This window comes from Plantibacter sp. CFBP 8804, from assembly GCF_014841225.1.
GTDB lineage: Bacteria > Actinomycetota > Actinomycetes > Actinomycetales > Microbacteriaceae > Plantibacter > Plantibacter auratus.
In genome coordinates this window covers 1-112,555 of the sequence record NZ_JACYTU010000006.1, presented here as the reverse complement: position 1 = coordinate 112,555, position 112,555 = coordinate 1, and the positions used below count along the sequence as shown (strand labels likewise).

Genomic DNA, 112,555 nt, shown 5'->3' with positions numbered 1-112,555 from the left:
ACGGCACCGCCGTGCAGCCCGACCTTGACCCCCTCGCCCGGGGTCAGCAGGCCGTACACGCTCGACCCCTCGGCGGGGTAGTGGACGAAACTCGGCCAGGCGTCGGCGGCCAGCTCGCTCGGGAAGTGGGCAGGCTGGACCTGCGTCACGACGATCTCGGGCAGCGGACGGCCGACGCTGCGAGCGAGGGCGCCGACGAGGTCGGGCGTCCAGGAGCCGGCCGCGACGACCACGTGGTCCGCGACGACGTCGCCCAGCTCGGTGCGGACGACGGCGCCGCCGACACCGGCGGTCGGATCGGTCGACTCAGTCGGATCGACGCCCGCCACCCGCAGGCCGAAGCGCAGGGTCGCTCCGGCCACCTCGGCGAGGTCGAGCAGGGCCTCGATCGCCTCGGCGGAGTACAGTCGCCCGCCGGTCGCGTGGTGGAGGACCTCGCGGTCGAACCGCAGTCCGGGCCAGCGGTCGCTCGCCTGCTCCGGGGTGAGGCGCTCCGACGCGATCCCACCCCGGGTCATCGCCGCCTCGATCGCCGCGAGCATCTCGGGGCGGCCGTGGTCGAGCGCACCGGTGAGGTCGAGCAGCGTCCGCCCGCTCGCCGATTCGAGCGCCCGCCAAGCCGCGAGCGCCTCGGAGGTCAGGGCGACGTAGTCGTCGGCGTCGTAACCCTGACGGAAGATGCGGGTCGCGCCGTGGGAGGAGCCGTGCTCGTGACCGCGCGGGTACCGCTCGAGCAGCAGGACGTCGCGGCCCTGCTCGGCCAGCGAGCGTGCAGCCGCCGCACCGACGATCCCGGCGCCGATGACCACGACCTCGGCGCGCGCCGGCAGCGCGGTCGGCGTCGCGTCCGCTGCCGGACCCGGCGCGGTCATCGGCCCGACTCTGCAGGCAGGCCCGACTCCGTCGTCACGCGCGTCGCTGCGGTGGCGCGCGCGTCGACCGCCCGACGAGCCGGCATCGCGGCGGCCACGGCGGCCTCGTCGGCGAACGGACGGGACGGGAATCGACCGGGCGCGTACCGTGACGCGTCGACGAAGGGGCTCTCACCCGTGACCATCAGTTCGGCGAGCATCCGACCGAGTCCGGGGCCGTGCGTGACGCCGGACTCGTTGTCGCCGGCCACGACGTACAGCCCGTCCAGCTCCGGTACGGGCCCCGCGATGAAGCGGCGGTCCGCGGTGTACGACACGATCCCCTGCACGGCTTCGGCGTCGTCGACGACGGGCGCGGCGGCCGGGATGAGCTCGGAGATGATCGGCGACAGGTGCTCCCGCATCGCATCGACGAGGTCGGGGCGGTCCGGGCGACGGTCCGCCGGGCTGTCGTGCACCGCGAGCGCCTCGTAGCCGACGCCGTTGCCGTAGGTGAGACCACCGAGGTGCTCCCGGATCCACAGTCCGTCGAGTTCCGGGATCATGAGGGTCGGCACCTCGCCGAGGCCGAACGGGGCGGTGGTCAAGCGGCTCGCGATCACGCGCGCGAACGGCAGCACGCGGTCCGTGGCGGCGAGGAGTCCGTTCGTCCAGGACCCGGCGGCGAGGACGACCTCGTCGCCGAGGACGCGCTCGCCGGCCTCGGTCAGCACGCCGACGGCTCGGCCCCCCTCGGCGAGGAGATCGACGACGGGCGTGTGCTCGACGATCTCGACGCCCTCGGCCCGGGCGAGCGCCGCGAGCGCGAGTCCGGCGTCGGGCGCGCTGATCTGGATGCCGTCGGGATGGATGAACGCCCCGACGATGGCCTCAGGGTCGAGACCCGGAACGAGCTCAGCGGTCTCGACGGCGGTGAGCAGGCGGGCGTCCTCGGGTCGGAGCGGGTGCTCGGCGAACGGCAGCAGGTGGTCGAGCACGGCCTGCTCGGTGAGGGCGAGCCACACGTTACCCGTGTTCCGCAGCCCGATGTCGTATCCGCCCGCGTCGAGCCCACGGTAGAAGTCGAGGCCCGCCTGCTCGAGAGCGAGTTCCGACTCGTCCCAGTACCAGGCGTAGCCCGCCGCCCAGAGGCCGACGAAGCCCGCGCCCGCTGCGGTCGTCGCACCGGCGGCGGTGCCCGACTCGAGGACCGTCACCCGTCGACCGGCGCGGGCGAGGTGGACGGCGGTCGCCAGGCCGAAGAGGCCGGCACCGACGATGACGGTGGTTGCGGGGCGGGGGTCGGTCACCCTTCGAGGCTAGTCACTCGCCGTCCAGGAGCCGACCATCCCGTCGCAATCCGACACCCGCCGCGTCCCTCGCCGGCGGATTCCGCGTCCCCGACTCAGGAGGTGCGCGGCGCGCCGGGCCCGTCAGCGGTCGACGCGCCGGAGCACTCCTGAGTCGGGGACTGGGACGAAACTAGATGACGCCCTGGGCGAGCATCGCGTCCGCGACCTTCACGAACGCGGCGGTGTTCGCCCCGACGACGTAGTCGCCCGGCCGGCCGTAGCGTTCGGCGGCCTCGTAGGCGGCGCGGTGCACACCGTGCATGATGCCGCGGAGTTTCACCTCGCTGTCGTCGAAGGACCACCGCTGCCTGGCAGCGTTCTGGCTCATCTCGAGCGCCGAGGTCGCCACACCACCGGCGTTCGCCGCCTTCCCCGGGCCGAAGAGGACGCCGGCCTGCTGGAACACCCGCACGGCCTCGGGCGTCGACGGCATGTTCGCGCCCTCCGCGACCGCGATGACGCCGTGCTTCACGAGGGCGATCGCGTCGCGTTCGTGCAGCTCGTTCTGCGTCGCGCTCGGCAGCGCGATCTCCCCCGGGACGTCCCAGACGCTGCCGCCGGCGACGAAGTGGGCGCCCTGACGGCGGGCGGCGTACTCGGAGATCCGGCCGCGCTCGACCTCCTTGATCTGCTTGAGGAGCTCGAGGTCGATGCCGGCGTCGTCGACCACGTACCCCGAGGAGTCCGATGCGGTGACGGCGGTGCCACCGAGCTGGTGGACCTTCTCGATCGCGTAGGTCGCGACGTTCCCGGAGCCCGACACGATGACGCGCTTGCCCTCGACCCCGCGGCCGTCGACAGCGAGCATCTCGTCCACGAAGAACACCGTCCCGTACCCGGTCGCCTCGGTGCGCACCTCGGCGCCGCCCCAGCCGACGCCCTTGCCGGTGAACATGCCCGACTCGTGCCGGTTGGTGATCTTCCGGTACTGGCCGAAGAGGAAGCCGATCTCGCGCGCGCCGACGCCGATGTCGCCGGCCGGGACGTCGGTGTGCTCGCCGAGGTGGCGGTAGAGCTCGTTCATGAAGCTCTGGCAGAAGCGCATGATCTCGGCGTCCGACCGCCCGTGCGGGTCGAAGTCGCTCCCGCCCTTCGCGCCACCGATGCCCTGCGCGGTGAGGGCGTTCTTGAAGATCTGCTCGAACCCGAGGAATTTCACGATCGACAGGTTCACGCTCGGGTGGAAGCGCAGCCCGCCCTTGTACGGGCCGAGCGCCGAGTTGAACTGGACGCGGAATCCGCGGTTCACCTGCACCCGGTTGCGGTCGTCGGTCCACGGCACGCGGAAGACGACCTGCCGCTCGGGTTCGACGAGACGTTCGAGGATGCCCGCCTCGAGGTACTCGGGGTGTTCGTCGAGCGCCGGGCGGATGGACTCGAGGACTTCGAGGAGCGCCTGGTGGAACTCGGGTTCGCCCGCGTTGCGCCGCAGGGCGGCCTCCGCGACGGCGTGGACGGGGTCGGTGGACGTGGTGGTGCCGGTCACTGTGGTGCTTTCTGATCGGCCGACCAGGCGTCTCCGGCTGTCGCTCGACGGTGGTCGGAGGCAGTGGAGCGCGACTCGCCGGCGGGGAGGTACACGGGCCGTCGTGGGGCCTCGGCAAGCCTGGCAGCCGCGATAGATATCCGTCAAACGTCGACTAGACGAGCCGACCGGTCCGGTGGGACGACGACCTAGAGGTGGTCGTGCTCCGCGGCCTCGCTCGGGATGATCGGGATCGCGAGGGCCGGGAGCACGGCGACCGCGAGGAAGGCGAGCGGATAGCCGACCAGCCCGATGAGCGCACCGACCGCCGGGCCGACGACGGACGCGGCGATGAACTGGCCGGTGTTCTGCGCTCCCAGCGCCCGCCCGGCCCAGGTGGGGCCGGCCATCTCCGCGACCGAGGTGAAGGCGAGCCCGTTGTCGGCGACCGTCACGGCACTGGCGACGACGAGTGCGACGGCGACCGCCACCGGCCACTGCAGCAGCCCGACACCGGCGAGGAGCAGCATGACGACGACCGCCGACACCGCCACCCAGCGCAGCGGTCGCACCCGGCTGCCGACGCGGTCGCTCAACACCCCGACGCCGATCCGGCCGATCGCTCCGACGAACTGCGCCACGCCGACGAGCACGCCCGCCGCGAGTGCGTTCCAGCCCTGATCGGTGACGAGCCACACCAGAGCGAAGGTCGTGAGGGTGAACTGCGGCACCACGAGCAGGATCGACACGGCGTGGATGCGCCAGAGGAAGCCGTCGCCTCGGTAGGGGTTGCGGGGTCGCGCGGCCACGGGGTTCGGCGTCGTCTCCGTCGGGACCGGCTTCGGCACGACGATCCGTGGCGGATTCCGGAGTCCGATGGTGCAGGCCACGGCGAGGACACCCGTCGCGACGAGCGAGATCACGAGGGCGGCGGAGATGCCCGACGCCGCCGCCACGGAAGGCACCGTCACAGCGGCCGCCGTGACGCCGAGGGGCTGCGACATCTGACGGATCCCCATCGCGAGACCGCGGCGGTCCTTCGGGAACCAGCCGACGACGATCCGGCCGCTCGCCGAGTTCGTGCTCGCGGAGGCGGCGCCACCGAGCAGGAGCAGGATGCCGAGCGGACCGTAGCCGAGCGAGGGGATGAGGCCGTCCGCGGCGATCGCCCCGGCAGCGGCCAGCGCGGTGAGGGCGAGGCCGCCCGCGATGACGATGCGCTCGCCGACGCGGTCGGCCAGCCAGCCCCAGGCGATGAGCGTCAGCACCATGCCGAGCGTGGGGGCAGCGGCCAGGACGCCGGCCTCGGCGAGCGACATGCCCCGCTCGGCGTGCAGGAGCGGGATGAGGAACGCCGGGGTGCTGACGAAGAGCGTGCCGGCGGTCTGCGCGGCGACACCGAGCCCGAGGACGGTCCAGGCCCGACCGGCGTTCGGCATCGGTGGACGCGCCCCGCGCGCGGTCGCCGGGGCCACGGGGGCTGGTGTCGATCCGGTCATCGTGCCGCTTCCTGCGCTGGGTGTCTCCCACTGCTAGCATGACGGTACACCATTTTGGTATACCAAGAGTCACCGGCCGGATCGGGAACACGGATGAGCACTCCGACGCAGACCACGCAGCTCTACGAGCGCCTCCGCGGGGCGATCCTGACCCTCGACCTCGCGCCCGGTCAGCCGCTCACCGAGCGGGGGCTCGAGCAACGCTTCGCGGCGTCACGGACACCCGTACGCGCCGCACTCACCCGGCTCGAGGCCGAGGGACTGGCGCGTCGGGACGGCCGCGGCTGGATCGTCGCGCCCATCGACCTCGAAGAGATCGGCCTCATCGCCGAGGTCCGTGAGGCGCTCGAGACCGCCGGCGTCCGGCTCTCCGCCGAACGCGCGACCGAAGCGCAGCTCGCCGCGATCCGCACCCTGCTCGACGAACCCAGCCCCGACGACGAGCACACGGTGCTCCGTGTCGGCGGCGACTTCCACGAGGAGCTCGCGGCACTGTCCGCGAACCACCTGCTCGCCGAAGGGGTGCGCGGCGCGATGGTCCGGCTCGCCCGTACCCGCTGGCTCGAGGTGCGGACGCCCGAGGCCCGAGAGCAGGCCGCCACGGAGCACCGCGCCATCCTCGACGCGGTCGCGGCGCGCGACCCCGAGCGCGCGGCGGACCTCGTCGCGCGTCACATCCGCGGGACGAACGAGCGGCTCATCGCCTCGCTCACCGCCGACCAGCGGCGCCTCCGCGGTCACGGGGTCGACGTCGTCAGCTGAACCGCGGCGACACCGCGTCGGCGCTCACGACTCCTGCACCCCGCCTCGAATCCCGCTGACACGCCGTCCCCGAGCTCGGACACGGACCGACAGCAGGAGTTGTGCGCGAGCGCGACGGCTCAGTGGTCGAGCGGCTCCGCCGACAGCAGCCCGCGCAACCAGTCGCGAGCCTCGATGAACACCTCGTCGTTGTAGCGGGAGTGGTAGTCGACGGCGGTGCGATCGGCGCTGGGATACGAGCCCAGGAAGATCACGTTCGGGCTGAAGCGTCGGAGCCCCAGCAGGGCGTCGGCCATCCGTTCGTCCTCGATGTGTCCGAGGGCGTCGATCACGAAGCGGTAGCGTCCAAGCGCGTCGCCGATGGGCCGGGACTCGATGAGGCTCAGGTTCACGCCACGCGTGGAGAACTGCTCGAGCATGCCGAGCAGCGAGCCGGACTCGTCGTTCGGCAGCTCGACGATGAGGCTCGTCTTGTCGGCTCCCGTCCGGGCCGGGATCTCCCGTGAGCGACTGACGACGACGAAGCGGGTCACGGCGTTCGGGTTGTCGCCGATGTTCTCCGCGAGGACGTCGAGGTCGTAGTGGTTCACGATGCCGGGCGGGGCGACCGCGGCGTCGGCGGTCGAGGTGCCGTCGAGCAGGGAAGCTGCGGCGGCGACGTTGCTCGACGCGGGGATGTGTCCGTGCGAGGGCAGCTTCGCGTCGAGCCAGAGGTGGCACTGCCCGTAGGCGACGGGGTGCGCATTGACGACCGAAACGTCCTCCAGTCGCGTTCCGGGGCGGGCGACGAGTACGAAGTTCACCGGCACGAGCACCTCGCCGACGATGCGGAGACCGGGCATCGTGGCGAGTGCGTCCTGCGCCACGGACACACCTCCGTCGACCGAGTTCTCGATGGCGATGACCGCGGCTGTGCTGCGGCCCTCGAGGACGTCGCCGAGCGCCTCGCCGACGTTCGACACGGGCTTCCAGATCTGGCCCCTGGCCTCCTCGACCTGGCCCAGCGCCACCTCGGTGAACGTCCCGCTCGGACCGAGGAAACTGTAGCTCCGGGGGGCGTCGTCGGCGGGTGCGGCTGGCATGCCTCCGAGCGTACCGTGTGGTTCGCGACACACCCTTGGACGACCGTTGACTCCCATCCAGGTCACATTCGGGTGATTTCCAGGAAGATCGGGTCATTTCGGCCTCGATACCCCCCGTTTTGAGCTGTTCAAATCACGCCAATACCCGCCACAATGGATACAAGGGTGTATTGAGCGCTGCCGCTCGTCTCGGGAAACGAGTTCACGGCCGTTCGTCTCCCCGATCTCGATGCGTGATCCATGTCGCGCGAGGCTCCACCCGACGGGCTGAGACAGGAACAGGAGTGACGTGACGAGTGTCTTCACCGACGCCGCCCCGCGGTCCACTCCCCGACTGAACCTGGCGAGCGGCAGCGAGGCCGCGTTCAGCCTCGGCTCCTCCTGGAGCCTCCCGTCGTTGTCGCTGCCGGCCTGGGTGCACCGGCCGATCTCGGCGGCCCGCGCGACACTCGTCAAGTCGATCGTCATGACCGTCGCGATCGCCGCGATCCTGGCCGGCGTCGTCACGGTGACGCAGACCTCGACCGCCGGCGCGAGCGCGATCTCCGCCACCGACTTCGCACCGGCGGCCTCCTCCGTCCCGACGATGACGGCGGCCGCCTTCACCGCCGCCTACGCCGGGGATCTCGCCGCGGCGGCGACGGCACTCACGACGATGTCCTCATCGCAGGTCGCGCAGCTCTGGACCGAGCTCGCCCCCGGGTACCGCGCACTGCTCATCACCGGCTACCCGGCGGTCATCGGCAACCTCGAGGGCGTCGCCTACACGGACCGGGCGACGGCCAACGTCTCCCGCCTCGCCGGCCTCCTTGCCGACACCGAGGCGAGCTACCGCTCGCTGACCGTGAGCAGCGACCAGGTCGACGGGCAGGCGGACTCGGCAGCCCTCGCCACGACCCTGTCGCGCCTGGACGCGATCAAGCTGCTCGTCGACCGGTACACACCGGACGCGATCGCCGCCCGACTCCAGCCGGAGTACCTCATCACGTTGCAGGCGGGCGGCTCCGGACCCCCGCGGGTCGCGGTCGCCGTCGGAGACGTGGACACCGCCACCTACGTCACGGTGTTCGTCCCCGGGATGAACAGCAGCGCACTCGAACTCGACGACTACCTGCGCGGGGCGAAGCGCATCCAGACCGCCGCAGCAGACAGCGCGGTCATCCTCTGGATCGGCGGACACAGCCCGAGCGCACTCGAGGTGCCGTCGAACGACCGGGCGGTCGAGGGAGCTCCACTGCTCGCCGGGGTGCTCGCCGGATACGACGCCGTCCGCTCCGCCCACGGCGTCGCCTCGCAGCTGAGCGTCGTGGCGCACTCGTACGGCACGGCGACCGCCTCGCTCGCGTTGGCGTCCGGCGACTACCACGTCGACGACTTCGTCATGCTCGGTTCGGCCGGTATCCCGACGGAGATCGGGATCGACGATCTGCACGTCCCGGCGAGCCGCGTGTACGCCTCCCAGGCGAGCGCCGACACCCTCGCCGGTCTCGGCCAGTTCCTGTCCGGTCGAGCCGATCCTGCGACGAGCTCCTGGGGCGCGACCACCTTCGGCTCCGACGGTCTGACGCTCGGCGACGGCGACCACCTCGGCGCCGTCGACGGACACAACGCGGTCGGGTCGAGCAACGCCGACGACCGGGGCAAGTACCTCGGGCCGGCCACCGAGAGCCTCTACGCCATCCAGCGCATCGTCACGGGTCAGGCCTACGCGGTCGCCGACCTGACGACGCCCGGGTCGCCCCACCAGCGCGGCCCCGTGCCGGACGCCGCGGGCGCCGGGGCGGCCGCATCCACGACGGGCGCCTCCACGACCGCCTCCGCTTCCGCATCGGCCGCGGCGCTCCTCGCCACGCGCTAGTCGACGGCCCTCCACAGGCACCCGGACCAGCGTCCTCTCCACAGATCCGCGTCGGCTCACTCCTGCGCCGATGGAACCCGATAGCGTCGTTGACATACCGACATACGCCTTCGTAGGCTCGGCTCATGCGAACGACCATCCGACTCGCCGACGAGTTCTACGAGGCCGTCCGCGAGCACGCCTCGCAGGAGGGGAAGACCGTGACCGCCTACATCGAAGAGGCCCTGCGCGCGAAGCTGGCGGCATCGGCGGCACCGCCCGAGCGGGAGCCCTACAAGGTCGTCCCGTACGGCGGAGGAGGACCCCGCCCAGGAATCGACCTCACGAACAACGCGCAACTCGAGGACATCATGGACGGTTTCGAGTGAAGCTGGTCGACACCAACGTCCTCATCGGCGCGTTCCGACCCGATTCACAACACCACCGCACGCTCGCAACCTGGTTGGAAGATGCCGTCCGATCGAGCGAACCCCTGGGTGTCAGCGAAGCCGTGCTCGCGGGGTACATCCGGATCGTGACCCAGCGTCGGATCTTCGTCGATCCCACTCCGATCTCCGTCGCGCTCGAGCAGATGCAACGACTCCGCGACGAGCCCGGCGTTCAGGTGGTCCGCCCTGGCCCGTCGTTCTGGACGATCTTCACCTCGCTCTGTGCAGCGGTCGAGGCCCAAGGCAACCTCGTCTCGGACGCGGCCCACGCCGCACTCGCGATCGAACACCGGGCCACCTTCGTCACGCTCGATCGCGACTTCGCGCGCTTCCCCGACCTCCGCTGGGAATCGCCACTCGCCACGGGTCAAGCGCCTTCCTGACATCGGTCGTTCCTGCCAGACTGGTGCGATGAACGATCGCGCAGGTACCCCCGCCACCGAAGCAGATCTGATCGACGTCCCGTCGCTCATCGACGCGTACTACACGCTGAAGCCGGACGTCTCGATCCCCGAGCAGCGGGTGGTGTTCGGCACCTCCGGCCACCGCGGCTCCTCGCTGAACACCGCGTTCAACCAGGACCACATCGCCGCCACCACGCAGGCGATCGTCGAGTACCGAGCGGGCCAGGGCATCACCGGGCCGCTCTTCATCGGCTCCGACACCCACGCGCTCAGCGGGCCGGCGCAGACGACGGCCCTCGAGGTCCTGGTCGCCAACGGCGTGCGCGTCCTGGTCGACGAGTTCGACGACTTCGTGCCGACCCCCGCGCTCAGCCACGCGATCCTCAAGTACAACGCCGAGGGCAACGGCGACCAGGCGGACGGCATCGTCGTCACGCCCAGCCACAACCCGCCGGCCGACGGCGGCTTCAAGTACAACCCCCCGCACGGCGGACCTGCCGACTCCGACGCGACCTCCTGGATCGCGAACCGCGCCAACGAGCTCATCGCCGGCGGGCTGCACGACGTGAAGATGGCGGAACCGTCCGCGGTCGAGACGTACGACTTCCGCGGCAACTACGTCGACGACCTGAAGCACATCATCAACCTCGACGCCATCAAGCGCAGCGGGATCCGCATCGGTGCCGACCCCCTCGGCGGTGCGAGCGTCCACTACTGGCAGGCGATCGCCGACCGCTACGAGATCGACCTCACCGTCGTGAACCCGCACGTCGACCCGGCCTGGGCGTTCATGACGCTCGACTGGGACGGCAAGATCCGCATGGACCCGTCGTCGCCCTCCGCCATGGCGGCGCTCGTCGCACGACGCGACGAGTTCGACCTCCTCACCGGCAACGACGCCGACGCGGACCGCCACGGCATCGTCACGCCCGACGCCGGGCTCATGAACCCCAACCACTACCTCGCCGTCGCGATCGACTACCTCTACGCGAACCGGCCGGGTTGGCGCGACGACGCAGCGGTGGGCAAGACCCTCGTGTCGTCGTCGGTCGTCGACCGCGTGGCCGAGTCCCTCGGACGCCGCCTCTGGGAGGTCCCGGTCGGCTTCAAGTGGTTCGTCCCCGGTCTCGTCGACGGCTCGGTCGGCTTCGGTGGCGAGGAGAGCGCCGGCGCGAGCTTCCTCCGCTTCGACGGCTCGGTGTGGACCACCGACAAGGACGGCATCCTCCTCTGTCTGCTCGCCGCCGAGATCCTCGCCGTGACGGGCAAGACCCCTTCGGTGCTCTACCGCGAACTGACCGAGCGCTTCGGCGACCCCATGTACGAGCGCGTCGATGCCGCGGCCTCGAAGGAACAGAAGACTCGGCTCGGCAAGCTCGACGGCGACGCCATCACGGCGACCGAGCTCGCCGGCGACCCGATCGTCGCGAAGCTCAGCCATGCGCCGGGCAACGACGCGGCCATCGGCGGCGTCAAGGTCGTGACCGAGCACGCGTGGTTCGCCGCGCGTCCGTCCGGCACCGAGGACGTCTACAAGATCTACGCCGAGTCGTTCAAGGGTGCGGAGCACCTCAAGCTCGTCCAGGCGGAGGCGAAGCAGATCGTCGACGCCGCCCTCGGCGCCTAGGCAGCCGACGCCTCGACGGGCTCGGCGAGCGGACACACGCTCGCCGAGCCCGTCGCCTGCATCCGAGCCTGTCGAGGGACGAGCCGACCCCCGTCCCTGAGCCCGCCCCGCCCCGGTCCCTGAGCCTGTCGAAGGGCTAGTTCAGGTACCCGGGAGCCGCCGGGAGCCCGAAGAACTCCTCGAGCGTCGTGACGCCCGTGTTGTGCATCTCGGTCGCGAGCGGCACGCCGATGTAGCGGTAGTGCCACGGCTCGAACGAGAAGCCGGTGACGTCGACCTTGTCGGCCGGGTACCGCAGGAGGAACCCGAAGCGGTAGGCGTTCGCGGCGAGCCACTGGCCCTCCGCCGTGTCGCCGAAGCAGGTGTTGAGCGAGCAGTTGCCGCTCTCGGCTCCGATGTCCATCGTCCAGCCGGTCTGGTGCTCGCTGTAGCCGGGGCGCGCGGTCGTCGAATCGTCGGGTTCACTGTCGTACACCGACACCTGGCTCGAGTAGCTGCGGTACGCACTGTTCGAAGCGAGCGACAGGCCGGCCTCGGCGGAGGCGGTGTCGAACAGCTGCACGATCGCGGCGGCGGCCTCGGCACGCAACAGCGGGTCCCACGTGTGGGCGACAGGGACGGACACGAGGTCCGGCGGCGTGTAGTCGACCGGGTTCAGCGGTCGGGTCTTGTTGACGACCACCCACGGGCTCAGCGGGTCGTCGATCGAGTAGGCGGCTTTGTCGAACGCCGGCGGGGCAGGGGGCGCGACCGGTACCGTCTCCGTCGGGGTCGGCGTGGGGGTCGGCGTCGGGGTGACGGACGGGGTCGCGCTCGGTGTCTTCGTGGCGGCGGCCGGGGTGGGCGTGGCGCCGCCGGCGATGTTGACGACGAGCACCACGAGCAGGATCGCGAGCGCGGCGGCCAGGACGCTCAACGCGATCACGCGGTTGCGTCGGACGCGCCGCGAAACCGGGCGTCGGTGGGAGGGCTGGTGGGCTGCGGTCACACGTCGAGCCTAACCGCGACACGGCGCATGCGCCTCTGCCACACTGTCGACAGGCTTGCACACCGGACGAGGGGCCCGACCATGACCGCAGGGACGCCAGCACACCACGCGCCGACCTACCGGAAGCGCCCGCGGTTCCGTCGCCTCCTGACCGCGGCCGCCGTCGTGGTCGGTCTCGGCCTCGTCGTCGCGGTCATCGCGGCCATCACCCCGTGGCCGTCCGCGCTCCTCATCCGCTCGGTGTTCGAACGCGGCGGTGCCGCGACGGTCGCCGAGATGGAACCGTACGTCCCCGACACGAAGCTCACGGAGTTCCGCGACATCGCGTACGCGGCACCGAGCGGCGGCCGACCACAGGTGGACACCACCCTCGACGTCTTCACCCCAGCGGACGGCACCGAACCGCTGACCACGATCGTCTGGATCCACGGCGGCGCCTGGATCTCCGGCGAGAAGGGCAACGTCGAGCCCTACCTCCGCATTCTCGCGGCTGAGGGGTACACGACGATCGCGGTCAACTACACGATCGCTCCCGAGGCCGTCTATCCGACGGCCGTGAACCAACTCAACGACGCCCTCGCGTACATCTCGGAGCACGCCGCCGAGTGGAACGGGAACCCGGACCGCCTGGTGCTCGCGGGCGACTCAGCGGGATCGCAGCTCGCCAGCCAGCTCGCCGTCCTCACGACCAACCCCGACTACGCGACGCTGTCGGGCATGACGCCTGGTATCGACGCCGACCAGCTCGTCGGGACGATCCTCAACTGCGGGGTCTACGACCTACCCTCGATGGCTGAGCTCGACGGCATCGGCGCCTGGGGCCTGCAGACCGCCCTCTGGGCCTACGCGGGCACCAAGGACTGGTCGGAGACGTCGACCGGTGCGCTCATGTCGACGATCGACTTCGTCACCGCCGACTTCCCGCCGACCTTCATCACGGGCGGGAACGGCGACGCCCTCACCTGGCTGCAGTCGGTCCCGATGAGCAGGGCCCTCGAGGACGCCGGCGTCGACGTCACGAAGCTCTTCTGGGCCGCGGACCACGAGCCGGCGCTCCCCCACGAGTACCAGTTCCACCTCGACCTCGACGACGCCCATGTTGCGCTCACGGCCACCCTGGACTACCTCGCGGCGCTCGACGCGAACCTTGACGCAGCGCCGACCTCCACGCCCTGACCGAAGCGGTTGCCGCGGAACTTGCGCCGGGTGTAAGTTTGCACACTACGCAAAATCCCCAACGTCGGTGCGCCTGCAAACCGGCGCGCCCAGAGTCGAACGAGACCGCATGTCATCCAGTTCCCCCGCCTCGACCGAGCCGTCGGGATCCGCCCCCGTCCTCAGCCACCGGCAGATCCTCTTCATCATCTTCGGCCTCATGGCCGGGATGTTCCTCTCCGCGCTCGACCAGACCATCGTCGGCACCTCGATGCGCACGATCGCCGACGACCTCGACGGCATGGCCCTCCAGGCGTGGGTCACCACCGCGTACCTGATCACCTCGACCGTCTCGACGCCGATCTACGGCAAGCTGTCCGACATCTTCGGCCGCCGCCCGCTGTTCATCATCGCGATCTCGATCTTCCTCATCGGCTCGCTCCTCGCCGGCATGTCCGGTTCGATGTACGAGCTGGCGATCTTCCGTGCAATCCAGGGCCTCGGCGCCGGCGGCCTCATGGCCCTGCCGCTGACGATCATGGGTGACATGCTCGCCCCGCGCGAGCGCGCCAAGTACCAGGGGTACTTCCTCGCGGTCTTCGGCGTCTCGAGCGTCATCGGCCCACTGATCGGCGGTCTGTTCGCCGGTGCCCCCGAGCTGCTGTTCATCACCGGTTGGCGCTGGGTCTTCCTCATCAACCTGCCGATCGGCGTCATCGCGCTCGCGATCGTCCTCCGCTTCCTGCACATCCCGCACACGCGCCACAGCGTCCGCATCGACTGGTGGGGTGCCGCCACGGTCGTCCTCGCCGTCGTGCCCCTGCTGCTCGTCGCCGAGCAGGGCCGCATCTGGGGCTGGGCCTCGGCCGGGTCCATCGCCTGCTACGCCATCGGGGTCGCCGGCATCATCGGGTTCATCCTCGTCGAGCGGGCCATGGGCGACGACGCACTCATCCCGTTGAAGCTGTTCAAGAACTCGACCTTCCGGGTCGCCACGATCCTCGGTGTGCTCGTCGGGTTCGGCATGTTCGGCGCCATGATGACGGTGCCGCTGTTCCTGCAGCTCGTCGAGGGCGCGACGCCGACCGAGTCCGGTCTGCTGATGCTGCCGATGATCCTCGGCCTCATGATCTCGTCGATCGCGAGCGGCCAGATCATCGCCCGGACCGGCAAGTACAAGGCGTTCCCGATCGTCGGCACCTTCCTGCTCCTGAGCGGCTTCTTCTACTTCAGCTTCGCGACGGCGGACAAGCCGGTCTGGTGGATGATGGGCGGCATGCTGCTCGTCGGCCTCGGACTCGGCCAGCTGATGCAGACGCTGACGATCGCCAGCCAGAACGCCGTCGAGGCACGCGACATCGGGGTGGCGACGAGCTCGTCGACCTTCTTCCGCCAGATCGGTGGAACGTTGGGCACGGCCGTCATCTTCTCCGTGCTTTACACGCGACTCCCCGACACGATCGGCGCGGCGTTCAAGGACCCGACACTGCTGGCGAACGCCCAGGCTGCAGCGCAGGACCCCGCCGTGCTCTCCGATCCCGCCAACAAGGGCATCCTGGACGTGCTCTCCAAGGTGCAGTCCGGCGGCTCGGCCGGTTCCGCGCTCGACGGCGACACCTCGTTCCTCGTCGGTGCGAACCACGACCTGGCCGCGCCGTTCCTCACGGGATTCGCGGATGCGACCGTGACCGTGTTCTGGGTGAGCTTCGCGGTGGTCGCCGTCGCGTTCGTGCTGAGCTGGTTCCTCAAGGCGCCGCCGCTGCGGGCGAAGTCCGCGCTGCAGGAGCGCACCGACGCCCAGGCTGCGGAGGACGCCGAGGACGAGTTGTCGCTCGCCGCCCAGCGTGCCGCCGAGCTGGCGGGGTCGCAGCTGTCACCCGACACCGCGAGCAACCGCGTCGTCGATCCCTCCGCCCGTCGCTGACCGTCGTTCGTCGGTTTGCCAGCGCACCGCGCTGACGTGAGCGCGGGGTAACCGCCGCCAGCGCACCGCGCTGACGGGGTCATCCGGGTGTCAGCGCGGTGCGCTGACGTGACCGCTGTCGAATCGGCGTCACCGCGGCCCCAGCGCGTGAGCGCGCCCCTCCGGAGGGGCGCGCTCACGCCGCAGACCCGCGCTCGCGTCAGCGCACCGCGCTGGCGCCACACCCCACCGACACCCGAGACCAGCATGAGAGCGCTCTCAGCAGGCGATAGCATGGGCGTGCACCCAGCCACGAGGAGCTTCGATGACGCACGCCCCCCAGCCCACCACCCGTCCGACCCTGATCCTGCCGCCGTTCCTCTGGGGTTCCGCCACCGCGGCCGCCCAGGTCGAGGGAGCAGCACACGAGGACGGCAAGGAGGACTCCATCTGGGACGCCTTCGCCCGGGTGCCCGGCGCGATCGCCAACGGTGACGACCTCGAGGTCGCCGTCGACCACTACCACCGCACCGCCGGCGACATCGCGATCATGTCCGAGCTGGGCCTCGACGCCTACCGCTTCTCCACGAGCTGGGCGCGCATCAAGCCGGGCGACCGCGACGTCAACCCCGCCGGCCTCGACTTCTACAGCCGTCTCGTCGACCAACTCCTCGACGCCGGCATCCTCCCCTGGCTCACCCTGTACCACTGGGACCTCCCGCAGGCGCTCGAGGAACAGGGCGGCTGGACGAACCGCGACACCGCCCTGCGCTTCGTCGACTACGCCGAGGCCACCTACGAGGCGCTCGGCGACCGCGTCCAGCACTGGACGACCTTCAACGAACCGTTCTGCTCCTCCCTGCTCGGCTACGCCGTCGGCGTGCACGCACCCGGCCGCCGCGACGAGGCCGCCGCGCTCGCCGCCATCCACCACCAGCACCTCGCCCACGGCCTCGCCACCACGCGCCTCCGCGAGCTCGGTGCCGAGCAGATCGGCATCACCCTCAACCTCACTAATGCGATCCCAGCGGACCCCACCGACCCGGCCGACGTCGACGCCGCCCGCCGCGTCGACGGGATCATGAACCGCATCTTCCTCGAACCGATCGTCCTCGGTGCGTACCCGGCCGACGTCGCCCACGACCTCGAGGGCCTCGGCCTCGACACGCTCGTCCACGACGGCGACCTCGAGACCATCTCCGCCCCGATCGACTTCCTCGGCGTCAACCACTACCACGACGACCTCGTGTCGGGTCACCCCGACGACTCCGGCGCCGACGGCGGCCACTCGGGCGCGACCGAGCGCGAGGCCGGTTCGCCCTGGCTCGCCTCGCCCGACATCTCCTTCCCGAGCCGCGGACTCCCGCGCACCGCGATGGACTGGGAGGTGCACCCCGCCGGCCTCCGCACCCTGCTCGTCCGGCTCGGCCGCGAGTACCCGACGCTGCCGCCGCTGTACGTGACCGAGAACGGTGCGGCCTACGACGACGTCGTCGCAGAGGACGGCCGCATCCACGACGTCGACCGCGACGCCTTCATCCAGGACCACATCGACCAGGTGGAACTCGCGATCGCCGACGGTGCCGACGTGCGCGGCTACTTCGTCTGGTCGCTGCTCGACAACTTCGAATGGGCGTACGGCTACGACAAGCGGTTCGGCATCGTGCGGGTCGATTACGACACGCAGGAGCGCACGATCAAGGACAGCGGACTCGCCTACGCGCGCCGCATCGCCGCCTCGCGTGTGGTGCCCGCCGTGGCGGAGCTTCCCTGACGCAGGAACACTCCGGCGTGTCGCGATCGAGGGGACGCGACACGCCGGTCACCTCCTGAGGAGCGGCACCGGCCACGGACGTCCAGACGCCCGGCGATACACTGCACTCGACACGCTCACCCGCTCGGAAGGGGACGATGATGCAGTCCGGTCAAGGGGCCCCCACGCTCGAGATGGTCGCGGCACGCGCAGGCGTCTCCCGCGCGACCGTGTCGCGCGTCGTCAATGGCTCACCGAAGGTCACGGCCGAGGTCGTCGCCGTCGTGAACGAGGCCATCGCCGCACTCGACTACGTCCCGAACCGCGCCGCCCGGTCGCTGGCCTCCCGCCGAACCCAGGTCATCGCGCTCGTCGTCCCGGAGTCGACCGCCCGGGTGTTCTCGGACCCCTTCTTCGCGTCGGTCGTGCAGGGCGTCGCGCTCGAACTGGCGGAGACCGACTACACGCTCAACCTCCTCATCGCGAGTGAGGCGAACTCCGAGAAGACCCGTCGCTACCTGCTCGGCGGCAACGTCGACGGCGCGCTCGTCGTGTCGCACCACAGTGGCGACCACTCGTACACCCGACTCGGCCGGGAGCTCCCGATCGTGTTCGGCGGTCGCCCCATGGGTGCCGACGTCGTCGACAGCACGTACGTCGACGTCGACAACGTCGAGGGCGCGAGGACCGCGGCCCGCCACCTCATCGAGGCCGGCCGGACGCGGATCGCGACGATCGCGGGCCGTCAGGACATGCCGGGTGGGGTCGACCGACTCGCAGGGTGGCGTGCGGAGCTCGAGCTCGCGGGTCTTCCACACGACCTCGTCGAGGTGGGCGACTTCTCCCCGGCCGACGGCGCTGCCGCGATGCGGCGTCTCCTCGCCCGCGGCGTACCCATCGACGGGCTCTTCGCCGCGAACGACCAGATGGCCGCCGGCGCGTACTCCGTCATCCGCGAGGCCGGCCTGACGATCCCCGGCGACATCGCCGTCGTGGGCTACGACGACGACCGCTACGGCGAGACCGCCGCACCGCCGCTCACGACGATCGCGCAGTCGCCCGTCGCCCTCGGCGCCGAGATGGCGAGGGTGCTGGTCCGTCGCCTCGCGGGCGAGCCGGTCGAGCGCGTCACGATGATGCCGACCCGCCTCGTCCCGCGCGCCTCCGTCTGACCCTCCCCGCCAGCCCGCGAACTGTCACCAGACGACAGTCCCGGGCGCAGCGACTGTGCTGAACTGACAGTTCGCGGGCTAGGAGAGGCGGGCGCGGATGATCTCGAGCGCCTGCGGGTTCTCGTCGACGAGGACGTACCGACGGCCGAGCGCCTTCGCGACCGCCCCCGTCGTGCCGCTGCCGGCGAAGAAGTCGAGCACCCAGTCGCCCTCGCGGGAGGACGCCTGCACGATACGACGCAGGATTCCCTCCGGCTTCTGGGTCGGGTACCCGGTCTTCTCGCGACCGGTCGGCGACACGATCGTGTGCCACCAGACGTCGGTGGGCAGCTTGCCGCGCGCCGCCTTCTCCGCGGTGACGAGCCCGGGCGCCATGTAGGGCTCGCGATCGACGGTCGCGTTGTCGAAGTGGTACCCCTTCGGGTCCTTCACGTAGACGAGGATCGTGTCGTGCTTCGTCGGCCAGCGGCTCTGAGCCTTCGCGCCGTAGTCGTAGGCCCAGATGATCTCGTTGAGGAAGCACTCCCGGCCGAAGAGGGCGTCGAGGAGCACCTTCGCGTAGTGCGCCTCGCGGTAGTCGAGGTGGAGGTAGAGGGTGCCGTCGGCGGCCAGGACGCGCCAGGCCTCGACGAGACGCGGCTCGAGGAAGCCCCAGTAGTCGTCGAAGGCGTCGTCGAAACGTCGGAGGTCGCCGCGGATGCGCTCGTACGCCTGCCCCTTGAAGCCGGCGAAACGGTTCACCCCCGTCTCAGCGGTGCGCACCGAGGTCGAGGAGTGGCGACGCTGCACGCGGCCGGTGTTGAACGGCGGGTCGAGATAGATGAGCGTGAACGACTCGTCGGGCAGCTGCGCCACGACGTCGAGATTGTCGCCCTCGAGGACGAGGTCGGGGCCGTCCGGGGTCCATCGCAGCGGCACTTCATCGGCTGCTGCGGCGAGGGACATGTGCCTATTCTGGCAGCCAGCAGCCCGCATACCCGGGAAGGAACGATCGGCCCCGCGCGTTGTACCGCGTATGACCACGGAGTTCACCAACGAGACCGATGCCCAGCGCTACACCATGCACGTCGACGGCCAGCTGGTGAGCGTCGTCGACTACCGGATCTCGGGCGACTCGATCTCGTTCCCCCGCACCTTCACGACGCCGCCGTTCCGCGGCAAGGGGTACGCGGGCGAACTCGTCGCCTACGCGGTCGACGACGTCGAGCAGCACAGCAAGCGGCGCATCGTGCCGATGTGCTGGTACGTGGGCGAGTGGTTCGACGCGCACCCCGAGCGTCAGGACCTCCTCACCCGCTCAGCCGGCTAGCCACCGTTCACAACTCAGGGGCACTCCGGCGCGTCTCGATCGGAGGCCCGTCCTCGGCGCTGACACGCCGGACGCGTCCTGAGTTGTGAACCGCCACCAGCGCGTCACCCACCGGTCACCTGGCGGTTACGCGCGGGGACTAGCGTCCCGACCATGCAGCAGCTCGTCTCGCACTACGCCCCGCCGCCCGCACTCGACCAGGTCGACGGCTACCAGGTGGTCGACGTCGACGACGACGACCCCATCCTGCTCGACGCCGCCGGCAGCCACATCGACACGTGGCGCGAGGGCTACCCGTACGCCGAGCGCATGTCGCGAGAGCAGTACGAGAGCGACAAGCGACTGCTCCAGATCGAGCTGCTGAAGCTGCAGAACTGGATCAAGGCGAACGACCGTCGACTGGTCGTCGTGTTCGAGGGACGCGACGCGGCAGGCAAGGGCGGCACGATCAAACGCTTCACGGAGCACCTCAACCCGCGCGGCGCCCGCGTCGTCGCACTCGAGAAGCCGACCACCCGCGAGTCCACGCAGTGGTACTTCCAGCGCTACGTCCAGCACCTGCCGGCCGCCGGCGAGATCGTGCTGTTCGACCGGTCCTGGTACAACCGGGCGGGCGTCGAACGCGTGATGGGGTTCTGCACCCCGGCGCAGTACGACGAGTTCATGCGCCAGGCCCCGCTGTTCGAACAGATGCTCGTCGGCGACGGCGTCGACCTCGTGAAGTTCTGGTTCTCCGTCTCCGCCGACGAGCAGCGCACGCGCTTCGCGATCCGCCAGGTCGACCCGGTGCGACAGTGGAAGCTCTCCCCGATGGACCTGGCCTCCCTCGACAAGTGGGGCGACTACACCCGCGCGAAGGAGGCGATGCTCGAGGCGACGGACACGGCCGACGCCCCGTGGACGATCGTCAAGAGCAACGACAAGAAGCGCGCCAGGGTCGAGGCGATGCGGCACGTGCTGCACCGCTTCGACTACGACAACAAGGACCACGAGGTCGTGGGCACGCCCGACACCAACATCGTGGGGCCCGCCGCCTCGGTCTACGAGCGCGGCGAGCGCAACGTCGGCGACTGAACCGGACGCCGGGCCGCAGCGCCCGCTATCCTCTGGATCATGCAGCCGAAACCGTCACCGTTGCGACGCCTCACCTCGTCGAGCGCGATCTACGGCACCGTCGTCTACGCCGGCCTCGTCGGCGCGTCGAGCGTGTACGAGGAGGACGACGTCGAGCAGGTGCTCATCACGAGTGCGCTGACCCTCATCGTGTTCTGGCTCGCGCACGTCTACTCGGCCGCCCTCGCGCACCACGGTGACGACCGGCACGAGGCGCTGGTGACGCTCGGAGCGTCGATCAGGCACGGGTTCCAGGAGTCGTCCGGGATGCTCCTGTCCGCCGTCCTCCCGACGATCCCGCTCGTGTTCGGCGTCGCCGGTGTGCTCAGCCATGAGCACGCCGTGATCCTGGCGTTGCAGGTGTCCACGCTGATGCTCTTCGTGCTCGGCTGCGCGGCCTTCGTGGTGCGCGGGTCACGCTGGTGGTGGTGTCTCCTCGGCGGCGTCGCGACGGCCCTGTTCGGGATCGTGATCATCCTGCTCGAGGCCGGCACCCACTAGTCCGGCCCGAGACGGGTCCCGAACGGCTGGTGTCGAGCGTCCGGGGCCGACCGTTCGGGACCCCTCGCGAGCTCAGCGGCGGGCGGCGAGCGCTTTCGCGGACTGCTGCGCGGCGCGACGGACCTCGCGGTCGGGGTCGCGGAGGAGCGCCTCGAGGAGCGGCTTGGCGTCGTCACCACCGACGACGGCGAGCGCCCGGGCTCCGGCTGCGCGCACGCGGGCGTGGTCGTCGCTCAGCAGTGGCGCGATCGCGGCGACGTCGCCGATCCGACGCTCGGCGCAGACGCGTGCGGCCATCTCCCGGACGCGCCAGGCCTGGTTGCCGAGTGCTCCGACGACGGGCGCGGTGGCCGAGTCGTCCCACACGTGCAGCAGGGCGCGGGTGCCCCAGAGCTCGGGCCAATACAGCGCGGGCGCTCCGCCGAGGATGCCCTCGGCGTGGTGGCCGCCGACGACGCGGAGGAAGTCCTCGCCCTCGTAGCGACCGGCGAGGAGGGACACGCAGCGTTCGACGACCCGGGTCTCGCTCTCGGCGGCCACCGCGTCGGCGAGCCGTTGCTCGAGGGACGCCTGCGTGGCGGGGGTCGACGGGTCGGGTGTCTCGTTCTGCGCTGTCATCGTCCCCCCACCCTAGCCCGCGAGCTGTCACCAACGGTGGGTGATGCAGGCCCACACCCGCCACTGGTGACAGTTCGCGGGCTGCGGCAGGCTACGGGACGCGGGTGAGCCAGGCGTCGGTGGCGAACTTGTCGGTGACGAGCTGCTCGGCGGCGGCGCGCTCGGCATCGGTGACATGGCCCGGGGTCGCGCCGGTGATCTCGACGAAGGTGTCCTTCATGCGATCGATGATCTCGGCCCGCGAGAGCCCGGTCTGGCTGCGGAGCGGGTCGACGCGCTTGGCGGCCGAGGTGGTGCCCTTGTCGCTGAGCTTCTCCCGCCCGATACGGAGCACCTGCGTCATGAGCTCGCCGTCCATGTCGTAGCTCATCGTGACGTGGTGCAGGACGGCGCCGTTCCCGAGCCGCTTCTGCGCGGCACCGCCGATCTTGCCCGACGGGCTCGTGATGTCGTTGAGCGGCTGGTACGTCGCCTCGATGCCGAGCGAGCGAAGGGCGACGAGCACCCAGTCGTCGAGGTAGGCGTAGGAGTCGGCGAAGGTCATGCCGTTCACGAGCTCGGCCGGGACGTAGAGCGAGTAGGTGATGATGCCACCGCGCTGCATCATCATCGCGCCACCGCCGGAGACGCGGCGGACGACCTCGAAGCCGTTCGCCTTGGCGTTGTCGAGGTCGACCTCGTTCTTGAGCGACTGGAAGCTGCCGATGACGACGGCCGACTGGTCCCACTCCCAGATGCGGAGCGTCGGACCGCGGCGGCCCTCGCCGACCTCGTTCGTCAGGACCTCGTCGAGCGCCAGGTGGAGTTGCGGAGACACCGAGCCCTCGTGGATGAGCTGCCAGTCGTAGTCGCCCCAACCCGTCGCCTTCGCAAGGGAGCGGCGAATGGCCGTCGCGACGGCCTCGGGCGTGAAGCCGAGGAGCACGGCGTCCTCGGGCAGGGCACCGCGGATGGCGGCGGCGAGGCCTGCGGCGTCCGTGGTGGCGGGGAGTCCCGTGACGGCGCGGTCGATCAGCGCGAGTGCGTCGTCGGGTTCGAGGAAGAAGTCGCCGGCGAGGCGGAAGCCCGCGATGCGGTCGTCGACCACCTCGAGATCGACGACGACGAGCTTGCCACCCGGGACCTTGTACTCACCATGCATGCCCCCAGCCTATTCCTGGACGGCGTCCGGATTCCCCGGAAGGAGCGTCGAACCAGCTCAGGAGTCGAAGCCGATACCGAAGCGGTCCATGACCTTCAGGAGCAGGCCGTCGCGGCCCTCGTTCGCGTCGGAACGGGCGACCGCGCGGCGGACGGTCTGGATCGCGGGGTTCGCGATGGGCTCCGGCGGGATGGGGATCGGCTTGGACCGGACCATCTTCAGGCGGGTCAGCTCCGTCGACTCGCCACTCAGGAGATCGAGCATGACCTTCGCCCCGAAGCGCGTCGCGCCGACCCCGAGTCCGGTGAACCCGGCGCTGTAGGCGACGCGCCCGCCGAGTGCCGTGCCCTGGAACGCCGAGAGCCGCGAACACATGTCGATCATGCCGCCCCACGCGTGGGTGAACCGGACGTCGAGTTGCGGGTAGGTCGTGAAGAAGTGGTCGGCGAGGGTCTCGAACGTCTCGCGGCGCTGATCGTGCTCCGGCCGGATCCTGCCACCCCGGTGGTAGACCGCGTCGAAGCCGCCGTAGAGGATGCGGTCGTCGGCGGACCGGCGGGAGTAGTGGAACTCGCGACTCGAGTCGGCGATGCCGAAGCGGTCGGCCCACCCGATGCTCTCGAGCTGCTCCGGGGAGAGCGGCTCGGTCATGAGCACGTAGTCGTACACGGGGATCGTCAGGAGCTCCGTGCGCTTGAGGAGCGAGGGGAAACCGTTGGTGGCGAGCGCGACCTGCCGAGCCTGCACCCCGCCCTGCTTCGTGGTCACCGCGACGCCGTCGCCCGAGCGTCGCAGCCGGGTCGCCGGGGTGTGCTCGAAGACCCGCACACCAAGCTCGATGCACGCGCGCTTCAAGCCCCAGGCGAGCTTCGCCGGGTGGACGAGCGCGGTGCTCTTCCACTCGCGCTGACCGGCCAGGTACACCGGCGAGTGCACGAGCGCCTGGACGGCCTCGCGATCGAGGAAGACGCCGTCCCCCGACACCTCGCGCAGCGCGTCCACCTGATGCGGCTCGGTCGCGACCGTGAGCACACCGGTGTGCTCGAACTCGGCGTCGATCCCGAGGCGGTCGAGCGTGGCGACGAACTCGTCGAAGTTCTCGTCCGCCAGGCGTTCGAGCTCCGGCAGTTCGTCGGCGAAGTGGCGCTCCCCGTTGTCGACACCGTGGGTGAGGCTCTCCTCGAAGAAGCCGCCGTTCCGGCCACTCGCCGCCCAGCCGACCTCCTTGCCCTCGACGAGCACGACGTCGCGCGAGGGGTCGGCCTCCTTGGCGACGAGCGCCGTCCACAGTCCGGAGTAGCCGCCACCGACGACCAGCAGATCCGCCGTGACCTGGCCGACGAGTCGGGGCTCCGGCGTCGGCCGGTGGGGGCTGTCGAGCCAGTACGGGACCGTGCTCGCTCCCGCGAGCGACCGGGCGATGCGCTCCGCCGAGTTCCGTCTGCGGTGGCTGTAGGTGGGTCCGTCCGAGGTCACCGGGTCTCCTCTGCGTCGAGTGTGGGTGCCGCGACTGTACCCCGCGGCCCCTGAGCTTGTCGAAGGGTGGTCTCGTTCGCTGCCCTTCGACAAGCTCAGGGACCGGGGCGGGCGCTCACGGACCGGGGCGGGCACTCACCGGCCCGGGCGACTCAGGTGCGCTTGTCGAGCCACTCCACGACGTCGCGCTCGACGTCCTCGCGGTTCAGCTCGTTGAAGATCTCGTGCCGCGCCTCGGGGTAGATGACGAGCGTCACGTCCGTCAACTTCGACCGCTTCACGTAGGCGTCGCGGAGGAGGGTCAGGCCACGGACCCCACCGAGCGAGTCGTCGGATCCGCCGAGGATGAGCACCGGAACCGCGCGCGGCAGGCGCTTCGGCGGGCGGCCGAGGAAGGCGAACGCCTGGATCGGGTTCCACACCGGGGTGACGCCGATGTCGAAGTTGCGCTCGTCGGCGGCGAACGCGGCCCAGGCGGCCGGGTCGCGGTTGAGCCACTCGAGACCGGTCTTCCCGGTCTTCCGCCACCGCTTGTTGAGGTCACCGGCGTTGATGACGCCGGGCATCGCGAGCGAGGTGCCCGAGAGGATGAGGAGCTCGTACAGATCGTGTTCGGCGACGACCTTCTGCGCCATGAGCGAGCCCCAGCTGTGACCGAGCAACGCGAGCCGCGACTCGGGGAAGCGGGTCCGCAGGTACCGGCCGACGGCGGCGACGGAGTCGATCGCGCCCCTGGTCGTCCGCGGGCCGAGCTTGCCGAGGCCGAGGTGCTCGAGGCCCGTGCGACCGTGGCCGCGGTGGTCGTCGGCGGCGACCGTGTACCCCGCGTCGTTGAGCCGTGCGGCGAGGCGCCCGTACCGGAGGGCGTGCTCCCCCGCGCCGTGGGCGATGTGCACGACGGCCCGCGGGTTCGGCACCTCCCACAGGTAGATGTAGACCGTGACGCCGTCGTCGTCGACGATCGTCTCGGTCGCATACGGTCGCGGCTCGACGGGGCGGTTCGCGTCGTCGACGGGTGGCGGGGTCTGCTCGCTCATCCCGCCAGCGTAGGCCCTCGGCCCGGCGGCGTGGCGAGTCCGTTTGCAGTTCCCGGAGGGCAGGCGTACGGTGAACGAGGCCCGAACGGCGGGCCGGCAGGTTTCGACGGAAGCGAGGTGAGCGGCCATGGCTGGTGACAGTATCCGCGCCATCGCATCGACGAACCGCCTCGCCTCCCTCACCCGGTAGGCGCTGCCACCGCCGGTGCCGAGGCGCCCTCACTCACACCTCCCCGGGTGCGATCCACCGCGATCGCCTGCACCCGCGCGGCCGCCGCACGTTCCCGTCGATCGATGGACGGAGACCTCATGGCACTCATCGACAACGGCATCTACGTGACCGGACGGCGCTCGGCGAGCCCGCGATCGCTCGACGCGACGTACGAGCTCCTCAACGAACAGCGGGGCATGGCCTGGATCGGTCTGTACCGCCCGGAACCGTCGGAGATCCGCTCCGTCGCTCAGGAGTTCGACCTGCATCCGCTCGCCGTCGAAGACGCTCTGAAGGGCCATCAGCGGGCGAAGCTCGAACGTTACGGCGACACGCTGTTCGTCGTCCTGCGTCCCGCCCGCTACCTGGACGAGGAGGAGCGGGTCGAGTTCGGCGAGGTGCACCTGTTCGTCGGACCCGGGTTCGTCGTCACGGTCCGCCACGCGGAGAAGCCCGACCTCGGCCAGGTCCGGCGGCGACTCGAAGCCCGGCCCGACATCCTCGCGCTCGGCCCCGACGCCGTCCTGCACGCCGTGCTCGACCAGGTCGTCGACGGCTACGGTCCCGTCGTCGCGGGGCTCGAGAACGACATCGACGAGATCGAGGACGAGCTCTTCGGCGACGCTGCGGACGTCTCGCGTCGCATCTACGAGCTGCTGCGCCAGGTCATCGCGTTCCAGCGCGCGACCACGCCCCTGCGGGCCATGCTCCACGGCCTGCTGCAGGGCGCCGACAAGTACGGTCTCGACGAGGAGCTGCGCAACGGCTTCCGCGACGTGCTCGACCACACCCTCCGGATCGCGGAGCGCGTCGACTCATTCCGCCACCTGCTCCGGAACGCGCTCACGGTGCACGCGACGCTCATGACGCAGCAGCAGAACGAGGAGATGCGACGCCTCTCGGAGGCGAGCCTCGCGCAGAACGAGGAGTCGCGTCGGATGAGCGAGACGGCGCTGGCGCAGAACGAGGAGATCAAGCGGATCTCCTCCTGGGCGGCGATCCTCTTCGCCCCGACACTCATCGGCACCGTCTACGGCATGAACTTCGACGACATGCCGGAGCTCCACTGGCAGTTCGGCTACCCGGTCGCGATCGGAGCGATGCTCGTCCTCTCCGGGACCCTCTACGCCATCTTCCGAGCCCGCCGCTGGCTCTGACCGCGCCTCTGCCCTTCGACGGGCTCAGGGACCAAAGGGTCCGGTCCCTGAGCCTGTCGAAGGGCGACGCCTATTTACTTAGCAATACTAATGAGCTAGGCTAATGAATCGTGGCAAGCGGAGCAGCGACGAAAACCAGGGCACTGACGATCGCCGAGCAGGCGTCCGAACTCCGGATGGGCACCTTCCGGCTCGCGAGACGACTGCGCGGGGAGAAGTCGGTCGACGACCTCAGTGATCCGCAGTTCTCCGTCCTCGGAGGGCTCTACAAAGAGGGCTCCGCAACCCTGCGGGCACTGGCCGAACGCGACCGCGTGTCCGCGCCATCCATGAATCGCACCGTCAACTGCCTCGAAGAGGCCGGGTACGTCACCCGAGAAACCGACGCGGCCGACCGCCGGAAGGTCACCATCGCCCTCACCGAAGCGGGCCACACCACCGTCACCGAGACCGTCCGGAAACGCGACGCGTGGATCACCCAGCAGCTGCGCGCGCTCACCCCGGACGAACGCGACACCCTCGCCCGCGCAGCCGAGATCATGAGGAGACTCGCCACCCAGTGAGTGCAATGTTCCGTTCCCTGTCCAGCGTCAACTACCGCATCTGGTTCATCGGCGCCCTTGTGTCGAACGTCGGCGCCTGGATGCAGGCCACCACCCAGAACTGGGTCGTGCTGACCGACCTCACCGACAACGACGCCGTGGCCGTCGGCGCCACCATGGCCCTGCAGTTCGGGCCGCAGCTCGTCCTCGTGCCGATCACCGGTCTCATCGCCGACCGCTTCGACAAGCGGAAGATCCTCATCCTCACCCAGTCGAGCCTCATGCTCCTGGCCGCAGCGCTCGGCGCCCTGCTCATCTTCGGTCACGCCGAGCTGTGGCACATGTACCTCTTCGCGTTGGCCCTCGGCGTCATCAACGCCGTCGACGGCCCGGCCCGCCAGACCTTCGTCTCGGAGCTCGTCGACGAGCACAACATGTCGAACGCCGTCGCGCTCAACTCGGCGTCCTTCAACGCGGCGCGCATGGTCGGCCCCGCCATCGCCGGTCTCCTCATCGTCGCGATCGGCTCCGGGTGGGTGTTCGTCGTGAACGCCTTCACCTTCCTCGGCGTCATCGGCGCCCTGTTGGCCCTGCGCACCGGCAAGCTCCGTCGAGCGCCGCGCCCACCGCGGGCTCGAGGACAGTTCGTCGAGGGCTTCCGCTACGTCCGCGGGCGGCCGGACCTCATGGTCGTCTTCGTGATCGTGTTCATCATGGGCGCGTTCGGCATGAACTTCCCGATCTTCGCCTCGACCATGGCCGTCGAGTTCGGCAAGGGCGCGGGCGAATACGGCATCCTCTCCTCGGTGCTCGCGATCGGTTCCCTGACCGGCGCACTCCTCGCGGCGCGGCGGGCGCAGGCCCAGATGCGGATGATCGTCGGCGCGGCCGGGCTCTTCGGGGTCGCTGCCCTCACGGCCGCGTTCATGCCGAGCTACTGGTCGTTCGCCGCCGTGCTGATCCTCGTCGGCTTCTCGACGGTGACGCTCCTGACCACCGCGAACGGACTCGTGCAGACGAGCACCGAGGCGGCCGTCCGTGGCCGGGTGATGGCGCTGTACATGGCGATCCTCATGGGTGGCACCCCGATCGGCGCGCCCATCGTCGGGTGGGTGGCGAACACCTTCGGGCCGCGCTGGGCGCTCGGCCTGGGCGCACTCGCCGGCTTCGCCGCCTGCGCCACCGGCCTGGCCTACGGGGTGTTCCGTCATCACCTCCGCCTGCGGGTGGCGCCCGACTCCCGCTGGCGCCTGCAGTTCACCCACGACGGCGTCGTCTCCCCGGTCACGCCGGAGGACTTCTCGGAGCAGATCGCGCTCACCTCGCCGATCCCGCTGCCGAAGCCGAAGTCGCGCGCGAAGGCGCCCGAGCCGCGTCCGGAGTCACGTCCCGAGTCGCGTCCCGAATCGTCGCCGGTCGACGAGTCGACGACCCTCACCGGCTCCCGCCGCTAGGCGGGCCTCCGCTCCGACCCGCTCGGCGTTCACAACTCCTGCATCCTGCGACCGCCGGGGCTCCCGGGCGGGCGGGGCGGCGGGCGACGCGGTCGGCCGTCACCGGCAGCAGGAGTTACGAACGAGCCGCCACCGGACGGACGCTCGGGACCCAGCACCGCAGGTCCTCGCGATAGCGGCGGTAGGGCTCACCGAAGCGCGCCTCGAGGTCGGCCTCTTCGACCGGCCGGACCAGGACGTTCCAGACGACGGCGCCGAAGACCGCGTAGACGACGACGATCCAGGACGACAGCAGGAGTCCGACGCCGACGCCTTGGACGATACTGCCGACGGCCATCGGATTGCGGACGAAGCGATACGGTCCGGCGATGACGAGCCGGTTCGGCATCGCGGCGGGCAGTGGCGTCCCACCCCCGGTCGTCGCCATCGCGGCTGCGGACCAGAGCCCGACGATGCTCCCGAGCACCACGACGACGATGCCGGCGATGACGGCGAACTGCTCCGCACCCGGCGGCAGGGCGATCGCGACCCGCCACCGCAGCTCGAAGAACCGCAGGGCGGCGGGGATCACCGCGAGGAAGACGCCCCAGAACGCGACGATCTCGACGGCGGTCCTCACGAGTTGCGAACCGGTCGACGCCGTCGCGTCCGCCGGGCGGAACGCGAACGGCCCGATGGCGATCCATGCTCTCGGGATCCCGCCGGTGAGGACGAGCGCGAGTGCCGTGACCGAGCCGACCGCGGCGCCGACCATCAGCAGGGCGCCGATCCCCGCCTCCTGGGTCACGGCCGCGAAGATCCCCAGTGACACGGTGACCAGCAGCGTCCATCCGGTCGCGAGGATCGCCGCCCATCGGATGGCGCATGCGGCGAGCGCCGAGGCGACGACGAAGAGTGGGACGTCGAGCACGGCCATGACGACGGGGTCGAGGCTGCCGAGCGTCGCCGCACGGACGGGTGGGACGAGCAACACCGACACCCACCATGCTGCCCCGGCGAGGGCCTGCACGGCGAAGTACCAGCGCCCCCAGCGCTCGGCGCTCATGTGATCGTCGGTGTCGGTGTCGGCGGCGTCATCGACGTCGGCGGGCGATGAGCCACGCGACGAAACGCCACCCCAGAAGGAGAGCGGCGAGGACGAGGACGGTCACGATGACGAAGCTGAGTTGGACGCCCTGGCCGGAGACCGCGCGCAGCACCATCCCGACGACGACGGTCGACACCCAGACGACGACGCCGGCCCAGCGGACGGAGCGGGTCTCGCGCTGACCGAGGACGAGCGCGAGGACGTGTCCGACGAGGAGCCCGACGGCGAACGGCCACAGCGTCACGAGGAGTCCGAGGATGCCTTCGCCGTGGCTGGCGCGGCCGATGAGGACGAACACGATGACGGCGAGGAGGTCGATGCCGACGGTCGCGGCGAATCCGGCGGGGGTCCTGCTGGGGCGGTCCATCCCCTCACCCTATTGGCGTCGCCGCCGCCCACCCTGGAGGGAGGCCGCATGGCGCGCTGCGGGGCCTGTCGCTCGGTGCCGTCGCTGGCTACGATGGCGCTGACACCCGATCGACGAAGGAGCCGTCATGTCGTTCCAGGCCTATCTCGATGCCGCCGAGGCGAAGACCGGTAAGACCCCGCGCGAGCTCGTCGATGAGGCGCACGCCCGCGGCTTCGACGCGTCGACCAAGGCCGGCGAGATCCTCGAGTGGCTGAAGACGGACTACGAGCTCGGCCGGGGTCATGGGATGGCGCTCGTCCACGTCATCAAGAACGGTCCGACGATCAGCGAGAAGCACGTCGGCACCGACGGGGTGCACCGCGACGAGTCGACCGAACTCTGGCTCGACGGAGCGGCGACGAAGCCCGCCGCCCCCTGACTCCCGTCCGGGTTGCTGCCAGCGCGGTGCGCTCGCGTGGGCGCGGGTCTGTGGCGTGAGCGCGCCCCTCTGGAGACCCGCGGTCACCTGCCAGACCCGCGCTGAAGCCTGAACGCCGCCGCTCGCGTCAGCGCACCGCGCTGGGCCCGGGACACCGACATTCGCATCAGCGCACCGCGCTGGCGGGCGGACACATCGCTCAGTACCAGAAGATCGGGATCCAGTCGCGATGGTGCGCGTGCACGATCGCGAGGAAGACGATCGCGTCGAAGAGCAGGTGGACCGCGAGGATGTACCCGAGCGACCGCGTCTTCGAGAACAGGTACCCCTGGAGGAGTGCGAAGGGGAACGTCAGGAGCGGGCCCCATGAGCGGTAACCGAGTTCCCAGAGGAACGAGACGAAGATGACGGCCTGCAGCAGGTTGGCCTGCCAGACCGGGAAGTGCCGGCGCAGCAGGGCGAAGCAGGTGCAGATGAAGAACAGCTCGTCCCACGTGCCGACCGCATTGACGCCGACGAAGAACCGGCCGAGTTCTCCGGCGTCGCTGATCACCGGCCAGTTCTCGTAGGCGCCGGAGCGGATGAAGTAGAACGGGAGGATCGCCCAGCCGAGCAGCGGGACGGCGAAGAGATAGGCGATCTCGCCCTTCGTCTTCTTCTCGCGGCTGCGCCAGGGGAAGGTGATCGCCTTCCGCCGGTAGACGAATCGGTCGATGAGGAAGGGGACGCCGACCGCCAGCAGGAGGACGGTGCCGATGCGGAAGAAGCTCGGCCAGGAGACGTCCGCTTCCACGGACGTGGTCGAGACGATCCCGATGCCGATCGCGATGAGGAACAGGTCCTTCGCGAGCTCACGGTCGATGAGGATCGCGGTCGCGAGCGCGGCGACGAGGAGCGGATAGCCGGCGAGTGGCTGCATGACGCCGAAGAGGCAGAACGCGGACGCGGCGAGCAGCACCGCGGGGATCAGCTTCATCGGGCGGCGGGCCGGGACGATCATCTCGGTCTGCATGCCGTCGATCCTACGGGTGCCGGCGCGGTGCGCTGAGGCGAGCGCGGGCTTGTAGGCGTCGGCGCGGTGCGCTGACGCGAGAGCACCTGAACGGGCGCGACCGCGTGGCCTGCGCGTGAGCGCGACCCTCCGGAGACCCGCGCTCACGCGCATGACCCGCGCTCGCGTCAGCGCACCGCGCTGGCAGCAGCACCAGCCGGGTCAGGCCTCTCGGGTGATCTCGACCTTCACGAAGAGCTTCGAGCGGTAAGGGCCCGCGTACACCCCACGGAGCGGGGAGACGTCACCGTAGTCACGCCCCCGCCCGATGAGGACATGACGCTCGCCCACGTCGACCATGTTGGTGGGGTCGAACCCACGCCAGTCACCGCAGAACCACTCGACCCACGCGTGCGACTCCCCCGTCACCGTCTCGCCGATCGCCGCGTGCGGCTTCGGGTGCAGGTACCCCGACACGTACCGGGCCGGGATCCCCACGGAGCGCAGCGCCCCGAGGACGATGTGCGTGATGTCCTGACAGACGCCCTTGCGGTTCGCCCACGCCTCGGCGGCGGTCGAGTACACGCTCGTGACGCCCTGCACGTAGTCCATCTGCTCGCCGATCTCCCGGCTGATGGCCATCGCGGCCTCGCACGGGCTCTCGTAGCGGTCGGCGATGGTCCGGGCGAGCTCGACGAGGTCGTCCGGCGGCGTCGTGCGTCGGGTCTGTTCCAGGTGCTCCACCCGGGTCACGGCGGCCTGGGTCGCGATGTCGAGCTGCTCCCAGCCGGTCGGGTGCGGCTCGTGCTTACGGGGCCGGACCTCGACGAGGCTCGTCGCCGTGAGCGAGAGCTCCTCGTGCGGCGTCAGCACCTCGAACGCCGAGACCTTCATGCCCCAGTAGTCGGTGTACGTCGACTGCGACGCTCCCGGCTGGATGTCGATGTGCGAGTACAGGACGTACTGGTCCTCGGTCGTCACCGGCAGCATGCGCGCCTCGTTGTACGACGCGTTGACCTTGCCGCCGTAGGAGAAGCCGGTGCTGTGCTTGATGTGGAGCCGGGTCATGAGTTCTCTCCGATCCACGCGGGCACCGCGTGAGTGGGGAAGTAGCGTTCGCGGATCGCCTCCGACACCTGGCTGGTGACGTTCTGCACGGCGTCCATGCGGCCGGGGAGGTCGACGAGCGTGTCCTGGATGGGCCGGTACTCGAGGTCGCTGCGGATCTGACCGAGCAGGCGCTGGGCGGAATCAACCGTCCCGACGCGGCCTCGGCGCGGTTCGAGGTCGCGCATGCACTCCTCGGCCCGGCTGATGGAGAACATGACCGACCGGGGGAAGAGCTGGTCGAGCAGGAGGAACTCGGCCGCGTTCTTCGCGCTCGGCATGCCGCGGTACGTTCGCAGGTAGGCCTCGTAGGCACCGCAGGAGCGGAGGATGGTCGTCCAGGACGGGCCGCTGGCCTCGGTGAGCGACCGCGTCGCCAGGAGTCGGGCAGTCATGTCGGCGCGTTCGAGGCTGCGACCGAGGGTGAAGAAACGCCAGGCGTCGTCGCGACTCGTGGCGGAGTCGACGATGCCGACGGCGAGGGCCGAACGCTCGCGCACCCACCCGAAGAACTCGTGCACCTTGTCGCTCGCGACGCGGCGCGGCATCCGGGCACGGGTCGTGTTGAGGCACTCCCAGAGCTCGGTCGACACGATCTCGCGGGCACGTCGGGCGTTCTCGCGGGCGGCGCCGAGCGAGTAGGCGATCGACGCCGGGTGCGTGCGGTCGACGGCGAGCTGCGCGAGGACGTCCTGGCGGGTGAGCTCCTGGTCGGCGGGCGCGTCGCTGCCCATGACGGACAGCAGCGACCGGCAGGCGGTGTCCTCGTCGATCCACGGGTCCTCGAGCAGCAGCTGCAGGTGGACGTCGAGGATGCGCGCGGTACCGTCACTGCGTTCGATGTAGCGGCCGATCCAGAAGAGGCTCTCGGCGATGCGGCTCAGCATGATGCGTCCTCCTGCGTCGACCCGTCGGCAGCGGGCTGGGCGAGCGTCTGCTGCTGTTGCTCCTGCTGGTCCTGGTTGCCGGCCGGACGGTCCTGGGGCGAATGCTCCGGGGTCGTGCCGTGGTCGTAGATGATCGGGATCGACGTCGTCTCGGTCGTGGCCTGTTCGGCGACGAGACCCTGGATGTCGTGCGACGAGGCCTCGGGCGCGGCGTTCGGATCGAAGGCGCGGCCGACCACCCAGGTGTCCTTCGAGCCGCCACCCTGGCTGGAGTTCACGACCAGCTGGCCCTCCGGCAGGGCGACGCGCGTGAGGCCGCCGGGCAGCACCCAGACGTCGTTGCCGTCGTTGACCGCGAACGGACGCAGGTCGGCGTGGCGGGGACGCATGCCGTCCTCGACGAGCGTCGGGATGGTGGAGAGCATGACGACCGGCTGCGCGATCCAGCCGCGCGGGTCCTCCTGCAGCTTCGTCTTGAGGGTCGCGAGCTCCTCCTTCGAGGCGTCCGGACCCACGACGAGGCCCTTGCCACCGGAGCCGTCGACGGGCTTGATGACGAGCTCGTCCAGGCGGTCGAGCACCTCTTCGAGGGCGAGCGGGTCCTCGAGCCGCCAGGTGTCGACGTTCGGGAGGATCGCGTCCTCGGCGAGGTAGTACTTGATGAGGTCGGGCAGGTACGTGTAGACGAGCTTGTCGTCGGCGACACCGTTCCCGACCGCGTTCGCGATGGTCACGTTGCCGAGGCGCGCGGCGAGCATGAGCCCGGGCGAACCGAGCATGGAGTCGGCACGGAACGACAGCGGGTCGAGGAACTCGTCGTCGACACGGCGGTAAATGACGTCGACGCGGGTGGGCCCGGCGGTCGTGCGCATGAAGACCTTGCCGCCGGAGCAGAAGAGGTCGCGACCCTCGACGAGCTCCACGCCCATGAGCCGCGCGAGCAGCGTGTGTTCGAAGTACGCGGAGTTGTACACGCCGGGGGTGAGGACGACGACGTTCGGGTCCTCGACGCCGGGCGGGGCCGACGCACGCAGCGCCTGCAGGAGCTTGTTCGGGTAGTCGCCGACGGGCCGCACGCGCATCGAGACGAACAGCTCGGGGAGCGTCTGCGCCATCACACGACGGTTGGAGATGACGTAGCTGACGCCGGACGGGACCCGGACGTTGTCCTCGAGCACGCGCATCTGACCGTGCTCGTCGCGGATGAGGTCGATACCCGAGACCTGGATGCGGACGCCGTTCGCAGCCTGGATCCCGTAGGCCTGCCGGTGGAAGTGCGACGACGAGGAGATGAGCTTCGCGGGGATGACGCCGTCGCGGACGGCGAGCTGCGGGCCGTAGACGTCGGCGAGGAAGGCCTCGAGCGCCTTGACGCGCTGCTTGATGCCGGCCTCGACCTGCGTCCACTCCTGCTGCTCGATCACTCGCGGGACCGCGTCGAGCGGGAACGGGCGCTCCTCACCGGCGAAGTCGAAGGTGACGCCCTGCGCGAGGTAGGAGCTGGCGAGGGCGTCGGTGCGACCTCGGAGCTCCTCCTGGGTCATCCGTGCGAGGGAGCTGTAGATCTCCTGATACGCCCGCCTGGCGGTCGCACCACCCGCGTGTTCCGCCGCCTCGCCGAACATCTCGTCGAAGGCGGGGACGCCGCCCGGAGTCTTGCGCGGGGCGAGCGTGCCGCCATAGCCGTTGAACAGGTCACCCATGGGCCGACTCTACCGGGACACATGTTGCCGGGGTGTTTCGGAGCGCGGAGAGGAGCCCTCGCCGGCCTCTCCCCTACGCGACCGAGGCTGCGGTGAGGGCGGCCAGCTCGTCGGCGGAGAGCTCGAGCGTGGCGGAGGCGAGGAGGTCGGGCAGCTGCTCGACCGTGCGGGCACTCGCGATGGGCGCGGCGACGGTCGGCTGCGAACGGAGCCACGCGAGCGAGACCGTCGCGACCGAGACGCCGTGGGCGGCGGCGACCTCGTCGAGGACCGGCAGGAGCGCGGCGTGGTCGGCCAGGTAGGCCTGGGCACCCTCGGCGCGGACGCTGTCGACGCTCGACCCCTCGCGGTACTTGCCCGTCAGGAAGCCCTTCGCGAGCGAGAAGTACGGCAGCACGGCGAGCTGCTCGCGCTCGGCGATCGTGCGCAGCTCCCCCTCGAAGTCGCGCTCGACGAGGTTGTAGTGCGGCTGGAGGGCGACAGGGCGGTGGAGCCCCTTGGCCTCGACGATCTTGAACCACTCGGCGATGCGCGCTGCGGAGTAGTTGGAGATGCCGAGGTAGCGGACCTTGCCGGCGTCGACGAGCGACGACAGCGCGGTCACCGTCTCCTCCAACGGCACGGACTCGTCGTCGAAGTGCGCGTAGTAGAGGTCGATGTGGTCGGTGCGGAGGCGCTCGAGTGAGGCGTCGGCGGCCTTCAGGATGTTGTCGGCCGCGAGCCCCTGGAAGTCGGGGTGCTGGCTGACCTTCGTCGCGATGACGAGCTCGTCGCGGTTGCCGCGGAGTTCCTGCCACTCGCCGATGAGTCGCTCGGAGTCACCGCCGGTGTTGCCGGGTACCCACGCGGAGTAACCGTCGGCGGTGTCGATGAAATTGCCACCGCCCGCGACGAAGGCGTCGAGGATGTCGAACGAGGTCTGCCGGTCGGCGGTCCAGCCGAACACGTTGCCGCCGAGGTTCAGCGGGAAGACGGACAGGTCGGACGTTCCGAGGGTGGTGCGGGCGTGAGTCATCTGATGATCCTCCAGAGGTTCGGTGCATCGCTGGTACTTCTCCTCACGCTAAGCCCGCAGACGGCTCGACTATTCCGTCGTGTCGCCCGATGACGAGCGGGCCGCCGAGGCCGGACTGGCTCTCCACGGCCCGGCACCGACCGTCCTACAGTGGGCCGATGGGCTACCGCATCGACGACTCGAAGGACCGCATCGACCGCGACATGGTCTGGGGCGCGTTGCGAGCCGTCTACTGGGCCAAGTGGCGCAGCCGAACCGACGTCGAGGCGCAGATCGACGACGCCTGGCGGGTTGTTGGTGCCTATGACGACGAGACCGGTGAGCAGGTCGGCTTCGCACGAGCGGTGTCCGACGGCGTCGGCTTCGCCTACCTCGCCGACGTGGTGGTCCTCGAGGCCCACCGCGGCCACGGACTGGGCAAGCGGATCGTGCAGGCGATGATCGACGACGGTCCCGGCGCGCACTTCCGGTGGACACTCTTCACGAGCGACGCGCACGGCCTCTACGAGCAGTTCGGGTTCACCGATCCCGGCCCGACGGCGCTCGTCCGTCCAGCCGCGCAGCTGCCCGTCCACCCGAGCCAGGTGCCGACCGCCTGAGATGCGGCGAATCGTCGTCCCACGGCGACTCGAACGACGAATCGACGCACCTCACCGCAGGCCTCCAGCCGCGACGGGCTAGCGTTGACCTATGTGGATCTCCGACGACGGCCGGTACAACATCGTCGACGTACCCGCGGAGGCCTATCCGGGCCGCGCCTACCTGCTCGAACTCGTCGCCGCCCTCGAGCCTGACGAGCTCCAGGCGCTCATCACGCGCATGCAGGCGTTCGACGACGCGATGATCGACCGGCTTGAGAACCTCGTCGACGACGAGGCACCGGAGGTCGCGCCGGACCCGGAGCGCGAGGCACCGTACGTCGACGAGATGATCCCGCGTCGCGTGCTCGACTCGATCGATTGGGACGCGATCCTCACGCCACCGTTCCGCATCGAGGCGATCGACGTCGCCGGCGACCGTTGGCGCATGGACGCGTGGGCGTTCCTCGAGTCCATCGTCGAGCCGCCCGTCACCCGACCGAGCGCCCGCAACCTCGGCTCCTCCCCCATCGAGCCGGCGTAGACCGGCACCTGCCGAATAGGCTGGGTGTCATGACCGACGCCGATGTCACGATGCCCGCCTCATCCCCGTTGCTCGCCGAGGGCGCTGTCCTCGAGCACCTGTACACGGGCGCGATCTGGAGCGAGGGGCCCGCGTGGATCGCGGAGACCGGCCGCGTGCGCTGGAGCGACATCCCGAACGACCGCATCCTCGAGTTCGACACCGCGACCCGTGAGACGGCCGTGTTCCGCGACGGCGCCGAGTACACGAACGGGCGCACGATCGACCGCGAGGGCCGGGTCGTGCAGTGCAGTCACGGGCGCCGCGCGGTCGAGATCGAGGGACCGGACGGGCCGGTCACGCTCGTCGACCGCTGGGCCGGCGGCCGTTTCAACTCCCCGAACGACGTCGTCGTGCACTCCGACGGCTCGATCTGGTTCACTGACCCGCCCTACGGCATCGACCCGAGCGGGGAGGAGGGCCACCCCGGCGAGCAGGAGTACGGCGGGTGCTACGTCTTCCGTCTCGAACCGGACACCGGGGCGATCGAGCCGGTCATCACGGCGATGGTGCACCCGAACGGGCTCGCGTTCTCACCTGACGAGTCGATCCTGTACGTGTCCGACACCGCCACCGCCGCCCGTCGGATCGCGGCCTACGACGTCGCAGCAGACGGCGTCTCGGTCGTCTTCGGCGACACCCCGGGTCGCACCTTCGCGAGCACCGCGGTACCCGCGTCCGACGGCTTCCGGATCGACGTCGACGGCAACGTCTGGTCGTCGGCGGGCGACGGCGTCGAGGTCTTCGACCCGTCCGGCGCGACCATCCTGCGCATCCCGGTCCCGGAGCGCACCGCGAACGTCTGCTTCGGCGACCCCGACGGCCGCACCCTCTACATCACGGCCAGCACATCTCTCTACCGCATCCGAACCGCCACCCGCCAAAGCCCGCGAACTGTCACTCCAGCACAGTGACGGGGCGCTGGACTAGCGGTTGGTGACAGTTCGCGAGCTGGCCCGGGGGACGAGTTCCGGGGCGAAGACGATGTGGCGGGATGACGGAGGCGGGACGGGGGCACCGTCGGCGACGGCGAACTCCAGGAGGAGCAGCTCGACGGCGGCGACACCGAAACCCTCGTGCGGCGCCCGCACCGAGGTGAGGGGGATGATCGACGACTCCGCGAACTCGATGTCGTCGTAGCCGACGATCGCGATGTCCTCGGGCACCCGGACCCCGTGCTCGACCACGAGCGTCTGCATGATGCCGAGCGCCAGCAGGTCGTTGACCGCGAAGACGGCGTCGGGACGGGCGTCGACCGGTCGTGCGGCGATCGCTCGTCCGAGCTCGCGCCCCTCGGCGATCGTGCGCTCCGTGCCCGCGATCACCTCCAGCGTGGCTCCCGGAACGGCTGCGACGGCGGCACTCGCCCCCTCGAACCGGTCGGCGACCTGACGGATGCCGAGCGGACCACCGACGAACGCGAGCCGGCGACGACCGGTCTGCAGCAGGTGCTCCGCGGCGAGGAACCCGCCACGGACGTCGTCGACCGACACCGACGGCTGGTCCGGTGACGATGCGAGCTGCCCGACGAGGACCGACGGGATGCCCCGCTGCCGGATGCTCGTCAACCGCTCCTCGACGGACTCGTGGGAGGCGACGAGCATGCCCTGCACACGCTGCGCCTCGAACATGCCGAGATAGGCGTCCTCGCGCTCACGACTCCGGTTCGAGTTGGCGATGAACACCGAGAGACCGTCTTCGGCCGCGCGCTGCTCCACCCCCTCGGCGATGGTCGCGAAGAACGGGTTGCTGACGTCCGGCGCGATGTAGGCGATGGTGCCGCTCCGACCGAGACGGAGCTGCCAGGCGGCGTTGTTGCGCACGAACCCGAGCTGGTCGATGGCCCGCTGGATGCGCTCCTGCTTCTCGGGCGAGACGCGGTCGGGGTGGTTGATGTAGTGGGAGACCGTGCCCATGGACACGTCGGCGAGCGTCGCGACCTCGCGGATTCCGACTCGTCCCATGCTCAACCCCTCCTGTCGTCCTGCATCCCCCGGGAGCGTTCCCGCGGCCCGGCTCAGTCTAGATCGCCCTGTCCGGGTCACTCCTGATCGCGGTGAGGCTCCGGTCCGAGGGGCTCGGGGATCTCCACGCCGTACTCGATCAGGGCGTCCGTGACGACCCGGATCGCGTTGAGGGCGCGAGGGAACCCTGCGTACTGCACGGTGTGGATGACGGTCTCGAGGATCTCCGTCGCGGTGCAGCCGACGTTGATCGCACCGCGGGTGTGGCCGCGCAGCTGTGGCTCGAGCCCACCGAGCGCGACGAGAGCCGCGAGGGTGATGAGCTCCCGCTGCGCCAGCGTGAGCCCCGGCCGGGAGTAGATGTCGCCGAAGTTGAACTCGATACCGAAACGCGCGAGATCCTGCGCGAGCCCGGTCTGCATCGCGACGAGCCCCTCCGACTTCCCCTCGCCGTACACCTCGTCGAACTTCGCCTTGCCGCGCTCGAGTCTCGTCATGTCCTCTGGTCCTGTCGTCATCGTCCGTCGCCGTCCCGTCGCCTAGATCGAGTGTCCGCCGTCGAGCGGCAGGATCAGCCCGGTGATGTTCACCGCGGCGGGCGACGCGAGGAAGACGACCGTTTCCGCGAGGTGCTCCGGCTCGCCGAGCAGCCGGGTGGGGATCTGCGCGAGGAGCGCCTCGCGACGCTCCGGGGTGTCGTTGTCGCGGCCGGGGGTCGCCTGGGCTCCGGGGGCGAGCGCGTTGACGGTGACACCCTGCTCGGCGACCTCGATGGCGAGCGCTTTCGTGAGTCCGACGACGCCGGCCTTGGCCGCGACGTAGGCCGTCGCCCCGCGCACGAGGCGTCCGCCACTGACGGCGGCGATGGACGCGATGCTGATGATGCGACCGGAGCGCTGTTCGAGCATCGAGGGCAGGACTGCGCGCGTGACGTTGAACACCGAGTTGAGGTTGCGGTCCATCTGGGTCATCCAGGTCTCGTACGTCATCTCGTGGAAGAAGCTGACCGCGCCGCCGCCCGCACCGTTCAGGAGGATGTCGACCCCTCCCCACTCGTCGACGATGCCGCCGACGGCAGCCTGGACGGCGTCGAAGTCGGTCAAGTCGGCCGTCGCCGATGCGGCCCGCACCCCGTGCGCACGGACGAGTCCCGCCGTCTCCTCGAGCCCCGCGGCGTTGAGGTCGAGGCCGGCGACGTCGGCACCCTCCGCGGCGAGCTTCTGGGCGATCACCCGGCCGAGCGCTCCTGCTGCTCCGGTGATGACGGCTCGTTTGCCCTGCAACCTCATGTGCGGTTCCGTTCCTCGTCCGGCGGGTTCACTCGCCGTGCATCGTCGTTGACTGTGGTCGTGCCGACATGATCGAGATCACGGGACGACGATCACCCATTCTCGTCGCCGTCTTGAAACGTGTCAATATGCATTCCGTCCAGCCCCAGACGCACTCGAAGCGCCGCACCGAGCGGAACTGATCCGACGCTTGACATGCGACCCGAGCGCGGTTAGCCTCGGCCATTGAAACGCTTCAAAGTTGCTCGCGACCATCACCGCTCGCGTCTCAATATCACTGCCACATCTTCAAGGAGGAAATGTGTCCACAGCGCACCGGGCCCCGAAACGTCGGTCGGCCACCGCCATCGCCGCTCTCGGCGTCACCGCTCTCGCCCTGACCGCCTGCGCAGGGAACGGCGGCGCATCGAGCGCCACGTCGTTCGACTACCTCGCGGCCGTCGAGAACTCGATCGTCCGCGACGAACTCACCGCTCTCGGCGACGGCGCGTGCGCCGCGAACGAGAAGGCACTGCCGCTCAAGGTCGAGACCCTGCCCCAGGCCGACGTGCTCCAGCGCGTCACGCTGCTCGCCAGCCAGAACGCCCTGCCCACGACCTTCACCGCACCGACCGCACCGCTGCGGCCCGGCGGCACCCTCGGCGACGACGACACCGTCCTCGACCTCGAGGACACCCTCACCGAGCTGGGCGTCATGGACGACATCCTCCCCTCGGCCGTCGCCACCGTGAAGAACATCTACGGCGACCGGTTCGTCTCGATGCCCTACCAGTACAACGTCGAGGGCTTCTTCTACAACAAGACGATGTTCACGGACCTCGGCATCGCGGTCCCGCAGACGTGGGACGAACTGCTCGACGCGGCCGACACCGTCCAGGCCTCCGGCAAGTCCGCCTTCACGGTCTCCGGTGCCCAGGGCTGGACGATCACCCGCTACATCAGCACCTACCTCTTCCGGCTGCTCGGCCCGGACGCGATGAACGACATCGCCTCGGGTGACGCCAAGCTGACCGACCCGGAGTACGTCGAGGCGATCACCGCCGTCGCGGACCTCGGCAAGTACTTCGGTGCCGGCATCACGACGATGGACATGCAGACCGCGACGAGCGAGTTCTTCACCGGCAACGCGGCCATGATGTACAACGGCACCTGGATGCTCGCCGACGTCTACAACACCGAACTCAACCAGATCGGTGAGGACGCCGTGGGCTTCATGCCGTTCCCGACCGTCGAGGGCGGCAAGGGGTCCATCGACCAGTACCCGGCGAACACCGGTGCGGCGACCTCGTTCTCCACGAAGGGGTACGACGAGGAGAAGGTCGGAGGCTGGCTCAGCTGCATCGCGGAGAACTACGGCTCCAGCGTGCTGAAGAACCAGGGCGTCATCTCCGGCTTCAAGCTCAACGAAGAGGTCACCGACGTCCCGGCGCTCACCGCCGAGGTGCAGGGCATCATGGCCGACACCGATGAGACGGTCACCTGGTTCGAGACCTTCCTCCCCGAGAAGGCCGGCGTCGACGCCCAGACGAACGCCGCCCCGCTGCTCACCGGCGGCATCTCCCCCGAGGACTTCGCGGCGCTCGTCCAGGCCGGCGTGGACGCGGGTCTCAAGAAGTAACCGGCGATCCGGTCGCCTGGCACCCGCCCGGCGACCGGATCCGTCCGTCCGCGGACTTCCACCCCTGCAGCGGGTCACGCACCCTGCCGCCCCAGCCTCACGGTCCCCCGACCGACTCAGGAGCACAGCATGAAAGACGTCCTCGGCGACAGGAAGGCAATCGCCATCCTGCTGGGCCCGGCCCTGCTCATCTTCACCCTGGTGAAGCTCGTCCCGGTGATGTGGTCGTTCGGCCTCACCTTCTTCCAGGGCGACCTGCGCGGCTTCGAGTTCGTCGGCCTCGACAACTTCGCCCAGCTGTTCGCCGACCCGACGGCCCCGGAAGCGATCTTCTTCAGCATCAAGTACTCGCTCATCGCGACGGTCGCGCAGATCGCCCTCGGGTACGCACTCTCCCTCTTCTACGTCTTCGTCCTCAAGAAGGCGTCGACGCTCGTCCGCACGCTCGTGTTCTTCCCGGTCGTGCTGCCGACCGTCGCCGTCGGGCTGCTGTTCAAGCGCCTGTTCGAGGTCGCGCCGCAGACCGGGCCGGTCAACGCCATCCTGAACGGCTTCGGCATCGACTCGGTGGACTGGTTCAGCTCGCCCGACAGCGCGTTCGTCGTGATCATCATCATGGACCTGTGGCGGTCGATGGGCTTCTACGCCGTCCTGCTCTACGCCGGGCTCCTCGACATCCCCGAGGAGGTGATCGAGTCGGCCCGCATCGACGGCGCCCGCGGCCTGAAGCTCGTCCGGTACATCATCGTGCCGCTGTCGCTCCCCGTCCTGCTGTCCGCCGTGATCTTCAGTTTCAACGCGACGCTCAAGGTGTTCGACTCGGTGCTCGCCTTGACGGGCGGTGGGCCCGGGACGGCGACGACCCCGCTGACGCTGTACATGTACAACACGACGTTCACGTACCAGAACTACGGCTACGGCTCGACGCTCGCGTTCGTGCTCACGATCATGTGCTTCCTCGTGACGCTCCTGATCTTCAAGACCTCCCGCAAAGACCTGACGAAGGACTGACGCCATGACGACCGCCATCACCCCGGCGCCCGGCGCCACCACCCCGGCTTCGAGCGGCAGCGGCGACGGATCCGGCACCGCCGTCCGCCGCCCGAAGATGCGACGCGCTCCCCGCTCGCGCGCATACTACCTGCGGAAACTGCCCTCGGTCATCCTCATCGGACTCCTGCTCGTGATCGAGATCTACCCGATCGTCTGGCTGTTCCTGTCCTCGTTCAAGAACCAGCGCGAGTTCCTGCAGGAGTCCACCTTCTCCCTCCCGGAGTCGTGGAGCTTCGACAACTACGTCACGGCCTGGACGACCGGCAACATCTCGCAGAACCTGCTCAACAGCGTCATCGTGACCCTGCCGTCGCTCGTCTTCATCCTCATCTTCGGCGTCGCCGCCGCCTTCGCCCTCGAGGTGATGGTGTGGAAGCGCCGCAACCTGACACTGCTGCTGTTCATCTCCGGCATCATGATCCCCGGCCAGATGATCCTCGTCCCGTTGTTCGTCGCATACTTCAACCTCGGCCTGACGAACACCTACTGGCCGATGATCATCACCTACACGGCACTCGGGATGCCCTTGACGGTCTTCATGATGACCGCCTACTTCCGGGCCGTGCCGCGCGAGGTGTTCGAGGCGTCGACGATCGACGGTGCCGGCATCATCCGTTCCTTCTGGTCCATCGGGCTGCCGATGGTGCGGAACGCGCTCTTCACGATCGGGCTCGTCCAGTTCCTCTCCATCTGGAACGACCTGCTCATCTCGCTGACGTTCACGACGAACGCCGACCTCCGCACCATCCAGGCCGGTCTGTTGAACTTCAGCGGGGAGTTCGGCCAGGTCGATTACGGGCCGCTGTTCGCGGGCATCTGCATCAACGTCTTCTCGCTGCTCGTCGTGTTCGTGTTCCTCAACCAGCGGATCATGAAGGGGCTGGCATCCGGCGCTCTCAAGGGGTGACGCCCGAGTGCCCGACGATTGCAGGATGGACGACATGATCAACGACGACACGACCCACACGCCCTCCGCCGCCCAGACGGCTCCAGCGGCGGCGACACCAGACGACCTCCGCCTGCTCGGCTCGACCGGACTCCTCGCGAGCCCGGTCACGGTCGGCACCTCCGGCCTCGGCACCCCGGCGAGCGCCGACGGCTCACCGGCCGCCGGCTCCACGGCCTTCGCGTCGGTCGCCCTCCGCGGGCCGAACCTGCTCGTCGACACCTCGAACGCGTACTCGGACGGGCGCAGCGAGACGGCCATCGGTGATGCCATCCGGCAGGGCGGTCTGCCCGAGGGGCGCGGGGTGGTGACGAAGGCCGACCAGGATCCGTCGACGGCGGTGTTCGACCGCGACCGGGTGCTGCGCTCCTTCGAGGAGAGTCTCGAGCGGCTCGGCGTCGAGCGCATCCCGGTGTTCCACCTGCACGACCCGTACTCGGTGTCGTTCGAGGATGCGTCGGCACCGGGCGGTGCGATCGAGGGCATGCTGGCGCTCAAGGAGCAAGGCCTGGTCGATGCGATCGGGATCGCGGCGGGTGCCATCAGCGTGATGCTGCCCTACGTGCGCACCGGCGTCTTCGACGTGCTCCTCACCCACAACCGGTTCACGCTCGTCGACCGCTCGGCGACCGGCTTGCTGGAGGAGGCGCGGTCGCGGGGGATGGGCGTCTTCAATGCGGCGCCGTTCGGGGGCGGGCTCCTCGCCGGGCGTCGTGGCCGCGACGGCAAGCCGGCCACGTACGCGTACCAGGCCGGGTCGCCTGAGCTGCTCGCCTGGGTCGACCGCGCCGACGAACTGGCCGCCCGACACGGCATCCCGCTCGCAGCTGCCGCCCTCGCGTTCTCGACGCGATCGGAACTCGTCGACTCCACCGTCGTCGGGATGAACCGTCCGGAGCGGCTGGAACAGGTCGAGGCGCTGCGCACGAGCCTCATCCCCGACGACTTCTGGTCGGACCTCGACGCCCTCGGCACACCGCCGAGCACCATCACCGACTGAGCCCCCTTCGCCTCCATCCATACATCCACCCACCAATCCACCAACTCCCCGTTCTCTTCCCCTGTCCCTTTCTCAGGAGTCCCTCGGTGTGGCGGCCGCTGGCCGGGCCGGCGCGCCGAGGACCTCCTGAGAAAGGCACAACAGGCAATGAAGGTTGCACGACGATGAAGGTTGCACGACGATGAACGACTCAGCAGGGCTCGCAGCGTCGTGGGTCGAAGACCCGATCCCGGGGACCGGCCGGCGGCGACCCCGGGCCGACGAACTGAGCGACGCGCGTCGGCTGTCCCTCAACGGCGACTGGGCGTTCACCCTCTCGCCGACGGCCGATGGGACGGGCGACACCGTCGGCGATCCCTCGCTCGACGACGCCTCCTGGGACCGCATCCGGGTGCCTGCCCACTGGGTCCTCGAGGGCCACGGGCAGCCGCTGTACACGAACACCGCGTTCCCGATCCCGATCGACCCGCCTCGCGTGCCCGAGGAGAACCCGACGGGCGACTACCGCCGTACGTTCGTCCTGCCGGTCGGCTGGCGTCGCACGGACACGGTGCTGCGCTTCCAGGGTGTCGACTCCTGCGGGACCGTGTGGCTGAACGGCGTGCTCCTCGGCCACAGCAAAGGCAGCCGGCTCCCGGTGGAGTACGACGTCGGCGAGCACCTCGTCGCCGGTGAGAACGTCCTCGCCGTGCGGGTGCACCGGTGGTCGAGCGGCACGTACCTGGAGGACCAGGACATGTGGTGGTTGCCCGGGATCTTCCGCGACGTCGACCTCCTGGAACGCCCGGCCGGCGCGATCGACGACGTCCAGGTCCGCGCGAGCTACGACCACCGCGACGGCATCGGCGTCCTGCGTGTCGACACCGACGTCCCCGGCCTCGTCGACGTCCCCGAGCTCGGCATCCGCGACCTCCCCACCGGCACCGCGACCGCTCTGCCGGTCGAGCCCTGGAGCGCCGAGGTACCGCGCCTCTACACCACGAACCTCAGGCCGCGGCCGACCGACGAGACGCCGGTGGCCGGCGAGACCGTCGAGCTCCGCATCGGCTTCCGCACCGTCGCCATCGAGGACGGCCGCTTCCTCGTGAACGGCGTCCCGGTGCTGTTCCGCGGGGTCAACCGGCACGAGCACGACCAGGATCGCGGCCGTGCACTCGACGTGGCCACCATGCGGCAGGACATCCTGCTCATGAAGCAGCACAACCTCAACGCTGTGCGCACGAGCCACTACCCGCCCCACCCCGACTTCCTCCGCCTCTGCGACGAGCTGGGGCTGTGGGTGGTCGAGGAGTGCGACCTCGAGACCCACGGCTTCATCTACACCGACTGGGCCGGCAATCCGCCGACGGAGCCGGTCTGGCGCGAAGCGATGATCGACCGTGTCCAGCGGATGGTCGAGCGCGACAAGAACCACCCGTCGATCGTCGTCTGGTCGATGGCGAACGAGAGCTGGGTCGGCGAGAACTTCGACGTGCTGGAGCAGTGGATCCGCGAGCGCGACCCGTCCCGGCCGATCATGTACGAGCGCGATCCGTCGTATCGGAACTCGGACTTCTCGAGCCTCATGTACCCCGACCAGGAGCTGCTCGAGGCCATCGGGCGTCGCGAGGAACCGACCCCCGCGGGCGTGGTGGCAGGTTCGCCGGACGACGTGCGTCGGCGGAGGCTCCCGTTCCTGCTCTGCGAGTACGCGCACGCGATGGGCAACGGACCGGGGTCGCTCGTCGACTACCAGCGGATCCTCGAGTCCTCCGACCGGTTCTGCGGCGGCTTCGTCTGGGAGTGGATCGACCACGGCTTCCGCAGCACCGACGCCGCCGGGAACGCGTTCATCATGCACGGCGGCGATGTCGCCTTCCGACCGAACGGCGGACGCTACTGCCTCGACGGACTCGTCTTCGCCGACCGCACGCCCTCCCCCGGCCTCGCCGAGCTGCACGCCGCGATCAGTCCGGTCGAGCTCCTGCTCGACGTGCACAACTCCTGCTCATGCCCGCCGAACCCGAATTCCGACCCGGACTGGCGAGAGCCGGACACCGCTGCACGTGCGACCTGCAGGAGTTGTGGACGCGAGACCGGGGGCACGCTGACGGTACGGAACAAGCACGACGTGCGCACGCTCGGCCACTTGGCACTGCGGTGGCAGGTCGAGGACGACGGTGTCGCGGTCGCGTCCGGTGAACTGGAGATGCCTGGGGTGGGTGCCCGGAGCGAGACGACCGTCGATCTGCCGACCGAGGCGCTCGTCGCACCGACCACCGTCGACGTGGATCTGGTCTCCGGCGCACCCGTCGAGCGTTGGCTCACCGTGCGCGCCGTCCTCGCCGCGGACGAACCCTGGGCGACCGCGGGACACGAGGTCGCGTTCGGGCAGGCGCGGATCGCCGCCGACCGACCGGCGGATCCGACGGGCGTCACCGTTCCCGTGCCGGCCGCCGCGCGCAGACCCCTCGCTCACGCCGACCGCACGCCGGGCCACCGCATCACCCTCGGCGCAGGCTCATTCGACGCCCGCACCGGTCGGCTCGTCGCGCTCGGCGACCTGGAGTTCGACGGCCCCGTCCTCGACATCATGCGCGCACCCACCGAGAACGATCGGGGCCAGGGGCCGCGGAACACGGCCGCAGCCAGTTGGAAGCTCACGGGGCTCGACCGCTTCCTCCACCGGACCGACGCCGTCGAGCGGATCGACGATGGGGTGAGCGGCGGCCTGCGGGTCTCCGGCCGCAGCGCCCCGGCCGCGCACGGGCTCGGCCTGCGCTGGACGTTCGACTGGAGCGACGTGGGCGGCGCCTTGGACCTGTCGGTCACCGTCGTCCCCGAGGGGATCTGGGAGCACACCCCCATCGGCGATCACGTGCTGACGCTGCCGCGCCTGGGCCTCCGACTCGGACTACCGGGCAGCTACACGGATGCGACGTGGTTCGGTCGGGGCCCCGGCGAGTCGTACGTCGACAGCCTCGCCGCGGCGCGCGTCGGTCGCTTCACGAGCAGTGTCGACGGGCTCCAGACCGACTATCCGGTGCCCGAGGAGAACGGCAACCACGTCGGGACGCGTTGGGTGGAACTCACCGGCGACGGCCTGCCGACCCTGCGAGCCGAGCAGCTGCAGGACACCGGCTTCGACTTCACCGCCCGACGATGGACGAGCGAAGCGCTCGAGGAGGCCCGCCACCCGCAGGACCTCCGAGACTCCGGCCGCGTGTGGCTCAACCTCGACCACGCCCAGCAGGGCCTCGGCAGCTCGTCGTGCGGCCCGGCCCTGCCCGAGCGCTACCGCGTGCCGGTGGCGGAGACGACCTTCGGTGTGCGGCTGCGGACGCTCACGCCCGACCCTGCAGAATGAGGTTCCAGTACACCCAGGGCAGGACGTAGCGGTCGGCGATGAACGTGAATCGACGCTCCTTCGCGAGTCCGTTCCAGAACGGGATCGAGGGCTTCGGGCGGTAGCGGTCGTCGAACTCGGCGAACACCACCGTCCCGCGGGAGACCGTGAACGGGCACACCGAGTAGCCGTTGTAGACCGTGCTCGGCTCCTGACCGGACCGCACGGCGACGAGGTTCTTCGCGAGGGTCTTCGTCTGTTGCCGGAGAGCTCCGCCGGACTTCGAACTCATCACCGCGGCGGCGTCTCCGAGCGCCCAGACGTCGGGGAAGCGCGGATGCCGCAGGGTCAGCGAGTCGACCTCGACGAACCCACCCGGATTTCCCGGGTCGGCGAGCGCCGTGGCCGCGAGCCAGTCGGGCGCGGACTGCGGCGGCACGGCGTGGAGGACGTCGTAGGGGATCTTCTCCCGGAGTCCGCCCGTCACGCCGTCCTGCCCGCGATCCGGCCCGTCCTGCGGGTCGGTCTGCGCGATGGTCACCACGCTCCGCTCCGGATCCACCGCGACGAGCTCGCGCGAGAACCGTACCTCGATGCCGTACTCGGCGACCTTTCGGTCGAGTTCGGCGTCGATCATCGGCATGCCGAACATCGTGGGTGTGGGCACGACCAGCACCACACGGATGTCGTCGAGGACGCCCGTCTGCCGCCAGTAGTCGCACGCGAGGTACATCGGCTTCTGTGCGGCACCCGAGCAGCTCGCGGGGCCGGCGGGCTGCGTGAACACGACGGTACCGGAGCGGACCGACCGGAGCACCCGCGAGGCCTTCTGCGCGTACTCGAACGTGTAGTTGGAGATCCCCACCGGCGACGCCATCGCCTCGGTGAGTCCGGGCACGGCGTCCCAGTCCTGCTGGATGCCCGGAGCGACGATGAGCTGGTCGTACTCGACGGCGGTGCCGGATTCGAGCGTCACCGTCTTCGCGACCGGGTCGATGGACCGGACCCGATCCTGGATCCAGGTCACGCCCTTCGGCGTCACGGCGTGCTGTGGCCTCGTGGCGACCGACGCGGACGCGGTCCCTCCGGCGACGTGCGAGAACATCGGCTGGTACCGGTGGTGCTCCCGCGGTTCGATGACCGCGACGTCATCCACGCCGTATCGCCGGAGCCTCCCGGCGACGGAGAGACCGGCGTTGCCGCCACCGATGACGACCACCTCGTGATGGAGCTGTGCCGTCCTGGGATCGGTCACGGTGGCGGCGGCGCTCAGGATCCGGACTGACCGCGACCGGTGGCGTTCTGCAGCCGGTCGATGTGCTCGGAGGCCTGCGCCTTCGTCAGGTCGGCGGGGAGCTCCTCGCCGGCCTCGCGCGCCAGGGTGTCGAGGTAGCTGCGTTGCGGGCCGGTCATCGGCTCGTCGCCGGTGACCCAGTCCTCGGGGTCCTTGCTCGCGCTCGTCGAGCTGTCGTCGCCCCGGGCTCCGAGGGTCTCCTCGGTGGCGCCGATCGTCTCGGGTGCTCCGGAGGTCGTGGCGTCAGGGGTCGTTGCATCGGTCTGTTCTGCGTCAGTCATGCGGCAACGGTACGTCGAGTGGGCGATCGGGCAGGAGGGGTTGCGCGGCCCGCGCGATCGGTGTCGGAATAGCGACGGACGACCCCCGGTTGACCCAGGCGACCGCGTGCGGCCGCACCGTCCACGAAGGAGACCCATGTCCGACACCGCTTCCGGAACCGACCGATCCGCCGACGAGCCGACTCCGTCGCAGGGCATCACCATCGGCATCCTCGGCGCCGGCAAGGTCGGCACGGTCCTGGCACGACTCGCGGTCGCCGCCGGATACCGGGTGCTCATCAGCGGATCGCGCGACGCCGCCCGGATCGCCCTGACGATCGACGTCCTCGCTCCGGGTGCCGTCGCCACGACCGCCGCCGAGGCAGCGGCCCAGGCCGACCTCGTCATCCTCGCGCTGCCCCTCGGCAAGCACCGGTCGGTGCCCGTCGACGAGCTGCGCGGCAAGCTCGTCATCGACGCCATGAACTACTGGTGGGAGGTCGACGGACATCGCGACGACCTCAGCGCCCCGGAGACCTCGACGAGCGAGCTGGTCGCCGCGTTCCTGCCGGAGTCACGCGTCGTGAAGGCGTTCAACCACATGGGGTACCACGACCTCGACGGGGAGCCGCGTCCGGCCGGCACGCCGGGCCGCAAGGGTATCGCGATCGCCGGCGACGCCCCCGCGGACCGGGCAGCCGCCTCGGCCGTGGTCGACGCCCTCGGGTTCGACCCCGTCGAGATCGGACCGTTGCGCGCGGGCGTCGTCCTCGAACCCGGACACGAGCTCTTCGGGGCGAACATCGGGGCCGACGAGATCCGCGAGGTCGCCGAGGTGCGGGCATTGGCCGAAGCCGAGGCGGGCGTCCGCTAGGCGACGCGGCGGGTTCCAGCGTCAGATCGGTCTCGACCGTTCGGTCGCGGGGTGAGCGCCGCTGAGCGGATCACCTCCGCGAGCTCGCCGGCACGGCTCCACATCGGCCAGTGACCCGTCGGAAGGTCGACGGCCTCGACGATCTCGAGCGTGGCGACCTCGGCGAACATGGGGTGTCCGCCTCGGGCCAGGTCCAGCACCTGCGCGCTGGGGATCGAGCAGCACACCAGGGTGGTCGGAACAGCGGCGCGGGCGTCGTTGGTCAGCTCGACGGCCTGTCGGAGGACGGGCCCCGGCTCGGGGACCGCCCGGGCGCGGAACCGGTCGAGGACCTCGGCGCTCAAGCCGTCGAGGCTCGCCTGCTGCGAGAGGACGTCGAACGCCGGGAGCGGAAGCTCGTCCACGTCGTCCGGGAGGTCCGACGCGAAGGCCGTTCCGGACGCCAGGGGCCCGGAGTCCACCCAGACCACCCGGCGGATGAGCTCCGGATGCCGGTCGAGGAGCAGGCTGACGGGAGCGTTGGCGCCACTGTGCGCGACGACGACGGCCGGGTCGTCCGCGGAGACGTCCCGCCGGGCGAGGACCTCCGTGATCGCGGCGACTTGGTCGTCGAGGGTCCTGCTGGACCGTTCGGGATCGGCTTCGTCGAGGCCGGGCAGGGTGATCGCGACGGCGCGCGAGCGGTCGGCGTCCAGATGCCCGAGGACGTCGTCCCAGGCCCAGGCGCCCAGCCAGTGACCGGCGATGAGGATGATGGTCGGGGTGTCGTTCTGTATGTTCATGACTCCAGCCTGAAGCGCGCTCCGGGCAGGTGTGTGTCACTATTTCTGTCATGAATCTCGAAACCGTCGACCGATGAAACGAGCCGAGCGACTGCACGCCCTGTCCGAGACACTGCGTCGGAGCGGATCACGAGGAACCTCCGCCGAGCGGTTGGCGAGGGACTTCGGCGTTTCGGTGCGCACGGTCAAGCGAGACCTGCAGGCGCTCGAGCGCAGCGGCGCGCCCATCTGGTCACGCCCCGGACCAGGTGGCGGATACGGCTTGGCCCTCGGGGCGACACTGCCACCGGTCAGCCTGTCCCCGGTACAGGCGGTGGCGCTCATGTCGGCGGTGTCCGCGGCACCCGACGCCCCGTACGCGGACCTGGCGGCCGCCGGAGTGCAGAAGATCCTGGACGTCCTCGACCCCAGGACCCGGGCACGAGCCGACGCACTGGCCGGTCGGATCTGGGTCGACGCGCCCCCGACCGCTTCCCGCGTCGTCCGATCGGCGCTCGAAGCGGCGATGGCCGAGCAACGGGTCGTCCGCATCCGCTACACCGCGCGGGCCGGGAGCACGACCACGCGCGACGTCGAGCCCGTCCTGTTCGCCTCGACGAACGGTCAGTGGTATCTCGTCGGATGGTGTCGGATGCGCGACGCGATGCGGTGGTTCACCGTGGCGCGCATCGAGCGCGCCAGCGTGACGTCGGCGGGCTGCAGCGGCCACACGGTGAAGGAGGTCGGCGACCCTCCCGCGAACGCGGCCCCGGTCCACGGTCACGGAAACTCGTACTGACCATCTCGAATGTCAGTGGTCCATGATGGACTGGAGGCATGATCACCACCGAGCGCCGCGAGTACCCGAGCGATGTGTTCGCAGCGCGCCTCGCCTCGTTCTCGGACCGCTTCGCGGAGCTCGCCCGGCGACGAGCCGCGCTCGACGCCGAGGAAGCCCGACTCCTCGCGGAGGCAGTGGCGTACGCTGACGCGACCACCTCCGCAGTGATGTCGTCGCGCATGTCCGAGTCGGAGGGACGCGACCTCGCACGGCGTTCGATCTGCGCATCGCTCGCCATGGCGACGCGTATGTCCGAGCCGACGCTGCAACACCGCATGGGTGAGGCGGAGACCCTCGTCCACCAGGCGCCGTCGGTGCTCGAAGCGCTGGAACGCGGCACGATCAGCGCCGGACATGCCAGGGCCGTGACCGACCAGCTGCGCGACGTCCCGGCCGGCGGGCGCGAGAGGTTCCTCCAGCAGGTGCTCCCGGTCGCCGAGCGGACCACGCCGGCGCTCCTCAAGCGACGCGCCCGGGTGCTGCGCGAACGGTTGCACCCCGAGTCGATCACGGTGCGAGCGCGCCGTTCTCGAGCCGACCGCCGAGTGACGATCGAGCCCGCCGCAGACGGCATGGCCTGGCTGAACCTCATGACGACCGCACCCATCGCGTACGCGATCATGTCGCGGCTCGACGGTGTTGCCGTGCCGGCTCGCGCCGCGGGCGACGACCGCACGCTCGCGCAGCTTCGCGCCGACGCGTTGGCCTCGCTCGCCGTGGCAGGCACCGTCAGCACCGACGGTGAGCCGATCCCCGCAGACCCGGAGTCGGGCGGGGAAGTGGTCTGGCTCGGGGGTACGGGTGCCCCGAGCGACTGGGCCGCCAGGTCGGCTCAGCAGTCCGCGCTCATCGAGTGCCCCGTCGACGTCGAGGCGCACATCCGCCCTTCCGTCCAGCTCGGCGTGCCCGTCCTCTCGCTACTCGGCGTCACCGATGAACCGAGCACCCTCGACGGCTACGGGCCGATCGACCCCGAAACCGCCGCCCGGCTCGCGGTCGCAGCCCCGTCCATGACGAGAGTGCTCACCCAACCAGAGAGCGGCGCCGTCCTCTCCGTCGGCCGCGAGCAGTACCGGGTGCCGGCCGATCTCCAGCGCGCGGTGCGCCTGCGCGACGTCACGTGTCGGGCACCGGGATGCGGCCGGCAGGCGCGCAACTGCGACCTCGACCACACCACGGCGTGGGAGCACGGTGGCACCACGAGTATCGACAATCTGGCCACCCTCTGCCGTCATCACCATCGACTCAAACACCTACCCGGGTGGGAGGTCGAGCATCGCCCTGGCGGCACACTCCATTGGACGACACCTGACGGACGTCAACACGAAACAAGACCGGCCTTCGCCGAGACCGGATGATCGAACGAACGCCGTGCGGTGTTCAGACGATTGTCCTGAGGTAGACGACAACGGTACCGTCCGCCATGTCGCCACGCGCAGCCTGTCCCTTCCCGAAGCGGATCGGGTTCACAGCGATCGCTCCATCCTGCTCGAGCTTGCCCATCAAGCCCGCGGAGGCCGTCACGGCGGTCGCGGCCGTCGGCACCTCGGCGGAGGAGGTGAACTCGAGCCTGGCGGTATAGGTGATGGACAGGATGCCTGATCTCCGCAACTCACTGACGAGTACGTCGTCATCGAGGTCGACGCCGAACACCGTCTCGACCGACGATCGCAACTCGACCTGGCATTCGGACTCGACGGAGGCGTAACCGCACGTCTTGACCTGCCCGTCGAGAGTCGGGTAGGTGCCCTGGAATGATCCGATACCGAACCCGATCACCGCGATCACCGCGGCGACACCGGCCACGAGCATCGCGAGCGTGGTTGCGAACCGGCGAGCAGCCTGCCTGAACGGAGTCCTCGGATACTCCCGCTCGTGGAAGAACCCATCAGCCAAGGGCACGACCGCACCCGGCGCGGTTTCTTCCGTCGGCGGCTCGGTCGATGACCCGGTCATACTTCCCCCAACGCGGCGGTCCACCCCCGGACCGCCGCTCGCTCACCCTACCCGCACCGAATTCGAGGCGGCCGGTCAGCCCCGCGTCGACTGCTCGCGCTCGAACTCGTCCCGCCAGGAGTACTCGGGCTCGAAGCCGAGCCGTGCGCGGGCCTTGTCGATGGACATGAGCGTCTCGAACTCGCCGAGCCCCGCCCGCAGCGGGACACCGGGGAAGTGCGTCGCCGCGAGCTCCGCCGACGGCACGGTCGTCCCGTTGTCGGAGGCGCACACGTCGTAGACCTCGAAGCCGGGCTCCGCTCGGGCCAGCGCCAGCGCGACCGCCTGCGCACCGTCACGGGCGTCGACATAGCTGAACAGGAGGTCGCGCCGGTACCCGGGCTCCGACGCCCGCGCGAACGTGCCGTACTCCCCCGGCGCCACGACGTTCGTGAACCGCAACGCGGTGATCGACGTCCCGTCGGCCCACCGCACCAACTGTGCGGCCATCGCCTCCTCGGCGACCTTCCCGAGCGCGTAGGTGTTGTTCGCGCGACTGACGGTCTCGTCGATCGGCAGGAACTCGGGCGCCTCCTCGAACGGGAATCCCATGGCCGTGATGCTCGACGCCGTCACGATCGTCCGGATCCCCGCCCGCAGCGCCGCGTGCAGCACGTTGAACGACACGGTCAGGTTGTTGTGGAACGTCGCCGCATCCGGCACGAGCCCGTTCACCGGGATCGCAGCCAGGTGCACCACGGCGTCGACAGCTGCGAACCTCGCCGTCACCCCGAGCAGGCTGTCGATCGTCTGCCCGTAGTCGGCCAGGTCCACCCGGGTGAACTCAGGCCCGGCCGCGCCCGCGACGTCGAGCCCGTGCACGTCGTGGCCGTCCCGCCGCAGTCGTTCGACGGTGGCGGAACCGAGCTTGCCCGAACTCCCGGTGACGGCGATGCGCATACGGATGATCCTAGGCTCGGGCCGGGAAGTCAGCAGGCAGCGGGAGCGCGGTCACCACGTGCCCGGCGGCGTCCTCGTCGTTCGCATGCAGATGGCCGACGCGCCCACCGGCCGGGAGTCCCGTCTCCGTGAAGAAGCCGCGGATCGTCTCGTACACTTCGACGATGTCGTGGGTGTCGCCGGCCTGCGTCAGCACGATGTCGCCCGACTGCACGTAGCGCTCACCACCGTCGACGAGCACCTTCCCCTTGCCCTCGGTGATGAACCAGATCTCGTGGTCGTCGTGGTGGTGCCGGTCGAACCGTCCACCGTCGACCGACACCGCGAAGCGCCCGATCGTGCCGATCTCGCTCCAGTCCGGCTTCGAACCCGGATGCACCCAGGAGCCCGGTTCGATCACCGGCATCAGCGGTCCTGCTTCCAGCTCGGGGCCGTTCCGGCGTCGAGGATGCGCGCGTCGGGCAGGCCGTCGAGCCCCGTCTCCGCGCCACCCGGCGTGTACACGACCGACAGCCGCAGCGGGCGCCACGTCGTGTTGTAGGTGGAGTGCACGGTGTCCTTCGGGATGTACACGGCGTCGCCCTCGCGGATCGGGAACGCCGGACCGTCGCCGACCGTCTGGACCCCCTCACCGGAGATCACCGTGATGACCTCCTCCTCGCCCGGGTGCTGGTGGGGTGCGTGGCCCTGCCCGGGGTAGACGATGACCTCGCCGACCGTGAGCCCGGCGCCCTCGTCGAGATGCGGGGTGACGAGCCACTTGATGGTGCCCCAGTCGAAAACCCGGGTGGGGACCTCGTCGGGGCGACGGCCGGCGGTGGCAGGGGTGATGGCGTGTTCGGTCATGTGAGGCTCCTCATCGAGTGGTCGTGCGGTGGGCGGTGCGGGCGGTCAGCGGGTCTGGATCGCTTTGAAGTCCTCGATCTGGCGCTTGATGGCGCGCTCGGTCGGGAGACGCTCGACGGATGATGCGCCGAAGAACCCGGAGACACCCGTCGTGTTGGCGAGGATGTAGGCGGCGTCCTCGGGCTCGGCGATCGGACCGCCGTGGCACAGAACGATGACGTCGGGGTTGATCGCGACGGCCGCGTCCCGCATCTCCTGTACCCGGTGCGCCGACTCCTCCAGCGAGAGCGCCGTGGTCGCGCCGATCGTGCCGGCGGTCGTGAGGCCCATGTGCGGGACGAGGACGTCGGCACCCGCCTCGGTCATCGCGACCGTCGACTGGACGTCGAAGACGTACGGCGCCGTGAGGAGGTCGCGCTCGGTGGCGAGGCGGATCATGTCGACCTCGAGGTCGTAGCCCATGCCCGTCTCCTCGAGGTTCTGGCGGAAGACGCCGTCGAAGAGCCCGACGGTCGGGAAGTTCTGCACGCCGGTGAACCCCATCGTCTTGAGTTCATCGAGGAAGCGCTCCATGATCCGGAACGGGTCCGTCCCGTTCACGCCGGCGAGCACCGGGGTGTCGCGGACGATCGGCAGCACCTCCCGGCTCATCTCCACGACGACCTGGTTGGCGTCCCCGTAGGCGAGCAGCCCCGACAGTGAGCCGCGACCGGCCATCCGATACCGGCCGGAGTTGTAGATGATGATGAGGTCGACACCGCCCGCCTCCGCGGACTTCGCCGAGATGCCGGTGCCCGCCCCGGCGCCGATGACGGCCTCACCGCGCGCGACGGTGGCACGGAGACGTTCAAGTGCGATGGTCCTGTCCATGGTCAGTCCTCTTCCGTTGTGCTGTGCTGGCCGCTGCTGTTCCGCTCGATCAGGGCGTGCAGGGTGTCGGCTGCGATCCTCGCGAACACCGGATCGTTGAGGTGTTCCGGACGGTCGACGACGGTGACCGCACTGCCCGCCACGCCCGCGAGCACCGCATCGACGAGCGCCGCGTCGGCCGCCGGGTCGCGGAAGGGCAAGCCCTCGGCGTCGAGCGCCGAGACACCGCCGCGCGGGATCAGCAGGACGGTGGGGGCCTCGGCTCCTGCGAGCTTCGCCCCGATCCGCTCGCCCAGTTCGCGGTTCTCGTCGACCGTGGTGCGCATGAGCGTCACCGTCGCGTTGTGGACGAAGAAGTCGCGATCGGAGAACCGCTCCGGCACGGTGTCGCGAGGGCCGAAGTTCACCATGTCGAGCGCACCGAGGCTGACGAGCTGCGGGACGCCTGCCGCGCCGGCCGCGGTGAGTCGGTCGGGGCCCGCCGTCAGCACGCCGCCGACGAGGTCGTCGGCGAGTTCGGTGGTGGTGAGGTCGAGGACCCCCGCGAGCATGCCGCTGCGGGCGAGTGACTCCAGCGCCTGCCCACCCGAGCCGGTGGCGTGGAAGACGAGGACCTCGTAGCCGAGTTCGTCGAGGCGCTCGCGAGCCACGTCGACCGCGGGCGTCGTGACCCCGAACATCGACGCCCCGACGAGCGGGCGGTCCGTCCGTTCGGCGGACGAGGCCGGACCGCGCGCCTGCGCAGCCGCCGCCATGCCGGCGATGGCCGCCACCGCGTTCCCGAGGACGGCACGGGAGATCTGGTTGATCCCCGCGATGTCGACCACGCTGTAGATGAGCGTCACGTCGTTCGCGCCGACGTACGGCGCGACGTCCCCGGACGCCATCGTCGACACGAGGAGCTTCGGGGCCCCGATCGGCAGTTCGCGGAAGACCCGGGCGGCGATGGCCGACCCGCCGCTGCCGCCGAGGGCGAGGACGGCGTCGACCCGCCCGGAGGCGTGCAGCCGGCCGATCACGGTCGCGGCACCCTCGGCCATCGCACTCACGGCGGCGCCACGGTCCTCCGCGGCGAGGAGCGTCTCGAGATCGGTCCCGGCAGTGGCCGCCACCTCGTGGTTCGGGTGGTCCACGGCAGCGTCGTACCCGTGGGGCTCGCGCGTTCCGGCGTCGACGACCACGACGTCCGCGCCCAGTTCGCCGAGACGCTCGGCGACCCATCGGTACTCGGCACCCTTGGTATCGAGGGTGCCGACGAGGGCGACGGTCGGTCTGGCTGGTGCTTCGGGTGCTGTCATCGTCGCTCTCCATCGTCGTCGTCGTGAGCGCGGGCCGGCCGCGTATCGGCGCGCCCCACCTGACGGATCCGCTTCGACCCCGCCAGCGCCTCCATCCTGGTCCAGGTTTTGAAACGTGTCAAGAAGTGTCGCACCATCCTCGCTTTCTTGCATACCAACGCTGTAGCATCGGGTTTTGAAACGTGTCAGAGTTGATCGCCGAGCGAGCTGCGACGCGCCCTGCCTGACGAAAGGACCAGCAGCCACGATGGTGACCACGAGCGCCCCCAGATTCGAGCACCTCCGCGAGGCCCGAGGGATCGGCGACGCCACCCCGAGGCTGAGCTGGACGAACCTCGCACCCGCCGGCTGGGAGCAGCACGCCGCCGAGATCGAGATCACCCGCGACGGACGGGTCACGACCACGGGCCGGGTCGCCACCGGTGAATCCGTCCTCGTCGCCTGGCCCGCCGCTCCACTGCGCTCGCGTGAGGTGGCATCGGTGCGCGTACGGGTGTGGGGCACCGACAGCGGCCCTGGTCAGGCGATCGAGGCGGCCGACTGGAGCCCGTCGTCGACGGTCGAGGCCGGCCTGCTCGCACCGGGCGACTGGGTCGCGGTGCCGGTAGCAGCCGACTGGGATGAGGAGCCGGAGAGCGACACACGTCGGCCACCCTTGCTGCGGCGGGACTTCACCGTCGGTGCCGACCTCGTCTCGGCGCGGTTGTACCTCACGGCGCACGGCGTCTACGAGGCGGAGATCAACGGTCGTCGCGTCGGGGACGAGGCGCTCGCGCCGGGCTGGACCAGCTACGCGAGCCGGCTGCGCACGGCGACGCACGATGTCACCGACCTCCTGCAGCCAGGCGACAACGCCATCGGCTCCTGGATGGGCGACGGCTGGTACCGGGGCCGCCTGGGGTGGCGCGGTGGCTTCCGCAACCTGTTCGGCTCGGACCTGTCGCTCATCGCCCAGCTCGAACTCCGCTATGAGGACGGTCGCGTCGAGACCATCGTGACCGACGAGCACTGGCGCGCCTCGTTCGGCCCCATCATCAGCTCCGGAAACTACGACGGTGAGCACTACGACGCCCGCGAGGAGCACCCCGGATGGTCGGAGCCCGGCTTCGACGACAGCGGTTGGACAGGCGTACGGATCGGCACACGCGACCCCGCCACCTTCGTCGCGCCGCAGGGCCCCCCGGTGCGCGCGACGCAGGAGGTCGCGCCGATCGCGGTCCTCACGAGCCCGAGCGGCAGGCGCATCCTCGACCTCGGCCAGAACCTCGTCGGTCGACTGCGCATCCGGGTCACCGGTCCGGCGGGCGAGACGGTCGTGTTCCGGACCGCGGAGGTCATGCAGGAGGGCGAGATCTACACCCGTCCACTCCGTGAGGCGAAGGCGACCGACAGCTACACCCTCGCCGGCCGCCCGGCTCCGGCGGACGGCGGTGCCGCGGAGGAGTGGGAGCCGCGGTTCACGATCCACGGCTTCCGGTACGCGGAGATCACCGGATGGCCGGGCGATCTCGACGAGGCGGTCGCGAACGGTGACATCGTCGCGCGGGTCTACCACTCCGACCTCGAGCGAACGGGTTGGTTCGAGAGCTCCGACGAGCGGGTGAACCGCCTGCACGAGAACGTGCTCTGGAGCATGCGTGGGAACTTCGTCGACCTCCCCACCGACTGCCCGCAGCGGGACGAGCGCGTCGGTTGGACCGGCGACCTGCAGGTCTTCGCGCGCACCGCCTCGTTCCTGTACGACGTGTCGGGCATGCTCGGCTCCTGGTTGCAGGACGTCGCGGTCGAGCAGCACGAGGACGGCACCGTGCCCTGGTACGTCCCGTTCATCCCCGACGACGGCCAGTGGACGCCGAACCGACCCGGCGCCGTGTGGGGCGACGTCGCCGTCCTCACCCCGTGGGTGCTCTACGAGCGCTTCGGCGACATCGGCGTCCTCGCGGTCCAGTACGACAGCGCGAAGCGGTGGGTCGACCTCGTCCACCGGCTCTCCGGTCCCGACCACCTGTGGAACGAGGGGTTCCAGCTGGGCGACTGGCTCGACCCGGCCGCACCACCGGATCGCCCGGCGGAGTCGCTCACCGACCGCCACCTCGTCGCCACCGCCTACTCGGCCTGGTCCACGGCGCACCTCGCGAAGACCGCCGCCGTGCTCGGCCGAGTGGACGACGCTGAGCACTACGCCGAGCTCGCTGAGGCGACCCGCAGGGCGTTCCTCGCGGAGTACGTCGGCGAGGACGGGCTGATGACGAGTGATGCGCAGACCGCGTACTCGCTCGCGATCGCGTTCGAGCTCCTGCCGGACCCGGCGGCCGTCGACCGCGCCGGCGAGCGGTTGAGCGCCCTCGTCGCCGCCGCCGGCAATCGCATCGCGACGGGCTTCGTCGGGACGCCGATCGTCAGCGACGCGCTGACGACGTCGGGCCATCTCGACCGCGCCTACGACCTGCTGCTCGAGGACGAGTGCCCGTCCTGGCTGTACGCGGTGGGACAGGGCGCGACCACGATCTGGGAACGCTGGGACAGCATGCTGCCCGACGGGACCGTGAACCCGGGGCAGATGACCTCGTTCAACCACTACGCGCTCGGAGCGGTGGCCGACTGGCTGCACCGGGTCGTCGCCGGTATCGCTCCAGCCGCACCCGGCTACCGCTCGATCCTGTTCCGGCCCCGACCCGGCGGCGGGCTCACCCACGCCTCGGCCGTGCACCTGACGCCCTACGGGCGGGCCTCGGTCGCCTGGCGGATCGTCGACGGCACGCTGCACGTCGAGGTCGAGGTGCCCACGGGGACGACGGCGATGATCGACCTCCCCGGCCACCCGCCGTTCCCCGTCCGCTCCGGCCTCCACACCGTTGCTCGCGAACTGTCACTTCCGGCTAGTGTGCAGGCCTCGCACTAGCCGCAAGCGACAGTTCGCGGGCGGAATAGGGGGGAACTGGGGCCGGTTGAATCAACAGTGAAGAAGATCGGGTTCCTGTCCTTCGGACACTGGCAAGACGTTCCGGGCTCCAGCGTGCGCACCGGGCGTGACGCACTGCTGCAGAGCATCGACCTCGCGGTCGCGGCGGAGGAGGTCGGCGTCGACGGCGCGTACGTGCGCGTGCACCACTTCGCCCGGCAGCTCGCGTCACCGTTCCCGCTCCTGGCGGCGATGGCGGCGAAGACCTCGACGATCGAACTCGGCACCGGTGTCATCGACATGCGGTACGAGAACCCGCTCTACATGGCCGAGGAGGCGGCGGCCACCGACCTCATCAGCGACGGCCGACTGCAGCTCGGCGTGAGCCGGGGATCACCCGAGACAGCCCTCCGCGGGTCGGAGTCGTTCGGTTACGTGCCGGGCGACGATGAGACCGACGCGGACATCGCCCGCTCGCACACCGAGGTGTTCCGTGCCGCCATCGCCGGTGCGGGCGTAGCTCGCGCCAACCCGCAGATGACGGGGACCAACGGCCTGCTCGCGATCCAGCCGCAGTCGCCGGAGCTCGGCGAGCGCATCTGGTGGGGCGCCGGCTCGCGGTCCACGGCGGTGTGGACTGCGGAGCAGGGCATGAACCTCATGTCGTCGACGCTCCTCACCGAGGACACCGGGGTGCCGTTCGACGAACTGCAGGCGGAGCAGATCCAGATGTTCCGCGACGCCTGGTCCGAGGCCGGCCACGAGTGGCAGCCGCGGGTCTCCGTGAGCCGCAGCATCCTGCCGCATCGATGATGAGACGCGCCGCTACTTCGGACTGCGCGCCCAGGCAGACTCGAAGGATCAGGTCGGACACCTCGACGGCGGACTCGCGCGCTTCGGCCGCAGTTTCATCGGCGAGCCCGACGTCATCGCCGCAGAGCTCGCGGCCGACGCCGCCGTGCAGGCCGCCGACACCGTCCTCGTCACCGTCCCGAACCAGCTCGGCGTCGAGTTCAACGCGCGCATCCTGGAGTCGATCGTCAAGGACATCAACCCGTCCCTCGGGTAGCCCAAGGAGGCCAACGGCGAACTGGAGTGGTACGCTTTTCTGTACCACTCCAGGAGGCTCTTCATGTCAGCGATCACCGCGACCGACGCACGCAAAAACTTGTTCGGTCTCATCCAGCAGGTGAACGACGACCACGTCCCGGTCGAGGTCGTGTCGAAGCGGGGAAACGCGGTCCTCGTCTCGAAGGACGATTACGACGCCATGGTCGAGACGGCCTACCTGCTCCGCAACGCCAAGGGCGCCGAGCGCCTCCTCGCCTCGATCGAACGCGCTCGGAACGGCGAGTTCGAGACCCACAAGCTGCTCGGCGCGTGACCCGGCAGCTGGCCTTCGACCGCAGCGGCTGGGAGGACTACACCTCCTGGCAGAGCCAAGACCGCAAGACGCTCAAGCGGATCAATCTGCTCATCCAGGACGTCCTCCGGGATCCGTTCGTGGGCATCGGGAAGCCCGAGCCCTTGAAGCACATCCTCTCAGGAGCCTGGTCCCGACGGATCGACGACGCGAACCGACTCGTGTACCTCGTGACCGACACCCACATCGTCATCCTGCAGGCGCGCGACCACTACTGACGATCGGCGCCGGTCCCGCCCGCGCGCAGCCACGGCCCGAAGGCGCGCACGAGGAGCGGCATCACGACGAAGGTGAGCAGCGAGACGAGCGTCACCGACAGGATGAGCGTCACCACCGGGATCGGCAGGCCGAGGATGAGTGGCCCGAGCGCCAACAGCAGCAGCGTGATGAGCGGGTACACCCCGAGCCAGGTGACGACCGCCATCTTCCAACGGGGCGGCGGCGTCATGCCGCGTACGCCCCGGCGGCGATGTCCTCGACCAGCGTCGGGCCGGTGGCATCCCATCCGTACGCGGCGCGGGTCGCCGCGCTGGACGCCGTCATCTCGGCTCCGAAGAAGCGCCCGATGAACCCGAAGTGGCCCATCGCGTCATCCGGGTCGATCGATGTCGTCGGGAGGCCGAGCATCCCGCCGATCGCCTCGGCGATCCGGCGCGTCTGCACGCCTTCCTCACCGACGGCGTGCACTCGGGCTCCCGCAGGAGCCTGCTCGAGCGCGAGTCGCACGAGTCGGGCCGCATCGCTGCGGTGCACGGCGGCCCAGGAGTTCGAGCCGTCGCCGATGTATCCGGAGACACCCGTGCGCCGCGCGGCCGCGACGATCTGTGCGATGAACCCGTGGTCGTGGTGGCCGTGCACGGTCGGTGCGAAGCGGAGAGCGATGCTCCGGACCCCGCGATCCTGGTACTCGAACGCGAGGTTCTCGCTTCCACCGCGCATCGACTCCGGCCCGACGGCCGGGTGCGGATCGGTCTCGAGCACCGGCCGGTCCGCGTCGGGTCGGAACAGTCCTGAAGCGAGGCCGAGTGTCTTCCCGGACCCGACCAGCGCTTCGGCAAGCGTCTCGACCGCCATGCGCTCAGCGCGGTTCGACTCCGCAGGGTTCGACCAGTCGTGCTTGTTCGCGAGATGGAGCGTCGCCTCGGACTCCACGGCTCCGCGACGGAGCGACACGAGGTCGTCGAGATCACCGCGGAGGACGACCGCCCCCTTCGCTTCGAGGGAAGCCGCGGAGGCGTTGCTGCGGGCGAGGCCGAGCACCTCGTGACCCGCCGCGAGCAACTCATCGACGGCGGCGCTCCCGATCCAGCCGCTTGCTCCGGTAACGAAAACACGCATGGCGTGCTCCTTTCATGTCAGTGAATGACATCACTCTAGCACCTGATGTCGGCCACTGTCATCGCTAAGATGGATCCATGGCTCGTTGGCAAGCGGATACCGAAGGGCGGCTCAAGCTGGCCGCCATCGAACTCTTCGGGACGCATGGATTCGAGGCCGTCACGGTGAGCGACATCGCCGCAGCCGTCGGCGTCACCGAGCGCACCTTCTTCCGCTACTTCACCGACAAGCGCGAAGTGCTGTTCACGAACCAGGACGACTATCAGGCGCGGTTCCTGGACGCCCTCCTCGCATCCGAAGCCACGGCGCCGATGACACTCGTCGAGGCCGCACTCCACGGGGGCGCGGCGTTCTTCGCGGACGAACGGCGCCCGTGGTCCCGCGCACGCCAGCGGATCGTCGACTCCAGCGCAGCACTGATGGAACGCGAGTCGCTCAAGCGCAGCTCGCTCACCGATGCTCTCACGACCGCACTCATCGCAAAGGGCGTCGCTCCCGTACTCGCGGCACTCGCAGCGCAGAGCGGTTCCGCTGCCTTCCACCTAGCCTTCGCCGCCTGGATCGCCGACGACGAGACGAGATCGTTCACCGAACTGCTCGACGACGTCCTCGCCGACCTCCGCGCCCTCCTCGGCTGACCACGCGCGGCGCCTGAAGGTTAGGGCAACGTCTGCGGCGACTGCCAGGCACCCGAGCCGTCTCGCTCCAGCGGCAGCTCGGTGACGACGGCCGGCCCGGCGGTCGGGAGGGGTGCGAGCACGCGCGGTTCCGGTTCCAGAACCACCTCGATGCCGGACGCCTGCAGCTCCTCCACGTCGAGCACGATGAGCACGAGCGGCAGCTGGAGCGACCCATAGACCCGCTCGAGCACCTCGGGCAGTCGGTCGGCGGTCGTCGCGTGGACGAAGCCGGCGTCGACGAACGGCACGGCTCTCGTCGACACCTCGTACTCGCCGAACGGCCGACTGGCCTCCCAGTCGTCGACGATCGCGACATGCAGGATCTTCGTCATCTCCACCCTCTCCGTTTAATGAGACGTTACCGTATCATTAGAGCATGGAATCGAGACGTGGTCGCCCGACGGCAGCCGAACGTGACCGACGGCGCGACGCGATCCTCGACGCCGCCATCCGCCGGTTCACCGAGCACGGGTACGGCGGGACGACGATCGAGGCGGTCGCCACCGACGCGGGCGTGACGAAGCGGACGATCTACACCTGGTTCGGTGATCTCGCCAGCGTGCTGACCGCGGCGGTCGAACGGCAGCACGCGTACCTCCTCGCAGCCGACGAGGCAAGGTCCGAGGCGGAGCCCCTCGAGGACGCGGCGACACGACTCGTGATCGCGCTGCACTCGGACGTCTCGGTCGCCCTGCACCGACTCGTGATCGCGGAGTCTCCACGCTTTCCCGACGTCGCCGCCGGCTTCTACGTGGCCGGCCCAGCCCGCTCCATCGCGTTCCTCGCCGGCCACGTCGGCGAACGGGCGGAGCAGCTCTACACCCTGCTCCTCGGCGAACCGCATCGACGCAGGCTGCTCGGCTTGTCCGCTGCGCCGACGCCGGCCGAAGCAAGAACGCACGCCCGCGAGTGCCTGACATTGGTCGTCGACGAAGAGTCCACGCACCCGGCCATGCTCAGCGGTCGAGCGTGACCACGTCGCTCAGGCCCGCGGTCGCGTCGGCGGCCAGAACCCCGTCACGCGCGAAATCGGCCCACATCTGACGCAGGAAGCGGCCACGACGGTCGACCTCGGCCCACGTCGCCGAGCCGATGAGCGCCGTCCGGCTCCACGACCGTTCGGTGCCGAGGAGCAGGGGCAGGTCCGTCACGTGCGACGCCCCGTAGGGACTGCCGGGCGGCGCCCAGCTGAGCTCGTACCGCGTGGCCCGACCGCCGGACGCCCGATGGCGTTCGACGAACTTCCGGGCGTCGCGCGTATAGGTCACGTGCGTCGTCGCGCCGACGAGCGCCCGCCGGATCGGATCACCGACGAGCGGCATCGAGGTCATGCGGGCGAAGGCCGGGATGAGCGGCACGTACAGCCGCGTCTCCTCCGTCGTCGAGCCGATGAGGACGTCGATGCGCGAGGCGGCTTCCCGCCAGGCAGCGTCGCGGTCGGCCTCCGCCGGGAGCGGTGCGTGACCGTATTGAGTGCCGAACGCCATGCCTCCGCGCAGTCCGAACCGTCGCGCCGCCCGCTCCACCTGCTCTTCGAGCGCGAGCAACTCGACCACCGGGGTGTCCCGCGTCGGGCTGCCGGCCGCCCGCATCATCGCGTTCGCCATCTTCGCCCGCCCGCTGCTGATGCCGAGCGGCGCGCTCTGGACGATGGCGCGCTGGAAGAGCCCCGCGGTACCGTCGCTGATCATGAGGTGCGCGATCGCATCGCCGCCCGCCGACTGCCCGAAGAGCGTGACCGACCCCGGGTCGCCGCCGAACGCAACGATGTGCTCGTGGACCCACCGGAGCGCGAGGACGAGGTCCAGCAGGCCGAGGTTCGCCGGCAGCGTCTCACCGTCACCGAGGAAGCCGAGGATCCCGAGCCGGTACGTGACCGACACCACGATGACCCGCTGCTCGACGACCAGGCTGATCGGATCGTAGACATCGAGGTCACCGGCGCCCGTGACGTAGGCGCCGCCATGGATCCACACCATCACCGGCAACGACTCGTCCGGGCGCAGGTCGGCAGGGACCGTGATCGAGAGCGCCTGGCAGTCCTCGGAGTCGACCATGCCCTCGCCAGCGCCCTCGAGGACGGCCTCGAGCACCCGGGAGGAACGCTGCGGTGAGGCCGGCGCCCGCTCGAAGGCCCGGAACGGCACCGGATCGCCGTCGGCGCCGACGGGAAGACCGGTCGGCACCGGCACCTCGAAGCGCCCCGCGCGGGCATACGGGATGCCGCGAGCCCGAACCACCGCGCCGTCGACCCGACCCAGGATCGTGCCGAGGGAGGTCTCGAAGCTGCGTGTGTCGCTCATCGCTCCACGGTATCCGCCGCTCCGGTTGAGTTGCCCGGAACCGTGCATATTTACGGTGAAAACGCACCGTTCCGGGCGACTCAGCGCTCGGTCTACGGGATGCGGATGTAGACCGGGTCGCCCCAGATCGACAGACGGTGCTGGACGTAGCGACCCCAGTCGGGAGAGTCGTACATGCCGCCCGCGCCGTCGTAGATCGCGATGTGACCTTCCGGCCAGTAGAGCAGGTCACCGGCGACGGCCTCCGACGCCGAGATCTGCACGCCCGACGCGGCCTGCGCACCGGCGCCGCGAGGCAGGGACACACCGAACGCCGCGAAGACATACTGCACGTAGCCGTCGCAGGCGAAGCTGTCGGACGGGTCGTTGCCGTTGCCATAGGGGACGACGCCGACGAACTGCGCCGCGTAGGCGAGGATCGCCTCGCCGGATCGGGCGACGGCTGGAGCCGCGTAGGTTCGTCCCGCCGAAGCCGACGCGGACGACGAGGAGGCGGCGGATGCACTCGCGGCCGCCTCGGCTGCGGCAGCTGCAGCGGCGGCCGAGGCGGCGTCGACCTCCTCCTGGCTGGTTGCGCCGTAGCCGTCGCGCACGAAGGGCACATCGGCTGCGGTCGACGGCACGGAGTACGACACCGACTGCATCGTCGCTGCAGACGGGATCGCGCCACCGGTCGCCGCATCGACGTCGACGCCCGCAGCGGCCGCCGGCAGCGACACCGACACGAAGAGCCCGGTGGCGAGCGTCATCACGCCGAACGTGGCGAACGGCTTGGCGCGCTTCGCGAACGAGCTCTTGGCGCGTGGGGCCGAGGGCCGCTTGGTGGGCACGAGGTCGACGTGACGTCGCTCCTCCTCGGCGGAGGCGGTCCAGCTGGCGTCCTCGAGTCGAGCCGCGCGACGGGCGGCTCGTGGGCTGAGGGCCACGTGGCGGCCGCCGGTCCGGGTGGGTGTCGAGGGGGTCACGGCCGGAGTGTTCGGGTCGCGGCGCTCGAGGGCGCGCGCAGGGGTGGTGCTGGTCATGTACGGGGTACCGTCCTGGGTCTCGGTCGCGTCGGGGGCGCGCTCGGTTCATGCTCGGTGGGTGCAGCATCGCCTCGGCGGAGCCGCCCCTCGATGACCGCGGTCGACCGGTTGCCCGATCCGAGGGAGGCGAAACGGCCACCCTACGTGGACGTCCCTGAGAGGATCCTCCGCTTGGCGCAGCCTGTGGAGGACCGATGAAGCCCGAATCGCCGATTTGCTAGCATTGTGCTCGCAATCCCTTCCCATGAGAGGTGACGACATGCCCACGGTGACCGTCCGAAATCTCGATGAGGACACGAAACGCGGTCTGCAACAGCTCGGCGCCATGCACGGACGATCGATGGAGGCGGAGATCCGGGCGATCCTCGCTGCGGCCGTCAGGACGACGACGGCTGAGGATCTCCGCGCCGCCTCGGCCGCCGACAGCGACCGACCGGGGCTGGCGGAGCGTATCCATCAGCGCTTCGTCGACCTCCACCTCGACGGTGAACTCGTCATCGAACTGCCCGACCGCACCACGACCACCCGACCGAATCCGTTCGACGATGCCGCGAGCGCCGACGCGGATGACCCGGCCCCGAGGTGATCATCCTCGACACGAACGTCGTCTCCGAACTGTTCAGGCCACGGCCCGACCCCACGGTTGCCCGGTGGCTCGACCAGCAGGACGAGGCCGACCTCCACCTCACCGCGATGACCGCTGCCGAGCTCCTCGAAGGAGCCCTGCGCCTCCCTGCAGGCGCTCGCCGATCGGCGCTCGTCGGGGCCGTGGCGACCGTACTCGACGCCGACTTCGCAGGACGCGTCCTCCCCTTCTCTGCGGAAGCCGCGCTCGACTACGCGGAGCTCATGACGACGCGACGCCGCTCCGGCAACCCCATCGGACCTCAGGATGCGATCATCGCGGCCATCGCGAGATCCTCCGACGCCGCTCTCGCGACGCGGAACACGCGCGACTTCGCCGGTGTCGGCCTCCACCTCATCGACCCGTGGGTCCCCGACCACCTGGCATGACGCAGGACGGCACCAGACTCAGGCCTGGTCGACGCCGACCGTCGACTGCCGGACGACGAGTTCCGGCTGGAAGACGATCTGCTCGGGCACGCGTCGAGCGCCCGCGTCCGCCTCACGGAGCAGGAGCTCGACGGCGGTGTGGCCGATGAGTGCGCTCGGCTGACGGATCGACGACAGCGGGACGACCGCCGCCGACGCGAAGTCGATGTCGTCGTATCCGATCAGGGCGATGTCGTCCGGCACGCGCACCGAACCGAGCATGCTGAACGCCTGCAGGACCCCCATCGCGAGGAGGTCGTTGGCCGCGAACACCGCGTCGGGCCAGTCGTCACGAGGACGGTTCCGAATGGTCTCGCCCGCGGAACGGCCCTGCAGCACCGTCAACGCGGTGGTCTCCACGACCTCGAGGGTGACCTCGGCACCACCGGCCGCGGCTGCATCGACCGCCTGACGCGCACCGGCGAGCCGGTCGACGACCTGCCGGAGCGAGGACGGACCACCCACGACCGCGATACGACGCCGACCGAGTCCGATGAGGTGCTCGACCGCGACCCGCCCGCCCGCGACGTCGTCGACGGCGACCGATGAGAAGCTCGTGTCATCGGTCTGCCGATCGACGAGGACCGTCGGCGTCCCGCGGTCGCGCAGCCGGCTGAGTCGGGTGAGGTCGTCGCCGAGCGGAGTGATGAGGACGCCGGCGACCCGCTGCTCCTCGAAGAGGTCGAGGTAGGCGCGCTCGCGGTCGATGCTCTCGTCGCTGTTTCCGAGCAGGACCGACCACCCCTCCGCATCGGCCCGGTCCTCGGCACCGCGGGCGACGTCGGTGAAGAACGGGTTGCCGACGTCGAGCACGACGAGGCCGACACTGCGGCTGCGACCGGCCCGGAGCTGGCGGGCCGCGTCGTTCCGCACGAAGCCGAGCTCGTCGATCGCCGCGTGGACGCGGTCGACCGTGACGGGCGAGACCTTCTCGGGGCGGTTCAGCACGTTGGAGACGGTCCCGACCGAGACGCCGGCTCTCGCCGCGACGTCCTTCACGCTCGCGCTCACGGCTCCCCTTCGCCTGTCGGACCCGCCAGGCGACGCCGGACGGGCTGGCTCATTGTTGCACGCAGCGCCTTCGCGCGCCCGTGCAGTCGGCTGCCCGGTCGTCTCCGTCCCCAACTCAGGAGTTCCCGGGCGCGGCGCCCCCGCCCGACCCCGACACACCGGGCGACTCCTGAGAACGGGCCACCCACCCATCGCCGCCCCCAACTCAGGAGTTCCCCGGCGCGGCGCCCCCGCCCGCCCCCGACACACCGGGCGACTCCTGAGAACGGCGCGACGATCAGGCGGGATCGACCGGCAGGGCCGAAGCGGCGGGCAGGGTGACGACGACCTCGAGACCGTGGCCGGGACGGTTGTGCAGCACGATCGCCCCACCCGCGTTACGCGCGATGGCGGCGACGATCGCGAGCCCGAGCCCGGAACCGTGCCCGGAGGACCGCGTCGCGTCCGACCGACTGAACCGCTCGAGCGCCCGCGGTTCGAAGGCCGGGTCGAGCCCTCCGGCGTTGTCCGACACTCGCAGCGTGAGCTGACCGCCGTCGTCGTCGAGCATGACCGACACGCGGCGCGGAGCACCCCCGCGCTCGGTGAACGCCTGCAGCGCGTTCCCCGCGAGGTTGTCGACGACCCGACCGACATCGTCGGCGCGCACGGCGTACACCGCCGCGCCGTCCCCCGGCCCGCTCTCGGCGATCGCGCTCACGTACTCGACCTCGATCCCGGCCAACGCGTCGTCCGAGGCGACCCGGAACCGCGCGCGCTCGACCGCCTCGAGCACGTCGGCCTCCAACCTGGCCGCGCTCGTCCGCTCCTCCGGCGTCGCCGCCTCGATGCGGGACAGCTCGAGCAGTGAGGTGACGAGCGCCGACAACCGCGTCGCACTGCGCTCGGCCCCCTCGATGTCGGCGAGCAGTTGCTCGCGCGACGAGTCCTCGAGGCGCGCGAGTTCGAGCTGGGTGCGGAGGATCGCGAGCGGCGTGCGGAGCTCGTGACTCGCGTCGGACACGAGCTGTCGTTCGCGGTCCGCCGAGGCCCGCAGTCGCTCGATCAGGTCGTTGAGGGTGATCGCGAGCTGCGCGATCTCGTCGTCCGCGCGGCCGACCGGCAGCACCTCGTCCGTCGACCGTTCGCTGAGGCTCTGCGCACTCACCCGGAGCCGGGTGACGGGCCGGAGCGACACCGTCGTCAGGATCCATCCGCCGGCCGCAACACCGAGGACGAGGAGCGCGAAGGACCCGACGAGGAGGAGCCGCATCTGGACGAGGACGGTCGTCTCCTCGGCCTCGTCGCGCCCGGCGATGACGTACCAGGTGTCGCCACCGACGGTCACGGGCTGTGACAACAGGATGTAGGTGGCGGGACCGGCGTCGACCGTGGTGACCTCCCGCGTCGCGGCGAGCGCCGGGAGTTGCGCGGCGAGCGTCGTCGGCAGGCTGAAGACCGGGATGGAGCCGTCAGGGGCGATGACCGCGATGCGGGTGCCGAGGCCGGGCCCCTGGAGCGGGTCATCGGGTCTCGCCTGCAGCGCGAACACGTATTGTGCGCCGTCACTGCGGAGCGCCTGGACGGTGCCGTCGCGGACGATGCGCTCCAGCTGGGCGTTGATCGCGAGCCCGGCGAAGAGCGACACGACGACGGCGATGAGCAGACTGCCCCCGGCGATCCGCGTGCGGATGCCGTGGTGCCGCGTCGACCGGCGACGGTCCGACGACATGCCTCAGCTCCCTGCGGCGACGAGCGAGAAGCCCACGCCGCGGCTCGTGACGATGCGGACGCCCGCCTCCGCCAGGTCGAGTTTGCGACGGAGACGGCTGATGTACTGGTCGACGACGTTCGGGTCGATATTGTCGAAGGTCTCCCAGACCTCCCGCAGCATGGCCGCCCGCGAGACGACGACGCCCGGATCGGTCGCGAGCACCCGGAGGACGTCGAACTCGGTCCCGCTCAGCGGCACGTCGTGGTCGCCGACGCGCGCGCGGTGCCGGTGCAGGTCGAGCGTCAGCCCACCGACGTCCAAGCGGGGCTGCACGGTGAGCGCGTCCCGCCGCCGGACCGCGCGGATCCGGGCGGCGAGCTCGGCGAAGGCGAACGGCTTGATCATGTAGTCGTCGGCTCCGGCGTCAAGCCCGCGGACCCGGTCGTCCACGGCGTCGCGCGCCGTGAGCAGGATCACCGCGAGCGTCGGGTCGAGGCCTTTGAGCTCGCGGCAGACGGCGAATCCGGAGAGCCCTGGAAGCATGACGTCGACGACCGCGACCTGGAAGCCCGCGTCGCCACCGGACGCCGGCGCGATCGCCTGCCGCGCGAGGTCCAGCGCGGTCGGGCCGTCGAACGCGGTCGTCACGTCGTGGCCGTCCGACCCGAGACCGCGGGAGAGGAGGCCAGCCATCTCGCGTTCGTCATCGACGACGAGGATCCGCACGGTCGTCCTCCTTCGCCATCGAGCATCCACAGCCTAGGCGAGCCGACCGGGGCGCCGTTTCTGAAGGTCCTGTCAGGAACGACCGCTTCGCCTTGCCGCCCGCGATCCGGCGGCCATACAGTGCAGGTGCTCCCGACCCTGAATCGATTCACATCCCGCCGGGAGCGAGCCCCTCACCGTGGAGGAACGGACCCTCAATGACGATCGACCATCCAGCGCAGCCGGCGCGCACCGAACCCGCCGGGCGCAGCGCCGAGCCGGCGCTCTCCCTCATCGGAGCCGCCAAGACCTTCGGCCCCGTCGTCGCCCTGGCCGACGGCACCATCCAGATCGAGGCCGGCGAGATCCACGCGCTCGTCGGCGAGAACGGCGCCGGGAAGTCCACGCTCGTGAAGATCCTCGCCGGGCTCTACACCCCCGATGCCGGCGACTTCACCCTCGCAGGGAAGCCCGTCGCCTTCCGCGGGGTCGCCGACAGCAAGGCCGCGGGCATCTCCGTGATCTACCAGGAGCCGACCCTGTTCCCCGACCTCACCGTCGCCGAGAACATCTTCATCGGCCGCCAGCCGAAGAACGGCCTCGGACTCATCAGCACTGGCGCCATGCGGAAGGCCGCCCGCGCCCTGTTCGACCGCCTCGGCGTCCAGATCGACCCCGACCGCGTCGCCGAGGGGCTCTCGATCGCCGACCAGCAGATCATCGAGATCGCGAAGGCCATCTCGCTCGACGCCAAGGTCCTCATCATGGACGAACCGACCGCCGCGCTCTCCGGCGTCGAGGTCAACCGCCTCTTCCAGGTCGCCCGCTCCCTGCGCGACGCGGGCGCCGGCATCATGTTCATCTCCCACCGCTTCGAGGAGGTCTTCGCGCTGTGCGACCGCATCACGGTCATGCGCGACGGCCGCTACATCGCCACGCACGTCACGAGCGAGACGACGGTCGACGCGATCGTCCGGCAGATGGTCGGTCGCGACATCGCCGCCCTCTTCCCCAAGCAGGACGCGGAGATCGGCGACGCGGTCCTCGCCGTCGACGGGCTGTCGCGCGCCGGCGTCTTCTCCGACATCTCGTTCACGGTGCGCTCGGGTGAGATCGTCGCCCTCGCGGGACTCGTCGGCGCCGGGCGCACCGAGGTCGCCCGCGCCGTCTTCGGCATCGACCCCTACGACACCGGACGCGTCACGCTCGACGGCAAGCCGGTCAAGGCCGGCGACCCGCAGGCCGCGATCGACGCCGGCATGGGCTTCGTCCCGGAGGACCGCCGCAAGCAGGGTCTCGTGATGGACCTGTCTGTCGCCCGCAACGCGACCCTCACCCTCCGCCACCGGCTCGCGCGGTTCGGGATCATCTCCGGCCGCCGCGAACGCGAGGCGGCCGAGGAGTGGTCGGCCCGCCTCCAGGTGAAGACCGGCTCCCAGGAGTACGCGGTCTCCACCCTCTCCGGCGGCAACCAGCAGAAGGTCGTCCTCGCGAAGTGGCTCGCCACCGAGCCGACCTTCCTCATCGTCGACGAGCCCACCCGCGGCATCGACGTCGGCACGAAGAGCGAGGTCCACCGCCTCATCTCCGAGCTCGCCGGCCGCGGCATCGCGATCCTCATGATCTCCTCCGAACTGCCCGAGGTCCTCGGCATGGCCGACCGCGTCCTCGTCATGCACGAGGGCCGGATCACCGCCGAGCTCACCCGCGAAGAAGCGACCCCGGAGACCGTGATGCACGCGGCCACCGGTTCCCTGGAAGGCGCACGATGACCGACACCACCACCAAGCCGGGAGGCGGCGGCCCCGTCACCGTCGCGACCGAGCGCACGACGAACCCGATCGCGTCGATCGTGCGACTCCGGGAACTCCCGGTCACCGTCGCCCTCGTCGTCCTCGTGCTCGTGACCTACCTCGCGAACCCGCTGTTCCTGTCGGCGCAGGGGGTGAAGGACCTCCTCCTCAACGCGACGATCATGATCATCCTCGCCGTCGGTCAGGCGCTCGTCATCATCACCCGCAACGTCGACCTGTCCGTCGGCTCGATCCTGGGGCTCGTCGCCTTCGCGACCGGCACGATGTTCGCGACGATGCCGCAGCTGCCGATCATCGCGGTGTTCGCCATCGCGATGCTGCTCGGCGCGGTGCTCGGCGCGATCAACGGTGCGCTCGTCACGATCGCGAAGGTCCCCGCCCTCGTGATCACCCTGGGCACGCTCTACATCTACCGAGGCCTGAACAACGCGTGGGCCGGTGGCACGCAGTACTTCGCGGACGACCGCCCCGACGCGTTCGGGAACCTGTCCGTCGACACCGTCCTCGGCTTCCCGGTCATCACCCTCATCGCGATCCTCGTCGTGGTCGTCGTCGCCGTCTACATGGCCGGCGCCCGCTCCGGCCGCGACCTCTACGCGATCGGGTCGGACCCCGACGCCGCGAAGCTGTTCGGCATCCCGGTCGGCCGCCGCGTCTTCCTCGCCTTCCTGGCGAACGGCCTGCTCGCGGGACTCGCCGGCGTGCTCTACGCCTCGCGCTTCAACTCGGTCGGCGCGACCACCGGGTCCGGTATGGAGCTCGACGTCGTCGCGGCGGCCGTGGTCGGCGGTGTCGCGATCTTCGGCGGCAGCGGCTCGGTCGCCGGGGCCGCGATCGGCGCGATCCTCCTCACCACCATCACGAGCGCCCTCACCGCCCTGCGCGTCGACAAGTTCTGGCAACAGGCGATCGTGGGCATCCTCATCCTGGCCGCGATCATCATCGACCGCGTCGCCAGCCTCCGTACGGCCAAGAAACTGCGAATGAGCGAGGCACGCGATGTCTGATCTGAAGACCCCGGCAGCCCCGAAGGCTCCGTTCACCAAGGGCTCCGGCCCGCTCGGCACCGACACCACCGGCGTGCTCGTGGCCGAACCGAAGGGCCGCACCGGTGCCTCGCGCATCCTCCTCGGTCGCGACGCGATCATGATCTACGCGCTGCTCGTCGTCGTCATCGGCGCCTGCCTGCTCATCCCGCGGTTCGCCTCCCCCGTCACCGTGGGCTTCCTCCTCCTCGACGTCATCCCGATCCTCCTCATCGCGATGCCGATGACGCTCGTCATCATCACGGGCGAGATCGACCTGTCCGTCGCAAGCACCGCGGGCCTCACGAGCGCCGTCATCGGTGTGCTGTGGGCCGGCGGCGGGATGGACATCGGGGTCGTCCTCCTCATCGGGCTGCTCGTCGGAGTCGTCGCCGGCGCGTTCAACGGCTTCCTCATCGCGGTGGTCGGACTCCCGTCGCTCGCGGTGACGATCGGCACGCTCGCGCTGTTCCGCGGCCTCGCGCTCGTCGTCATCGGCGACAACGCGGTCGCCAACTTCCCGCCCGAGCTCACCGCGTTCTTCACGTCGAAGATCGGCTCGACCGGCATCCCCGTGGTCATGGTCGGGGTCCTCGTCGTCGTGCTCGCCTTCGGGGTCGTCCTGCACCTGACCCCCTTCGGCCGCGGGCTGTACGCGCTCGGGTACAGCACGGAGGCCGCGAGCTTCGTCGGCATCAAGGTCGCCCGCTCGAAGTTCTGGCTCTACGTCGCGACCGGCGGTGTCTCCGCCCTCGCGGGGGTGTTCTGGACGCTCCGCTACTCGAGCGCCCGCAGCGACAACGCCTCCGGGCTCGAACTCGCCGTCATCGCGGCCGTGCTCCTCGGCGGCGTCTCGATCTTCGGCGGCAAGGGGTCCATCCCGGGCGTCGTCGCGGGTGTGCTGCTCATCGGCACCATCAACTACGCGCTCCGACTCGGCCGCGTCTCCGACGTCGTCCTCATCATCGTGACCGGGACCCTGCTGATCGCCTCGGTGGTCGGCCCCAGTATCTTCGAATCCGTCAAGCAGTGGAACCACCACCGACGGATCCGACGCAGCCTGCCCCAGCACTGATCTCCCGATCGGCGCAGCCCTCGGGGCACCCCACGCCACAGCACCAGGCGTATCCAGAAAGGAACAGACAATGCAGTCGATTCGAAACCGCGCAGCAGGCCGTTCGGCCCGTCGCGCAGCGGCCCTCATCGCCGCAGCAGCCTCCCTCGCCCTCATCGCGACGGGGTGCGCCACCGGCGACTCCGCCGGATCAGGTGGTGGCGGCGGTGCCGCGGAGAGCATCACCTTCATCCCCAAGCAGCTCAACAACCCGTACACGGACGTCGTGCTCGGCGGCGGCAAGGACGGCGCGAAGGCGGCCGGCTTCAGCGCCACCGAGGTCGTCGGCCCGCTCGAGGCGAGCGCGTCCAGCCAGGTGTCGTTCATCAACGCCGAGACCCAGGCCGGCACGAACGTCATCGTCATCGCGGCGAACGACCCCGACGCCGTCTGCCCCGCCCTCAAGGAGGCCCGTGACGGCGGCGCGAAGATCGTCGCGTTCGACTCCGACACCAGCAAGGACTGCCGCGACGTCTTCATCTCCCAGGTCGTCGCCAAGGACGTCGCCCTGATCCAGACGAAGCTCATCTCGGAGCAGATCGGCGGCTCGGGCGAGATCGCGATCCTCTCGGCCACGGCCAACGCGACGAACCAGAACGAGTGGATCAAGTACATGGAGGAGGAGCTCGCCTCCAACCCGGACTACAAGGACATCAAGCTCGTCGCCAAGGTCTACGGTGACGACGACGACACGAAGTCGTTCCAGGAGGCCCAGGGTCTGCTCCAGGCGCACCCGAACCTCAAGGGCATCATCTCGCCCACGACGGTCGGCATCGCCGCGACCGCCCGCTACCTCTCCACCTCGGAGTACAAGGGCAAGGTCGCACTGACCGGCCTCGGCCTCCCGAACGAGATGCGTCCGTTCGTGAAGGACGGCACCGTCACCGCGTTCGCGCTGTGGGACCCGGCTCAGCTCGGCTACGTCGCCGCGTTCGCCGGCAAGGCACTGGCGGAGGGCACGATCACCGGCAAGGAGGGCGACACCTTCGAGGCCGGTGACCTCGGTGAGCGTGAGGTCGGCGCCGACGGCACCGTCATCGTCGGCCCGCCGACCACCTTCGACGCGTCGAACATCGACAAGTACGACTTCTAGGAGTCACTCAGTCACACCCGACTGCCCTGTCTCAGGAACTCCTCGGCGTGCCGCGACCACACCCGGTCGACGCGCCGACGGACTCCTGAGTCAGGGCAGTTTGTCGTCGGCGTCGGGATCGTTGCGCTTCATCTCCAGCTCGAGCTTGCGGATGCGCTCGGCGTCCTCGGCGGCCTGGATCTCGCGCTCGAGGGCGGCGAGCTGCTCCTCCGTGCTGCTGACGGCGCGGTCGGGCTGCGACGGCGAGGGCGTCGCGGTCGACGAGGGACCGCGACCCGGACCCCACGAGCCGGACGTCCGCGACCGCTTCCGGCCACGGCGTTCGGGGAGTTTGATCCGGCTCGTCGACCAGTCCTTGCCGAGCAGGAACCACAGGGCGACGCCGATGAGCGGGATGAAGACGATGAGCAGCACCCACACGATCTTGGGCAGGTTGCGCACGACGGGCTCGGGCTGACCCACCACGTCGATGAGCGCGATGATCGTGAGGACGATGAGCAGCAACGACAACACGAACATGTCGTCAATCCTAGGCAGACCACCGGTGGGTTCGGCCAGGATGGTCGGATGAAGACCATCCCCCTGCCCCAGACCGACCTGACCGCGTCCAGCATCGTCCTCGGCCTCATGCGGATCGAGGCCCTCGACGACGAGGCCATCCGCACCCTCTTCCACACCGCACGCGACGCCGGCGTCACCGTGTTCGACCACGCCGACATCTACGGCTCGGAGCGTCACGGGTGCGAGCGTCGCTTCGGCGACGCCGTCACCCTCACCGCCGCCGAGCGCGAGCAGGTGCTCATCCAGTCGAAGGTCGGCATCCGCACAGGCTTCTTCGACTTCTCGGAGGAGCACATCCTCCGCACCGTCGACGAGTCGCTCGCCGCCCTCAAGACGGACTACCTCGACCTCCTGCTCCTGCACCGCCCCGACAGCCTCGTCGAGCCGGAAGAGGTAGCGTCGGCGTTCGACACCCTGCAGGCCGCGGGCAAGGTCCGGAACTTCGGCGTCTCGAACCACACGCCGGCGCAGGTCGAGCTGCTGAAGGGTTCCGTCGAGCAGCCGCTCATCGTCAACCAGGTGCAGCTGAGCATCACCCACGCCCCGATCATCGCGTCGGGCGTCGCCGCGAACATGGCCGGCCTCGACCAGTCGATCGACCGCGACAACGGGATGCTCGACTACAGCCGCCTGACCGGCATGACCCTGCAGGCGTGGTCCCCGTTCCAGGCCGGCTTCTTCACGGGCGTCTTCATCGGTGACCGCGAGCACTACGCGGAGCTGAACGACGTGCTCGACGAGCTCGCTGCCGCACACGGCGTGACGCCGGCCGGGATCGCGACCGCGTGGATCACCCGGCACCCCGCGAACATCCAGGTCGTGCTCGGCACCACCAAGCCGTCGCGCGTCCAGGAAGCGGCCGCAGGTTCCGACGTGACGCTGTCGCGCGAGGAGTGGTACCGCCTCTTCACCGCCGCGGGCCACACCCTCCCGTAGCGGTCGCCTCCGGACCGTTCTCAGGACTTCCGCGGCGTGTCGGGTGGAGATCGCGACACCACACCGGAGGAGTCCTGAGAACGGGACGAGGGTCGCGCCGGGTACGCTCGGAGGGGAATCGGAGGGCAGCATGGCGAAGCACGACATCGGGTTCGCCGCCGTCGCCAGACTCGCCGGCGTCTCGAACGCGACCGTCTCCAACACGCTCAACCGCCCCGAGATCGTCGCCCCCGCCACCCGCGAGCGCGTCCTCGCCGCGATCGAGGAACTCGACTTCGTCCCCAACCGTGCCGCCGCCACCCTGCGGCAGGGCACCAACCGCCTCATCGGTCTCGTCATCCCCGACATCGCGAACCCGTTCTACTCGGCGATCGCCCGCGGGGTCACCGAGGCCGCAGCCGAACACGGCTACACGGTCGCGCTCTGCGTGAGCCACGACGATCCAGACCTCGAACTCCGACACTTCGAGATGCTCGCGGAGCACCGGGCGGCCGGTGCGCTCGTCGCTCCGCTGACGGCCGACGCCTCCCGACTGGCCCAGCTGCGACGGGTGGGTAGCCGCCTCGTGCTCATGGACCGCACCGCCCCCGAGGGCACCGGCTGCTCCGTCGCGATCGACGACGTGCACGGCGGGGAGCTGGCGGTCACCCACCTGCTCGCCAGTCCCACCCCGGCGCCCGACGGGTCGATCGTGCTCGTGAACGGCGACCTGGCGATCCCGCAGTGCGCCGACCGACGCGAGGGTGCCCGGAACGCGTTCATCGCGGCCGGTCTCGACCCCGACGACCTCCGCGAGGTCACCGTGGACGAGATGACCGTCGACTCGGGGCGCATCGCGGGCCGTCGGATCGCGGCAGAGACACCGCGTCCGACCGGCGTGTTCTGCACGAACGACCAGCTCGCGCTCGGCGTCATCAGGGGGCTGAACGACGGTGGTCTGGCGGTGCCCGACGAGGTGTCCGTGGTCGGTTACGGCGATCTCGCGCTCGCGGCCGACGGGCGGGTGCCGCTCACCACGGTCGAGCAGCCGAAGGACGAACTCGGGCGTGTGGCCGTCGAGATCCTCCTGGCCGAGCTGGGCGCCGACCGCGCTGCGCACGAGCACGTCACCCGGACGCTCGAGCCGCATCTCGTCGTCCGCGAGTCCGCTCCCCTGCCGGCCTGAGCAGCGGCGAGGCTGGACGCGGCGGTGACGCCCGGGTACAGTCGTCAGCAGTATTTAATCGATTAAATACCCCGTACCCGCACCCACCAAGGATCGACGATGACCCACACTGCAGCAGCCGTCCACCCGCTCCTCACCCCGAAGGCACGGCGGAAGCCCCGCATCGGCCTCGTCGCCGGCGGCCTCGGCACCTACTGGCCGCAGTTCCCGGAGTTGCTCCCCCAGCTCCAGGCGTCGGCCCGGTACGTCTCGGAACGCTTCCAGCAGATGGACGCCGAGGTCGTCGACGTCGGCTTCATCTCGGACGCGCAGGAGGGCGACGCCGCGGCGGAACAGCTCCGACAGGGCGACTGCGACCTCATCGTCCTGTTCCTCACCACCTACCTCACCTCCTCGATGGTCCTGCCGATCGCCCAGCGCGCGAACACCCCGGTCCTCGTCATCGACCTGCAGCCGACCGAGCGGATGGACCACGCGAGCTTCGACACCGGTGCCTGGCTCGCCTACTGCGGGCAGTGCCCGGTACCCGAGGTCGGCAACGTCTTCCGTCGGGCGGGCATCCCGTTCCGCTCGGTGTCGGGCTGGCTGCGTCAGGAGTCGGCGTGGGACCGGATCTCGCAGTGGATCCGGGCGGCGCACGTCCGCGCAGCCCTCCGTCACGCCCGCCACGGCCTCATGGGCCACGTCTACCCCGGCATGCTCGACGTCTCCACCGACCTCACCCTGCTGCCTACCACCTTCGGCTCGCACGTCGAGGTCCTGGAGTTCGACGACCTCCGCGTCCTCGTCGACGAGGTGACCGACGCCGAGGTCGCCGACCGCATGGCCCTAGCCAGGGAGATCTTCACCCTCGACGACACGGTGGTCGAGGACGACTTCGCGTGGGGAGCGAAGGTGTCGGTCGGGCTCGACCGGCTCGTCGACGAGTTCGCGCTCGACAGCCTCGCCTACTACCACCGCGGTCGCGACGGCGAACAGCACGAGCGGCTCGGTGCCGGGATGATCCTCGGCGCGTCCCTCCTCACTGCTCGCGGCATCCCCACGACCGGCGAGTACGAGCTACGGACGACGGTCGCTCAGCTCGCGACCCAGGTCGTCGGCGCCGGTGGGTCGTTCTGCGAGATCCAGGCGCTGGACTTCGAGGACGAGGTCGTCGAGATGGGACACGACGGACCGGCCCACCTCGCCGTCAGCTCCCGCGACCCGCTGCTGCGCGGCCTCGGGGTCTACCACGGCAAGCGCGGCTGGGGTGTGAGCGTCGAGTTCGACGTGCGGCACGGGCCGGTCACGCTGCTGGGGTTGGGGCAGGACCGCGACGGCTCGCTCGCCTTCGTCGCCTCGGAGGGCGAGGTCGTCCCCGGCCCGCTGCTCGCGATCGGCAACACGACGAGCCGCGTCGACTTCGGGCGTGACCCGGGTGTCTGGGTGGACGAGTGGAGCGCGACCGGTATCGGGCATCACTGGTCGCTCTCGCTCGGCCACCGGGCGGCGGACTACCGGGCTGCGGCGAGCCTCCTGGGGATCGACTTCCGCCAGGTGTGAGGCGCCGTCGGCCCCAGAGCCGACCCGGTCCCTGAGCCCGTCCCGGTCCCCGAGCCGAATCCGGTCCCCGAGCCGAATCCGGTCCCTGAGCCTGTCGAAGGGCAGCCCCGCCGCGGGCGCCCTCAGAACAAGAAACCCCTCGGGGGCACTTCGACAAGCTCAGTGACCGGACGAACCTGGCGCCCGGAACACACCGGCCCCTGAGCCGGTCCCGGTGCCTGAGCCTGTCGAAGGGCAGTCCGACCGGACGGATCAGAGCACGGCGCGAAGACGCTCCACAGCGGGCTCGACCACGGCGATCGGCGCCGGCCGCTGCAACCCGTCCAGGGCGACGGCGAGCCGACGGGTGGCACGATCGACCTCGCCACCACCCGCACCGAGCTCGCGGATCGGGACGAGTAGTGCCGCCCGTCGCAACCAGGGCTCGTCCTGCATCCACCGGTCGAGGACGGTCTCGGCCTTGGCTCGGGCCGTCCCGTCGAGGCGTTCCAGGAGCGGTCCGATGACGTCGGTGGCCAGCGGGTCGGCGAGCTGGGGAACCCGACCGGCGCGGACGAAGCCTTCGATCCTCGTCAGGTCGGTGTGCCTGAGTACCGCGACGCTCGACTGCAGGAGGACGATCGCGGCGAGCCGACGCTCGAAGACCGGCACGGCCCACAGCTCCGAGGCGAGGGCTGCCAGCTCGTCGTGCTCCAGTCCGCGGAACTTCCGGAGGGCGTCGCGCACGGTCCCGCGCACGGCCCCGACGGATGAACCGTAGGACCGGAGCCCGTCGCCGAGGCGCTCGGCGACGTCCGCTGCCCGGTAGCCGTCGCCCTCGTATTGGAGCGCCGTGTCGATGAACTCCCCCGCAGCACTCATCCCACCATTCTCACCCCTGGCGCCGGGTACGGTGGAGCGATGACCGTCGTGATCGTGGGACTCGGACAGCTCGGCTCGGACGTCGCCGGGAGGCTCTTGGCCCGAGGCGAGGACATCGTCGGCGTGAAGCGCACGGCACCCGAGTCGACCCCGGCACCCGAGTCGACCCCGGCACCCGAGTCGACCCCGGTCCCCGAGCTCGTCGAGGGGCGCTTCACCCTCCAGCTCCGCGACCTCAGGACCTCCGCCCCCGACCTTCCTGCGGACACGACGGCGATCGTGGTGGCCCTTGCGCCGCGGGCACGCTCGGTCGAGGCCTATGACGCCCTCTACCGCGACGGTGTCGGACATCTCGTGAGCGCGGTCGCCGCACTCCCCGGCACCCCGCCTCGCATCCTGTTCGTGTCGTCGACCGCGGTGTGGGGCGAGGACGGCGGGGAGACGATCGACGACACCACGCCGGCCGTCCCGACCACCGGCACCGCACGCGCGCTGCTCGCCGCGGAGGAGGCCGCCCTCGCCGCCGTGCCCGAGGCGAGCGCCATCCGCTTCGGCGGCCTCTACGGTCCGACGTCCACGATGTTCGTCGACCAGGTCCGCGACGGCCGTGTCACCCGGCCCTCCGGCTGGACCAATCGCATCCACCGCGACGACGCCGCGGGCGTGATCGTGCACCTGCTCGACCTGTCGGCGGCATCACTCCCGCCGGTCGTGGCGGGCATCGACGAGGAGCCGGTCCTGCTGTCGACGGTGGCCGACTTCCTCGCCGATCGACTCGGCGTCGCTCCCCCGACGCTCGACGACGCCGGTCGCACCCCGGAAGAACCGCACCGCGGCAAGCGCATCATGGCAGCCGCCCTCCGCGACACCGGATTCACCTACCGTTACCCCACCTACCGCGAGGGCTACTCGGCGCAGCTCCCCTGATCGGACGACCGGAGCGGATCACGGCTGCTTCGTCACCTCGGCCATCGCCCGTCGCCCGGACGGTACGAGCACGGCGACGGCGAGCACCACGAAGGTGAGCACACCGGCGACGACGAGGAGCAGTTCGACGGACACGACGTCGGCGAGCGGTCCGAACACGATCATCCCGAGGGGCATCGACACCGCCATGACGATGCCGACGAAGCCGAACACGCGACCCTGCCGCTCCGGTTGGACGCGCTCCTGCAGCAGGGTCATCGACGTCGTCGAGAAGAACGGCACAGCGATCCCGAGCAGGAACATGAAGCCGAAGAAGACCCAGAGGTTGGTCGAGAGTCCGAGCCCGATGGACAGCGCCCCGAACACCACCGAGGACCCGACGATGAGGAGCACGCGGTTCTTGGTGCCACCCCAGATCGCGATGATCGCTCCGCCGCCGACCATGCCGACGCTGAAGGCGAGTTCGTTCACGGTGAGCATCCAGACCTCGTCGCCGAAGGTGCGGGCGATCATGAGCGGCGTGAGGTAGGACGGCGCGACGACCAACAGGAACACGATCGCGAAGAGGATGAGCAGCCAGCGCACGAAGCCGTGGCGCCAGACGTAGCGCACGCCCTCGGTGAGGTCGGCGAAGTAGCCGGGGCGCTCGCCCGACCGCACGAGCGTCCGCACCGGTACAAGCAGCAGCAGCCCGATCCCGATGGCGGCCGTGACGACGTCGACGAAGAAGATCGCGACGAGCGACGCACTCGCGTACAGCGCGCCGGCCGCAGCCGGGGCGACGAGCATCATGGCCGACTGGATGGAGCCGTTGATGCCGTTGACCCGCATGAGCTTGTCGGTCGGCGTGATCTGCGGGATGAGCGCGGAGACCGCCGGCATCTGGATGCCCGCGCCGACCGAGCGGATCGCGAGCGTGAGGAAGATGAGCCAGAGGTCGGCGGCGCCGTTGATGAGGAAGATCGCGAGCGCGAGGGTCGTGATGGCGATCGAGCCGTCGGCCGCGATGATGAGCAGTTTGCGGTTCATACGGTCGGCCCACACCCCGCCGAAGATCGACACGATCGCCTGCGGCAGGAACCCCGCGACGGCGGCGAACGCGAGCACGACTCCGGACTTCGTCTCGAGCGTCAGGTGCCACATGATCGCGTACTGCACGAGCATCGAGCCGAACAGCGAGACCGTCTGTCCGGACAGGAACACCGCGACGTCGCGACGCCAGCGCGGGCTCTCCGAGGCGACGGTCGTCTCCTCCGAACCGTCGGAACCGTCGATCGTGGGTGCATCGGGTGGCGCGTCATCGGCAGCCATGGGTCCACGCTAGGGAGTTCGCTCCGAGGTGTCCAGGGGTGATCGGCGCGGACGACGGGCGCGCCCTGACCGTCGAACGGTCGATGCACCCTGTCCAGACCTTCAGACATCCGGACAGTCGGTCCGTTGACCCGCGGCCGATCGCCCGGATACGCTGCTTGCGATCCTCTGAATCGATTCAGAGTGTCCGTGACACCGAACCGAAAGGTACGCCTCGATGACGAGTGCCCGACTTCTGCACCGCGTGTGCTTCCAGCTCCAGGTCAAACCCGAACGCCTTGCGGAGTACCGCGAACGCCATGCCGCCGTCTGGCCGGACATGCTGCAGGCCCTCGCCGACACGGGCTGGCACAACTACTCGCTCTTCGTCCGCGACGACGGCCTCCTCATCGGATACTTCGAGACGGCATCCCTCGAAGCAGCCCAGGCCGGCATGGCCGAGACCGAGGTCAACGCGCGCTGGCAGGCCGAGATGGGCGAGTTCTTCGTCGACCTCGACCTCCCGCCGGACCAGGGCTTCCTCCAGCTCGCCGAGGTGTTCCACCTCGAAGATCAGCTCGCCGCCCTCCACGAGTAGCGACGTTGAAACGATTCACGTATGCTGCAACCAGCGCCGTGAACGCGCCCCAGACCACCGGAACACGCACAGAGAAGTGACCATGACCAGTTTCGACACCATCACCCCGCTGCTCGAGAAGCAGGCCATCGAACTCCCCTCCTGGGCGTTCGGCAACTCCGGCACCCGCTTCAAGGTGTTCACGACGCCCGGCACCCCGCGGACGCCGGAGGAGAAGATCGCCGACGCCGCCAAGGTGCACGAGTTCACCGCCCTCGCACCGAAGGTCGCACTCCACATCCCGTGGGACCTCGTGGACGACTTCAGCGCACTCCGTCGCTACGCCGAGGACCACGGCGTCGCGCTCGGCACGATCAACTCGAACACCTTCCAGGATGAGGACTACAAGTTCGGCAGCCTGACCCACAGCAACCCGGCGATCCGTCAGAAGGCGATCGACCACCACTTCGCCTGCATCGACGTCATGCACGCGACCGGCTCGCAGGACCTCAAGATCTGGCTCGCCGACGGCAGTAACTACCCGGGCCAGCAGGACATCCGCGGCCGGCAGGACCGCCTGGCCGACTCGCTCCAGCAGATCTACGCCCGCCTCGGCGAGGAGCAGCGACTCGTGCTCGAGTACAAGTTCTTCGAGCCGGCGTTCTATCACACCGATGTCCCCGACTGGGGAACGTCCTACGCCCAGGTGGCCCAGCTCGGCGACCAGGCCCTCGTCTGCCTCGACACCGGGCACCACGCGCCTGGCACGAACATCGAGTTCATCGTCGCCCAGCTCCTGCGCCTCGGGAAACTCGGCTCGTTCGACTTCAACTCGCGCTTCTACGCCGACGACGACCTCATCGTCGGTGCAGCCGACCCGTTCCAGCTGTTCCGGATCCTCTACGAGGTCGTCCGCGGCGGCGGCCTCGACGACGACTCGCCGGTCGCGTTCATGCTCGACCAGTGCCACAACGTGGAGGACAAGATCCCCGGGCAGATCCGCTCGGTGCTGAACGTGCAGGAGATGACCGCGCGCGCACTGCTCGTCGACCGCGACGCACTGACCGCGGCACAGGAGGCCGGCGATGTCCTCGGCGCGAACGGCATCCTCATGGACGCGTTCTACACCGACGTCCGCGGGCCGCTCGCCGCCTGGCGCGAGAGCCGCGGCCTGCCGGCCGATCCGTTCAGCGCCTACCTGGCCTCGGGCTACCAGCAGCAGATCGCCGAGGAGCGCGTCGGCGNCCGGTCGCGGGGCTTCGGACGTTCACAACTCAGGACGCGCGCGGCGTGTCACCCCGGGCGCGCCGGCCGAGTTCGCCGACGCGCCGGAACGGACCTGAATTGCGAACCGACAGAGCCGTCTACTTCGCGAGGAAGGCGAGCAGCTGCTCATTGACCTCGCGGTAGTGGGTCCAGAGCATGCCGTGCGGCGCGCCCTCGATCTCGACGTACTCGGCGGAGGGCAGCGCCTTCGCGAACACGCGACCGGTGGAGTCGATCGGCAGGACGCGGTCGCCGGTGCCGTGCACGATGAGCGACGGGACGTCGATCTTCGCGACGTCGGCCCGGAAGTCGGTCAGCCAGGTCGGCTGCGCAGCGACCGAGGCGTACGGCGACGCGTTGTAGGCGAGCTGCGTGTTGGCCCGCAGCGCCTCCTCGCTCAGGCGCGAGCCGAGATTCTCGTCCGTGTTGAAGAAGTTCTCGAAGAAGCTCGTGAAGAACGCGTAGCGGTCGTCGGTGACGGCCTCGAGGAGCCCGTCGAACACGTCCTGCGGGACACCCGTCGGGTTGTCGTCGGTCTGCAGCAGGTAGGGCTCGAGCGATCCGAGGAAGACGGCCTTCGCGACGCGCTCCGAGCCGTAGGTGCCGAGGTAGCGACCGACCTCGCCGGTGCCCATCGAGAAGCCGACGAGGACCGCGTCGTGGAGGTCGAGCCCGTCGACGACGGCCTTGAGGTCGGCGGCGAAGGTGTCGTAGTCGTAGCCCTCGGTGGGCTTGGAGGACTTGCCGAAGCCGCGGCGGTCGTAGGTGATGACGCGGTAGCCGGCGTCGAGGAGCACCGCGGTCTGCTTCTCCCACGACGAGCCGTCGAGGGGGTAGCCGTGGATGAGGACAACGGGCTGGCCGCTGCCGTGATCCTCGACGTAGAGCTCCACGGAGGTGCTGTTCTCGGTTCCGACGGTGATGAACGACATGGTTCGATTCCTTTCGTCTTCTGCGTCCGGGCTCGTCGCCCGATTCCACGCCCCGAGTTGAGAACGATCGTTCTCTTCGGTGTCCATCAGCATAGGGAACGATCGTTCTCAACGCAAGTACACTGGTGGAATGACCAGCGAACAGACGATGACGATCGCGTCGCCGAGCCCGGCAAGCACACCCGCGACGCCAGCCTCCGTGCGCGACATCATCGTCGACTCCGCCGACCGCCTGTACTACGCGAAGGGCATCCAGTCCGTCGGCATGGACGAACTGCGCTCGGCGGCCGGCGTGTCGCTGAAGCGCCTGTACTCGGAGTTCCCGAGCAAGGAGGACATCGTCCTCGCGGTCATGGAGCGTCGACACGAGCTCTGGACCACCGGCGTCAGCGCGCTCGTGGACGACGCCGAGACGCCCCGCGACCGACTCCTCGCGATCTACGACTACCTGGCCGGCTGGTTCAGTGACGACTCGTTCCGCGGCTGCGGCTTCATCAACGCCTTCGGGGAACTCGGGGGCGTCTCGCCGGCGGTCGCCACCATCACCCGCGAACACAAGGCGTCCTTCCAGGACTACGTCGCCGACCTCGTCGCGGACGCCGGCGCTCCGGCATCACTCGCCCCACAGCTCGCGATCCTCGCCGAGGGCGCCCAGACCACTGCCGCCATCACCGGCTCCCCCGAGGCCGCGCTGCACGCGCGTCGCGCCGCCGAGACGCTCATCGACGCCTCCTCCTAGGGATTCGTTCGCCCAGTTGTGGGCGAACGGGACCTCGCTCGCCCGAAAATGGGCGAACGGATGTGGTCAGGCCACACTCTGATATATTTTCTGCTCAGAACTCCCCCGGGTTCCACGCGCCGTCGACGCGTCCCACCTCAATGGAGAGAGAGCATGTCCTCACCAATCGGAACACCCGCGCCCAGCATCGGATCCCCCGGCACCCGACCACCGAAGGCCTTCCTCGGCCTGTCCGGCCCGCTGCTCTGGGGATACGTCGCGATCGCCTTCTTCATGACCGGCGACGGACTCGAGCAGGCGTTCCTCTCGGACTTCCTCGTCACGAGCGAGGGCTTCAGCACCGACCAGGTGGGCTCGCTCTTCACCGTGTACGGCCTGATCGTCGCGATCGGGGCGTTCGCCTCCGGTGTGCTGGCCGAGTACTTCGGACCGCGGCGCATCATGATCGCCGCCGCCGCGGGGTGGATCGTCTTCCACGCCGGCTTCGTGTACTTCGGCATCGTGCAGCACGACTTCGCGATGATGATGGTGATGTACGCCATCCGCGCCGTCGCCTACCCGCTGTTCGTCTTCGGGTTCGTCGTGTGGATCTCCTACGCCGCTCCGCAGGACAAGCTGTCGTCCGCGATGGGCTGGTTCTGGTGCTCGTACTCGGTCGGCGTCGGCGTGTTCGGGTCGTATCTGCCGAGCTTCACCATCCCGGCGTTCGGAGCCGTCGAGACGATGTGGGGCGCGATCGCCTTCATCGCCGTGGGCGGCGTGCTCGCGGGCGTCCTCGTGCGCGGCAAGGGACCGGAGACCTCCGAGCCCCGCACCCTCCGGGGCCTCGGCGAGACCCTCGCGACCACGATCGCCCTCCCGTTCCGGAACGTCCAGCTCGCCTATGGCATGCTCCAGCGCGTCATCAACCAGATCTCGCTCTACGGGTTCATCGTCATGCTGCCGATCGTCTTCGTCCGCGACATCGGCTTCGAGCAGGGCACCTGGCTGCAGCTGTGGGGACTCGTGTACATCGTGACGGTCTTCACGAACCTCCTCTGGGGCATCCTCGGCGACCGCATCGGCTGGATCCGCACCGTCCGCTGGTTCGGGAGCCTCGGCATGTTCGCGTCCACGCTCCTGCTCTACTTCATCCCGCTCGTCGTCGGGCCGAACCCCTGGCTCACGGGGATCGCCGTCGTCATGTTCGGGTTCGCGGTCGCGGCCTATGTCCCGCTGTCGGCGCTCATGCCGGCGCTCGAGCCGAACCACCGCGGCGGCGCGGTCGCACTCCTCAACCTGTCGGCTGGACTCTCCCAGTTCGTCGGGTCACTGCTCGTCACCCTGCTCTGGACGTCCTTCGGCACGACGGCGACCGTCATCGCACTCGCCTGCACCTACCTCGTCGGGTTCGCGGTGACGTTCCTGATGCGGGTCGACCAGGACGCCCTGGCGAAGGCGGAGACGACGCGGAGCATCCCGACCGCGCCCCAGCACTGAGTCAAGACGGCCAGACACGACAGCGGCCCGGTGCGCATCCCTCCGATGCGCTCCGGGCCGTCGTCGTCACCGCACGTCAGACGAGCGTGTACCCGCCGTCGATCCGGAAGCTCTGCCCGACGACGTAGGAGGAGCGCTCTCCGGCGAGGTAGACGACGAGGTCGCCGAGCTCGTCCGGCTCACCCATCCGGCCGGCCGGGATCCGCGACACCCAGTCCTCGGCCATGTCCGGATTGGCGGCGACGAAGTCACGCGTCATGTCGCTCGCGAAGTAGCCCGGCGCGATGGCGTTGACCCGGATCCCCAGCGGCAACCACTCGATCGCGAGACTGCTCGTGAGCATGGAGACGGCGGCCTTCGAGGCGTTGTACGCGGCCTGCGTCTGCGGCACGTTCACGGCGAAGGCGGACATCGAGGACACGTTCACGATGCTCGCGAGGTGACCCGCGTCGCGACGGTCGGCGACGAAGCGTCGCGCGAACTGCCGGGACACGAGGAAGGTCCCGGTGACGTTCACCCGGAAGAGCCGATCCCAATCGGCCACTTCGGTGTCGATCGCGCGGGCGCCGTGCGTCACCCCAGCGCTGTTGACGAGGATGTCCGGCGTCCCGAGGGTATCCGCGACGTGGTCGAGCGCGGCGTTCACGGATCCCTCATCGGTGACGTCGACCGGGAGCCCGATCACCGCGGGCGAGACCTGTGCATCGAGGACCGACGCGGCGTCGGCCACCGTCTCCAAACGGTCGAGGAGGGCGACCTGGGCGCCGGCTTCGGCGAGTGCCGTGGTCATCGCGAGCCCGAGCCCGCGGGCGCCTCCGGTGATGATCGCCGTGCGACCGGCGAGGACTGGTTCGTGTGTGGTTTCCATGGCGCCAGTCTAGAAGTTCCAGATGCTCATATATCTTCGCTCGTCCGTAACTCAGGACGCTTGCGGCGCGTTGCGCACGCCACGCCGCGTCATGTCGGCGACGCGCCGGAGTGCTCCTGAATTGGGAACCGTTCGGCATCCCCCGCTGTGACATCCTGTTGAGACGGACACGAACGGACACGTCCGACACCGATGGACAGGGGGCGGCATGGCCACGACCGGCACGCTCGGCGCCGAGGAACGACGGACCCGACTGACGGCGATCCTCGAACGCGACGGCAGCATCCGCCTCGACGACGCAGCTGCGGAGCTCGACGTGTCCTCGATGACCGTGCGACGCGACCTCGCCGACCTCGAGCAGCTCGGCCTGGTACGGCGCGTCCGGGGTGGCGCCATCCCGACCCTGCGACCGAGGACCTTCACCGAGCGGTCCGCGACGGGCGTCCGCGAGAAGGGCGCAATCGTCGAGAAGCTCCGGTCGCTCATCCCGACGGACGGCGCGATCGCGATCGACGCCTCAAGCACGGCCGGCGGCATCAGTCGACTGCTCGGCGAGTCGACCCTCACGGTGGCGACCAACTCCTACCCCAACTTCCTCCTCGCCGGCGCGAACCGCGAGGTCACCGCGATCCTCGTCGGCGGCCAAGCCGAGTCGCGCACCGACAGCTTCATCGGCCCCATCGCCTGCCAGGCGGCGTCATCGGTGCTTTACCGGCGCTTCTTTCTGTCAGCCGCCGCCATCGACCCGACCGTCGGCAGCTCGGAGGTCACCCTCGAAGAAGCGCAGGTCAAGCAGGCGTTCGCCCGCGCCTCCGACGAGACGATCCTCGTCGCCGCGTCCTCGAAGCTGGGGCAGCGCGCAATGGCGGTCGGCTTCGCCCTGGCGGACATCGACCTCCTCGTCACGGAACTCGACCCCGCCGACCCTGCGCTCGACGCCTACCGCGACGCCGTCGAACTCCTCTGAGCACCAGGCCCCACACCTCCCGTTCTCAGGAGTCACCGCGCGCGTCGCTCAGCGCCGACCGCAACGCGCCGAGGTTCTCCTGAGATCGGGACATCCGCCATTGCGACATCTGTGACTTCTTGTCATACTTAACACGATTGAACACCGGGCACGGACGTGCCCCGACGAAGGAGTGCGAATGTCCGTGAACCCAACCGCTGCCGAGCTCATCGCCCGCAGCACCCGCCTCGGGAGCGACCCGAAGAACACCAACTACGCCGGCGGCAACACCTCGGCCAAGGGCACCGAGATCGACCCCGTCACGGGCGAGCCGGTCGAGCTCCTCTGGGTCAAGGGCTCCGGCGGCGACCTCGGCACGCTGAAGCCCGAGGGTCTCGCGGTCCTCCGCCTCGACCGCATGCGCGCCCTCCAGGACGTCTACCCCGGCCTCGACCGCGAGGACGAGATGGTCGCCGCCTTCGACTACACCCTGCACGGCAAGGGTGGCGCGGCCCCGTCGATCGACACCGCCATGCACGGCCTCGTCGACGCGGCCCACGTCGACCACCTGCACCCCGACTCCGGCATCGCCATCGCGACCGCCGCCGACGGCCCCGAACTCACCGCGAAGATCTTCGGCGACAAGGTCGTGTGGGTCCCGTGGCGTCGCCCCGGCTTCCAGCTCGGCCTCGACATCGCTGCCATCAAGGCCGACAACCCGCAGGCCATCGGCACCATCCTCGGCGGGCACGGCATCACCGCCTGGGGCGACACCTCCGACGAGGCCGAGGCGAACTCGCTGTGGATCATCGACACCGCGGCCGCCTACATCGAGACGAACTCCCGCCCCGAGCCCTTCGGTCCGCCGCTCGACGGCTACGCAGCCCTGCCCGAGGCCGAGCGTCGTGCGAAGGCGGCGGCCCTCGCGCCCACCATCCGCGGGCTCGCCTCCGCCGACCGCCCCGTCGTCGGCCACTTCACCGACAGCCCCGAGGTCCTCGACTTCCTGGCCTCGGCGGAGCACCCGCGTCTCACCGCACTGGGCACGAGCTGCCCCGACCACTTCCTCCGCACCAAGGTGAAGCCACTCACGGTCGACCTGCCCGCCACGGCGAGCGTCGAGGAGGTCATCGAGCGCCTCGGCACCCTGCACGAGGCCTACCGCGAGGACTACCAGGCCTACTACGACCGCCACGCCACGGCCGACAGCCCGGCGATCCGCGGCGCCGACCCCCTCATCGTCCTCGTCCCCGGCGTCGGCATGTTCAGCTTCGGCAAGGACAAGCAGACCGCCCGCGTCGCCGGCGAGTTCTACGTCAACGCCATCAACGTCATGCGCGGGGCCGAGGGACTCTCCACGTACGCGCCGATCGACGAGGCCGAGAAGTTCGCGATCGAGTACTGGGCACTCGAGGAGGCGAAGCTGCAACGGATGCCGAAGCCGAAGCCGCTCGCGACCCGGATCGCGCTCGTCACCGGTGCCGCATCCGGCATCGGCAAGGCCATCGCCACGCGTCTCGTCGCGGAGGGCGCGGTCGTCGCGATCGCCGACCTCTCGCTGGAGAAGGCGCAGGCGGCGGCGGCCGAGCTCGGCAACACCGACGTCGCCATCGGGATCGCCGCCGACGTCTCGAACGAAGCCGCTGTCCAAGCCGCGATCGACGAGACCGTCATCGCCTTCGGTGGACTCGACCTCGTCGTCAACAACGCGGGCCTCTCGCTGTCGAAGTCGCTCCTCGAGACCACCGAGGCCGATTGGGACCTCCAGCACAACGTCATGGCGAAGGGCTCGTTCCTCGTCTCGAAGGCCGCCGCACGCGTGCTCATCGACCAGAAGCTCGGCGGCGACATCGTCTACATCTCGTCGAAGAACTCCGTGTTCGCGGGCCCGAACAACATCGCCTACTCCGCGACGAAGGCCGACCAGGCCCACCAGGTCCGCCTGCTCGCGGCAGAGCTCGGCGAGTACGGTGTGAAGGTGAACGGCATCAACCCCGACGGCGTCGTCCGCGGCTCCGGCATCTTCGCCTCGGGCTGGGGCGCGAACCGCGCGAAGACGTACGGCATCGACGAGCAGGACCTCGGCAAGTTCTACGCGCAGCGCACCATCCTCAAGCGCGAGGTCGTCCCCGAGAACGTCGCGAACGCGGTCTTCGCGATCTGCACGAGCGACTTCAGCCACACGACCGGACTGCACATCCCCGTCGACGCGGGCGTGGCCGCAGCCTTCCTGCGATGAGTGCGGCAGGCCGGAGCGGCACCGTCGCGGCGGTCGACCTCGGGGCCACGAGCGGGCGGGTCATGCTCGGCCACGTCGGCCCCGGCGAGCTGCGCCTCGTGCCGGTCGCCCGGTTCCCGAACACGCCCGTCCGCACGCCGGACGGCCTGCACTGGAACATCCTCGAGCTGTACCGCTCGATCATCGCGGGGCTGTCGGGCGCAGCGAAGCAGGAGCCACACCTCGCGAGCATCGGCATCGACTCATGGGCGGTCGACTACGGCCTCCTCCGGCAGGGGCGCCTCCTCGGCGCACCGTTCCACTACCGCGACGAACGGACGGCGGCAGGTGTCGAAGCGGTCCACGGAACGGTCCCCTTCGCCGACCTCTACCGCGTGAACGGCCTGCAGTTCCTGCCGTTCAACACCGTCTACCAGCTCGCGACCGAGCGCGACGCCGGCATGCTCGACGTCGCCGACACCGCGCTCCTGGTGCCCGACCTCATCGCGCACTGGCTGACCGGTGCCCGCGTCGCCGAGGCCACCAACGCGTCGACCACCGGCCTCGTCCGCGCCGGCGAACCGACCAGGTGGGACGCCGGACTCCTCACCCGACTCGGCATCCCGGCGGCCGTCCTCCCGCCCATCGTCCAGCCGGGCGATCGCATCGGGACGCTCCTCGAAGCGGTCGCCGCCGAGGTCGGCCTGCCCTCGTCCACACCCGTCACCGCCATCGGTTCACACGACACGGCCTCGGCGGTCGTCGCCGTCCCGATGACGACCCCGGACGCCGCCTACATCTCGTGCGGCACCTGGGGACTCGTCGGGGTCGAGCTCGAACGCCCGGTCCTCACCGAGGCGAGTCGAGCGGCGAACTTCACGAACGAGGGCGGCGTCGACGGACGCACCCGCTTCCTGCACAACGTGATGGGACTCTGGCTCCTGAGCGAATCGGTGCGCACCTGGGAGCGTGGCGGCGAGACGATCGACCTGCCCGGGCTCATCGCCCAGGCCGCCGCGGTCGACGCACCCGTCTCGGTGTTCGATGCGAACGACCCCCGGTTCCTCGCCCCCGGTGACCTCCCGGCGCGCATCGCCGAGTTCCTCACCGAGCACGGGCGTGCGGTGCCGCAGTCCCGTGCCGAGTTCGTCCGGTGCATCATCGAGAGCCTGGCGCAGGCGTTCGCGGATGCGGTCCACACGGCTTCCGAGCTGTCCGGGGTCCAGGTGCGCGCGATCCACGTCGTCGGTGGTGGATCCCAGAACACGCTCCTGTGCCAGCTGACGGCCGACCGAGCGGGGATCCCCGTCATCGCCGGACCGGTCGAGGCGACGGCGCTGGGGAACGTCCTCGTCCAGGCCAGGGCGGTGGGGATCATCGACGGCGACCTCGAGACCCTGCGCGCCCTCGTCGCCCGTTCCTTCGAGCCGACTCGCTACGAGCCGCGCAAGCCTGCCGGCTCCACGTCGGTCAGCCGGTAGCGTCGCAGCATGACCGCTTCTCCACTCATCGTCAGCCTGCCCGCCGACCTGCGCGAGGAGGTGCTGTCGCAGGGCCCCCTCCCCGAGGGCGTCGAGTTCGTCGAATGGGATCTGCGCACCGAACCGCCGGTCGAGCACATCGACCTCGTCGTGCCCGTCTACCTCGGCTCGAACAAGCCGCTCGCGAACGTCGCCGCGGTGACGCCGAAGCTCGTCCAGGTGCAGTCGATCGGCTACGACGGCCTCGCGGACCTCCTCCCGGCCGGCATCACCCTCGCCAACGCGGCGACCGTGCACGAGGCCTCGACCGCGGAGCTCACGGTCGGCCTCATCCTCGCCTCGCAGCGGGGCATCCCGGACTTCGTGCGCGCCGAGCGGACGGGCGAGTGGCTGCAGAGCCAGCGCCCGAGCCTCGCCGACCGCCGCGTGCTCCTCATCGGGTACGGCGGGGTCGGAGCGGCCATCGAGGAGCGGCTGCTCCCGTTCGAGGTCGAGGTCACCCGGGTGGCGTCGAGCGCGCGGGAGGACGAGCGGGGGCCGATCCACGGCATCGACGAACTGCCCGGACTCCTGCCGCACGCTGAGATCGTCATCGTCGTCGTGCCACTCACCGACGGCACCCGCGGCTTGATCGGAGACGACTTCCTGGCGGCACTGCCCGACGACGCCCTCGTCGTGAACGTCGCCCGCGGCCCCGTCGCCGACACCGACGCCCTGGTGGAGCACGCGACGAGCGGTCGCATCCGACTCGCGCTCGACGTGACCGACCCCGAACCGCTGCCCGCCGACCACCCGCTGTGGTCCCTGCCGAACGTGCTCGTCTCCCCGCACATCGGGGGCGCGACGAGCGCCATGCTGCCGCGGATGGCGCGTCTCCTGCGTCGACAGGTCGAACACCTGTTGGCCGATGAGGAGCCGGAGAACATCGTCCTCCGCACCTGAGACGGGCGTCGAGGTCCGTCGATTTCCCTGCGCAGAAAAATCTGCGTCGAGGGCTCGCGTTGAATCGGTTCAAGAGGTAGGGTTTGTGGTCTGACCACACCGCAGTGTCGAAGGAGGATCGATGAACGCACCAGCGACGGCCGCGCCGGCAGCAGCCCCGGCGACGCAGCCCGCCACCGCAGCGGCGGAGCCCCGGGCCTGGGAGGTCGTGCTCGCCCGCATCGAGTCGGACCTCCTCAGCGGTGTCCTCACCCCCGGCGACCGCCTGCCCGGCGAACGACAGCTCGCGATCGACCTCGGCGTCGGTCGATCCAGTGTCCGCGAGGCCATCCGCGTCCTCGAGGTCTTGGGGCTCATCCGCACCCACACGGGATCCGGCCCCACCGCCGGCGCGATCATCGTCGCCACGCCGTCGGGTGGCATGGCCACCCTCATGCGGCTCCAGGTCGCCGCGCAGGGCTTCGCCGTCCAGGACGTGGTCGACACCCGGCTCGTGATCGAGACCGCGGTCGTCCACAGTCTCGCGTCGCGTGCCGAAGTGGCCGTCCCCGATCTCACGTACCCCGAGTCCCTGCTCGACGCGATGGACCAGCCCACCCTCACGGAGGCCGAGTTCCTCGCCCTCGACGCGCAGTTCCACCTGTCGCTCGCCGAGGCGGAGGGCAACCAGGTCCTCGTCGCCACGATGTCGGGCCTGCGCGACTCCATCGAGCGCTACGTCCTGGCCAGTGTCCCACAACTGGCGTCGTGGTCAGCCACCGCCGACCGCCTGCGCGCCGAGCACCGGGGCATCGTGGAGGCGATCCGCCACGCCGACGCCGAGCTGGCCCGCCAGTCCGTCCGCTCCCACATCACCAACTACTACCAGGCTCGCGAACTGTCGGAAGACGACAGTCCGCACCCCTCGACACCCACCTCAAGCGACAGTTCGCGGAAAGAAGAGACAGACCATGGTTGAACGCCGCATCCCCAAGCCCCACGACCTCCTGCCGCTCATGCAGTTCAAGAAGCCGGAGTTCAACGCCCGGAAGCGCCGCCTGGCGGCCGCGACGACCATCGCCGACCTGCGCACGATCGCGAAGAAGGTCACACCGACGGCGCCCTTCGACTACACCGACGGCGCCGCCGAGGGCGAGATCTCGCTGGCCCGGGCACGCCAGGCGTTCCAGGACATCGAGTTCCACCCGGCCGTCCTGAAGAACGTCGCGAACGTCGACACCGGCTGGGACGTCCTCGGCGAGCGCGTCGCGTTCCCCTTCGGCATCGCCCCGACCGGTTTCACCCGCATGATGCAGACCGAGGGCGAGCGCGCGGGAGCCTCCGCCGCAGCGGCCGCCGGCATCCCCTTCACCCTGTCGACCATGGGCACGACCTCGATCGAGGACGTCAAGGCGGCGGCACCCGGTGGCCGCAACTGGTTCCAGCTCTACATGTGGAGTGAGCGCGAGCGGTCGATGGCGCTCGTCGACCGCGCGGCAGCGGCCGGCTACGACACCCTCGTCGTGACGGTCGACACCCCCGTCGGTGGCGCCCGCCTGCGCGACGTCCGCAACGGCATGACGATCCCGCCGTCGCTCACCCCGAAGACCATCGTCGACGCGCTCCCCCGCCCGGCATGGTGGATCAACTTCCTCACCACGGAGCCGTTGGCCTTCGCGAGCCTCGACCGCTGGTCGGGAACCGTCGCGGCGCTCATCGACACGATGTTCGACCCGACCGTCGGTCCGGACGAGGTCAAGTACATCCGCGAGCAGTGGAAGGGCAAGCTCATCGTCAAGGGTGTCCAGTCGGTCGCCGATGCGAAGCTCGCCGTCGACCTCGGTGCGGACGCCGTCCAGCTCTCCAACCACGGCGGCCGCCAGCTCGACCGCGCGCCGATCCCGTTCCACCTCCTGCCGAGCGTCGTGCGCGAGGTGGGCAAGGACGCCGAGGTGCACCTCGACACCGGCATCATGAACGGCGCCGACATCGTTGCGTCCGTCGCGCTCGGTGCGCGCTTCACCTTCATCGGCCGCGCGTACCTGTACGGACTCATGGCAGGTGGGCGCGAGGGCGTCGACCGTGCGATCCAGATCCTCTCGGGCGAGATCGTGCGCACGATGAAGCTCCTGGGTGTCGCGTCGCTCGAGGAGCTGCAGCCGCACCACGTGACCCAGCTGTCACGGTTCACGACGCTGCAGCCGATGCCGGAGCAGTCGTCGCTGAGCGCCGGCCGGCCGGCAGCCGCGAAGCCCGCGGCACCGGCCGCGCGGAAGGCTCCGGCCCGGAAGCCGTCGGCCGCGAAGGCCTGACCGCTCGACCGCACGCGGTCACCGCCGCACTCCACGGGTTGTCCCCGATGTCCTCCGTCGCCCCTTCGGTAACGATGGAACCGTCCCGACGGTCGCAGCACCTGCGCCGTCGGGCCGGTGTTCGACGATCTGGAGGCGACGGTGGCACAGCTCCTCGTGATCGGTGGGAGCGGCCGCACCGGGCGGCTCATCATCGGCGAGGCACTCCGCCGTGGCCACTCGGTCACCGCGCTCGTCCGCGACCCCGCCGCCGTCGTTCCGGGCGACCGGCTGACGGTGGTCCAGGGGTCTCCCCTGCGGAGTGAGGACGTCGAGGACGCCATGCGTGGCGCGCAGGCCGTGATCATCGCCCTCAGCAACATCGGCTCGTCCGACTGGCCGTGGGCGCGCCAGGTCAGCCCTCCCGACCTCATCTCGAACGCCGTGCGGGTCGTGACGGATGCGATGCGCTCGCGTGGCCTCCGCCGAATCGTCCTCCTCTCCGCGCTCGGTGCCGGCGAGTCGGTCCGGAGCGTCCCCGCCGGCCTGCGGTGGGCGACGCACTTCCTCCGGCTCGGCACCGTCTACGCCGATCACGAGCAGGCGGACGCGTTCCTCCGGCGGTCGGAGCTCGACTGGACCATCGTGCACCCGACCGTGCTCTCGGCCAGCGACGCCCGACGCCCGGTCGTGTCGTCACCGCCGGGAAGCTGGCCGAGCTCGCTCCGCATCCCTCGCTGCGACGTCGCCGCGTTCCTCGTCGACGCGGTCGACGACGAGGACCTCATCGGCTCGGCTCCGGTCATCTCCTCGGGGCCGCGCCGCAGCTGACGGTGCGCCCGCCGACGGGCGCCCCCGCGACTCAGGAGCCGGCGGCCGCCCGTGACGCTGCAGGACGACGTCCGATGATGCGGTCCGTCAGTTCGCAGACGCCCCACCAGGTGACGCGGAGCATGGCTTCCACGACGATGCCGCTCGTCATCTTGGAGGCCCCGAGCGTCCGCTCGGTGAAGGTGATCGGCACCTCGACGATCCGCAGACCGGCGCGGTTCGCGTGCCAGAGCATGTCGACCTGGAAGCCGTAGCCGTGGCTGTGGACCTCGTCGAGCTGCAGCCGACGCAGTGCGTCAGCGCTGAACACGCGGTAGCCGCCGGTCACGTCGCGGGCGGGGAGCCGGAGCGCGAACCTGGCGTAGGCACTGCCGACCCGCGAGATGGCCTCGCGATGCTTGGGCCAGTTGACGACGGTGCCGCCCGGGACCCAGCGCGACCCGAGGACAACGTCCGCGTCCGCGGTGGCCGCGAGGAGTGCCGGCAACTGCTCGGGGGCATGGGATCCGTCGGCGTCCATCTCGACCACGTTGCCGAATCCGCGCCCGAGCGCCCAGGCGAAGCCGGCCTTGTAGGCGGCGCCGAGCCCTTCCTTGCCGGTGCGGTGCAGCACGTGTACCGCGTCGTCCTCGGCGGCGAGCCGGTCGGCGATCGCTCCGGTGCCGTCGGGTGAATTGTCGTCGACCACCAGCACCTCGACGGATGGTGCAGCGACACGGACGCGCGCGACGATCCTTTCCAGGTTCTCGCGTTCGTTGTAGGTGGGAATGATGACCACCGTGGAATCCATGTGCCGTCCTCGTGTCTGCTCAGCCAGCGTAGCGCGCTGAACAGGACCGTATCGGCGGCCTCCGACCGGACGGCCGGACGCTCAGGAAACGGTCGGCGAACGTCCGGCTGGGGGTCAGTTGTTGCTGGCGAAATGCGCCGGGATGAAGATGGCGAGCGCGATCATGAGGATGCCGCCCATGAACCAGACGGCCTGCAGGACGTCCGTGCGGAACGCCTCGCCGAATGCCCACATGCCGCCGGCGAACAGGGCGAAGGCGATCACGACCCAGAACCCCGTCGCATCGCTCAGGGTGCCGGAGCGCCCTGCGTTGGCGCGTTCGTGGTCACGTCGTTCTCCGGCGTCCATGGGTGCCCTTCCTCAGGTTCAAGCGGTCAGTGCAGGTATACGCCGCGCCACTGGCACCCGCAACCCCTCGACACCGAGCTCGGGTCCCTGAGACCGCACCACCCCGGTCCCTGAGACCGCACCGCTCCGGTCCGGTCCCTGAGCGGACACCCGGTCCCTGAGCTTGTCGAAGGGCTACCCGCGCAGCTCGAGCGTGCAGCACTTCACGCCGCCGCCGCCGAGGAGCAGCTCGGACAGGTCGGCGCCGATCGGCGTGTAGCCGCGGTCGCGCAGCTGACGCTCGAACCCGACGGCCCGGGCGGCGATGACGACCTCGCGACCGTTCGAGATCGAGTTGAGGCCGAGGACGGCTGCGTCCTCGGTGCTCACGTGGATCGCGTCGGGGTAGCGCTGCTCGAGGACGCGGTTGCTCGCCTCGTCGAACGCGGTCGGCAGGTAGGCGATGTTCGCGGGCGAGCCGTCGGCAGGGGCCACCGGGTCGAGCACGGCGATCGCGGTGTCGAGGTGGTAGAAACTCGGGTTCACGAGGTTGAGGGTCACGACCTCGCGGTCGAAGATCCGACGCACCTCGTCGTGGCTGCGGGGATCGGTGCGGAAGCCGGTCCCGGCGAGGATGCTGTCGCCGACGAGCATGATGTCGCCCTCGCCCTCGTTCACGAACTCGGGGCGCTCGACGCGGAAGCCGTTCGCCTCGAACCAGTCCATGTAGGCAGGCCCCTCGGGGATGCGCTCCTCGTAGGTGAACTTCGCCCCGTAGGCGATGCCGTCGAGGGTGAAGCCGCCGTTCGCCGCGAACACCATGTCCGGCAGGCCGTCGATCGGGTCGATGAGGTCGATCCGGTGGCCGAGATCGAGGTAGGCCTGGTGCAGCTGTTCCCACTGCGACACCGCGAGCGAGGTGTCGGTCGGGTCGTCCGGGTTCATCCACGGGTTGATCCGGTAGCTGACGGTGAAGCGGTCCGGCCGGCACATGAGGTACCGGCGCCGGTTCGCGACGCGGGTGCCGGTCGCGGCGTCCTGCGTGGTGGGGGTGGGGTGGTTGAGCGTCGACGACACGTCGGCCTCCAAACGAGCGAGGGTCGGCGGACGAGGTCCAGGGGCCCGGGGGCACGCCACGTTCATCATGGCATGCGATTCGCAGCGTTTTCACGGAGTTTGGCGCAGGAATGCTGCGAAGTGGCAGGTTTTCGCGCAATGATTGCGCTTACACTGAGTCTCATGGACAACCTCGACCGCGGCATCATCGACCTGCTCCGACAGAACTCACGCGCCGGCTACGGCGACATCGGCACGGTCGTGGGCTTGTCGGCCTCAGCGGTGAAGCGACGCGTCGACCGCCTCGTCGCCGACGGGGTCATCCAGTCGTTCACGATCCAGGTCGACCCCACGGTCGACGGCATGCAGACAGAAGCCTACGTCGAACTCTTCTGCCGCGGCACCGTGTCCCCCAACGAGCTGCTGCGGATCCTGTCGGGCGTCCCGGAGGTCGTCGACGCCGGCACCGTCACCGGGAGTGCCGACGCCATCGTGCACATGCGTGCCCGCAACATCCCGGCCCTCGAGGACGCCCTGGAGAAGGTGCGGATCGCCCCCAACGTCGACCACACCCGCAGCGCGATCGTCCTCACCCGCCTCATCCACCGCCACATCGACTGACCCCTCCCCTGCTCGCGAACTGTCACCACAGCACAGTGCGGCTCGTCCGAAGTCGCCGTTCGTGACCGTTCGCGGGCAGGATGGGCGGATGGAGTGGACGATTCAGACGGGGGCCAGTGTGTTCGAGCAATTGCGGACGCAGGTGATCGAGGCCGTCCGCGACGGACGACTGGCGACCGGGGCGAAGCTCCCGACGGTGCGCGGGCTGGCCGACGAGCTGGGGATCGCACCGAACACCGTCGCCAAGGCGTACCGGCTGCTCGAGACCGACGGGGTCATCGAGACCCGGGGACGCGCGGGAACGTTCGTGTCAGCGCACGGCGACGCGATCGACCGGCAGGCGCAGCTGGCAGCGGCGGCCTACGCGGACCGCATCCGAGACCTCGGTGTCTCGCCGGAGGACGCCGTTGCGCTCGTGGAGGCCGCGCTCCGCGCCTGAGCCGCCGGGCTCAGATGACGCTCTGGGACCAGGGGTCGGGGTTGCCGAAGCGATGCGCGGTGATCGAGATCGCCTGTTCGCGGAGGAAGGGCAGCAGCTCCACCCGTCCGGCCTGCGTGACCGGTCCCGCCCAGATCGCGATCTCGGGATCGCCGCCGAGCGCCTCTGCGAGTCGCTTCGCGAGCGGCTCAGGCTCGGAGGCCTCCGTTCCGGGTTCCGCTTCCGCGACCGTCTCGGGACGCGGACCGACGATCCGTACCCGGGTCGCGACCGGCGGCTCCTGGCCCAGCTCGCCCGTGTCGATCGACCCGCGGGCCGCCATCCGAATCAGCCACTGGTCGTCGGTCTCCAGCGAGACGGGGATGCTCAGCTCGGACAGCCAGTCGCGGACCTCGCGCGGCAGCCGCCCACCGAGGCTGACGGTGAACCGCGACCGCGACCGCACCGCGGCGATGAGGACCCGCAGCGCATCGCCCAGGTCGGCCCCCGACGCGACGCGTACCGCGACCGGAACCGGCCGATAGCGCAGGAGGTTCCGTTCCACGCCGAGCTGGGAGACGTCCTTCACCTCGCCGAACTCGTTCCCCCACGCGATCGCGTCGCTGAGCGCCGACCGTCGCAGCACGTCGAAGGCCTCGTAGGTGAGCGACGGCTGGGCCGCCTCGATGAGCTTCACGATGCGGGTGTCGAGCCCGCGGAGGTGCAGACTGCGGCTCGCCGATCCCGGATCCGGTCGCCACTCGCCGAGCCCGAACAGGTAGTTGGGGCCGCCGGCCTTCGTGCCGGTCCCGACCGACGAACGCTTCCACCCACCGAAGGGCTGGCGCTGCACGATCGCACCGGTGATGCCCCGGTTGACGTACAGGTTGCCCGCCTCGACGGTGTCGAGCCACTCCCCGAGATCGACCGGGTCGAGGGTGTGCAGGCCCGCGGTCAGCCCGTAGGGGGTCGCGTTCTGCAGGGCTATCGCCTCGGTGAGGTTCGCGGCCTGCATGACACCGAGGACCGGCCCGAAGTACTCGGTCACGTGGAAGGGCGAGCCCGGCTGGACACCGGTGCGGACCCCCGGCGACCAGAGGCGCTCGCTCGGCTGGCCGAAGTTGACCGAGGAGTCGTCGAGCAGCTTCGGCTCGACGAGCCACTTCTCGCCGAGGCGCAGCTCGGTGAGCCCGGCGAGGAGCTTCTCCCCCGCCGGCTCGACGATCGGCCCCATCTGCGTCCGCGCATCGGACGGCCAGCCGACCCGGAGCGAGCGGACGGCGTCCTCGAGCTGTCGCAGGAAGCGGTCGGACCGTGCCACCGAACCGACGAGGATCACGAGCGACGCGGCCGAGCACTTCTGCCCGGCGTGCCCGAAGGCGCTCTTCACGATGTCGGCGACGGCGAGGTCGAGGTCGGCACTGGGCGTGACGATGATCGCGTTCTTCCCGCTCGTCTCCGCCAGCAGCGGCAGGTCGGCACGCCACCCACGGAACAGCTGCGCCGTTTCGAAGGAGCCGGTCAGGATCACCCGGTCGACGGCCGGATGGGACACGAGCCGACGTCCGAGGTCGCCCTCCGCCACGTCGGCGAGCACGAGGAGGTCGCGCGGCACCCCGGCGTCCCACAGCGCCTCGACGACCACGGCTGCGCACCGCTTCGCCTGTGGAGCGGGCTTGATGATCACGCCGCTGCCGGCGGCGAGCGCCGCGAGGACGCCTCCGGCCGGGATGGCGACGGGGAAGTTCCAGGGCGGCGTCACGACCGTGAGCGCGGAGGGGACGAAGCTCGCGCCGTGCACACTCTCGAGCAGGGGCGCGTTGGCCGCGTAGTAGTGCGCGAAGTCGACGGCCTCGCTCACCTCGGGATCGGCCTCGGCGATCGTCTTGCCGGTCTCGCTCGCCATGACCTCGATGAGGTCTGCCCGACGGGAGGCGAGGACCCGAGCTGCAGCGTGCAGGACGGCGGCCCGTTCGGCGGCGGGGCGGGCTCCCCATCGCTCACCGGCGGCGCGGACCATCGTGATCGTGCGTTCGAGGACGCGTGGGTCGTCGATGGCCGCGGCCGCGACCGCTGCGCCACCGAGGGTCGACTGCGGGACGCGCGCCAGGATCGACGCTCCCCACGCCCGGTTCGCCGCGAGCGAGGGGTCGGTGTCGGCGGCGTTCTCGAAGCCCGGGGCGCCGTCGACGACACCACCGCGCTCCGAGCGGGAGAAGACCGCCGTCTCGACGTACGCCGAGGACGGATCGGCGTGGAAGCGGTCCTCGCCACCGCTCGATCCGCGTTCCAGCCCGAGGACCTGCTGTGTGAGTCCCGCGTCGGGCGCCTGTGCGGGATCGCGGAAGCGGTCGTCCCCGTCGTTGTCAGGCAGCGGTGCCTCCGGGCCCTCCGCGGCGCGGTCCTGCGTCCGGTTGGGGGTGGGCACCTGCCCGGCGGTCTCTCCGAGGGCGTCGACCGACGCGAGGAACCGGCGTCGCTCGCGCGCGAACAGGGTCGGCTTCTCGGCGAGCTCGAACACCGCCGACATGAAGTTCTCCTCGCTGGCGTTCTCCTCCAGACGGCGGACGAGGTAGGAGATCGCGACGTCGAACTCCTTCGGGTTCACGACGGGCGTGTACAGCAGCACCGTCCCGACGTCCCGCTTGATGGCTTCGACCTGACCGGTCGCCATCCCCAGCAGCATCTCGAAGTCCACCCGCTCGCGGACACCGCGGTCGCCCGCGAGGAGCCATGCGTAGGCGATGTCGAAGAGGTTGTGCCCGGCGACCCCGACCCGCACGACGTCCGTGTGCGCCGGCGTGAGCGCCCAGTCGAGCACGCGCTTGTAGTTGGTGTCGGTCTCGCGCTTCGATCCGGTCGTCGCGAGCGGCCAGCCGTGGATCGCCGCGTCGACTCGCTCCATCGCGAGGTTCGCGCCTTTCACCAGCCGCACCTTGATGGGCGCGCCACCGGCGGCCACGCGCTGCTTCGACCAGGCGGTGAGCTGCATCATCGCCTCGAGGGCGTCGGGCAGGTAGGCCTGGATGACGATGCCGGCCTGGTACTGCAGCAGCTGCGGCTGGTCGAGGAGTCGGGTGAAGACCGCGATGGTGAGGTCGAGGTCGCGGTACTCCTCCATGTCGAGGTTGATGAAGGTGCCGGTCGCGAGCCCCTCCTCGTAGAGCGGCGTGAGGCGACGGACGATGCGGTCGACGACCTGCTCGAACGACCACATGGAGAGTTGGCTGGCGATCGACGAGACCTTGATGGACACGTAGTCGACGTCGGGGCGTTGCAGGAGCTCGCGGGTGCCGGCGAGCCGTTTCGCGGCCTCGCCCTCGCCGAGGACGGCCTCCCCGAGGAGGTTCAGGTTGAGCCGTGAACCGTCGGCGCGCAGCTTCGCGATCGCGTTGCCGAGCTCACGAGGACGGCTGTCGACGATGAGGTGGCCGACCATGCCCCGAAGGACGCGGCGTGCGGCGGGGACGACGACCCAGGGCAGGACCGGACCGACCAGTCCTCCGGTGCGGACGGCGGCCTGCTCGTACCAGGGCAGGAACCGCGGCGTCCGACCGGCGAGGGCGGCGAGGGCGTTCCCGGCGACGAGTGGATCCTCCGGCCGCATGACGCCGTCGACGAACCCGACGGTGAATTCGAGACCGTTGGGATCGCGCAGCACGCCGGCGAGCCGCTCGGCGGCGGGATCGGTCGGAGCTTCCGCCCCTTCGTCGACCCATTTCGACGCGAGAGCGATCGCACGATCCGCGAGTCCGACCGGTTCGGTGGGACCCTCGTTCGCAACGTTCGCCATGCTGCTCAGCCTATGCTCCGATCCGCCGATCCCAGTTGAGGCTCGCGAGTACACGCCTGGCGGCTGAGCACCCCGGTCGGTCACCGCCCTTCGACAAGCTCAGGGACCGGAGGGCCATGTCGCGGAGACCCCGCCCCGGCCGCCGCCCTTCGACAAGCTCAGGGACCGGTGCGCCACATCGCTGAGACCCCTCCCCGGTCACTGAGCCTGTCGAAGTGCGCCTGCGAATAGGGTGTGGTCATGCATTCCGTCGAGCAGTACGACGCCGTCATCGTCGGCGGCGGGCACAACGGCCTCACCGCCGCCGCCTACCTCGCACGCGCGGGCAAGCGCGTCCTCCTCCTCGAGCGCCTCGACCATACGGGTGGAGCAGCCGTCTCGGAACGTCCGTTCCCCGGCGTCGACGCACGCCTGTCCCGGTACTCGTACCTCGTCAGCCTGCTGCCCCAGCAGATCATCCACGAGCTCGGGCTCGACGTCCAGCTCGTCCGGCGCCGCTTCTCCTCGTACACGCCCGACCCCGCGAGCCCCGGTACGGGTCTCCTGATCGACAACCGTGACGACGACGCCACCGTCGCGTCGTTCGCGTCCATCGGGCATCCGGAGGACGCCGCGGGTGTCGCCGAACTGCACCGTCGGATCGGTCACCTGGCCTCGGTGCTCTGGCCGACGGTGCTCGAGCCGCTCCGCACCCGTTCCGATGCGCGTGACGCGGCGATCGCCGCCGCCGCGGACCTCGGGGTACCGGCTGGGGAGGTCGCGTCGATCTGGTCGGCGGTGTTCGATGAGCCGATCGGCCGCGCCATCGAGGACGCCGCGCGTTCCGACCTCGTCCGCGGTGTCGTCTTCACGGATGCGCTCATCGGCACCTTCGCCCGCGCCGACGACCCGACCTTGCAGCAGAACATCTGCTTCCTCTACCACCTGATCGGCGGCGGGACGGGCGACTGGGACGTCCCGGTCGGCGGCATGGGCGCGGTCACGGACGCGCTGCGCCGCGCGGCCGAGGAGGCCGGTGCCGAGATCCGGACGCTCGCCGAGGTGACCTCCATCCAACCGGAGCACGGACTCGTCGCCTACGTGGACCTCGCCGCGGAGGCGGAGCTCGAGGCGACCGAACCGATGTCGACGCTGGACCGGTTCCGGCCTCGCCCCGGGGTCGTCGTCCGCGGCGAGTGGATCCTGTCGGGTGCGGCTCCGGCTGTGCTGGAGCGCCTCCTCGACCCGGCGGCGGAGCAACGCGCGGTCGCGGCCGCGTACGCCGCGTGGTCGGCAGCGCGGGGGACACCGGTGCAGTGGAGTGATGCCGACGCGATCCTCGGCACGGCGCCAGCGCCGGAGGACGGTGTCCCGCATCCCGAGGGCGCCCAGGTGAAGGTGAACCTGTTGCTGCGGAGGCTCCCCGAGCTCCTCGACCCGGCCGTCGATCCGTCGGCGGCGTTCGGCGGCACCTTCCACATCAACGAGGGCTGGGCCCAGCTGGAGCACGCCTACCTCGAGGCGGAGGCCGGCCGGATCCCCGACCCGCTACCCTGCGAGATCTACTGCCACACGCTGAGCGACCCCAGCATCCTGTCGCCGGAGCTGCAGGCCTCGGGGGCGCACACGCTCACCGTGTTCGGGCTCCATGTGCCGCATCGGCTCGCGGTCGCTGCGGACGCGATCCCCGGCGGCCACGACGCCTTCCGCGACGCACTGCAGGCCGCGGTACTGCGATCGTTGGACTCGGTGATCGCGGAACCCATCGAGGACCTGCTGCTGCTCGACGCCGAGGGGCTGCCCTGCATCGAGACGCGGACGACGCTCGACCTCGAGCGCTCGCTGGCGATGCCGGGCGGGAACATCTTCCACGGCCCGCTGTCGTGGCCGTTCCTGGAGGACGACGCCCCACGGACGACAGCGGCCGAGCGGTGGGGCGTCGCGACGGTGCACCCGCGCGTCCTGCTCTGCGGCGCCGGGGCCCGACGCGGTGGCGCGGTCAGCGGACTCGGAGGGCACAACGCCGCGATGGCCGTCCTGGACGCCTGACCTGCACGCCGCAGAACGCGTCGCCGCGCTCAGTGGTGGCGGTGGTCCTGGATGGTGATCTTCGGGCCACGACGTGGCTTGTGGATGCCACTCCGGCCGATGAGCCGCAGCACCCGCTGCCGGTGACCAGCCCAAGGAGCGAGCAGCTCGAGCATGCCGTCGTCGTCCACGGGTGAGCCGGTGAGCGCCTGACCCACCGAGGCCGCGAGGTGGTAGTCGCCGACACTCACGGCGTCGGGATCGCCGTGAGCTCGGAGCGTCACCTCGGCGGCCGTCCACACGCCGATGCCCGGCAGGCTCTGGAGGCGCCGCGACGCGTCGTCGGGGTGCTCGTCGATCGTCCGCTCGATCGCGGAGGCGAGTCGTGACGACCGCACGACCGTCTCCGAGCGCTGCGGCCCGACACCCGCCGTATGCCACTCCCAGCTCGGGATCATCCGCCAGGTCTCGGCGGACGGCGCGACGACCATGCCCTCCGGTGCTGGACCGGGGGCGGCATCGCCATGTCGGCGCACGAGCAACCGCCACGCACGCCACGCTTCGAGTGCGGTCACCTTCTGCTCGAGGATCGACGGCACGAGCATCTCGAACACGAGCCGGTTGCGGCTCAACCGCAGTCCCGGGTTCCGCCGGGACACCTCGGTGAGGAGCGGGCTCCGGCTCACGTCGAGTTCCGACCAGTCGTCGTCCCGACCGAGCAGCTCCGGCACTCCGGCGATCATCCACTCGGCACCCGGACCCCAGGCGGCCGCCTCGACCTCGCCGTCGCGGACCGTCGAGACGTACAGGGTCGCGCCGCCCTGTGGGGTGCGTGCCGTCAGCCAGACCCCGCCAGGCGTGCGGCGGTAGCAGGGGCCGTCGCCTCCCCGGGCGATGAGGCGCAGGGTGCTGTGGACGTCGAGTGGACCGCTCGGGCGGTACACCGTCCGCATCGGTTCCGCCTCGCGCGACACCGGTCCGGTCGGCTGCAGCGCGGCCTCGACGGACGACAGCGATGGAGCGGCGAACGATGCGGAGGCGGACATGGTGGTCACCCTACGTGGTGACCACCGACATCCGGCGACGCCGACGACGGTCGAGGATCGCGAAGACGCCCCGACCGCCGCCGATCCGCTATCGCACCAGGCGGAAGTCATACCCGGCCTGATCGATGAACGTTCCGTTCACGCGTTGCTCGACGCGTCCGCCCTGGTAGCGGCCGGGGAGGTAGTCCCGACTCCATTCGACGGTCCACGAGCCCGAGGAATCGGCCTTCGTCGTCCCGAGTCGGGTGCCCCAGGCTCCGATGATCTCGATGTCGGCCAGCGGTGTCGCCGTGCCGGTGAACACGGGCCGCGTACCGGTGAGGGTGTCGCCGATCCTCGGCGACGTCACCCTGAGCGGCGCTGCGACCGTGAAGTCGTACGCGCTGCGGTGCGTCTCGACACCGCCGACGATCTGTCGGACGGTGCCACCGGCGTACCGGGCGGGGAGCAGCGACTTGTTCCAGGTGATCGTCCAACGCCCACTCGCAGCCACGGCCTCGGTGGTGCCGACGAGATCGCCCCAGGCGCTCCAGATCTCGAGCCTCGCGCCAGGCTGTGCCGTGCCGCTGAACTCGGGCACGGACGAGGAGATGACACCACCGTTCGCGGGCGATTCCAGGACGAGCGGAGCGACGACGGCGCGGGCTGCCACGGTGAAGTCGTACGGCGCACGGGACTGCTCGACACCGTCGATCTCCTGGCGCACGGAGCCGCCGCTGTACCGACCCGGGGTCAGGCTCTTGTTGATCGGTGCCGCCCAACGATGGTCGTCTCCGACCTCGGCTGCAGCGATCTCCGTACCCCAGGCACCGATCACCCGGATGGTCGCGCCCGGCTCTCCACGACCGCTGAACACCGGGTCTGCGGTCTCGACGGTCTCCCCGATGGCGGGCGAGAGCAGGGTGACGTCCTCGACCGGGCCCGGCTCGGGCGCGGGCTCCCGATAGGTGAACCGGAGCGGTGCCGTGGTGCGCTGTTGCCCGAAGACCTGCGTCGCGGTCGCGGTGTACGCGCGCGGCTCGAGCGTCCGGAGTGACTGCTGACTCCAGGCGCCGGTGTCATCCACCTCGACGTCGACCAGTTTCACACCCGTCGTGTCGTCGAGGACGGTCACCCGCGCGCCCGGTTCTCCGAGACCGGAGAACACCGGACGCGGATCGTCCACCGTGGCGTCGAGTGCGGGCGTTCGGACCGTCACCGCTGTGACGACGCGGTAGGTCAGCGACCAGTTCGCGGTCGAGTCGTCAGAGCGTTGACGAACGGTGCCGGACTGCGCTCCGGGCGCGAGATCACGGGTCGGAACGGCAGACCAGGTGCCCGCTGCGGTGACGGTCGCCGTGGAGAGTGGTCCGCCGGACGAGTCGAGGACCTCGACGACCGCATCGGGCGTGCCTCGCCCGCTGAACACGGGACGTGGCTCCCGGACGACGGAACCGGGCGTCGGCGCTTCGAGGGTGACCGGGATGGCGACGGGGACGGGATCGAGTCCCTCCGGGGTGACCCGGTCGGCATCCACGACCGAGCCGAACCCGCCCACGGCCAGCCTGCCGTCGAACTGACGGAGGAAGCCACCTGCTCCGCCGTTCGAGACGAGGCCGTATCCGCTGACACGGTCGTTCGCGAACTCCTCCCAGCCCCATTGCTGCGCGGTCGAGCCGGTGCAGACCGCCGGGTACACGTACTTGTAGGCCTGCGACGGATCCGGCTGGAGGCACCTCGTGACGCCTCCGACCGTGGTCGTGACCGGACCGGACGCGTCCACCGACGGGAACGTCCAGCGGCCGGATGCGGCGAGCGCCTGGTCGAGCGTGGCGTGCAGCGTCACCCTGGCCGGGTTCAGGACGTCCGTCGAGCCACCGACCGCGAAGAAGGCGTCCGAACCGGAGGGGAACGCCTGGCCGACGAACCTGCCCTCGACCGAGGACACCGCCGGGGTCGTGTCAGGCGCCGGCCCGGCGGCTCGGGCGGCCGGACCGGTGAGCAGACTCGCCGTCATGCCGAGCAGACTCACGATGGCGATGGGGATGGGGAGTTTCATGGGCGATGGGCGACCTTTCGCAAGGGTGCGCCCGAGACGACCCGAGGGAGAGCCGTCCGGACGCACCGGCGGAGCGTTCGCGAACGAACGCGGTCAGCCTACAAGTATTCCAGTTGCTTAATCCAGTATGTCGACCGACTCTTCCGGTTCACCAGTCGCTCGGAGCCGACGCCTTCGTGGGCGGCAGGGCGACATCCCTCGCCCACTGCGCCTGCCACGCAGGGAGGTCGGTTGGAGCCGGGCCGGTGAGCTCGATGAGCTCCGCGAGCGCCACCACGCCGCCCGTGCGCTTGAGGAACCGACCTCGCACGAGGGCTTGTGTGTAGATCTCCCCGCCCACGACCACCCGGTGTTCGATGAACGCGCCCTTGTCGTCATAGCCCGTGACCCGGGTCTCGACGGTGAAGCGCTGCCAGGGCTGCAGCGACTTCCGGAAGGTGATGCTCTCACTCGACACCACCGGGTACCAGCCCAGGTGCTTGAAGCGATCCCAGAGTCCGTTCCGGATCAGGAGGTCGAAGCGGCCGAGATCGAAGATCGAGAGGTACACACCGTTGTTCATGTGGCCGAGGACGTCGAGATCGGTCGGCAGCACGCGCAGCCGGATCCGACCGACGTCCCAGGTGTCGAGGCGCTCGCCGCGGCGGGCTCGACGGCGGGACTGCAGGAACATGGCGATGGTGCGGAAGATGAGGTGCACGGATGCGACCGTATCCCG

General features: G+C 70.0%; 105 protein-coding genes and 2 pseudogenes (1 of these 107 cut by a window edge). 57 read left to right on the top strand and 50 right to left on the bottom strand.

Annotated elements, in window-relative coordinates; translation table 11 throughout:
- The 4 genes from IFU11_RS12710 to IFU11_RS12695 all read right to left on the bottom strand — a co-directional run.
- Window positions 1–872, bottom strand: the 5' portion of a protein-coding gene (locus tag IFU11_RS12710) for an FAD-dependent oxidoreductase (RefSeq protein WP_192019155.1). It extends 355 nt beyond the left edge of the window; 872 of the gene's 1,227 nt are visible here — the first part of the coding sequence; its start codon is at window positions 870–872; its stop codon lies beyond the left edge, outside the window.
- On the bottom strand, window positions 869–2,161 hold the full coding sequence (locus IFU11_RS12705; RefSeq protein ID WP_192019154.1) for an NAD(P)/FAD-dependent oxidoreductase: 1,293 nt from the start codon (window positions 2,159–2,161) through the stop codon (window positions 869–871). The genes IFU11_RS12710 and IFU11_RS12705 overlap by 4 nt, the downstream gene beginning before the upstream one ends.
- A 172-nt stretch (window positions 2,162–2,333) precedes the next feature.
- Window positions 2,334–3,689: an NADP-specific glutamate dehydrogenase gene (gene gdhA, locus IFU11_RS12700; RefSeq protein WP_064296885.1), complete on the bottom strand. Its 1,356-nt coding sequence runs from the start codon at window positions 3,687–3,689 to the stop codon at window positions 2,334–2,336.
- 188 nt (window positions 3,690–3,877) lie between these two features.
- A complete protein-coding gene (locus IFU11_RS12695) occupies window positions 3,878–5,167 on the bottom strand; it encodes an MFS transporter (RefSeq protein WP_370582655.1) in 1,290 nt (429 codons plus the stop codon).
- Window positions 5,168–5,260: 93 nt separating this feature from the next.
- Between IFU11_RS12695 and IFU11_RS12690 the strand changes: the two genes are divergently transcribed.
- Complete coding sequence (locus IFU11_RS12690) at window positions 5,261–5,929, top strand: GntR family transcriptional regulator (RefSeq protein WP_192019153.1); 669 nt, start codon at window positions 5,261–5,263, stop codon at window positions 5,927–5,929.
- Window positions 5,930–6,048: 119 nt separating this feature from the next.
- On the opposite strand, the gene pheA is transcribed toward IFU11_RS12690, so the two are convergent.
- Window positions 6,049–7,011 (bottom strand): prephenate dehydratase, encoded by a 963-nt coding sequence (gene pheA / locus IFU11_RS12685; RefSeq protein WP_192019152.1) that lies wholly within the window; start codon window positions 7,009–7,011, stop codon window positions 6,049–6,051.
- 289 nt (window positions 7,012–7,300) lie between these two features.
- On the opposite strand from pheA, the gene IFU11_RS12680 reads away from it, so the two are divergent.
- The 4 genes from IFU11_RS12680 (at window position 7,301) to pgm (ending at window position 11,328) form a co-directional block, all read left to right on the top strand.
- Window positions 7,301–8,869: an alpha/beta hydrolase gene (locus tag IFU11_RS12680; protein WP_192019151.1), complete on the top strand. Its 1,569-nt coding sequence runs from the start codon at window positions 7,301–7,303 to the stop codon at window positions 8,867–8,869.
- A 125-nt stretch (window positions 8,870–8,994) separates the two neighbouring features.
- Window positions 8,995–9,237, top strand: a complete 243-nt coding sequence (locus tag IFU11_RS12675) for a ribbon-helix-helix protein, CopG family (protein ID WP_192019150.1) — start codon at window positions 8,995–8,997, stop codon at window positions 9,235–9,237.
- Window positions 9,234–9,680: a type II toxin-antitoxin system VapC family toxin gene (locus tag IFU11_RS12670; RefSeq protein WP_192019149.1), complete on the top strand. Its 447-nt coding sequence runs from the start codon at window positions 9,234–9,236 to the stop codon at window positions 9,678–9,680. Before IFU11_RS12675 ends, IFU11_RS12670 begins: the two co-directional genes overlap by 4 nt.
- A gap of 28 nt (window positions 9,681–9,708) precedes the next feature.
- Entirely contained in the window at window positions 9,709–11,328 is a 1,620-nt protein-coding gene (pgm, locus tag IFU11_RS12665) for a phosphoglucomutase (alpha-D-glucose-1,6-bisphosphate-dependent) (RefSeq protein WP_192019148.1), read from the top strand.
- Between the two features lie 136 nt (window positions 11,329–11,464).
- On the opposite strand, the gene IFU11_RS12660 is transcribed toward pgm, so the two are convergent.
- The gene (locus tag IFU11_RS12660) at window positions 11,465–12,316 is read right to left on the bottom strand and encodes a M15 family metallopeptidase (RefSeq protein WP_071260628.1); all 852 of its coding nucleotides are present in this window, start codon (window positions 12,314–12,316) and stop codon (window positions 11,465–11,467) included.
- A gap of 81 nt (window positions 12,317–12,397) precedes the next feature.
- On the opposite strand from IFU11_RS12660, the gene IFU11_RS12655 reads away from it, so the two are divergent.
- From IFU11_RS12655 to IFU11_RS12640, 4 genes are all read left to right on the top strand, one after another.
- Window positions 12,398–13,492, top strand: coding sequence for an alpha/beta hydrolase (locus IFU11_RS12655; RefSeq protein ID WP_192019147.1), 1,095 nt, complete (start codon window positions 12,398–12,400; stop codon window positions 13,490–13,492).
- A gap of 109 nt (window positions 13,493–13,601) precedes the next feature.
- Complete coding sequence (locus IFU11_RS12650) at window positions 13,602–15,395, top strand: MDR family MFS transporter (protein ID WP_137244142.1); 1,794 nt, start codon at window positions 13,602–13,604, stop codon at window positions 15,393–15,395.
- A 304-nt stretch (window positions 15,396–15,699) separates the two neighbouring features.
- Window positions 15,700–17,148 (top strand): GH1 family beta-glucosidase, encoded by a 1,449-nt coding sequence (locus tag IFU11_RS12645; protein ID WP_192019146.1) that lies wholly within the window; start codon window positions 15,700–15,702, stop codon window positions 17,146–17,148.
- A 137-nt stretch (window positions 17,149–17,285) separates the two neighbouring features.
- Complete coding sequence (locus IFU11_RS12640) at window positions 17,286–18,299, top strand: LacI family DNA-binding transcriptional regulator (protein ID WP_192019145.1); 1,014 nt, start codon at window positions 17,286–17,288, stop codon at window positions 18,297–18,299.
- 78 nt (window positions 18,300–18,377) lie between these two features.
- Here IFU11_RS12640 and IFU11_RS12635 read toward each other — a convergent pair whose 3' ends face one another.
- Window positions 18,378–19,244, bottom strand: coding sequence for a DNA-methyltransferase (locus tag IFU11_RS12635; protein ID WP_079706442.1), 867 nt, complete (start codon window positions 19,242–19,244; stop codon window positions 18,378–18,380).
- A gap of 70 nt (window positions 19,245–19,314) precedes the next feature.
- On the opposite strand from IFU11_RS12635, the gene IFU11_RS12630 reads away from it, so the two are divergent.
- The 3 genes from IFU11_RS12630 to IFU11_RS12620 all read left to right on the top strand — a co-directional run bounded on the left by IFU11_RS12630 (window position 19,315) and on the right by IFU11_RS12620 (window position 21,222).
- Window positions 19,315–19,608 carry a GNAT family N-acetyltransferase gene (locus IFU11_RS12630; protein ID WP_192019144.1) on the top strand — a complete coding sequence of 98 codons (294 nt, stop codon included), beginning with the start codon at window positions 19,315–19,317 and terminating at the stop codon, window positions 19,606–19,608.
- Between the two features lie 153 nt (window positions 19,609–19,761).
- Window positions 19,762–20,682: a polyphosphate kinase 2 gene (ppk2, locus tag IFU11_RS12625; protein ID WP_085513630.1), complete on the top strand. Its 921-nt coding sequence runs from the start codon at window positions 19,762–19,764 to the stop codon at window positions 20,680–20,682.
- A 39-nt stretch (window positions 20,683–20,721) separates the two neighbouring features.
- Window positions 20,722–21,222 carry a hypothetical protein gene (locus IFU11_RS12620; protein WP_079706439.1) on the top strand — a complete coding sequence of 167 codons (501 nt, stop codon included), beginning with the start codon at window positions 20,722–20,724 and terminating at the stop codon, window positions 21,220–21,222.
- A 72-nt stretch (window positions 21,223–21,294) separates the two neighbouring features.
- Here IFU11_RS12620 and IFU11_RS12615 read toward each other — a convergent pair whose 3' ends face one another.
- The 4 genes from IFU11_RS12615 to IFU11_RS12600 form a co-directional block, all read right to left on the bottom strand.
- Complete coding sequence (locus IFU11_RS12615) at window positions 21,295–21,840, bottom strand: HEAT repeat domain-containing protein (protein WP_137244146.1); 546 nt, start codon at window positions 21,838–21,840, stop codon at window positions 21,295–21,297.
- A gap of 91 nt (window positions 21,841–21,931) precedes the next feature.
- Window positions 21,932–22,981 carry a lipoate--protein ligase family protein gene (locus tag IFU11_RS12610; protein ID WP_192019143.1) on the bottom strand — a complete coding sequence of 350 codons (1,050 nt, stop codon included), beginning with the start codon at window positions 22,979–22,981 and terminating at the stop codon, window positions 21,932–21,934.
- 57 nt (window positions 22,982–23,038) lie between these two features.
- On the bottom strand, window positions 23,039–24,457 hold the full coding sequence (locus tag IFU11_RS12605; RefSeq protein ID WP_307783529.1) for an NAD(P)/FAD-dependent oxidoreductase: 1,419 nt from the start codon (window positions 24,455–24,457) through the stop codon (window positions 23,039–23,041).
- A 152-nt stretch (window positions 24,458–24,609) separates the two neighbouring features.
- Window positions 24,610–25,494 (bottom strand): alpha/beta hydrolase, encoded by an 885-nt coding sequence (locus tag IFU11_RS12600; RefSeq protein WP_192019142.1) that lies wholly within the window; start codon window positions 25,492–25,494, stop codon window positions 24,610–24,612.
- A gap of 309 nt (window positions 25,495–25,803) precedes the next feature.
- Here IFU11_RS12600 and IFU11_RS12595 point away from each other — a divergent pair, with 309 nt between their 5' ends.
- From IFU11_RS12595 to IFU11_RS12585, 3 genes are all read left to right on the top strand, one after another.
- The gene (locus IFU11_RS12595) at window positions 25,804–26,862 is read left to right on the top strand and encodes a magnesium and cobalt transport protein CorA (protein ID WP_064295772.1); all 1,059 of its coding nucleotides are present in this window, start codon (window positions 25,804–25,806) and stop codon (window positions 26,860–26,862) included.
- Between the two features lie 110 nt (window positions 26,863–26,972).
- A complete protein-coding gene (locus IFU11_RS12590; RefSeq protein ID WP_229939713.1) occupies window positions 26,973–27,425 on the top strand; it encodes a MarR family winged helix-turn-helix transcriptional regulator in 453 nt (150 codons plus the stop codon).
- Between the two features lie 5 nt (window positions 27,426–27,430).
- Window positions 27,431–28,858: an MFS transporter gene (locus tag IFU11_RS12585; RefSeq protein ID WP_192019141.1), complete on the top strand. Its 1,428-nt coding sequence runs from the start codon at window positions 27,431–27,433 to the stop codon at window positions 28,856–28,858.
- 115 nt (window positions 28,859–28,973) lie between these two features.
- Here the strand turns inward: IFU11_RS12585 and IFU11_RS12580 are convergent, their stop codons facing one another.
- The gene (locus tag IFU11_RS12580; RefSeq protein ID WP_192019140.1) at window positions 28,974–29,903 is read right to left on the bottom strand and encodes a methyltransferase family protein; all 930 of its coding nucleotides are present in this window, start codon (window positions 29,901–29,903) and stop codon (window positions 28,974–28,976) included.
- A gap of 28 nt (window positions 29,904–29,931) precedes the next feature.
- Entirely contained in the window at window positions 29,932–30,312 is a 381-nt protein-coding gene (locus IFU11_RS12575; RefSeq protein WP_064295756.1) for a DUF3054 domain-containing protein, read from the bottom strand.
- Window positions 30,313–30,439: 127 nt separating this feature from the next.
- On the opposite strand from IFU11_RS12575, the gene IFU11_RS12570 reads away from it, so the two are divergent.
- On the top strand, window positions 30,440–30,733 hold the full coding sequence (locus IFU11_RS12570) for a DUF4287 domain-containing protein (RefSeq protein WP_192019139.1): 294 nt from the start codon (window positions 30,440–30,442) through the stop codon (window positions 30,731–30,733).
- 199 nt (window positions 30,734–30,932) lie between these two features.
- Here the strand turns inward: IFU11_RS12570 and IFU11_RS12565 are convergent, their stop codons facing one another.
- The 5 genes from IFU11_RS12565 to IFU11_RS12545 all read right to left on the bottom strand — a co-directional run bounded on the left by IFU11_RS12565 (window position 30,933) and on the right by IFU11_RS12545 (window position 36,436).
- The gene (locus IFU11_RS12565; protein WP_192019138.1) at window positions 30,933–31,745 is read right to left on the bottom strand and encodes a CPBP family intramembrane glutamic endopeptidase; all 813 of its coding nucleotides are present in this window, start codon (window positions 31,743–31,745) and stop codon (window positions 30,933–30,935) included.
- Between the two features lie 201 nt (window positions 31,746–31,946).
- Window positions 31,947–32,792, bottom strand: coding sequence for a transglutaminase family protein (locus IFU11_RS12560; protein WP_079706431.1), 846 nt, complete (start codon window positions 32,790–32,792; stop codon window positions 31,947–31,949).
- Window positions 32,789–33,718: an alpha-E domain-containing protein gene (locus tag IFU11_RS12555; protein ID WP_064295753.1), complete on the bottom strand. Its 930-nt coding sequence runs from the start codon at window positions 33,716–33,718 to the stop codon at window positions 32,789–32,791. Before IFU11_RS12555 ends, IFU11_RS12560 begins: the two co-directional genes overlap by 4 nt.
- Window positions 33,712–35,421, bottom strand: coding sequence for a circularly permuted type 2 ATP-grasp protein (locus tag IFU11_RS12550; protein WP_137244152.1), 1,710 nt, complete (start codon window positions 35,419–35,421; stop codon window positions 33,712–33,714). Before IFU11_RS12550 ends, IFU11_RS12555 begins: the two co-directional genes overlap by 7 nt.
- A gap of 73 nt (window positions 35,422–35,494) precedes the next feature.
- Window positions 35,495–36,436, bottom strand: a complete 942-nt coding sequence (locus IFU11_RS12545; RefSeq protein ID WP_192019137.1) for an aldo/keto reductase — start codon at window positions 36,434–36,436, stop codon at window positions 35,495–35,497.
- Window positions 36,437–36,594: 158 nt separating this feature from the next.
- Between IFU11_RS12545 and IFU11_RS12540 the strand changes: the two genes are divergently transcribed.
- From IFU11_RS12540 to IFU11_RS12530, 3 genes are all read left to right on the top strand, one after another.
- Complete coding sequence (locus tag IFU11_RS12540; RefSeq protein WP_192019136.1) at window positions 36,595–37,035, top strand: GNAT family N-acetyltransferase; 441 nt, start codon at window positions 36,595–36,597, stop codon at window positions 37,033–37,035.
- A 91-nt stretch (window positions 37,036–37,126) separates the two neighbouring features.
- Window positions 37,127–37,558 (top strand): hypothetical protein, encoded by a 432-nt coding sequence (locus IFU11_RS12535; RefSeq protein WP_192019135.1) that lies wholly within the window; start codon window positions 37,127–37,129, stop codon window positions 37,556–37,558.
- A gap of 29 nt (window positions 37,559–37,587) precedes the next feature.
- Window positions 37,588–38,511 (top strand): SMP-30/gluconolactonase/LRE family protein, encoded by a 924-nt coding sequence (locus IFU11_RS12530; RefSeq protein ID WP_192019134.1) that lies wholly within the window; start codon window positions 37,588–37,590, stop codon window positions 38,509–38,511.
- 12 nt (window positions 38,512–38,523) lie between these two features.
- On the opposite strand, the gene IFU11_RS12525 is transcribed toward IFU11_RS12530, so the two are convergent.
- The 3 genes from IFU11_RS12525 to IFU11_RS12515 form a co-directional block, all read right to left on the bottom strand.
- Entirely contained in the window at window positions 38,524–39,561 is a 1,038-nt protein-coding gene (locus tag IFU11_RS12525; protein ID WP_192019133.1) for a LacI family DNA-binding transcriptional regulator, read from the bottom strand.
- A 77-nt stretch (window positions 39,562–39,638) separates the two neighbouring features.
- Entirely contained in the window at window positions 39,639–40,058 is a 420-nt protein-coding gene (locus tag IFU11_RS12520) for a carboxymuconolactone decarboxylase family protein (RefSeq protein ID WP_137244324.1), read from the bottom strand.
- Between the two features lie 42 nt (window positions 40,059–40,100).
- Window positions 40,101–40,850, bottom strand: a complete 750-nt coding sequence (locus tag IFU11_RS12515; protein ID WP_192019132.1) for an SDR family oxidoreductase — start codon at window positions 40,848–40,850, stop codon at window positions 40,101–40,103.
- A gap of 301 nt (window positions 40,851–41,151) precedes the next feature.
- Here IFU11_RS12515 and IFU11_RS12510 point away from each other — a divergent pair, with 301 nt between their 5' ends.
- The 5 genes from IFU11_RS12510 to IFU11_RS12490 all read left to right on the top strand — a co-directional run bounded on the left by IFU11_RS12510 (window position 41,152) and on the right by IFU11_RS12490 (window position 48,813).
- Window positions 41,152–42,468, top strand: a complete 1,317-nt coding sequence (locus IFU11_RS12510; RefSeq protein ID WP_079003547.1) for an ABC transporter substrate-binding protein — start codon at window positions 41,152–41,154, stop codon at window positions 42,466–42,468.
- A gap of 129 nt (window positions 42,469–42,597) precedes the next feature.
- Window positions 42,598–43,479, top strand: a complete 882-nt coding sequence (locus IFU11_RS12505; protein ID WP_064295739.1) for a carbohydrate ABC transporter permease — start codon at window positions 42,598–42,600, stop codon at window positions 43,477–43,479.
- Window positions 43,480–43,483: 4 nt separating this feature from the next.
- Window positions 43,484–44,428, top strand: coding sequence for a carbohydrate ABC transporter permease (locus IFU11_RS12500; RefSeq protein ID WP_228507330.1), 945 nt, complete (start codon window positions 43,484–43,486; stop codon window positions 44,426–44,428).
- A gap of 34 nt (window positions 44,429–44,462) precedes the next feature.
- Window positions 44,463–45,467: an aldo/keto reductase gene (locus tag IFU11_RS12495; protein ID WP_192019131.1), complete on the top strand. Its 1,005-nt coding sequence runs from the start codon at window positions 44,463–44,465 to the stop codon at window positions 45,465–45,467.
- A 181-nt stretch (window positions 45,468–45,648) separates the two neighbouring features.
- Window positions 45,649–48,813, top strand: a complete 3,165-nt coding sequence (locus tag IFU11_RS12490; protein WP_192019130.1) for a glycoside hydrolase family 2 TIM barrel-domain containing protein — start codon at window positions 45,649–45,651, stop codon at window positions 48,811–48,813.
- On the opposite strand, the gene IFU11_RS12485 is transcribed toward IFU11_RS12490, so the two are convergent.
- Both IFU11_RS12485 and IFU11_RS12480 read right to left on the bottom strand, forming a co-directional pair.
- The gene (locus IFU11_RS12485) at window positions 48,791–50,047 is read right to left on the bottom strand and encodes an NAD(P)/FAD-dependent oxidoreductase (RefSeq protein ID WP_192019129.1); all 1,257 of its coding nucleotides are present in this window, start codon (window positions 50,045–50,047) and stop codon (window positions 48,791–48,793) included. The genes IFU11_RS12490 and IFU11_RS12485 overlap by 23 nt on opposite strands.
- A 14-nt stretch (window positions 50,048–50,061) precedes the next feature.
- Window positions 50,062–50,367 carry a DUF3072 domain-containing protein gene (locus IFU11_RS12480; RefSeq protein WP_079706423.1) on the bottom strand — a complete coding sequence of 102 codons (306 nt, stop codon included), beginning with the start codon at window positions 50,365–50,367 and terminating at the stop codon, window positions 50,062–50,064.
- 136 nt (window positions 50,368–50,503) lie between these two features.
- Here IFU11_RS12480 and IFU11_RS12475 point away from each other — a divergent pair, with 136 nt between their 5' ends.
- Window positions 50,504–51,220, top strand: a complete 717-nt coding sequence (locus IFU11_RS12475) for an NADPH-dependent F420 reductase (RefSeq protein WP_192019128.1) — start codon at window positions 50,504–50,506, stop codon at window positions 51,218–51,220.
- Here IFU11_RS12475 and IFU11_RS12470 read toward each other — a convergent pair.
- A complete protein-coding gene (locus IFU11_RS12470) occupies window positions 51,217–52,002 on the bottom strand; it encodes an alpha/beta fold hydrolase (RefSeq protein WP_192019127.1) in 786 nt (261 codons plus the stop codon). The two genes, IFU11_RS12475 and IFU11_RS12470, sit on opposite strands and share 4 nt — an antisense overlap.
- A 73-nt stretch (window positions 52,003–52,075) precedes the next feature.
- On the opposite strand from IFU11_RS12470, the gene IFU11_RS12465 reads away from it, so the two are divergent.
- Together IFU11_RS12465 and IFU11_RS20280 are read left to right on the top strand one after the other, a co-directional pair.
- Window positions 52,076–52,780 carry a helix-turn-helix transcriptional regulator gene (locus tag IFU11_RS12465; RefSeq protein ID WP_192019126.1) on the top strand — a complete coding sequence of 235 codons (705 nt, stop codon included), beginning with the start codon at window positions 52,076–52,078 and terminating at the stop codon, window positions 52,778–52,780.
- Window positions 52,781–52,818: 38 nt separating this feature from the next.
- The gene (locus tag IFU11_RS20280; protein ID WP_244631790.1) at window positions 52,819–54,180 is read left to right on the top strand and encodes an HNH endonuclease signature motif containing protein; all 1,362 of its coding nucleotides are present in this window, start codon (window positions 52,819–52,821) and stop codon (window positions 54,178–54,180) included.
- Window positions 54,181–54,202: 22 nt separating this feature from the next.
- Here IFU11_RS20280 and IFU11_RS12455 read toward each other — a convergent pair whose 3' ends face one another.
- From IFU11_RS12455 to IFU11_RS12430, 6 genes are all read right to left on the bottom strand, one after another.
- Complete coding sequence (locus IFU11_RS12455; RefSeq protein WP_192019125.1) at window positions 54,203–54,778, bottom strand: hypothetical protein; 576 nt, start codon at window positions 54,776–54,778, stop codon at window positions 54,203–54,205.
- Between the two features lie 75 nt (window positions 54,779–54,853).
- A complete protein-coding gene (locus IFU11_RS12450) occupies window positions 54,854–55,717 on the bottom strand; it encodes an NAD-dependent epimerase/dehydratase family protein (protein WP_192019124.1) in 864 nt (287 codons plus the stop codon).
- A gap of 10 nt (window positions 55,718–55,727) precedes the next feature.
- Complete coding sequence (locus tag IFU11_RS12445; protein ID WP_138945500.1) at window positions 55,728–56,123, bottom strand: AraC family ligand binding domain-containing protein; 396 nt, start codon at window positions 56,121–56,123, stop codon at window positions 55,728–55,730.
- Window positions 56,123–56,563: a cupin domain-containing protein gene (locus IFU11_RS12440; RefSeq protein ID WP_138945501.1), complete on the bottom strand. Its 441-nt coding sequence runs from the start codon at window positions 56,561–56,563 to the stop codon at window positions 56,123–56,125. Before IFU11_RS12440 ends, IFU11_RS12445 begins: the two co-directional genes overlap by 1 nt.
- A gap of 45 nt (window positions 56,564–56,608) precedes the next feature.
- Entirely contained in the window at window positions 56,609–57,433 is an 825-nt protein-coding gene (locus IFU11_RS12435; protein WP_191941993.1) for a phosphoenolpyruvate hydrolase family protein, read from the bottom strand.
- 2 nt (window positions 57,434–57,435) lie between these two features.
- Complete coding sequence (locus IFU11_RS12430) at window positions 57,436–58,731, bottom strand: Tm-1-like ATP-binding domain-containing protein (protein WP_191941994.1); 1,296 nt, start codon at window positions 58,729–58,731, stop codon at window positions 57,436–57,438.
- 247 nt (window positions 58,732–58,978) lie between these two features.
- On the opposite strand from IFU11_RS12430, the gene IFU11_RS12425 reads away from it, so the two are divergent.
- The 4 genes and pseudogenes from IFU11_RS12425 (at window position 58,979) to IFU11_RS12410 (ending at window position 63,274) form a co-directional block, all read left to right on the top strand.
- A complete protein-coding gene (locus tag IFU11_RS12425) occupies window positions 58,979–61,633 on the top strand; it encodes a glycoside hydrolase family 78 protein (protein WP_192019123.1) in 2,655 nt (884 codons plus the stop codon).
- A gap of 57 nt (window positions 61,634–61,690) precedes the next feature.
- A pseudogene (locus IFU11_RS12420) lies at window positions 61,691–62,702 on the top strand (LLM class flavin-dependent oxidoreductase).
- 63 nt (window positions 62,703–62,765) lie between these two features.
- On the top strand, window positions 62,766–63,017 hold the full coding sequence (locus tag IFU11_RS12415; protein ID WP_191941996.1) for a type II toxin-antitoxin system Phd/YefM family antitoxin: 252 nt from the start codon (window positions 62,766–62,768) through the stop codon (window positions 63,015–63,017).
- A complete protein-coding gene (locus IFU11_RS12410; RefSeq protein ID WP_056010787.1) occupies window positions 63,014–63,274 on the top strand; it encodes a Txe/YoeB family addiction module toxin in 261 nt (86 codons plus the stop codon). The genes IFU11_RS12415 and IFU11_RS12410 overlap by 4 nt, the downstream gene beginning before the upstream one ends.
- Here IFU11_RS12410 and IFU11_RS12405 read toward each other — a convergent pair.
- The gene (locus IFU11_RS12405; protein WP_121292220.1) at window positions 63,268–63,504 is read right to left on the bottom strand and encodes a hypothetical protein; all 237 of its coding nucleotides are present in this window, start codon (window positions 63,502–63,504) and stop codon (window positions 63,268–63,270) included. The genes IFU11_RS12410 and IFU11_RS12405 overlap by 7 nt on opposite strands.
- Complete coding sequence (locus IFU11_RS12400) at window positions 63,501–64,394, bottom strand: SDR family oxidoreductase (RefSeq protein ID WP_192019122.1); 894 nt, start codon at window positions 64,392–64,394, stop codon at window positions 63,501–63,503. The genes IFU11_RS12405 and IFU11_RS12400 overlap by 4 nt, the downstream gene beginning before the upstream one ends.
- Before the next feature lie 77 nt (window positions 64,395–64,471).
- Between IFU11_RS12400 and IFU11_RS12395 the strand changes: the two genes are divergently transcribed.
- Window positions 64,472–65,032, top strand: coding sequence for a TetR family transcriptional regulator (locus IFU11_RS12395; protein ID WP_192019121.1), 561 nt, complete (start codon window positions 64,472–64,474; stop codon window positions 65,030–65,032).
- Between the two features lie 20 nt (window positions 65,033–65,052).
- Here the strand turns inward: IFU11_RS12395 and IFU11_RS12390 are convergent, their stop codons facing one another.
- Complete coding sequence (locus IFU11_RS12390; protein ID WP_192019120.1) at window positions 65,053–65,406, bottom strand: DUF952 domain-containing protein; 354 nt, start codon at window positions 65,404–65,406, stop codon at window positions 65,053–65,055.
- Between the two features lie 44 nt (window positions 65,407–65,450).
- Between IFU11_RS12390 and IFU11_RS12385 the strand changes: the two genes are divergently transcribed.
- Window positions 65,451–66,047, top strand: coding sequence for a TetR/AcrR family transcriptional regulator (locus IFU11_RS12385; protein WP_192019119.1), 597 nt, complete (start codon window positions 65,451–65,453; stop codon window positions 66,045–66,047).
- Here IFU11_RS12385 and IFU11_RS12380 read toward each other — a convergent pair.
- Both IFU11_RS12380 and IFU11_RS12375 read right to left on the bottom strand, forming a co-directional pair.
- Window positions 66,031–67,377: a carboxylesterase family protein gene (locus tag IFU11_RS12380; protein ID WP_192019118.1), complete on the bottom strand. Its 1,347-nt coding sequence runs from the start codon at window positions 67,375–67,377 to the stop codon at window positions 66,031–66,033. The genes IFU11_RS12385 and IFU11_RS12380 overlap by 17 nt on opposite strands.
- A gap of 92 nt (window positions 67,378–67,469) precedes the next feature.
- Complete coding sequence (locus tag IFU11_RS12375) at window positions 67,470–68,399, bottom strand: C40 family peptidase (RefSeq protein WP_192019117.1); 930 nt, start codon at window positions 68,397–68,399, stop codon at window positions 67,470–67,472.
- Between the two features lie 262 nt (window positions 68,400–68,661).
- Here IFU11_RS12375 and IFU11_RS12370 point away from each other — a divergent pair, with 262 nt between their 5' ends.
- Complete coding sequence (locus IFU11_RS12370) at window positions 68,662–68,988, top strand: FitA-like ribbon-helix-helix domain-containing protein (protein WP_192019116.1); 327 nt, start codon at window positions 68,662–68,664, stop codon at window positions 68,986–68,988.
- Entirely contained in the window at window positions 68,985–69,416 is a 432-nt protein-coding gene (locus IFU11_RS12365) for a type II toxin-antitoxin system VapC family toxin (RefSeq protein WP_192019115.1), read from the top strand. The genes IFU11_RS12370 and IFU11_RS12365 overlap by 4 nt, the downstream gene beginning before the upstream one ends.
- An 18-nt stretch (window positions 69,417–69,434) precedes the next feature.
- Here IFU11_RS12365 and IFU11_RS12360 read toward each other — a convergent pair whose 3' ends face one another.
- The 3 genes from IFU11_RS12360 to IFU11_RS20795 all read right to left on the bottom strand — a co-directional run bounded on the left by IFU11_RS12360 (window position 69,435) and on the right by IFU11_RS20795 (window position 72,885).
- Window positions 69,435–70,466 (bottom strand): LacI family DNA-binding transcriptional regulator, encoded by a 1,032-nt coding sequence (locus IFU11_RS12360; protein WP_371742779.1) that lies wholly within the window; start codon window positions 70,464–70,466, stop codon window positions 69,435–69,437.
- Between the two features lie 277 nt (window positions 70,467–70,743).
- Window positions 70,744–72,177, bottom strand: coding sequence for a sensor histidine kinase (locus IFU11_RS12355; protein ID WP_192019113.1), 1,434 nt, complete (start codon window positions 72,175–72,177; stop codon window positions 70,744–70,746).
- 3 nt (window positions 72,178–72,180) lie between these two features.
- Window positions 72,181–72,885: a response regulator transcription factor gene (locus IFU11_RS20795; protein ID WP_192019112.1), complete on the bottom strand. Its 705-nt coding sequence runs from the start codon at window positions 72,883–72,885 to the stop codon at window positions 72,181–72,183.
- 197 nt (window positions 72,886–73,082) lie between these two features.
- Here IFU11_RS20795 and IFU11_RS12345 point away from each other — a divergent pair, with 197 nt between their 5' ends.
- From IFU11_RS12345 to rhaS, 4 genes are all read left to right on the top strand, one after another.
- A complete protein-coding gene (locus tag IFU11_RS12345; protein ID WP_192019111.1) occupies window positions 73,083–74,636 on the top strand; it encodes a sugar ABC transporter ATP-binding protein in 1,554 nt (517 codons plus the stop codon).
- Window positions 74,633–75,685 (top strand): ABC transporter permease, encoded by a 1,053-nt coding sequence (locus tag IFU11_RS12340; protein ID WP_079706409.1) that lies wholly within the window; start codon window positions 74,633–74,635, stop codon window positions 75,683–75,685. Before IFU11_RS12345 ends, IFU11_RS12340 begins: the two co-directional genes overlap by 4 nt.
- Window positions 75,678–76,778, top strand: coding sequence for an ABC transporter permease (locus tag IFU11_RS12335; RefSeq protein WP_079706408.1), 1,101 nt, complete (start codon window positions 75,678–75,680; stop codon window positions 76,776–76,778). The genes IFU11_RS12340 and IFU11_RS12335 overlap by 8 nt, the downstream gene beginning before the upstream one ends.
- A gap of 70 nt (window positions 76,779–76,848) precedes the next feature.
- On the top strand, window positions 76,849–77,910 hold the full coding sequence (rhaS, locus tag IFU11_RS12330; protein WP_085514253.1) for a rhamnose ABC transporter substrate-binding protein: 1,062 nt from the start codon (window positions 76,849–76,851) through the stop codon (window positions 77,908–77,910).
- A 90-nt stretch (window positions 77,911–78,000) separates the two neighbouring features.
- On the opposite strand, the gene IFU11_RS12325 is transcribed toward rhaS, so the two are convergent.
- The gene (locus tag IFU11_RS12325; protein WP_192019110.1) at window positions 78,001–78,429 is read right to left on the bottom strand and encodes a PLD nuclease N-terminal domain-containing protein; all 429 of its coding nucleotides are present in this window, start codon (window positions 78,427–78,429) and stop codon (window positions 78,001–78,003) included.
- Window positions 78,430–78,477: 48 nt separating this feature from the next.
- On the opposite strand from IFU11_RS12325, the gene IFU11_RS12320 reads away from it, so the two are divergent.
- The 3 genes from IFU11_RS12320 to IFU11_RS12310 all read left to right on the top strand — a co-directional run bounded on the left by IFU11_RS12320 (window position 78,478) and on the right by IFU11_RS12310 (window position 82,114).
- Window positions 78,478–79,407, top strand: a complete 930-nt coding sequence (locus tag IFU11_RS12320) for an aldo/keto reductase (protein WP_192019109.1) — start codon at window positions 78,478–78,480, stop codon at window positions 79,405–79,407.
- A gap of 130 nt (window positions 79,408–79,537) precedes the next feature.
- Entirely contained in the window at window positions 79,538–80,572 is a 1,035-nt protein-coding gene (locus IFU11_RS12315; protein ID WP_159876163.1) for a LacI family DNA-binding transcriptional regulator, read from the top strand.
- Window positions 80,573–80,671: 99 nt separating this feature from the next.
- Window positions 80,672–82,114: an L-fucose/L-arabinose isomerase family protein gene (locus tag IFU11_RS12310; RefSeq protein ID WP_192019108.1), complete on the top strand. Its 1,443-nt coding sequence runs from the start codon at window positions 80,672–80,674 to the stop codon at window positions 82,112–82,114.
- A gap of 252 nt (window positions 82,115–82,366) precedes the next feature.
- On the opposite strand, the gene IFU11_RS12305 is transcribed toward IFU11_RS12310, so the two are convergent.
- A complete protein-coding gene (locus IFU11_RS12305) occupies window positions 82,367–82,975 on the bottom strand; it encodes a DNA alkylation repair protein (protein WP_192019107.1) in 609 nt (202 codons plus the stop codon).
- A 39-nt stretch (window positions 82,976–83,014) separates the two neighbouring features.
- Between IFU11_RS12305 and IFU11_RS12300 the strand changes: the two genes are divergently transcribed.
- Window positions 83,015–83,902 (top strand): NAD-dependent epimerase/dehydratase family protein, encoded by an 888-nt coding sequence (locus IFU11_RS12300; RefSeq protein ID WP_192019106.1) that lies wholly within the window; start codon window positions 83,015–83,017, stop codon window positions 83,900–83,902.
- A gap of 18 nt (window positions 83,903–83,920) precedes the next feature.
- On the opposite strand, the gene IFU11_RS12295 is transcribed toward IFU11_RS12300, so the two are convergent.
- A complete protein-coding gene (locus IFU11_RS12295) occupies window positions 83,921–85,213 on the bottom strand; it encodes an MFS transporter (protein ID WP_192006339.1) in 1,293 nt (430 codons plus the stop codon).
- 217 nt (window positions 85,214–85,430) lie between these two features.
- On the opposite strand from IFU11_RS12295, the gene IFU11_RS12290 reads away from it, so the two are divergent.
- Complete coding sequence (locus tag IFU11_RS12290; protein WP_197977608.1) at window positions 85,431–85,790, top strand: L-rhamnose mutarotase; 360 nt, start codon at window positions 85,431–85,433, stop codon at window positions 85,788–85,790.
- An 82-nt stretch (window positions 85,791–85,872) separates the two neighbouring features.
- Window positions 85,873–87,013, top strand: a pseudogene (rhaI, locus tag IFU11_RS12285) (L-rhamnose isomerase); the annotation flags it as partial.
- Window positions 87,014–87,133: 120 nt separating this feature from the next.
- Here rhaI and IFU11_RS12280 read toward each other — a convergent pair.
- Window positions 87,134–87,967, bottom strand: coding sequence for an alpha/beta fold hydrolase (locus IFU11_RS12280; RefSeq protein WP_124767622.1), 834 nt, complete (start codon window positions 87,965–87,967; stop codon window positions 87,134–87,136).
- A gap of 148 nt (window positions 87,968–88,115) precedes the next feature.
- On the opposite strand from IFU11_RS12280, the gene IFU11_RS12275 reads away from it, so the two are divergent.
- Both IFU11_RS12275 and IFU11_RS12270 read left to right on the top strand, forming a co-directional pair.
- Window positions 88,116–88,706: a TetR/AcrR family transcriptional regulator gene (locus tag IFU11_RS12275; RefSeq protein WP_192019210.1), complete on the top strand. Its 591-nt coding sequence runs from the start codon at window positions 88,116–88,118 to the stop codon at window positions 88,704–88,706.
- A 153-nt stretch (window positions 88,707–88,859) separates the two neighbouring features.
- The gene (locus IFU11_RS12270; protein WP_192019104.1) at window positions 88,860–90,185 is read left to right on the top strand and encodes an MFS transporter; all 1,326 of its coding nucleotides are present in this window, start codon (window positions 88,860–88,862) and stop codon (window positions 90,183–90,185) included.
- A 76-nt stretch (window positions 90,186–90,261) separates the two neighbouring features.
- Here the strand turns inward: IFU11_RS12270 and IFU11_RS12265 are convergent, their stop codons facing one another.
- Window positions 90,262–91,053 carry an SDR family NAD(P)-dependent oxidoreductase gene (locus IFU11_RS12265; RefSeq protein WP_192019103.1) on the bottom strand — a complete coding sequence of 264 codons (792 nt, stop codon included), beginning with the start codon at window positions 91,051–91,053 and terminating at the stop codon, window positions 90,262–90,264.
- Between the two features lie 208 nt (window positions 91,054–91,261).
- Here IFU11_RS12265 and IFU11_RS12260 point away from each other — a divergent pair, with 208 nt between their 5' ends.
- The 7 genes from IFU11_RS12260 (at window position 91,262) to IFU11_RS12230 (ending at window position 99,741) form a co-directional block, all read left to right on the top strand.
- Window positions 91,262–92,020, top strand: a complete 759-nt coding sequence (locus IFU11_RS12260; RefSeq protein WP_192006343.1) for a DeoR/GlpR family DNA-binding transcription regulator — start codon at window positions 91,262–91,264, stop codon at window positions 92,018–92,020.
- Window positions 92,021–92,198: 178 nt separating this feature from the next.
- The gene (locus tag IFU11_RS12255; RefSeq protein WP_192019102.1) at window positions 92,199–94,238 is read left to right on the top strand and encodes a bifunctional aldolase/short-chain dehydrogenase; all 2,040 of its coding nucleotides are present in this window, start codon (window positions 92,199–92,201) and stop codon (window positions 94,236–94,238) included.
- Window positions 94,235–95,698, top strand: a complete 1,464-nt coding sequence (locus IFU11_RS12250; protein ID WP_192019101.1) for a rhamnulokinase — start codon at window positions 94,235–94,237, stop codon at window positions 95,696–95,698. Before IFU11_RS12255 ends, IFU11_RS12250 begins: the two co-directional genes overlap by 4 nt.
- Window positions 95,699–95,707: 9 nt before the next feature.
- Window positions 95,708–96,640, top strand: coding sequence for a 2-hydroxyacid dehydrogenase (locus tag IFU11_RS12245; RefSeq protein ID WP_192019100.1), 933 nt, complete (start codon window positions 95,708–95,710; stop codon window positions 96,638–96,640).
- Between the two features lie 121 nt (window positions 96,641–96,761).
- Entirely contained in the window at window positions 96,762–97,598 is an 837-nt protein-coding gene (locus IFU11_RS12240; protein ID WP_192019099.1) for a FadR/GntR family transcriptional regulator, read from the top strand.
- Complete coding sequence (locus IFU11_RS12235; protein WP_192019098.1) at window positions 97,591–98,931, top strand: alpha-hydroxy acid oxidase; 1,341 nt, start codon at window positions 97,591–97,593, stop codon at window positions 98,929–98,931. The genes IFU11_RS12240 and IFU11_RS12235 overlap by 8 nt, the downstream gene beginning before the upstream one ends.
- 141 nt (window positions 98,932–99,072) lie before the next feature.
- Window positions 99,073–99,741 (top strand): NAD(P)-dependent oxidoreductase, encoded by a 669-nt coding sequence (locus IFU11_RS12230; RefSeq protein ID WP_192019097.1) that lies wholly within the window; start codon window positions 99,073–99,075, stop codon window positions 99,739–99,741.
- 31 nt (window positions 99,742–99,772) lie between these two features.
- Here the strand turns inward: IFU11_RS12230 and IFU11_RS12225 are convergent, their stop codons facing one another.
- From IFU11_RS12225 to ddaH, 3 genes are all read right to left on the bottom strand, one after another.
- The gene (locus IFU11_RS12225) at window positions 99,773–100,531 is read right to left on the bottom strand and encodes a polyprenol monophosphomannose synthase (protein ID WP_137244201.1); all 759 of its coding nucleotides are present in this window, start codon (window positions 100,529–100,531) and stop codon (window positions 99,773–99,775) included.
- A gap of 114 nt (window positions 100,532–100,645) precedes the next feature.
- A complete protein-coding gene (locus IFU11_RS12220; RefSeq protein WP_079706387.1) occupies window positions 100,646–100,879 on the bottom strand; it encodes a hypothetical protein in 234 nt (77 codons plus the stop codon).
- A gap of 174 nt (window positions 100,880–101,053) precedes the next feature.
- Window positions 101,054–101,935 (bottom strand): dimethylargininase, encoded by an 882-nt coding sequence (gene ddaH, locus IFU11_RS12215; RefSeq protein ID WP_371742777.1) that lies wholly within the window; start codon window positions 101,933–101,935, stop codon window positions 101,054–101,056.
- A 162-nt stretch (window positions 101,936–102,097) separates the two neighbouring features.
- Between ddaH and IFU11_RS12210 the strand changes: the two genes are divergently transcribed.
- Window positions 102,098–102,535, top strand: coding sequence for an Lrp/AsnC family transcriptional regulator (locus IFU11_RS12210; RefSeq protein WP_079706386.1), 438 nt, complete (start codon window positions 102,098–102,100; stop codon window positions 102,533–102,535).
- Between the two features lie 88 nt (window positions 102,536–102,623).
- Window positions 102,624–102,974 carry a GntR family transcriptional regulator gene (locus IFU11_RS12205; protein WP_192019095.1) on the top strand — a complete coding sequence of 117 codons (351 nt, stop codon included), beginning with the start codon at window positions 102,624–102,626 and terminating at the stop codon, window positions 102,972–102,974.
- A 10-nt stretch (window positions 102,975–102,984) separates the two neighbouring features.
- Here the strand turns inward: IFU11_RS12205 and IFU11_RS12200 are convergent, their stop codons facing one another.
- The gene (locus IFU11_RS12200) at window positions 102,985–106,746 is read right to left on the bottom strand and encodes a proline dehydrogenase family protein (RefSeq protein ID WP_192019094.1); all 3,762 of its coding nucleotides are present in this window, start codon (window positions 106,744–106,746) and stop codon (window positions 102,985–102,987) included.
- A gap of 240 nt (window positions 106,747–106,986) precedes the next feature.
- Between IFU11_RS12200 and IFU11_RS12195 the strand changes: the two genes are divergently transcribed.
- Window positions 106,987–108,774: a phytoene desaturase family protein gene (locus IFU11_RS12195; RefSeq protein ID WP_137244221.1), complete on the top strand. Its 1,788-nt coding sequence runs from the start codon at window positions 106,987–106,989 to the stop codon at window positions 108,772–108,774.
- A gap of 29 nt (window positions 108,775–108,803) precedes the next feature.
- On the opposite strand, the gene IFU11_RS12190 is transcribed toward IFU11_RS12195, so the two are convergent.
- The 3 genes from IFU11_RS12190 to IFU11_RS12180 form a co-directional block, all read right to left on the bottom strand.
- Entirely contained in the window at window positions 108,804–109,799 is a 996-nt protein-coding gene (locus IFU11_RS12190) for a DNA-3-methyladenine glycosylase family protein (protein WP_240044105.1), read from the bottom strand.
- An 88-nt stretch (window positions 109,800–109,887) separates the two neighbouring features.
- On the bottom strand, window positions 109,888–111,837 hold the full coding sequence (locus IFU11_RS12185) for a hypothetical protein (RefSeq protein WP_137244222.1): 1,950 nt from the start codon (window positions 111,835–111,837) through the stop codon (window positions 109,888–109,890).
- 148 nt (window positions 111,838–111,985) lie between these two features.
- Window positions 111,986–112,555: acyl-CoA thioesterase (locus IFU11_RS12180; protein ID WP_244631789.1), on the bottom strand; the 570-nt coding region annotated here is incomplete at its 5' end.

Excerpts from the sequence above, each read along its gene's own strand:
- IFU11_RS12315 (WP_159876163.1), top strand. The coding sequence starts at position 79,538 with ATGGCGAAGCACGACATCGGGTTCGCCGCCGTCGCCAGACTCGCCGGC.
- IFU11_RS12495 (WP_192019131.1), top strand. The coding sequence starts at position 44,463 with ATGATCAACGACGACACGACCCACACGCCCTCCGCCGCCCAGACGGCT.
- IFU11_RS12260 (WP_192006343.1), top strand. The coding sequence starts at position 91,262 with ATGGCCACGACCGGCACGCTCGGCGCCGAGGAACGACGGACCCGACTG.
- IFU11_RS12565 (WP_192019138.1), bottom strand. The coding sequence starts at position 31,745 with ATGCAGACCGAGATGATCGTCCCGGCCCGCCGCCCGATGAAGCTGATC.
- IFU11_RS12290 (WP_197977608.1), top strand. The coding sequence starts at position 85,431 with ATGACGAGTGCCCGACTTCTGCACCGCGTGTGCTTCCAGCTCCAGGTC.
- IFU11_RS12275 (WP_192019210.1), top strand. The coding sequence starts at position 88,116 with ATGACGATCGCGTCGCCGAGCCCGGCAAGCACACCCGCGACGCCAGCC.
- IFU11_RS12325 (WP_192019110.1), bottom strand. The coding sequence starts at position 78,429 with ATGTTCGTGTTGTCGTTGCTGCTCATCGTCCTCACGATCATCGCGCTC.
- IFU11_RS12195 (WP_137244221.1), top strand. The coding sequence starts at position 106,987 with ATGCATTCCGTCGAGCAGTACGACGCCGTCATCGTCGGCGGCGGGCAC.
- IFU11_RS12560 (WP_079706431.1), bottom strand. The coding sequence starts at position 32,792 with ATGACCCGGCTCCACATCAAGCACAGCACCGGCTTCTCCTACGGCGGC.
- IFU11_RS12615 (WP_137244146.1), bottom strand. The coding sequence starts at position 21,840 with ATGACAGCGCAGAACGAGACACCCGACCCGTCGACCCCCGCCACGCAG.
- IFU11_RS12355 (WP_192019113.1), bottom strand. The coding sequence starts at position 72,177 with ATGTCGTCGGACCGTCGCCGGTCGACGCGGCACCACGGCATCCGCACG.
- IFU11_RS12390 (WP_192019120.1), bottom strand. The coding sequence starts at position 65,406 with ATGACGAAGATCCTGCATGTCGCGATCGTCGACGACTGGGAGGCCAGT.
- IFU11_RS12335 (WP_079706408.1), top strand. The coding sequence starts at position 75,678 with ATGTCTGATCTGAAGACCCCGGCAGCCCCGAAGGCTCCGTTCACCAAG.
- IFU11_RS12695 (WP_370582655.1), bottom strand. The coding sequence starts at position 5,167 with ATGACCGGATCGACACCAGCCCCCGTGGCCCCGGCGACCGCGCGCGGG.
- IFU11_RS12640 (WP_192019145.1), top strand. The coding sequence starts at position 17,286 with ATGATGCAGTCCGGTCAAGGGGCCCCCACGCTCGAGATGGTCGCGGCA.
- IFU11_RS12265 (WP_192019103.1), bottom strand. The coding sequence starts at position 91,053 with ATGGAAACCACACACGAACCAGTCCTCGCCGGTCGCACGGCGATCATC.
- IFU11_RS12400 (WP_192019122.1), bottom strand. The coding sequence starts at position 64,394 with ATGCGTGTTTTCGTTACCGGAGCAAGCGGCTGGATCGGGAGCGCCGCC.
- IFU11_RS12505 (WP_064295739.1), top strand. The coding sequence starts at position 42,598 with ATGAAAGACGTCCTCGGCGACAGGAAGGCAATCGCCATCCTGCTGGGC.
- IFU11_RS12465 (WP_192019126.1), top strand. The coding sequence starts at position 52,076 with ATGAAACGAGCCGAGCGACTGCACGCCCTGTCCGAGACACTGCGTCGG.
- IFU11_RS12585 (WP_192019141.1), top strand. The coding sequence starts at position 27,431 with ATGTTCCGTTCCCTGTCCAGCGTCAACTACCGCATCTGGTTCATCGGC.
- IFU11_RS12295 (WP_192006339.1), bottom strand. The coding sequence starts at position 85,213 with ATGGCTGCCGATGACGCGCCACCCGATGCACCCACGATCGACGGTTCC.
- IFU11_RS12655 (WP_192019147.1), top strand. The coding sequence starts at position 12,398 with ATGACCGCAGGGACGCCAGCACACCACGCGCCGACCTACCGGAAGCGC.
- IFU11_RS12425 (WP_192019123.1), top strand. The coding sequence starts at position 58,979 with ATGGTGACCACGAGCGCCCCCAGATTCGAGCACCTCCGCGAGGCCCGA.
- IFU11_RS12235 (WP_192019098.1), top strand. The coding sequence starts at position 97,591 with ATGGTTGAACGCCGCATCCCCAAGCCCCACGACCTCCTGCCGCTCATG.
- IFU11_RS12185 (WP_137244222.1), bottom strand. The coding sequence starts at position 111,837 with ATGAAACTCCCCATCCCCATCGCCATCGTGAGTCTGCTCGGCATGACG.
- IFU11_RS12690 (WP_192019153.1), top strand. The coding sequence starts at position 5,261 with ATGAGCACTCCGACGCAGACCACGCAGCTCTACGAGCGCCTCCGCGGG.
- IFU11_RS12530 (WP_192019134.1), top strand. The coding sequence starts at position 37,588 with ATGACCGACGCCGATGTCACGATGCCCGCCTCATCCCCGTTGCTCGCC.
- IFU11_RS12245 (WP_192019100.1), top strand. The coding sequence starts at position 95,708 with ATGACCGCTTCTCCACTCATCGTCAGCCTGCCCGCCGACCTGCGCGAG.
- IFU11_RS12580 (WP_192019140.1), bottom strand. The coding sequence starts at position 29,903 with ATGAGCGCCGAGCGCTGGGGGCGCTGGTACTTCGCCGTGCAGGCCCTC.
- IFU11_RS12445 (WP_138945500.1), bottom strand. The coding sequence starts at position 56,123 with ATGCCGGTGATCGAACCGGGCTCCTGGGTGCATCCGGGTTCGAAGCCG.
- IFU11_RS12470 (WP_192019127.1), bottom strand. The coding sequence starts at position 52,002 with ATGAACATACAGAACGACACCCCGACCATCATCCTCATCGCCGGTCAC.
- IFU11_RS12395 (WP_192019121.1), top strand. The coding sequence starts at position 64,472 with ATGGCTCGTTGGCAAGCGGATACCGAAGGGCGGCTCAAGCTGGCCGCC.
- IFU11_RS12450 (WP_192019124.1), bottom strand. The coding sequence starts at position 55,717 with ATGCGCATCGCCGTCACCGGGAGTTCGGGCAAGCTCGGTTCCGCCACC.
- IFU11_RS12250 (WP_192019101.1), top strand. The coding sequence starts at position 94,235 with ATGAGTGCGGCAGGCCGGAGCGGCACCGTCGCGGCGGTCGACCTCGGG.
- IFU11_RS12200 (WP_192019094.1), bottom strand. The coding sequence starts at position 106,746 with ATGGCGAACGTTGCGAACGAGGGTCCCACCGAACCGGTCGGACTCGCG.
- rhaS (WP_085514253.1), top strand. The coding sequence starts at position 76,849 with ATGCAGTCGATTCGAAACCGCGCAGCAGGCCGTTCGGCCCGTCGCGCA.
- IFU11_RS12340 (WP_079706409.1), top strand. The coding sequence starts at position 74,633 with ATGACCGACACCACCACCAAGCCGGGAGGCGGCGGCCCCGTCACCGTC.
- IFU11_RS12440 (WP_138945501.1), bottom strand. The coding sequence starts at position 56,563 with ATGACCGAACACGCCATCACCCCTGCCACCGCCGGCCGTCGCCCCGAC.
- IFU11_RS12255 (WP_192019102.1), top strand. The coding sequence starts at position 92,199 with ATGTCCGTGAACCCAACCGCTGCCGAGCTCATCGCCCGCAGCACCCGC.
- IFU11_RS12500 (WP_228507330.1), top strand. The coding sequence starts at position 43,484 with ATGACGACCGCCATCACCCCGGCGCCCGGCGCCACCACCCCGGCTTCG.
- pheA (WP_192019152.1), bottom strand. The coding sequence starts at position 7,011 with ATGCCAGCCGCACCCGCCGACGACGCCCCCCGGAGCTACAGTTTCCTC.
- IFU11_RS12345 (WP_192019111.1), top strand. The coding sequence starts at position 73,083 with ATGACGATCGACCATCCAGCGCAGCCGGCGCGCACCGAACCCGCCGGG.
- IFU11_RS12405 (WP_121292220.1), bottom strand. The coding sequence starts at position 63,504 with ATGACGCCGCCGCCCCGTTGGAAGATGGCGGTCGTCACCTGGCTCGGG.
- IFU11_RS12515 (WP_192019132.1), bottom strand. The coding sequence starts at position 40,850 with ATGAGGTTGCAGGGCAAACGAGCCGTCATCACCGGAGCAGCAGGAGCG.
- IFU11_RS12375 (WP_192019117.1), bottom strand. The coding sequence starts at position 68,399 with ATGACCAGCACCACCCCTGCGCGCGCCCTCGAGCGCCGCGACCCGAAC.
- IFU11_RS12415 (WP_191941996.1), top strand. The coding sequence starts at position 62,766 with ATGTCAGCGATCACCGCGACCGACGCACGCAAAAACTTGTTCGGTCTC.
- IFU11_RS12630 (WP_192019144.1), top strand. The coding sequence starts at position 19,315 with ATGACCACGGAGTTCACCAACGAGACCGATGCCCAGCGCTACACCATG.
- ppk2 (WP_085513630.1), top strand. The coding sequence starts at position 19,762 with ATGCAGCAGCTCGTCTCGCACTACGCCCCGCCGCCCGCACTCGACCAG.
- IFU11_RS12555 (WP_064295753.1), bottom strand. The coding sequence starts at position 33,718 with ATGCTGAGCCGCATCGCCGAGAGCCTCTTCTGGATCGGCCGCTACATC.
- IFU11_RS12320 (WP_192019109.1), top strand. The coding sequence starts at position 78,478 with ATGAAGACCATCCCCCTGCCCCAGACCGACCTGACCGCGTCCAGCATC.
- IFU11_RS12645 (WP_192019146.1), top strand. The coding sequence starts at position 15,700 with ATGACGCACGCCCCCCAGCCCACCACCCGTCCGACCCTGATCCTGCCG.
- IFU11_RS12610 (WP_192019143.1), bottom strand. The coding sequence starts at position 22,981 with ATGCATGGTGAGTACAAGGTCCCGGGTGGCAAGCTCGTCGTCGTCGAT.
- IFU11_RS20280 (WP_244631790.1), top strand. The coding sequence starts at position 52,819 with ATGATCACCACCGAGCGCCGCGAGTACCCGAGCGATGTGTTCGCAGCG.
- IFU11_RS12480 (WP_079706423.1), bottom strand. The coding sequence starts at position 50,367 with ATGACTGACGCAGAACAGACCGATGCAACGACCCCTGACGCCACGACC.
- IFU11_RS12540 (WP_192019136.1), top strand. The coding sequence starts at position 36,595 with ATGGGCTACCGCATCGACGACTCGAAGGACCGCATCGACCGCGACATG.
- IFU11_RS12430 (WP_191941994.1), bottom strand. The coding sequence starts at position 58,731 with ATGACAGCACCCGAAGCACCAGCCAGACCGACCGTCGCCCTCGTCGGC.
- IFU11_RS12525 (WP_192019133.1), bottom strand. The coding sequence starts at position 39,561 with ATGGGACGAGTCGGAATCCGCGAGGTCGCGACGCTCGCCGACGTGTCC.
- IFU11_RS12650 (WP_137244142.1), top strand. The coding sequence starts at position 13,602 with ATGTCATCCAGTTCCCCCGCCTCGACCGAGCCGTCGGGATCCGCCCCC.
- IFU11_RS12220 (WP_079706387.1), bottom strand. The coding sequence starts at position 100,879 with ATGGACGCCGGAGAACGACGTGACCACGAACGCGCCAACGCAGGGCGC.
- IFU11_RS12675 (WP_192019150.1), top strand. The coding sequence starts at position 8,995 with ATGCGAACGACCATCCGACTCGCCGACGAGTTCTACGAGGCCGTCCGC.
- IFU11_RS12435 (WP_191941993.1), bottom strand. The coding sequence starts at position 57,433 with ATGGACAGGACCATCGCACTTGAACGTCTCCGTGCCACCGTCGCGCGC.
- IFU11_RS12225 (WP_137244201.1), bottom strand. The coding sequence starts at position 100,531 with ATGGATTCCACGGTGGTCATCATTCCCACCTACAACGAACGCGAGAAC.
- IFU11_RS12635 (WP_079706442.1), bottom strand. The coding sequence starts at position 19,244 with ATGTCCCTCGCCGCAGCAGCCGATGAAGTGCCGCTGCGATGGACCCCG.
- IFU11_RS12205 (WP_192019095.1), top strand. The coding sequence starts at position 102,624 with ATGGAGTGGACGATTCAGACGGGGGCCAGTGTGTTCGAGCAATTGCGG.
- IFU11_RS12520 (WP_137244324.1), bottom strand. The coding sequence starts at position 40,058 with ATGACGAGACTCGAGCGCGGCAAGGCGAAGTTCGACGAGGTGTACGGC.
- IFU11_RS12305 (WP_192019107.1), bottom strand. The coding sequence starts at position 82,975 with ATGAGTGCTGCGGGGGAGTTCATCGACACGGCGCTCCAATACGAGGGC.
- IFU11_RS12600 (WP_192019142.1), bottom strand. The coding sequence starts at position 25,494 with ATGAGCGAGCAGACCCCGCCACCCGTCGACGACGCGAACCGCCCCGTC.
- IFU11_RS12455 (WP_192019125.1), bottom strand. The coding sequence starts at position 54,778 with ATGACCGGGTCATCGACCGAGCCGCCGACGGAAGAAACCGCGCCGGGT.
- IFU11_RS12595 (WP_064295772.1), top strand. The coding sequence starts at position 25,804 with ATGGCACTCATCGACAACGGCATCTACGTGACCGGACGGCGCTCGGCG.
- IFU11_RS12300 (WP_192019106.1), top strand. The coding sequence starts at position 83,015 with ATGACCGTCGTGATCGTGGGACTCGGACAGCTCGGCTCGGACGTCGCC.
- IFU11_RS12535 (WP_192019135.1), top strand. The coding sequence starts at position 37,127 with ATGTGGATCTCCGACGACGGCCGGTACAACATCGTCGACGTACCCGCG.
- IFU11_RS12575 (WP_064295756.1), bottom strand. The coding sequence starts at position 30,312 with ATGGACCGCCCCAGCAGGACCCCCGCCGGATTCGCCGCGACCGTCGGC.
- IFU11_RS12385 (WP_192019119.1), top strand. The coding sequence starts at position 65,451 with ATGGAATCGAGACGTGGTCGCCCGACGGCAGCCGAACGTGACCGACGG.
- IFU11_RS12550 (WP_137244152.1), bottom strand. The coding sequence starts at position 35,421 with ATGGGTGACCTGTTCAACGGCTATGGCGGCACGCTCGCCCCGCGCAAG.
- IFU11_RS12310 (WP_192019108.1), top strand. The coding sequence starts at position 80,672 with ATGACCCACACTGCAGCAGCCGTCCACCCGCTCCTCACCCCGAAGGCA.
- IFU11_RS12620 (WP_079706439.1), top strand. The coding sequence starts at position 20,722 with ATGCAGCCGAAACCGTCACCGTTGCGACGCCTCACCTCGTCGAGCGCG.
- IFU11_RS12190 (WP_240044105.1), bottom strand. The coding sequence starts at position 109,799 with ATGTCCGCCTCCGCATCGTTCGCCGCTCCATCGCTGTCGTCCGTCGAG.
- IFU11_RS12545 (WP_192019137.1), bottom strand. The coding sequence starts at position 36,436 with ATGACTCACGCCCGCACCACCCTCGGAACGTCCGACCTGTCCGTCTTC.
- IFU11_RS12280 (WP_124767622.1), bottom strand. The coding sequence starts at position 87,967 with ATGTCGTTCATCACCGTCGGAACCGAGAACAGCACCTCCGTGGAGCTC.
- IFU11_RS12240 (WP_192019099.1), top strand. The coding sequence starts at position 96,762 with ATGAACGCACCAGCGACGGCCGCGCCGGCAGCAGCCCCGGCGACGCAG.
- IFU11_RS12570 (WP_192019139.1), top strand. The coding sequence starts at position 30,440 with ATGTCGTTCCAGGCCTATCTCGATGCCGCCGAGGCGAAGACCGGTAAG.
- pgm (WP_192019148.1), top strand. The coding sequence starts at position 9,709 with ATGAACGATCGCGCAGGTACCCCCGCCACCGAAGCAGATCTGATCGAC.
- IFU11_RS12210 (WP_079706386.1), top strand. The coding sequence starts at position 102,098 with ATGGACAACCTCGACCGCGGCATCATCGACCTGCTCCGACAGAACTCA.
- IFU11_RS12370 (WP_192019116.1), top strand. The coding sequence starts at position 68,662 with ATGCCCACGGTGACCGTCCGAAATCTCGATGAGGACACGAAACGCGGT.
- IFU11_RS12490 (WP_192019130.1), top strand. The coding sequence starts at position 45,649 with ATGAACGACTCAGCAGGGCTCGCAGCGTCGTGGGTCGAAGACCCGATC.
- IFU11_RS12380 (WP_192019118.1), bottom strand. The coding sequence starts at position 67,377 with ATGAGCGACACACGCAGCTTCGAGACCTCCCTCGGCACGATCCTGGGT.
- IFU11_RS12270 (WP_192019104.1), top strand. The coding sequence starts at position 88,860 with ATGTCCTCACCAATCGGAACACCCGCGCCCAGCATCGGATCCCCCGGC.
- IFU11_RS12475 (WP_192019128.1), top strand. The coding sequence starts at position 50,504 with ATGTCCGACACCGCTTCCGGAACCGACCGATCCGCCGACGAGCCGACT.